Below are 115,343 nucleotides of genomic sequence, written 5' to 3'. Positions count from 1 at the left end.
GGAACCGGGCGGCGGCGTACCGGACCAGCGGCAGATTCGCCTCGATCAGTGCCGCGCGCACCCTGGTGTGCTCGGCACTGCCCGGCTCGACCCCCTTGAGCTGGGCGAACAGTACCTGGGTCAGCGCCCGGGTGTCCGCACCGCGGGTCTTGGCGGGCGGCGGACTCTCCTCGACCGGCGCCTGGCCGGCCGGGGGCTGACTGGTCTGGGCTTGACTGGTCTGGGCTTGACTGGTCCGGGCTTGGCCGTTCTGGGCTTGATCGCTCTGGGCTTGACCGTTCTGGGGCTGGCTGGTCTGCGTCTGGCTGGTCTGGGACAGGGCGGTCTGGGGCGGTACTTCAGGCGCAGTACTGGCCGGCACGGTCACGCCACCCCTTTGTCGTCGACTTTTTGGTCAACTCATCCGTCAAAAGCGGTCATAGCATCACAAGACATGTGCACTGTGTGCAAGCACCTCATAACGTCGTGTTGACGTTAAAAAGGGCTCTAAACCGGTCTAAACGGCAGAAAGCCCCCCATCGGAAACGATGGAGGGCCGTACGCCCGAACGGCTCGGGCGGGGGCTCAGGGGTGGTGCGGGGATTGGTTCAGAAGGGGTAGTCGGCGATCACCCAGGTGGCGAACTCGCTCCACTGCCCGACGGCCGCCTGGTGGGCGGGGTGCTCAAGGTAGCGCTTCAGTGCGTCGGCGTCCTGGACGGCCGAGTTGATCGCGAAGTCGTAGGCGATGGGCCGGTCGCTGATGTTCCAGGCGCACTCCCAGAACTCCGTCTCCGGGATCAGCCCGCCGAGCTCCGCGAACGCTTCGGCGCCGGCGACGACCCGGGGCTCGTCACGTGAGACGCCCTCGTTGAGCTTGAAGAGGACCAGGTGGCGGATCAAGGGACACTCCTTATGGAACGAATGTACGGGCTCAGCTCACCAGTTCGGTCATGAACTTACCGACACTTTTCGCGGCGTTGGAGACCCCTTCGAACCCTACCTGTACGAGGTCGGCGGACCTGGCCGGCGAAGTAATGATCGTGTACAGCACAAAAACGACTGCTATATAGAGAATGATCTTCTTCACTGGCACCGTTCGGCCCTGCTTCCCCTGAGGTCCCTGAGCAGTCGCGAGAGTCTAACCGGACGGGGCGCCCAGGGATCAAGGGCCGATGGGCGGAGCGCTGTTGGCCGGAGCGTCTGTCATGGCAGCATCCACTCGCGGCATACCGGCCGCACCCGCCCGTGACATACGAGCCGCACCCACTCACGGCATGCGGGAGGGACCCGCCCGCGGCATACGGCTCCCCACCAGGTGTGTGCGGTTCCGTCCGCCCGGGGATGTGCGCGGTGGGGCCGTACGCGATGGGGCCGCGCCGCGCCGCGGGGGAGCCGAGTCCGGGCGGCGGCGGTTATTTTCCCGAACCGACCGGGTTGACGGTGATGGCGGGGGCGGACTGGCTGGCGGGGATGTTGATGTTCTGGGCGATGGTGTGCGAGTGGGTCTCGTTGGGCGGCGTGACCACCAGGCGGGTGAACGTGACGCCGGAGCCGCCGGAGTTGTTCGGCGGGTAGTTCAGGGTGAAGCGGGTCTCCTGGCCGGGCGCCACACTGACCGTGTGCGCGGTGAGATCGGTGCGGGTGGCGCTGATGGTGCCGTCGCGGCCCTTGAGGTCCACACCCGGGAAGCCGTGCATCGTGCAGACGGCGGCGCCGGTGTTCTTGAGGTTGACGATCAGCTGGCCCTCCGCCATGCCACCCGAGACGGTGAACCCCAGGTTCGCGGTCCGGCAGGCGCTCGGGATGTGCGCGGTTCCCGGCTGCGCGCCGGAGCCGGCCTTGCTGGAGACGTTGGTCCCCGTCCCGCTGGCGGCGGAGTCGGTCTTGGTCGAGCCGGCCTGGCTGCCGGAGCTGGTGGAACTCGAACCGGCGGGAGCGCCGGCGCTGTCGCTGCCCTTGTCGCAGGCCGTGAGCGAGAGCCCGGCGGCCACGGCGACGAGGGTGAGGACCGAGATCTTCTGAATGCGCATCTGCTTCTCCGTAGGTTGGAAGGCTCGAAGTTCCCTGCCAGGCAGGCCGTTCTTCCTACTCCGATACGGATGGCACCGACCAGGTTCAGGGGATGGGCCGACCAAGACACTCCTGTGACACGGGAGTGCGCGGCCCGTGACACACGACGGAGATATGACGGGACATTTCCTGCTGTGCGGTCACCGGGCGAGCGGGGCGCCGATCCCGGAAGGCGCCGCCGGCCGCCGGTATCCGTGGTTCAGGGTGAGGCCTCCCCCCGGTGTCCACCGGGCGCCGGGGACGAGGGCGGCTCGTGGCCCGGGGGTGTGGCGCGGGGTGCGGACAGGTGGGGTTCGCCCGCCGCATCGAGGTGTCGCCAGCGCACCGGGTCATGGGCATCGGCGCCGGGCCTGGCCGTGGGCAACGGGCAGTGATCGGCGCAGTCGAGGACGAGGCTCTCGTTGCCGCCCGGCTGGAACTCGTAATCGACCCGGCTGAGCCGCGACGGCACCCCCCGGTCGTCGAGCGCGCCGCGCAGCCGGTCCAACGCCGCATAGCGGCGGTCGCTGGTGTGCAGCACCACGGGGAAGAGCCGCACCTCCCGGCGGGCCACCCGGACCAGTTCGAGCAGTGCGCTCAGGTGGAATTCCTCGCTCAGCTGCGCCCCGTAGGAGAACAGCAGGTGCGAGCTGAGTACGAGGTCGAAGGAGCGGTCGGGGAAGGGAAGCCGGGGCAGTGCGCCTTCGACGTAGCGGTCCGGACGGGCCGCGATATCGGTGGCGAAGGCGCGTGCTGACCGGGTCCGCAGCTGTGTGTACCGCTCGGCGTCGCCGAACCAGTCCCACACGAAACCCGACGCGTGGTCCGTCACGTACTGATGCTTGTGCTCGATCTCCCGCTGGGCCAGTTTCCCCAGCTGGTGACGGAGCGGACCGTACTGCGGGTCGACCGCGACGACGTCGGCGCCCCGCTCCCCCGCCTCGGCCGTGAAGCTCGCCGCCCCGCCCGGGCAGTCCAGGATGCGCAGGGCGAGGTCGTCGTCCGAGAGCGCGAACATCGCCCGGTACTCGTCGAAGGAACGTGCGCTGATCAGCATCGCGTCACCCCCGGCCGATGTAGGGCATCGTCGTGGGCAGGACCGTGAGGAACTGCACATTGGTGTCCAGGGGCATCGATGCCATCAGCAGCAGCGCCTCGGTGAAGCGCGCCACGGGGACGGTGGCCTCCACCGCCATCGTTCCGTCGGCCTGCATCGCGGGCGGCTGTGGACTGCCGTCCACCGGGGCCACGTTGCCCACGTCGATCTGCCCGCAGGAGATGGTGTAGGGGCGGCCGTCCAGCGACAGGGCTCTGGTCAGACCGAGCACCGCGTGCTTGGCCGTGGTGTAGGCGATGGCGTTGGGGCGGGGTGAATGCGCGGACGGCGCACCGTTGTTGATGATGCGACCGCCTCGTGGGGTCTGGTCGCGCATGACGCGGAACGCCTCCTGCGCGCACAGGAATGTTCCGGTGACGGTGGTGTCCATCACCCGGCTCCAGTCCTCGAACGGCACCTCCGTGACCGGCCTGCGCGGTACGGCCGCGCCCGCGTTGTTGAACAGCAGGTCCAGTCGGCCGAAGTGGCTGCGTACCGTCCCGAAGAGCGCCGCGACAGCGGTCGGGCTGCTGATGTCGGTGGGCACGGAGATCACCCGGTCCGGGCCGGCGCCCGACAGTTCGACGGTCTCTTCGAGCGCTTCCTCGCGCCGGCCGGCCAGCGCGAGCGACCACCCCTGGTCCAGCAGAGCCAGCGCGGCTGCCCGTCCGAGGCCGCTGCCGCCACCGGTGACGACACCGATCTTGCCGTGGCCGGTCACCGCTCGTTCATCCAGGCGCGCAGGATCCGGCGGGCCGGCGGACCCGGTACGTCGATGTAGGGCGAACGGCCGTGCAGCACCCGGCTGTTGCGGATCATCAGCAGATCGCCCGCGGCCAGCCGCAGCCCGAAGGCGATCTCCGGGCGGTAGAGCACCTCGTCCAGGTAGTCGAGGGCTTCGAGCCGGCGGGCGTCGAGGTTCGCGGACGCCCGTACCGTCCGGGTCTGGTAGTAGCAGCCGACGGTCCCGTCGTCCTGCGTGAACAGGATGGGGGTGACGAGGATCTGCCGGCCCGCGCGCCCGGTCCGGTCGAACGTCCACTCCTCCTTGAGCAGGGCCAGTACGTCCGGCCTTTCCCGCTGGATGATGTCGTGGACGAGCCGCGCACTGGCCAGCTTGGTGTTGCCGCCGCCGTCAGCGGCCGGCTGGAGGCACAGCAGGACGAGCACGTCGCAGGTGTCGCAGTGGAAGCCGAGCTCAGTGGCGCCGTCGCCGTCGCGGTCACGCAGAACCGTCCACAGGTCGCCATCGGCGTTCTGCGGTACGGCCCCGCCCACCTCGTCCAGGACGAACGACAGGCCGGTGATGAGGTCGGCGTCGGACGCGTCCGGGGACATGAGGTTCTGGATCCGTGCGAAGCCCACGGCGTCCAGGCTCTCCCGGATGAACGAGCGCGTCGTCGCGCAGGCCGCCTCGCCCTCGCCCCAGCGCCGGGCCAGCGAGTCGGTCCACAGCAGCCGGCGGTCCTCGTCGCTGATCGACAAGGACCACACGTCGCGTGCGGACTCCAGGTACTCGCTGGTCCAGCCGGTGCTGCCGGTCGCGGTGTTGGTCATGACGTGATCAGTCCTTCCGGGAGTCGTGGGGGCGTTCACCGGGTGGCCGTGGCGACGGCCTTGTCCCACAGCCCGAGCGCCTCGCCGACCTGCGCGCCCGTGACGACCAGCGCCGGGAGCATCCGTACGACATTGCTGTGGACCCCGCAGGTGAGCAGCAGCAGTCCGAGATCGGCGGCGGCGCGCTGGACGCGCTGGGCCGTCGCGGCGTCGGGGGAGCCGTCGGGCCGGCAGAACTCGTTGCCCAGCATCAGGCCCGCGCCCCGGACATCGGCGATGGCGGGGACATCGGCGGCGGTCCTGCGCAGGCCGTCCGCCAGCAGGCGTCCCTGTTCGGCGGCGTTCGCCACCAGGCCCTCGTCGCGGATGACATCGAGAGTGGCGAGCGCGGCGGCACAGGCCACGGCGTTTCCGCCGTAGGTACCGCCCTGCGATCCCGGCCAGGCCCGGCTCATCAGTTCGGTGGACGCGGCGATCGCGGACAACGGGAAGCCGCTGGCCAGGCCCTTGGCGGTGATCACCACATCCGGTACGAGACCGGGGGAGTGCTGGTGGGCCCAGAACGCTCCGGTCCGCCCGAAGCCGGACTGGATCTCGTCGGCCACCAGCAGGATCCCGTGCCGGTCCGCACGCTCCCGGAGCCCGGCCAGGAAGCTCGGTGGGGCAGGCACGAAACCGCCCTCGCCCAGGACCGGTTCGATGAACATCGCGGCGGTTTCGGCGGGTGCGCTGACCGTGGCCAGCACATGGTCGAGACCGCGCAGCGCGTGCTCGACGGCCTCCTCATCACTCATCGAGAGCCGGAAGGCGTACGGGAAGGGCGCCACCGCGACCCCCGGCATCAGCGGTCCGATTCCGGCGCGGAAGCGGGTGCCCGCGGTACTCATCGCCGCCGCGCCCATGGTGCGCCCGTGGAAGGACCCGTCGAACACGATCACGTTCTGCCTGCCGGTGGCCTGCCGGGCGAGCCGCAGTGCCGCCTCCACCGCCTCGCTGCCCGAGTTCAGATAGAACAGCGAGTCCAGACCGGCGGGCAGCACCTCGCCCAGCCGCTCCGTCAGCGTGAGCAACTGGTCGTGCAGCACGGTCGTGTACTGCCCGTGGATCAGTTGGCCCGCCTGTCGTCGCACGGCTTCGACGACCCGGGGGTGGCAGTGCCCGGTGCTGGTCACGCCGACCCCGGCCGTGAAGTCGAGGTAGCGCCGGTCGTCGGCGTCATAGAGGTACATCCCCTCCCCACGGGTGGCGATCACGGGGGTGGCCTGCTTCAGGACCGGGGAGAGCTGGGTCATGGCTTCACTTCCTGGGGTGGGTCGGTGGGCAGGGTGGTGGTGCGGGCCGGCGGTCAGGGCCGGCCGGGGGAGGAACAGGGTGCTCCGGCGAGCGGCCCGGTTCCGTCGGGGGAGGCGACGGCCGCCGGGAGGAAGCCGACGCCGGCCGCCCAGGACAGTGCGGCCGACCACCAGCGGGCGGTCGGCTCGGCGAAGCGCACCCCGAGCCGGTCGAGCACCGCGTTGGTCCACGCGCTGTCGACGACGACGTTCCGGTCGGCGAGCTGTGACCAGGCCGAGGCGATACCGGCCATGTCCGCATGGTGCCGCTCGGCGCGGGCCAGCGCCGTGGCGAACGTGGCGTCGTCCGTCAGCCGGACGGGATAGCCGTGGTGGGTCATCCACGTCACCAGGTCGTCGTGCGTGACGATGTGCGGCGACTCGACGTGGTAGACGCCCGGTGCCGCGTACGGGTAGGTCGCGATCGCCGCGATCCCCTCCGCCACGGTGTCCACGTGGGAGAACTCGAACGTCGTCGACGGCCGGCTCGGCGCCGCACCGGCCAGTACGTAGCCGCGGACGGTCTGATAGATCCGGTTGGCGGCGATGTTGTCCTGGAAGGCCCCGGTCCCGCTGTGCGCCGCGATGTGGCCGCTGCGGTGGATGTAGGCCTGGCGGCCGGACGCGGCCCAGGCACGCACGGTCTCCTCCGCCCCGAACTTCACCTTCTCGTACGGGGTCCGGAAGCTCTGGCCGATGTGGAGATCCGCCTCGCTGAACCGGCGTACGGGACCCTCCACGCTGCCCGCGACGGCCAGCGTGGAGATGTGGTGCAGCCGGGCCCCGGGAGCGTGGGCGTCGACCCAGTCGAGCAGCCGCCGCACCGCGCCGTTGTTGGTCCGCTCCAGTTCGGCGGGTGCCGCGACCAGCCGGACGTCCGCGGCGGCGTGCACGACGACACGGGCCGTACGGGCCTGTGCGAGACCGGCGGGAGAGAGGCCGAGGCCCTCCTGGGTGATGTCGCCGGCGACCACGTCGGCGCCGCCGAGCCGCCGGGCCGCATCGGCGTCGCTGCTCCCGCGCACCAGACAGGTCACCCGGGCGCCGCGCCCTGCCAGTTCGGTGAGCAGGTGCCGGCCCAGATAGCCGGTCGCCCCGGTCAGCAGCACGGGCGCCGGCTCGCGCACCACTCGCCAGCCGCCCCGGGACGGTTCGGCGCCCCGGTGCAGCAGTTGGCCGGAGGGGGACACCGTCGCTCTGACGTGAGGGGGAGCACCGGTGCCCGCCGCACCGGCCACCGCGTGGGAGAAGGCGGTGAAGATCCGCTCCGCGCTGTCGTGGGCCAACTGCGGCCAGGCGTACACCAGATCGGTCACCAGCCTGCCGTCGGTGATCCGGGCGGTGAGGCGGAGCCGGTAGAGCGAGTCGCCGCTGGGACAGCGGGCCGCGCCGGCCTGCTCGTCCGCCACCGACCAGCCCAGGGACGGGTCTTCGGGCAGCCGGAACGTGCCCAGGAAGTTGAACCCGGCCTCGGGGCGTACCCCTTCGACGTCCATCGGTAGCTGGGGTGCCCGCCGGACGAGGTCCTCGACATCGGGCACCCGCCGTGCGCCGTGCGCCGCGTCGATGGCCAGCCACTTGACGGCCGTGAACCAGCCCACCGTCTCCAGGTACTGCCCGTCGTCACTGCCGGTCTCCCGGCCGTGGGTCTCCACCTCCACCCCGAGCCTCCGCTGACCGCTCCAGGCCAGCGTGGCGTCGGCGAACGCCGAGAGCAGCACCGCTTCGAGATGCTGGGCCCGCCCGTGGCGCTCGACGAGGCGTCCGGTCGCCCGCTCGTCGAGACACCAGGTGAGGGCTGCCGGTTCGGTACCACCGGTGGCCTCGTCCACGGGAAGCCGGGGCGCGACGGGCGGGTGCACGGCGGTGGTCGGGGGCGTGGCGGCGGCCCACGCGTAGAAGTCGGCGGCCGGCGGGAGGGCGGCCGGCCGGCCGGACAGCGCGGCCCGGTAGGCGGTGGCGAGGTCGTCGAGCAGGATGCGCCACGACAGCCCGTCGACGACGAGGTGGTGGGCGAGCAGCGCGAGCCGGTCGTCCATGCCGGGCCCGCCGGAGAACAGATGCACCCTCAGCAGCCGTCCGGCCTCGGGGTCGAGGCTGCGGTGCAGCTCGGTGCAGACCGCACCGACCGTCTCGGGCACGGAGTCGGCGGCCCGCAGCCGGGAGTGGCTCACCGCGTCCACGTCGTCCCCGGGCCTGGTGCGCCCGGGACCGCCGGGGCCGAGCGTCCGGCGCAGCGCCGCATGGCGGTGCAGTACGGCCCGGACCGCCGCCGACAGGGCCCCGGCGTCCACACGTACCCGGCACCGCAGCAGCACGGACTGGTTCCAGTGCCGTGGTGCGTCGATGGGCTGTCGGAAGAACCAGTTCTGCGCGGGAGCGAGCCGGCCCCGCTCGGCGGTCGCGTCGGAACGCGGCCGCGGAAGACACCGTGCGGACCCGGCCGCCGCCGCTGCCAGCCGGGCGGGGGTCGGGTTCTCGTAGAAATCCTCGAAAGCGACGCGGTGGCCGCGGCGGCGCAGAGCCGCGATGGTGCGCATCGCGAGGATCGAGTCGCCGCCCAGGTCCAGTACGTCGGCGTGCTGGTCGACCAGGGGCAGGCCCAGCGCGTCCGCCCACAGCTTCGCGATGGTGTGCGCCAGCGACGCCGTGGCCCGGTCGGTGTCTCCTGCCGGGGTGGCCGGTCCGGGGTGTGCCGTGCGCGCCCGGGACTGGATGAGGCCGGACACGAGACTGCTCAGGCGGTCCCGGTCGAGCTTTCCGTTCGCCCCGAACGGAAGGTCAGGGACGGCGAGGATCGGCTGCGGGACGGAGTGGTCGGGCAACCGGTCGCACAGGTGCGAGCGGAGCGCGGCGAGCGCCTCGTCCTCGTCGCGATGGCCGGTCAGCCGTACGGCGGCCACCAGCTGGCTGCCCGCGGGGTTGGCGCGCACGATCACCGCGCACTGGCGGACACCGGGGAACTCCTCGATGGCGTGCTCGATCTCGGCGGGGTCGACACGGAAGCCCCGGACCTTGGTCTGACGGTCGGACCGGCCGACGAAGACGAGGTTCCCGTCCGGCCGGCGGCGGCACACATCGCCCGTCCGGTACTCCCGCAGCCCCCGGTACGTGACGAAACTCTGCGCGGTCTCCGCCGGCCGCCCGAAGTACCCGGCACTCACACCCTTTCCGCCGATGTGGAGTTCGCCCTCCGCCGGGTCGGGCGCCAGCCGCAGTCCGACCTCGCCGATGGCGGTGCCGATGGGCACGGTGGCTTCGTCCGCGGGCAGTTCGGCCACGCTGGACGCGAGGAAGCAGGTGGCGCCGACGGTCGTCTCGGTCGGCCCGTAGTGGTTGGCGACCCGCGCGGTGACGCCGTCCTGGAGGAGGCTCGCGGCGAGGGACCGGGGCAGTGCCTCGCCGCCGAGGACGAGGGTGTCCAGGGCGGGGCCGTGCGACGGCCGGCCGGCCAGCAGCGCTGTCAGGTGCGAGGGGGTGGTCTTGAGCACCGACACCCCGGCGTCCCGCAGCGAGCGCCAGAACGCCTCCGGGTCGCGTGTCCGGTCGTCGGGGACGACATGCACCGATCCGGCGGTCGCCAGCGCGAGCAGCCAGGAGGTGTGACCGAGGTCGGCGGCGAGAGTGGTGACGTGGGCGAAGCAGGGCGCGTCGGCAGCGGTGAGCCCCAGCCGGTCGCGCAGGGACCGCGCGTAGTGCACGGCGTTGGCGTGGGTGACCGCGACGGCCTTCGGCTCCCCGCTCGACCCCGAGGTGAAGGACAGGTAGGCGAGGTCGTCGGGTGCCAGGGGGAGGACGACGGGCGGGTCGGCGGGATCGGTCTTGGCGAGCGTGTCGACGTCGACGAACTCGGTGCGGTACGGCTCGGGGGCACGCAGCCGTGGGGTCGACGTGAGGACCTGGCGCACCTCGACGGCGTCCAGCCTCCGGCGTACATCGTCCGGGCTCCACCCCGGATCGACCAGTACGGCGGCGGCTCCCGAGCGCAGGATGCCGTGCAACAGCGCACACACCCGGGTGTCCCGGGCACCCAGCAGCGCCACCCGGTCGCCGCGGCCGGTCCCCAGATCGGTGAGGCGGGCCGCGACATGTCCGGCCACGGTGTCGAGGCGGCGGTGGTCGAAGGTGCGCGTGCCGTCGCTGAGGGCGGGCCGGTCCGGATAGGTCAGGGCGTTGTGCATGAGCAGTTCGGGCAGGGAGCTCGAAGAACTCAGAGGATTCAGAGGATGCAGAGGACTCGGGGAACTCAGAGGGCTCGGAGAACTCGGGGAGCGCGTCGCGTCTGTCATGTTCGTCGACCTCCGGGGGTGGCGTTCGGTGTGCTGCCGCTCACGGAGTCCGGGGCGCCCGGGGCGGGATCACCGGCGATGTAGACGGTCAGCCCTTCCGTCAGTGACAGCCGCCCGGACAGTTCCCAGGCGAGCAGACGGTGCAGCCCGTCGAGGTGGACGAGGCCTCCGTCGGTGGGAAGGTCCGCGTAGTGGTCGTGCGTCACCGGGCTGGTGCTCAGGTAGACGGAGGTGAAGGGGGAGTCGCGGAACTGGGTGATCTTCGCCGTGCAGTCGGGGTTGGCGGCGGCCAGCTCCGCCGCGCGCGAGCGCAGCAGGTCCGCGGCCCGGCCGACCGTCCGCCCGGTGCGGGGTACGAGTTCGAACCCACCGCCCTCACTCAGGTGCCAGGGCAGCATCACTTCGCGGAATTCGGCGCGGGACAGCCGTGCCTTCGACCAGGTGCTGAAGAGCTTGTCGGCCAGGAACAGGACATTTTCGGCGTCCTGATTGGTGTTGTTCCCGTGGTCGCGCGCCACGGGATGGTCCTGGCGGAAGGCGGTGAGTACCGCGTCGAAGGTGACCGGGCTCATGATCTCCATCAGTGCCACTCCTTCTCACGCGGACCGGGCGTACTCGGTGAAATGCCGTTCCGCGAACAGTTCGGGCCACCGCCCGCCGTCGAGGCCGAGGGCCCGGGCCGTGGCGAGCATGTGCCGCCAGTACGGTTTCACCGGCCGCCAGCGCGCCCCGGTCTGGCAGTAACACGCGTCGACGAAGTAGCGGGGCGCGGTGCCGGGCGGGCTGGGTGCGGGTCTGCGGGCATGTACCAGGGCGGAGTTGACCAGTACGGTCGAGCCGGGCGGCAAGGAGTCGATCACCACCTCGCCGGGCAGTTCGGCAGTGCCGAGGTGGGCGAGCGCGGACTTGCTCCAGGGCTCGCGATGGGAGCCGGGCATGATCGTGAGGCTGCCGATCGTGCCGTCGAGGCCCCCGAGGTAGTGCAGCGCGTGCACCATCAACAGCTTGGGGTCGTCCAGGTCGTTCGACTCGCAGTCGTGGTGCCACGGTTTGCCGGGGATACCGGGACCGTGCCGGTCGCTGTGCAGATGGTGAAAGGCGAACGGCGTGTCCATGAGTTCCGCGATCAACTGCAACAGCGGCTCGTGGGTGAGGAGTTCACCGTGTGCGGGCAGCTCCAGTTCCATCACGGGCGGCGGGAGGCCGGGGCCGGGGTCGCTACAGGCCGCTATGGAATGTGAACGCAGTCCGTCGTCCACCCAGCGGTCCACTTCGGGCGTGAGCCGGTCCTGTAACGATGGGGGTATGAGGCCGGGTAGGACGATGTACCCCGAGTCTGCAAATTGCTCGCGCTGTGCCGACAGCTTCCCGTTGCCTTCGAAAGAGAGCGGCATCTGGACTCTTATTCCTTTCATGACCCATATTGACAACTCGAACGTAAATGCATTTACCGTCAAGTTGGTTCGAACAGACCACAGTCGGTTCAAGGGCAGGGGAACCGGTTCTGCGGGAATGCGGAATTCCCGGCTCCCTTCCATGGCGTAGCCCGACGAATGGGGACCTGTCGAGTGGTGAAGAAGGAGGGGTGAAGAAGCCGCGGCCGTGGTCTGCGCCGCAGGGCGCCCTTGGCTTGAACGCTCAGCGCCTGGGGGCGGGATCGGCGGCACGGGCTGCGCAGGCGATGCGCGGCAGGGCCCGAACGAACCTCCGTGACCAGCACATTCGCGGAGCGGTGCATGTGCTGTCGGCGGCCGTTGCGCGTCCGGGCCTCACTCCGCCGAGGACGTCACGGAGATTTCCCAGGCGTTCCTCAGTCGTCGTCGGCAGCGCAGGCACAGCGAACCACACCCTTCCCGGGCTCGTACGGTCGGAACAGCCCCACGAACGCAGCGTAATCAGGCCCAATCCTTGGGTAGTTGCGATCGCAAGAAACGGCCGAAATCCCTTGGGGGAGTCCGAAATCAGCCGGTTTAATGCAGGCGCAGGCGGGAGAGCCAGCACGGCTGGGGCATGAGTGACGCCTTATCCGGGCCCGCCGAATACGTGACCGCAGGCCCCGGGGCGGGAAGCGCGGGGCTGAGCCTTGCCCGGCGCCCTGCCCGAAGGGAAGTGGTGCGATCCGGTGCCGCACAGCGGTGCGATCCGGTGCCGCACGCAAAACACCCCCCTGACTGCGTTTCCGCAGATCAGGAGGGTGTGAGAGCGGTAGCGGAGGGATTTGAACCCTCGGTGAGTTTCCCCACACTCGCTTTCGAGGCGAGCTCCTTCGGCCGCTCGGACACGCTACCGAGAGAGAGCTTAGCCCAAGGTCGGCCGTGGTCAGAAATCGGCCTTCGGGAAGGGGGCCGGCGGGGTCGTCAGCGGTCGCGGAAGAAGGACGTCAGCTGGTCCGCGCACGCCTCCGCGAGCACCCCGACGATCACTTCGGGGCGGTGGTTGAGCCTGCGGTCCCGTACGACGTCCCAGAGCGATCCCGCCGCTCCCGCCTTCTCGTCGGGCGCGCCGAAGACGACCCGGTCCACCCGGGACTGGACGATCGCGCCCGCGCACATCGTGCAGGGTTCCAGTGTCACGACGAGCGTGCAGCCGGTCAGCCGCCACTCGCCGAGCGACGCTGCGGCCCGGCGGACCGCCAGGATCTCGGCGTGTGCCGTCGGGTCGCCCGTCGCCTCACGTTCGTTGTGGCCCGCCGCGAGCGGCGTGCCGTCCGGGGCCAGCACGACGGCGCCGACCGGCACATCGCCGGCCACCGCCGCCTGCGCGGCCTCGGCCAGGGCCAGCCGCATCGGCGCGGCCCAGGGATCACGTAGGGGATCGGTCATCTGCTCGTCTGTTCGGTGGTGTGCCCGATGCCGTGTACCGGCAGCGGTGTGTCCGGCCGTCGGGCACCTGGGGTAGGTCAGCGGACGGTTTCCAGGACCTCGGCGGCGCCCAGTGCGTCGGCGATGTCAGCCAGTGCGTCGGTGCCGAGTGTCAGGAGCTCCTTCTCCGTCACGCCGAGGTCGGCGAGGATCGTGATGTCCCCGAGCGGTCCCGGCGGTACGGCTTCGCTCTCGTCGACCGGGTCGTCCCCGTCCTCCTCCAGCTCACCGTCCTCCGTACCGTCGAGATCGACAAGTTCTTCCAGGGCGTCCGGGTCCTGCGGGTCCCGGCCCATCAGCTCGTCGGTGAGCAGGATCTCTCCGTACGAGGAACGGCTTGCGGCTGCGGCGTCCGAGACGTAGATCCGTGGATCGTCCTCGCCGTCGACCCGGACGACGCCGAACCAGGCGCCCTCCTGCTCGATGAAGACGAGGACGGTGTCCTCGTCCCCGGAGGCTTCCCGGGCGAGATCGGTCAGATCACTGAGGGTTTCCACATCGTCGAGCTCCGTGTCGCTCGCTTCCCACCCGTCTTCGGTGCGCGCGAGCAGTGCGGCGAAGTACACCGTGACTCTCCCACTGGTCTTAGGGGTGCCTGTCGAAGGGGGCGCTGTGCGCCGCCCAGTGGGAATCGTGGCAGAAACATGGCGTTCGCGAGAGGTCTTCGGGCTCAGGTCTGCGTGTTGCTTCCCGCAGCCGGTAAAACCTTGGTAGCCCGCTACCAGCGGAACGTACGCATACGCATGGCCTGTCGCAGCCTGGCGACCTTGGCGCGCCTGGGCTGCACACGGTCGCGCAGTTCCTTGGCCTCGTTCAGCTCACGGAGAAACTGCGCCCGGCGCCTCCGCCGGTCGGCGGCACTCTCCTGGTCGTCGGTGTCGCCCGCGCCGCCGGGCCCGCTCGCGGCGCCCGGCTGGCACGCGGGCGCGTGCTCCGGCTCGTACGCGGGCGCGTACTCCGGCCGGTTCTCCGCCTCGTACGCGGACCGGCCCGCCGGCTCGTCGCCGGCCTTGCTGCGGGCCGCGTTCGCCGGCTCGGACTCCCGCTCGGACTCGGGCATCGGCCACACCACCTCCGTACCGGCCCCCCTTCCCCCCGACCGGCGTGTTGATGCCAGCGCGGGCCGGTCCGGGGCCCGGTTACGGTTGTCGTATGCGTATCCACGTCGTCGACCACCCGCTGGTGGCGCACAAACTCACCACGCTGCGCGACAAGCGCACCGACTCCGCCACCTTCCGGCGCCTCGCCGACGAGCTGGTCACCCTGCTCGCGTACGAAGCCACGCGCGATGTGCGCACCGAGCAGGTCGGCATCGACACCCCGGTGACGGCGACCACCGGCGTGAAGCTGTCGTACCCGCGCCCCCTGGTCGTGCCGATCCTGCGGGCGGGGCTCGGCATGCTCGAAGGAATGGTGCGGCTGCTGCCGACCGCCGAAGTGGGCTTCCTGGGCATGGTCCGTGACGAGGAGACGCTGAAGGCGTCCACCTACGCGTCACGGATGCCCGACGACCTCTCGGGGCGTCAGGTGTACGTCCTGGACCCGATGCTGGCCACCGGCGGCACGCTGGTCGCCGCGATCCGCGAGCTGATCGCGCGCGGCGCCGACGACGTCACGGCCGTCGTGCTCCTCGCCGCGCCCGAAGGCGTCGAGGTCATGGAGAGCGAGCTGGCGGGCACCCCGGTCACGGTGGTCACCGCCTCCGTCGACCAGCGCCTCAACGAGCAGGGCTACATCGTGCCGGGGCTCGGCGACGCGGGTGACCGGATGTACGGGTCGGCCGAGTAGCCGAGCGGGGAGGACGCCGGGGCTCCGGCCCCGGCTTCGGCTCCGTCCCCGGCTCAGGGGCGGGCCGGCGGTGCTGCTCCGCGAACGTCAGCACTTCCCGGTGGGTGCCGGCTGGGGATGGGCCAGTACGGTCAGCGCCTTGGCGGCGTCCTGCTTCGTGTCCAGGGCCTTGAAACCGGTGCCGATGATCAGGTCGACGTCATTGGTCTTCCGGGTGTCGGTCTTCTGCGTGGCGCCCTTGACCTGCGTACCGAGTACGGAGAACGACGCGTCGGGGGTCTTGGCCGAGCCCAGCAGCAGCGCGGTGCCGGGGATCTTCTTGTCGAAGGCCGCCGGGGCGTTTCCCACCTTGCCGATGGTGAAGCCGCGCTTCTTGAGCTCGTCGGCTGTGGACTTGGCGAGTCCGCCGCGCGGGGTCGCGTTGTAGACGTTGACCTTGATCTTCGCCGGCTTCGGCAGCGCCTTCGGCGCGGTGGCGGCGGGCGAGGAACCGGCTTTGCAGTCGTGCTGCTGGCCAGCGGCCGACACCTTGTGGGAGCCGCCGGTGAAGAGGTGGATGAGCTGCAGGGATCCCCAGCCGACCAGGCCGAGGGCGACGACTGCGGCCACGATCCCGAAGACGAGTCGGCCACGCCGTCGGGGGCGGTGCATCCTCGGGTACTTGTCGCCCGTGATGCGGTACTTTCCGCCCATGCCGGGGGGTGTGAGCATGCTCATGAGCGCAGCGTAGTGCGGTGGGGCAGCGATGCGAACTGAACGATCATCTGATGACCGCCGGATGGGCGAAAATGGCCCCAAAAGGACCAGTAAACGGCTCTGGCCAGGGTGGATTCCCTACCCCCGCGCGAGCTGTGAGCCGGTGAGTCGTCAGCCTGCGTTGAGTCGTCAGCCCATGTCGAGGCGTCAGTCCGCGTCGATGCGTCAGCCCATGTCGAGGACGCGGGCGTGCAGGACCTGCCGCTGCTGAAGTGCGGCTCGCACGGCCCGGTGCAGCCCGTCCTCCAGATAGAGGTCGCCCTGCCACTTCACGACGTGCGCGAAGAGATCCCCGTAGAACGTGGAGTCCTCCGCGAGCAGCGTTTCGAGGTCCAGCTGGCCCTTGGTGGTCACGAGCTGGTCCAGCCGGACCGGGCGCGGCGCTACATCCGCCCACTGGCGGGTGGATTCCCTGCCGTGGTCGGGGTACGGGCGTCCGCTTCCGATGCGCTTGAAGATCACACGGAAAGCCTACCGGGGAAGCGCCTCCGGGCGCAGCCACGGTGTGGCGGTGGCACCGCGGCCCAAAGCCCTTATCTGGTGACATATCGGGAGTGAATCGGGAGTGAACCAGGATCGGAACCACCCCCTCCGGTGACCCTGTGGCCAAGATTGCGGATGGGCACCCGGCCTTCACTGTTCCTGCACGCGATGTACTCGGTCCTGACGGGGCCGGTCGGACGTTCGGTAACGGCTCTCAGGAGCGCGGTGCCCGGTGCTGATCCCCGACGCCCGGTGCCTGGTGCTCGACGCCCGGTGCCGGTGTCCGGTGCTCGGTGTCAGTGAACGCACGTCGGATGCGTACGTCCCCACGGCGTCGGCCATGACGGCGATGTTGATGCCGAACGCCTTCATGTTGATGTTCTTCAGGGTGTCGCACGCCAGGTGATAGCAGGCATCGAGCGCGACCCCCGCCTTCCCGCCGAACTTCTTGGCCTGCGCGGCGGTCTTGATCTCCTCCGCGCCGGTGAAGGTGCCGCCCGACGGGATGCCCGCGGCGATGAACGGGCCGTAGTCGGAGCGGCCGTCGAAGTCCGTGCCCTCGTGCGGCACATGTCTGCGGTCCAGGAAGGCGGTGATCCCCTTCTCCAGCCGGTCGGACCCCGCCGGGCCCGCGCCGGCGCCCTTGGCGTCCGAGTTGTCGCCGTCGTAGACGAGCTGGGCGTAGTTCGGGGAGGCGATCATGTCGAAGTTCAGATAGAGCGCGAGCTGTTTCCGCTGCGGGGCGGTGAGGTTCCTGACGTACGCCTCCGAGCCGCGCAGTCCCAGCTCCTCCGCCGACCACCAGGCGAACCGGACCTTGTTGGCGGGCTGTTGGCGGGCTCGGGCGAGTTGCTGGGCGACCTCGATGAGGCCGGCCGAGCCCGAGCCGTCGTCGTTGATGCCGGGTCCCGCCGTGACCGAGTCCAGATGGGCGCCGAGCATCACCGTGTGGGCCGGGTCGCCGCCCCTGGTCTCGGCGATGACGTTGCGTGTGGTGCGCCGCTCCTGGAGCTGGCGGATCTCCAGCCTGACGGTCACGGCGGGGGTGTGGGGGGTGCGGGCCGGGGCGGGGCCGGGACCGGCCTTGGTGCGCGGGTTGGTCTGCGGGCGTGCGGTGGCCCGTTGCGCTCGGGCGGCCAGTGCCGCGCCGTCGGCCTGCGAGATGCCGCCGGTGGGGATCTTCACGCCCTTGGGGGATTCGAGGGTGCCCGACAGCGTGCCGGGCGTGTTGTTGGCGATGAGCGCGGCCACCGCACCCGCACCGGCCGCCGTCTTCTGTTTCTGGGCGAACGTGCAGCCGCCGCGGCGGATCAGCGCGATCCTGCCGGTGAACGCCCCCGCTGCGTAGTCGGCCGGCTCGCACCCCGTGGTGGCGTCCACCGGTACGGCGGCGAGTGCGGCCGTGATCCCGCCCACCGGGGTGGACCTGGTGTACGTGAGCGCCGAGACCGCCAGTTCGCGCGGGGCGGGCGCGACGACGGCCAGCTTCTCGGCCCGGGTCTCGGTGTAGGTGATGGGGAAGGGCTGGTACGAGACCCGGAAGCCGGCCTTCCGCAGGGTGTCGTGGACGTACTCGGCCGACGCCTCGTGGCCGGGTGTCCCGGCGGCGCGCGTGGAGTGGTGTGCGTCGGCGAGCGACTGGAACTTTTGCAGTTGCCGGTAGGCGCCCCGCGCGGACGAGGCCCGTACCAGCTCCCGGGACAACTGCGCGGCCTGCGCGGCCGGATCGGGGCGTACGGGGTACGGCGCCGCGGTGGCGGGTGCGGCTGCCGGGACCAGGGCCAGGGAGACCAGAGCCGCCAGGGCCGACAGAGAACCGCAGGCCGCCCGATAGACGGCGGTGGCGGTGGCGGTGGCGCCGGCGGTGCGGGGTGTCGTGCTGCTGCGTGTCGGGGTCATCCGGGATCTTTCCCGCGTGACCACGCGCAACGAACGCCGGTGTGGCGTTCGGGTGCAGGCGGCGGCTGTCAGCGCACGGCGGGCAGTCCGGCGGCCAGTGCGGACAGGGTGCGCCGCAGCGTCGGGAGCAGTGCGGGCCGGACGGCCGCGAGTTGTGGGTCCTGGGCGTACAGCTCGGCCAGTACGGGCGGCGGGGTGGCCATCGGGTAGAGCGTGCCGGCGAGGGCCCCGGCGGTCGACACCAGGTCGGTGCACTCGCGTGCGGTCAGCCCGGGGCGGGCCCGCGCCACGTGGGCGCTGAGCGAGGAGATGGCGGCGAGCACGGTGTGCTTGTAGATGCGGGCCGCTTCGAGCGAGATGTTGTGTTCCAGGATCGTCGCGGTCTGGCTGAGCAGATCGCAGAAGAGCGGCTGTTCGGCGAGGGTCTCGGCGAGCGCGCCGACGGCTTCCTCGCCCGCGTCCAGCCGCGCGGCCACCTCACTCCGCCACTCCTGCCAGTCCTCTGCCGCGAGCACCAGGAAGATCTCTTCGCGGGTCCCGAAATACCGGATGACATTGGACTTGGCGAGCCCCACGGCATCGGCGACGCTGCCGAGCGTTACGCGCCGTACTCCGTGTTCCAGTGCAAGACGGCGGGCGGCCGCGAGAATGGTCTCGCGCCGCTGCTGCTTCTGCTCCGGTCTGCGCGCCCGGAGGAAACTCTCTGGTGACATGACTCGGTCAGCATACGAGAGCGGGAAAGCGGTCGCCTTCCCGTTCATAGCGAAACGGCGGTCTGTTAGTGCTGCCGCTTCTGTTAGCGTCGCGACCGTGAAGGTAATTCTCTTCGGTGCATCCGGAATGGTCGGTCAGGGCGTTTTGCGTGAGTGTCTGCTCGACGCGCGGGTGGAGAGCGTTCTCGCGGTCGTACGTAACCCACTCGGGGTGCACCATCCGAAACTCCGGGAGGTCGGCCACCAGGACTTCGCGGATTTCTCGTCGCTCGCCGCGGATTTCGAGGATGCCGATGCCTGCTTCTTCTGTCTGGGTGTTTCCTCGCTCGGCAGGCGCGAGGAGGAGTACCGGCGCGTCACCTACGACTACACGCTCGCTGCGGCGCGGGCGCTGCCCGACAACCCAGGGCTGACCTTCGTCTATGTCTCGGGCGCGGGCACCGACAGCACGGAACGCGGCCGCTCGATGTGGGCTCGGGTGAAGGGGCGTACGGAGAACGAACTCCGGGCGATGCCCTTTCACGCATATATGTTCCGGCCCGGGTATATCCAGTCATCGCACGGCGGGGCATCGAAAACGCCGGCCTATCGATGGATGTATGCGGCTATTTCCTGGCTCTATCCGCTGCTGCGGCGGGTGATCCCCCGGCACGTGACCACGACCGAGAACGTGGCGCGCGCGATGATTGCGGTCGCCGGGCAACAGGGAGCGGGCGAACCTGTCCTGGACAGCGCGGAGATCAATCGAGTTGCGCGGAACGGTCACTGATCCTGCTGCCTGACGCGCGCCACGTTGAGTGGAAGCTGGGTGGAATGGGGGTGCGCTCCGGGCGGGACGGAGTCCATGAGATGCAGTTCATCGGGCAGTTCATGAGGCGAGCCATGAGGGTGAGCCATGAGAGGGAGTTTCCATGCGGGTGACCGGCTTCGACCACCTTGTCCTCAACGTCGCCGATATCGAGCGCTCTCTTGAGTTCTACTGCGGCCTGCTCGGTCTCGAACCGGTCCGGGTGGAGGAGTGGCGTGCGGGTGAAGCGCCCTTTCCGTCCGTGCGGGTCAGTCCTGTGACGATCATCGATATCGTCCGTGCACCGGAGAGCCCTGGGGCCGGGCAGGCTGCCCAGGTCGGGCAGGGTCCGACGGCCGGTGGTGCCAATGTCGACCACATCTGTCTGGTGGTCGAGCCGCTCGACTGGCAACAGGCGATCGACGCGGGTGAGTTGGCCGAATTCACCGTGGTGGACGGTCCTGGTGCGCGGTTCGGCGCCCGGGGGCGCGCCCAGTCGGTGTACGTGCGGGACCCGGACGGGAACACCGTCGAACTGCGCTGGTACCCACAGGGCGCGTGACAGCTGTGAGGGAACAGGGCTGGTGGCACGGCCACTTGGCGAGGAGCATCACATGCCGAGGCGTGTCACTTGCTGAGCAGCGTCACTGGCCGAGGCACATTACTTGCCGAGCAGGCCACGGACTGCCGCGCGGTCGACGTTCGTCAGAGCGCGTACGAGCTGCGGGGTGAGGAAGACGATCACCAGGCCCAGCAGGGAGGACGCACCGATCTGGAGGGGTGACGTGAGGTAGTAGTGGTGGTGCACACCGTTGGACGTGTAGTCGTACAACGGATAGCCGGGCCAGCCCACGTAGCGCGGGAAGACCCACCGGTAGGCCGGATAGAGCGCGACTGCCCAGCCGGTGACCAGGAAGGTCAGCGAGAGGACGAAGCTCGCCACCCGCCACGGGAACATGAGGATCTGGAACAGCAGCGCCTTCCATCCCGCGGGGTCCGTCAGGCGGGCCGTCAGCGCGGACCACCGGCCGGAGTGCGGCGAGCGCCGGACAGGGGCGGGAGCGGCGACATCCAGGCCGAGTTGTCTACGGGCCCGGCCCCGCTCGGCGGTTCCGAGCCCCCGTGCCCCGGCCAGCATGGCGGCGGCCACCGGCAGTCCGATCACCGTCACCGCCAGTCCCGCGCTCAGCGAGAACATCGCCACCGCGAAAGTGAATCCGACGATGGCGACCAGCAGTGAGGTGAAGGTGTACCCGACCTCCCGGAACGTCCTGGAGGAGAAGGGCGCCCGCCAGAATCCGGTGCCGGCTGTGCCCGGAGTGACGGCTGGGGTCTGCGCCGTGTGCGGAAGGGTGCTGGTGCTCATCATGGGCCTCGGATCATCGCGGTGGGACGTGCCGTCCTGATGACCTCGACGATCCCGGATTCGCGTGCCGGGCGGGATGGTGTGGCCCGGCCTCTTCGAGGTGGGGCCAGCCCCCCATCCGGTTGCGGTCGTTCGCCTCAGGTGCCGGTGCCGCCGAATCGCTCCGAGAGGGCCTGCGCCGCAGCGTACGAAGGGATGCCGGACGTCCCGGCGGGGAGCGCCGTGCTGTCGGCAACGGCCCTGGCCGTGCTGACCGCTGCGTGCAGGGCCGCCCGGAACAGCAGGGAACCGCAGCTGATCCGGCGTACCCCCAGCGCGGCGAGCCCTTCGGCGGAGGGCCCGCCGGGCGACACCAGGATGTTGAGCGGTACGGCGAGGTCCCGGATCAGTGCGCTGATGGCATGTCCGTCCTGGAGGCCCGGGACGAACAGGCCGTCGGCGCCCGCACGTTGGTAGGCATCCGCCCGGCGCGCGGTCTCTTCCGTGTGCCCGGGGAGCCAGTAGGTGTCCGTACGGGCGTTCACGAAGAGCTCGGGCGCCGCGTCCTTCACGGCCCGGATGATCTCGCACTGCCGGTCCTGATCGGCGAGGGCGCCGTCGGTCCGTCCGTCCTCGATGTTGACTCCGGCGACGCCCGCGTCCGCCAACTCGGCGGCGAGCTGCCCGACTTCGTCCGGGTCGGTGCTGAAGCCGCCTTCGATGTCCACGCTGATCAGGGCGTCCATCCGGACGAGCCCCAGTGCGAGCTGCACGGTCTCCGCGCGGGCGTCACCGGTCGCGTCCGGCTTTCCCGCCGCTGCCGCGACCCCGAGACTGGTCGTCCCGATGGCGCGGAACCCGGCCTCGGCGAGTGCGGCAGCCGAGGCGTGGTCCCAGGCGTTGGGCAGGACGAGCGGCCCCTCGGCGGTGGGCAGGTGCAGGGCGCGGAACTCTTCGAAGGGGCTCAAGAGGTTCATCGGACGCTTCCTTACGCCGGGTGCGGGTGAGGCGCGGTACGGGTTGTTTCCACCGTAGGCCCTTGGCTGTTCAGCGCCCGTCGAACCGTCGAACCGTCGAACCGGTGGGTCAGGGCCTGATCGCCTCGTCGTAGGCGCCGACGATCCGTTGCAGGAAGGCCGCCACGACGGCCTGCTCCTCGGGTGCCAGTGCTTCGGCGGCGGCGGTGACGCCCTGCACGAGCGGCGCGACGTGCTCGTAGGCCGTCGCCTCCCAGTGGTCGGCGGGCGTGATGATCACCTTGCGGCGGTCGGTGGGGTGGGGCTGTCGGGTGACATGCCCACCGGCCGCGAGCCGGTCGATCACGAGCGTCGTCGCGGCGGTCGACGCGTCCAGGCGGCGGGCGAGGTCGGTGGGGGTGGTCGGACCGGTATGGACGAGATGGTCCATCACCGCGAGTCCGGCCGGGTCCACCTGGAGCCGACGGCTCAGGTACCGCTCGAATCGCTGCTGGGTCAGCGTCAGGAGCCGCAGCTGATCACGGATGGCACCGCTGCGTTCCGCCCCGGCTGCTGAGCCGGCTGCGGGACCGGCTGCGGGACTGGTCAAGGGTCCGGCTTCCGGGGTGGCGGGGCCCGGCGATGTGACATCCATGGAGGACAGGATACTCTCGATATTGCTAATAAAATTGGTAATCAAGAGTCTGAGGCATAATGAGTGCTTCCCCGGCCCCGGCCGACCGCCCGCTGTCACCGACACCGACACCGACACCGACACCGACATCCACACCGCTCCCGACGACACGGGCAGAGCCCCCGATCCCACCGGCTCCCTACCGTTGGCGGTGGCTGATCCTGGTGGTGATGCTCGTCGCGGAGATCATGGATCTGCTGGACGCGTCGATCGTCAATGTGGCCGGGCCGGACCTGGAGAGGTCGCTCGGTGCGACATCCGTGGGCCTCCAGTGGGTGATCGGCGGCTACGCGCTCACGCTGGGCGCAGGGCTGGTGCTGGGCGGCCGGCTGGGTGACCGGTACGGGCGGCGCAGGATGTTCCTGATCGGCCTGGGATCGTTCACCGCGTCCTCACTGCTCTGCGCGACCGCGCCGAACATCGGGACCCTGATCGCGTTCCGGCTCGTCCAGGGGGCGGCCGGGGCGATGCTGCTGCCCCAGGGGCTCGGCCTGCTGCGTGAGAACTTCAGCGGGGCAGAACTGACCAAGGTGTTCGGGGTCTTCGGCCCGGTGCTCGGACTCGGCGGCATCGTCGGCCCGGTGCTGGGCGGTGGCCTCATCCAGGGAGACTTCTTCGGTCTCGGCTGGCGGCTGGTGTTCCTGGTGAACGTGCCGATCGGCCTCGTGGCCCTGGTCGTTGCCGCGAAGTTCGTTCCCAGGAAACCGGGCGACCGCGCCGTGCTCGTCGACAGTACGGGCGCGGCTCTGGTGGCCCTCGCCTGCGCCCTGCTCGTCCTGCCCCTGAACCAGGGCCAGGACGCCGGCTGGCCCCTGTGGACATGGCTCTGCATGGCCGCTTCGGTGGCAGGGTTCGCGCTCTTCGCCGTACAGCAGCGACGTACGGCGGCGCAGGGACGCGAGCCGCTCGTCGCCTTTGCCCTGCTGCGCAAGCCGGCCTTCACGGTCGGGCTGGGCGGGATCGCGCTGTTCTTCGGCGGGTTGATCGGAGTGCAGCTGGTCCTGACCCTCTTCCTCCAGATCGGCCACCGCTTCACGGCCGGAGAGGCAGGTCTGGGCAACCTGCCGCTGGCGCTGGGTACGGCGATCGGCGGCGCGGTCAGCGGAGCCGTACTCGCCGACCGGATCGGCCGGGCGGTCCTGCAGATCGGCCCGCTGGTGCAGCTGGGCGGCGCGGCGCTGCTCTGGTACGAACTCGGGCACATCGGCGGCACGTTCTCCATCTGGGACATCGCGCCGGGCGTGGTCGTCTGCGGCATCGGTGCCGGTCTGGTCATTGCCGCACTGTTCAGCTTCATTCTTGCCGCGGTCGACGACGACGAGATCGGTTCGGCGTCCGGGGTGCTGTCGGCGGTGCAGTCGATCGGTGGCTCGATCGGTGTGGCCGTGTTCGGCTCGGTGTTCTTCGCCCGCGCCACATCGGGCGACTTCACCACCGGCTTCCACCATGCCCTGCTGGTCCAGGGGTGCCTGCTGGTCGCGTTTCTGGCGATCACGCTCCTGCTGCCGAAGAAGGGCAGGCCCGAGGAGTTCGCGGCGCCGGCGGGGGAGCCGGAGGGGAGCACGGGGCGTGAGGGAACGGGGGCGTGAGGGATACGGGAGATCTGGGGGCGCGGAGGTCCACTTCAAGGCAGAGGTGCCGGCCCGGGGGTGATGGCGTACGGACGGCTAACCCGCACGCAGCCACTCGTCGAGAGCGGCGAAGTCCGCGTCGGTGAGGCCGTGACGGTGGTCGACGCGGTGGAGGAGGGCGCGGGCGGGGTGGTGTTCCGCCACCCAGGCCCGGTCGGTGTCGGTGATCTCGTCGTCGAGCCAGGCGAAGGGGCGGCCTTCGGACCAGTCGAGAAGGGTGCGGGTCTTCCAGTGGAGGCCGCGGCGCACGTCCTCGTAGGACGCCTCCCGCCAGGCGACTACGGGGAGTTGCTCCAGGCCGAGCAGGGGCGCAAGGCACTCGTTGGCCTCGGCCTCCCAGGTGGTGGCCCACACCAGCTCGCACGGAAGTCCCACCAGCCGGGGCCCGAGCGCGGGATCGACCCTGGCCAGCAGGGGATGCGCGCCGACTTCACGCTGCCTGTACGGGTACGTCGGGTAGCCGTCCGGGTACTGCTCCGGCGTCGCGCCGAAGGGGATGAGCGTCCCGTCGATGTCCAGGAAGAGAAGGGGGCGCAGCGGGGAACGGGTCACAGCTGCACCGTAACGGTCGTACAGGACAATTCGAAAAACCCGGACCAGAACCAGAACCGGGTCGTCCCGCCGGCTCGGCTTCAGGTGAAGTCGGTGGCCGGCCTGGTGGCGTAGCGGCTCATCATGGCGATGCCGGCCTGTGGCGTCAGCGGCCGGCCGGCGGCGAGTACGCCCTGCAGGTCCCGGAAGTACTGCACGTACAGGTCCGGGGTGAACATGCTGAGCATGACTGCGGGTTGGTCGCCCGGGTTGGCGAAGGTGTGCGGGGCGCCGGGCGGAACCATCACGAATGTGCCCGCGGTGGCGTCGTGGGTCTCGTCCCCGACGGTGAACTGCACGGTGCCGGAAAGGACGTAGAAGCCCTCGTCGTGTCGGGCGTGGCGGTGCTGCGGCGGCCCCTGGGTGTGCGGGGCGAGGACGGACTCGGCGATCGCGAGGCGGTGTTCGGTGCGGCTGCCGTCCTCAAGGACGCGCATGCGCGTGGTGCCCAGGACGATCGTCTCGCCGTCGCCGGGGCTCACCACTGATACGGAAGGGCCGTCCTGCGGCTCGCTGGTCTTCGCTGCTTCGGTCATGTCCGCAAGTGCACCTCCGGGGCTCCCAGCTGTCCAAGACCCATCCCCCAACGCCCATACCTCGTGGGTATCGTTGCAGCGTGGAGCTACGGACCCTGCGCTACTTCGTGGCCGTCGCCGAGGAACTCCACTTCGGCCGGGCCGCCACCCGACTGCATATGAGTCAGCCGCCGCTGAGCAGAGCGATCAAGCAGTTGGAGGCCGAAGTCGGAGCCCTGCTGTTCGCCCGCTCGCCCGCCGGCGTCGACCTCACCCCGGTCGGCACGGTGCTGCTCGACGAGGCGCGGGCCCTGCTCGGCCATGCCGACCGCGTACGCGTACGCGTCAGTGCGGCGGCCGGCGTCGCGGCCATCACCGTCGGCATCCTGGGGGACGGCACCGACCCGGGAGTGACGGCGCTGGCGGCCGCCTACCGCCGGCGCCACCCCGGCATCGACATCCGCATCCGCGACACCGACCTGACCGACCCGACCTGCGGGCTGCGGGCCGGGCTGGTCGATGTCGCCCTGACCAGGGCGCCGTTCGACGAGACCGCCCTGACGGTGGGTGCGCTGCGCACCGATCCGGTCGGCGCGGTCCTGCGCGCCGACGATCCGCTGGCCCACCGCGACCGGCTACGGCTGGCCGACCTGAACGACCGCCGCTGGTTCCAGTTCCCGCAGGGGACCGACGCCGTCTGGCAGTCCTACTGGAACGGCGGCACAGTGCGCGAGGGCCCGGTGGTGCGCACCGTCCAGGAATGCGTGCAGGCCGTGCTGTGGAACGGCACGGTCGGCCTGGCCCCGCTCGGCCACGACCTGTCCGCGGAGCTGGCGGTGGTACCGCTGATCGACATGACGCCGAGCCGAGTGGTGGTGGCGTGGAACAAGGGTGACGCCAACCCGTTGATCCGGTCCTTCACCGAGACGGCGACAGCCGCGTACCGCCGCTGAGCCTCAGTGCACCGGGAAGCCGAAGGAGTAGCCCTGCTCCTTGAGGTGGGGGAGGAGGCGGCGCAGGGCCTCGACGGTCTGGGAACGGTCACCGCCCGCGTCGTGGAAGAGGAGCGTCGGTCCGTTGGGCAGTTCCTGCTCGACCGTGGCGACGATGGCGTCCGTACCCGGACGCTCGAAGTCCTTGCTGTCCACGTTCCAGCCCAGCGGGCGCATGCCCCGGGAAGCGGCGAGCTTGCGGCTGTAAGGGGTGAAGGCCCCGCCGGGCGCCCGGTAGTACATCGGCCGTACGCCCCCGGAGGCCTTGGTGATCATGCGCTCGGCGTCGAGTATCTGCTGGGACTGGTAGGCCTCGGACTTCTTGTCCATGGTGGTGTCGTGCGACACCGTGTGGTCGCACAGCCGGTGCCCGGCCGCGACCACCTTCTTCACGAGGTCCGGGTGGGCCTGCGCCTCCGGCCCGATCATGCAGAACGTGGCTTTCACCCCGTACTCCCGCAGCAGGTCCAGCACTTGAGGGGTCCACGTGGGGTCGGGGCCGTCGTCGATGGTGATGTTGACGCCGTGCGTTCCCGCGTCCGAGGAGTGGGCGATGGTCGTTTCGACCTGCTTGACGTCACTGCCCGGCATGGCCGGAGCGGTCGCCTTCGGTGACGAGATGCCCGCGGAACCGGCCTGCGCGGTCCACACCGAGGCACCGGCGGCGAGCATCGTCACCCCGAGAGCCGCCCCGAACACCTTGCCGTACCAGCCCCGCCCGCCGCCGTGCAGTGCCATGTCCGCCCCTTAATCCCAGTCCCTCGCCGATCCCGGCCACCTTGCGACCACTTGGAGGGACGAGGAGCGTGGGCCGACGGATGCGTCCGTTACCGATCACGGACAATTCCGGGGGAGTTCGCGGACAACTCCTCGCGGACAGCGTCCGGAACCGCTCGGGGTGGCCTGAACTCGCCCCGACTGCCGACTGCCGACTGCCGACTGCCGACTGCCGACTGCCGACTGCCGACTGCCGACTACCGACTGCCGCCCGCCGGCTGCCTCTGCCGCACTGGGGGTGTCGCCCTGCGGTCAGCTGCCATCGGCACCCGTGCCCGCTGTGGAGTCCGTGCCGTCCGCGGCCGTGTCTCCGGTGCGCTCCGGCGTGGCCCGGTCGCCGCCCGGCCGCAAGGTGAGCAGCGTGATCTCGCTCGGTGCGAAGACCCGGAAGGGCGGCCCCCAGAAGCCGGCGCCCCGGCTGGTGTAGAGCTGCGTGCGCTCGCCGTGCCGGCTCAGACCCTGCACCACCGGCTGATCGATCCGGACGAGGAAGTTGAACGGCCAGATCTGGCCGCCGTGCGTGTGCCCGGAGACCTGGAGGTCGACACCGGCCGCAGCGGCCTGGCCGACGTACTTGGGCTGGTGGGCGACGAGCAGGACCGGCCGTTCCGGGTCTGCCCCGGCCAGCGCACCGAGCAGGTTCGCACGGTGCCCGGCCAGCCCGGAGGACTCCGCGGTCACGTCGTCCACACCGGCCAGGACGAGGAGGTCACCGCCGCGCTCCACCACGACATGGCGGTTGTGCAGCGGCTCCCAGCCCAGTTCCGCCATGCGGTCCAGCCAGCCTTGAGCTTCCCCGAAGTACTCGTGGTTCCCCGTCACGTAGACCTTCGCAAGCCGCGACCGGATCGTCCCGAGCGGCGCGGACTGCTCCCGGCGCTTGGCGGGGGTGCCGTCGGCGATGTCACCGGCGTGGACCACGATGTCCGCGTCGAGCGCGTTGACAGCCTCGGCGACCCGCGCCGACCAGCGGGCCCGGTCGATCGGCCCGAAGTGGGTGTCGGCCAGCACCACGACACGCGTTCCGTCCAGACCGCCGCCGAGCCGGGGGACGTGGACGTCCAGCCGCTTCACCCGGGGCACGCGCATGGCTTCGTGGTGTCCCCACGCCAGCAGTCCGGCGGAGACCACGGCGACGGCCACGGCAATGCTCCTGGCCCGCTCGGCGCCGCCGACGCCCAGCCCCATCAGCACGAGGTGCACCAGACCGCCCAGCACCGACCAGGTGAACAGCACCCAGATCACCCCGAGGGTGCTGTCCGCGATGCGGGCCGCCCGGTCGGAGCCCCGCCGCCCGTGGCCCGCGGCCATGAGGAAGGGGAAGGAGACCAGCCAGGCGGCGAAGACGACCGTGCCGACGAGGAAGACCGGGAACGGCCAGTCGACACCGGACGCGAACAGCGTCCACCAGGGCAGGAAGAACAGCATCACGAGGACGAGGAGAACCACGGCCCCGCCCAGCCGCCGACGCAGGGACCGCGGAGGACGCGGGCTGCCGTCCCCGGACGCGGGCTCCGCCCCGTCCCCGGGCCGCGTCGCGCCTGCCGCGCCGCTCTCCGGCCCTCCACCGGACGACCGGAGGTCCGATTCCGCCGGGATGGATTCGCTGTCTGTCACTGCGCCGCTCCTCATGTCCGCCCCCACCGTCAGTACCCATCGTCCGTCACACGGCGCCCCACGGAACCGCCCGGACCCTGTTGGGACGTCATCCGGCAGGGCTGCCGTGACGTCAGCGATCAACGAAACGCAGCAGAAATGATCACCGCTGAGATGGTCACACCCAACTCCCTTTGCTCACCGCGTACTTGTGGCGCCTGCTGATGACGTGGTGCCCTTGTGGCTCACGGGCAACAGACGTCAGGGAGGGGAACGAGTCTCATGATCAAGCGAATGGCAGCCGTGGCGGCACTGGTCCCGGTCGCGCTGGGCGTTACATCCGGTGCCGCTTCGGCGCACCCCGCGCCGAGGGCGACCGCGGCGGTGGTCACTCTGACCTACGACGCCAGTGGAGCAGGACAGTGGGCGGACGCGATCACGCAGGGCGTGAACAACTGGAACGCGGCGGACCACAACGTCCACCTGCAACCGGCAACCTCGCGCGGCTCGGCCAACTTCGTCTACGTGGCGACCAGCGGCTGGCCCCAGACGACACTCGGTCCGATTGTCCCGGGCGGCAGCAGAGGCCAGGTGCAACTGGGCCAGGAGGCGGTCGATGAGGGCTACGACATGACCCGGATCGCGGCGCACGAAACCGGGCACATCCTCGGGCTGCCGGACGACTACAGCGGACCGTGCTCGGAGCTGATGTCCGGCCACGGCCCCGGTACGTCGTGCACCAATGCCAAACCGAACGCGGCAGAGGCGGCACAGGTCGACCGGAACTACGCGAGCGGCGCGGCGAAGGTGAGCCCGAAGCGGCACCAGATCGTGATCGACGCCTGGCACGCACCGGTCCTCGCCGGCGCACACTGACGGGCAGCCGGAACGCAGGCAGGACGGCCGCACAGGGCCCCTGGACACACACGCAGAAGGCCCCCCGCCACCATGGCGAATTCCAGGGGCCTTCTGCGTACTGCTCGGTGAGGGCAACTGCGTGCGGAGGACGCGAGATCCGAACTCGCCGTGGAAACCCGACTCCTGTGGCCGGTGTCGCAACGACTCGTCACCGCCGCGGGAGCCCGGCCTCCGACCCGCTCGTCACACCTCCGCACTCACCGCACCCACTGCATCTGACGCATCTGACGCAGCGGGCCGGCTGTGCGCCACGGCCGCTGCGTCGGTCAGCCGGTCCTGTCGGTCAGCCGATCTTGTCGGTCAGGCCGGCGGACAGGTAGATCGCCTGGTGCTCGTCCTTCTCGCTCCGCCACGGCTCGATGAGTTCCAGGAGCGTGCTGGTCTTCGGGTCGATGATGACCTTGGTGACGCCGACGCCCCCCTGGTAGGCCAGCTCCGTCCCGCTGCGCCCGGCGCTGTCCTTGACGGTGCCGACGACGCTCACGCCCTTCAGCTGGGCGAGTGCCTTGAACAGCCCGCTGCGCAGTGCGGGACTGGCGGGGGCGTTGGCGAGCATGGTGCTCGCCTGCACGAAGCCGAGCGTGCCCGGGTCCTCAGTCCCGTCCGCGGAGGCCTTCGTCGTGTGCTCGATCTCCCGGAGCAGCGGTGTCGGGTTCGTGGTCAGGTGGTCCAGGGCGTTCCAGTCGAGGACCTTCGAGCCGAGCCTCCAGCCTGGGTCCTGCCCCTTGCGCACGGTCTTGCCGGCGACGACGTAGCTGACTTCCATGGACCGCGTGGTGTACACGTCGATGGTCTTGAAGTGGGTCTTCCAGTACTTCCCCGAGCCGGTCGACCGAGTGGCCGCGACCTCGGCGACGTTGTTCAGGAAGGCCGCAGCGGACTGCGCCTGCGCCCCGTGCTGCGTACCCGAAGGCGCCCCGCCCATGTTCGCGGACGTCACCACGACGCCGGCCGCGACCGCGGCGGCAGCAAGGACGGCGATGACGCGGCGGCGCTTCCGGAACGGCGTCACCACGGAGTCCTTCCGCGCGTCCTGGAGCGGAGCCCGGCCCGCGTCCTCCCGCACGGCTCCTTCGACCGCCGCCAGCGCCCGGGCCAGCGCCGGAGCCGACGGCGGCTCGACCCTGCCCGCCGCTTGCAGCGCCTCGGCGCCCGGGAAGTCCAGCAGTGCCTGTCGCTCCGTCATGCCCGTCTCCTCCATGTCGTACGTACTCATGCCAGGTCTCCCGTCACGGCCAGATTCCGTCCCGCGGGACGGGCCTGCGTGATCCGCTCGCGCAATCTGCCCCGTGCCCGGTGCAGCCGCGAACGGGCCGTTCCGGCGGGGATGCCCACGGCGGCGGCTGCCTCGGCCGGCGTCAACTGCTCCCAGCTGACGAGGAGCATCACCTCCCGCTCCGCCGCAGGCAGTTCGGCCAGTGCGCTGCGCAGTGCGGGCGCCAGCGTCGCAGCGTCCAGCCGCTGATCCACGGCCTGCCACGGGTCGGTGACCTCTGTCTGCGACAGGACCTCCGCCCGCGCCGCCCGCCGCACATGGCCCGCGAGGACGTTGCGGGCCACCCCGAACAGCCAGCCGCGTGCGGATCCGCGCGAAGGGTCGAACGTTCGCCGCGCGGCAAACGCCTGCAGCCATGCCTCGGCGAGCAGATCGTCCGCCGCGCCCGGCATCCGCCGCGCGAAGTAGCCGTGCAGGGCCGCCGAGTGCTTCTCGACCAGCGGCGTGAACGCCGCCGGATCGTCGGCGGCCATGGACAGTTGGGCATCACTGCGGCGGTCGCCGTGTTCGTCGCGTTCCGATTCCACGGAATCTCCGTCTCCGACCGCCGGGTGACGGTCTCACCCTCTACTTGTCTCGCGGCCCTCGTTGCGTTCGCGCTCCGCGTGGATGGTGCCAACATCGGTCCCGGCTGTTGCAGGCCGAGAGGAGATCGATCGCGCTGCGGTGTCCGGGATGCCGGATGGTCCGCACAACGGCAACCACGGAACGACGAAGGCCCCGACCGCGGGAATTCGCCAACCGGTCGGGGCCTCGCCCATCACTTCGCGGTGGCCCGCTCGATCCATGCGCGGTGGGCCGTCAGGTCGGTGTAGATGCCGGGACCGGTGGCACACTCCGGGTCGGCGTCGCCGTCGCGGCTGGTTGCCCCGATCAGTTCCCACCGCCCGGGACGGCCCTTGATCTGCGGCCCGCCGGAGTCGAGGATGCACGCCTGCGCGTTCTTGGTGGGGCTGTCGGTGCACAGCTCGTTGGCCGGGTTGTAGTTCTCGCTGCACCGGTCGTCGGGGACGAGCGTGGTGTCCAGTTCCTGCAGACGGATCGGGGGGTTCGGGCAGTCGTTGCCGTCCTCGCAGGTCATTCCCCAGCCGAGGATCCGAGTGCTGGTGCCCACCGGCCCGGATTTCGCGGCCAGTTTGATGGGCTTGGCGTCCACGGGGTGGTCCAGCTTCATGACGGCCACGTCGTTGCGGAACGGCTCGTAGGAGAAGTCCGGGTGTGCGATGACCTCGATGACCTTCGCTTTGGCACCCTTCGTCCGATCGTGGTCGCCGACCCGCACGGAAAGCTGCTGGGGCTTGACGTTCACCGTGCAGTGCCCGGCGGTGACGATCCAGTCCGGTTTGATCAGGGAGGCTCCGCAGTAGTGGTGGCCGTCCTTCTGGATGCTCACCATGAACGGGTACGGCGCGGTGGCATCGTGTCCCCCGATGATCGCTGAAGCCGACGGTGCCGCTGCCATGGTGAGCGTGATCGCCCCCGCCACCGCAAACAGTGCCGCCTTGCCGCGCTTGGTCATCTGTCCTCCTGCGTCTTGTCGAAGTCGGCTTGAAGTCAGTTGAAGTCCCCTTGGGGCCCGCCCGAACTTCTGGATCCGAACCTTCACGTCGGACCCGGCCGGATCCGACGGGGTCCAGCCTGTCCCGGTCGGCACCCTCGGCGCGTCACCCTTCCCGGCCGGGCGGACCTGCCCGAAAGTCTTACGGCACGCCCGCTGGATCGTGCTGCGGGACGACCGACGGGCAAGCGGGTACGCGTGATGCGGGCAGGCAGATCACTGCGTGCGGGCAGCACCGGCGACGGCGGATACCGTGTGCAGGCGAAGTTGCCCGTACGCGGACGAGGTGGTGGCGTGAGTGACCGTCAAGGTAGTCCTCCTCGACGACGAAAAGCTGGTGCGCAAGGGCATCCGGATGATCCTCCACGCCGAGCCGGACATCGAGGTGGTCGCCGAGGGCGATGACGGCTCGGTGGCAGTGGACCTGGTGGCCAGGCACCGCCCGGACGTGGTGCTCACCGACATTCAGATGCCCCGCGTCGGCGGCCTGGAGGTCGCCCGCCAGCTCACCGCGCTGCCCGATCCTCCAGTGGTCGCGGTGCTCACCACCTTCGACGTCGACGAATACGTCTACGCCGCACTCCGGCACGGCGCGGCGGGGTTCCTGCTCAAAGACACCTCGCCGCGCGAACTGGCCGAAGCGGTACGGGTCCTCGCGCGCGGCGAGGCGATGCTCTCACCGCGCATCACCACCAAGCTGCTGTCCGTCTTCGCCACGAGTGCGGCCGCCCCGCGGGCGCGATCGCGGATGGCGGAGCTGACCGCACGCGAGCGCGAGGTCGCCGTGGCAGTCGCCCAGGGCCACAGCAACTCCCGGATCGCCACCGACTTGTCCGTGAGCCAGTCCACGGTCAAGGTCCATCTCAGCCGGATCATGACCAAGCTCGATGCGGCCAACCGCACCCAGGTCGCGCTCATCACCCACGACGCCGGACCGATCTGAACGCCTGACTTGCCGGTGACATCACCGAGTGCTGCGGCCCGTCGGACACGGCATGCGGCGGATCGGCGAGGCGGGTGCCCGGCGGAACGCCACGATCTCCGGCAGAGTCAAGCTCCGGCAGAGTCAAACTCCGGTTGTGGATGCTCCGGACACCGAGGTGGGCAGCGCGGCATCGATCCGGAAGCCGCCGTCACCGGTGGGTCCGGACCCCATGGTGCCTCCGGCCAGGCGGACCCGCTCCATCAGCCCGATCAGCCCGTGTCCCCCGCTGGGCAGCAGAGGCTCACCGTCGGCAGCCGGCTCGGGGCGCCTTCCTGGCGGGCCGTTGACGATCTGCACCCGTACGGTTCGCGGGCCGAAGGCGAGGCGAATCTGCGTCGTGGCGCCCGGGGCGTGCTTGTGCACGTTGGTCAGAGCCTCCTGCACGACCCGGTGTGCGGCACGCTCGACCGGCTCTCCCAGCGGCTGCGGCGCGCCCTCGACGAGCACGGTGACGGGCAGCCCGGCGGTCCGGGAGCCCTCGGCCAGCTCGGCGATCCTGTCGACGGCCGCCCCGGGGACAGGCCGCCGCTCGGCCGATGCGGCAGGGTCGTGTGGGGCGGCCCCTGCCCCACCCTTCGCGGCGTCGCTTCCCGTGGATGCCGGTGGCGCCCCCGCCCCGGTGGCCGGGCCGTTCCTGAGCAGCCCGAGCATCTCGCGGAGTTCGGTGAGCGCGCGCCGGCCGGCCGTCTGAATGATCTGCGCGGTCTCGCCCGTAACCTCCGGGTCGTGGGCGACAGCGCTGAGCGCGTTGGCGTGTACGACGATCAGGCTCACCTGGTGGGAGACCACGTCGTGCATCTCTCCGGCGATGCGCCGGCGCTCCTGCTCCCGCGCGGCCTCGGCGACGAGCCGCTGTTCCCGCTCGGCGCGCTCCGCCCGTTCGACGAGACCGGCGACGACGGCACGCCGCTGGCCCACGTAGAGCCCCAGCAGCAGCGGCACCAGGCAGGAGAAGACAAAGTTCACCGCGAACCAGGTCACCACAGTCCGGAAGCTGGACCACGCTGCCGCATTCCAGGGCGCGAGGGCCACCAGCCCGATACCGGCCGATGCCCAGACGATCCGGCGGCTGTGCGGGCCGCGATAGGCACCCTCCGCGTAGTAGGCGAGCGGCGTCGCGAAAGCCGAGACCTGGAGGATCTTGGCGAGCAGCCCGATGGCGAGTACCAGTTCGGGCGCCCGGCGCCGTGCGAGCAGCGGCAGTGCGCTCACCGCGGCGATCAGCAGATTCGCCCAGGGAGCGGCCGGTCCCATGGAGGGGTTCTGGGCGCTGATCCACACTGCGAGCAGCAACGCGACGGCCGTCAGCACCAGATCCATGGCACGCGCGGGCAGGAGGGGCGAGCGGGGTACGGGCCGCGCCACGGGGCTCTGCGCCGCGCTTCCGTCGCCGGCGGGCAGGAGCGCCCAGCTGCGCAGCGTGTTCCCGAGCTGACGAGTGCGACTGGTGGTTCTCACCCGGCGAGGATAGGGGGTGCCGGATCATGGCAAGTGACCCGAACTGCAACCCCGTAACGATATCGGCCCTGTGCTGCCGCCTCCTCCGCCTCCGACGGACTCGCGTGCTCCGTGCCGACGCTCTCCCGGTCCTCCGGCGCCATCCCCACGGGAGCACCGCGGCCCTCTCCGCAGTCGTCGCCATGCCGCCCCACGGGCCGCGCCGAAAGATGGGCGTGCCGGCCATCTTGCCGAACACCTGGCCCCTCGACACGCTGTGTGCATGACATGCCTGGGTGTCCGCCCCTGCCGGGACGGGCCGACGTACCTCGGCACCGCGCCCCGGTGATGTCCCGTCAGAGGCGGTGTGGACGCGACGAAAGCGCGCCTATCCCCTCCCATCTCCCACGGAGGTCGGACGCATGCGCTTGAGCCGGGAAAGACAGCGGGGCGGCGGGTGGAAGAGAATGGCCGAGTTGCTCCCTGTCGTCGCCGTCATGGTGGCGACCACCCTCGTCGGTTCGTCGAACGCCGAGGCGACGGTGCCCTCGGCGCCGTCGGGATTCACCCTCACCTGGAGCGATGACTTCAACGGTGCCTCCGGCACCGGCATCGACCAGAGCCTGTGGAAGTACGACACCGGTGCGGGCAGCACGTTCGGCACCGGTGAGATCGAGACCATGACCAGCAGTACGTCCAACGTCCACTACGACGGCCAGGGCCATCTGGTGCTCCAGGCCCTGCACTCCGGTTCCGACCCGGCGAGCGGCTGGACGTCCGGACGCGTGGAGACCCAGTCGGCGGCCTTCGGCGCTCCGGCCGGCGGCGTCGTACGCATCGAGTCCGTCCTCCAGCAGCCCAACGTCACCACCGCCAACGGCGCGGGCTACTGGCCGGCGTTCTGGATGCTCGGCTCGACGCTGCGGTCCGGCGTGACCTGGCCGAAGTCCGGTGAGGTCGACATCATGGAGGACATCAACGGCCGCAGCTCCGATTTCAGCACCATTCACTGCGGCGTGAACCCGGGCGGCCCGTGCAACGAGTCGACCGGCATCGGCTCAGGCGAGCGTGCTTGTGCGGGCTGCCAGACCGGCTTCCACGACTACGCGGTGGAGATCGACCGCTCGGTTTCGCCGGAGCAGGTCCGGTTCTACCTCGACGGGACCAATTTCTTCACCGTCAAGGCCAACCAGGTCGATGCGGCCACCTGGGCCGACGCGATCGACCACCCCTTCTTCATCATCTACGACCTGGCTATCGGTGGCGGCTTCCCGGCCGCGTACGGCGGCGGTCCGAACGCGGCCACGGTCTCCGGCGGCAAGCTGGTGGTCGACTCGGTGGCCGTGTACAACAAGGCGGCCGGGGGCGGTTCGGGGGCCGGCCGGACGATCATCGGTCCGGGCGGCAAGTGCGTGGACGTGGCGGGCGACGACACCGGCGTCGACGGCACAGCCGTCCAGCTCTGGGACTGCCAGACGGCGGCGAAGGACCAGCACTGGACCTGGAGCGGCCAGACCCTGCGGACCCTCGGCAGGTGCCTGGACATCGCCGGCGGCGTCAACGCGAACGGCACCAAGCTCCAACTGGCCAACTGCAACGGCGGCGGCTACCAGAACTGGGTCGCCAACGCCGACGGTTCGCTCTCCAACCCGCTCACAGGCCGCTGCATCGACTCTCCGTCCGGCGCCACCGCCAACGGCACCCGACTCCAGATCTACGACTGCAACGGTTCGGCCGCCCAGAAGTTCGCCCTGGCCTGAGCCCCAGCCTCTCTCCCGGTACTCCGAAGGGCCCCACCGCGAACGGTGGGGCCCTTCGACATCGTGCCCGCTGAGGGCAACTGCGGAGGATACGAGATTCGAACTCGTGAGGGGTTGCCCCCAACACGCCTTCCAAATGTTCGCCCGGGGGTTCGGGGGTGTGCGGGGGCATCCTGACCGGCGGCGCGGCCAGCGGCTACATGATTGCCGAACCATGGCGTACGCCTGCGAATGAGACCAGAACTGAGGCCGTGCGGGCGTTCATTTCCGGTCACCGGGCCGCACCACTGCATGGCCCGGCCGGTGACGGAGGCGATGCATTCGAAGTCGTGGTCGCGGTGCAGGAGCGTCAGGTATGTGAGCGGCGGGGCGTACGGGGCGGAAAGTCATCCCCGTGGCATTGGCCGAGAGCGTCGCGTACACCACCCCCGTGCCCAGCGCCACCGCCGGCAGCGTCTCCTCGCGCAGTATCGCCCGCAGCCGTCGGCCGGTCGTGCCGATCCGGCGCAGCAGCAGGAACTCGTTGCGGCGGGCGCCTGTCGCCCTCACTGGCTCCTCAGGCTGTCTGGCCTGCGGCGAAGGCCCGGACCAGGTTGTGCAGGAAGTAACGGCCGGGGACCGGCTCCTGGAGGAGGTTGGCGTCGGCGAGGCTCTCCATGTAGGTCTCGGCCTCGCGGGGTGTGACGCCGGCGAGGGTCGCGGCGGTCTGAACGTCGATGTCGGGTACCTGGCGCAGCCCGAGGACGCGCAGCATGCGCCGCTGCGGGACGGACAGGCGCAGATAGGAGAGCTGGAGGGACGGGGCGACTCCGTAGGCGTCGATGGAATGGCCCGAGGAGAGGCGCTCCGCCAGCTGGTTCAGGCTCCGGCCCGGGTGGCCCCGCAGCCAGGCACCGGCGAGTTTGACAGCCAGAGGCAGGTGTCCGCAGTGATGGACGACCGATTCGACCAGCTGGACGGGCTCGGCTTCGATGCGGTGCGGACCGACGACGGCAGTCAGCAGTTGGGCGGCCTCGGCCTGGTCCAGTACGTCCAGGGTCAGCAGCCGCGCCTGGTCCAGGCGGGCCAGTCGTCGGCGGCTGGTGACGATGACCCGGCAGCCGGGCGCGGTCGGCAGCAGCGGCTGGACCTGCGCCTCGTCCGCTGCGTCATCCAGTACCAGCAGCATCCGCCGGTCCCGCGTCAGACTGCGGAAGAGCGCCGCGCGTGCGCCCTCGTGCGGCGGTATCTCAGAGCCCGGCACACTCAGTGAACGCAGTACGAGTTCCAACGCGGTGGCCGGTTCGACAGGGCGCTTGGGCTGCGCGAAACCCCGGAGGTCGACGAAGAGCTGGCCGTCCGGAAAGCGGGGGGCGAGCTGATGGGCGAGGTGCACCGCGAAGGCGGTCTTGCCTATGCCCGCCAGACCGTCCACCACGCAGACCGTCGTCCGGGACACCCGCTGCGACAGCAGGTCGCGCAGTTGGCTCAGCTCCTCCTGACGCCCGATGAAGTCTCCTGTATCCGGGGGGAGTTCGTCGGGGACAGCGACACGGGCCTTCGCCGCGAGTGTCGTCGAGGTGGAGCGGAGGGGCAGGTTCAGCGTCGGGTCGTTGGTGAGGATCTGCTGGTGCAGAAGCCTGAGTTCCGAACCGACGGCGATTCCGAGCTCACCCCGCAGCCGTTCGCTGACCTGCCGGAACGCGTCGAGTGCTTCGGCCTGGCGGCCCTGCCGGTAGAGCGCCAGCATCAGCTGTGCCCAGAAGTGCTCCCGCCACGGGCACGTGCGCACCTCGTCGCGGAGTTCGACGACGACCTCGCGATGCGCCCCGCGTTCCAGATCGAGGTCGATGCGCTGCTCCAGCGCGCAGTAGCGGCGTTCGGTGAGCCCCGGGACGAAATCGCGGTGCAGGACGTCCGAGGGCACATTCGACAGTGCGGGCCCGCGCCACAGGCCCAGCGCCTCGCGCAGCAGTGCGCTTTCCCTTCGGTGGTCCCGGTCGGCAGCCATGCGCTGGGCCATTGTCAGCGTGCTGCGGAAACGCAGCAGGTCCAGCTGGGAGTCGTCCGCGGTCATGAGATAGCCGCCCGGAAGGGTACGGATCGGCTCCAGCCGCTCGTCGGAGGATGGGCTCAGTATCCGGCGCAATCTCATGACATAGGAGCGCAGCGTCGTATGGGCGCCTTCGGGTGGATTTTCACCCCATAGATATGCGGCCAATTCATCCATGGAAACCGTTTGATTGGCACGCAGCAGCATCGACGCCAGTAAGATTCTTAACTTCGCCGCCGGTACGGGCACTTCTCGCTCCCCGCGCAGCACACGCAATGGCCCAAGTAATTGGAAGCTTAGGTTGCTTTGCGTCACCATCTCGCGTCCCATCTACGGGCCCCTGTGCCGCTGTGCGGCGCGGAGCGGGCATTTTATTGGCGCATAGGAGGCCGGCAAATTCATGCTGCCAGGCGCCGGCGCCACCGTCCAGCCACTGAGACGCCACAGTTGCCTGAGATTCTTTAGACGGACGAGGTCCGCGTTCGATGCAAGTTGTTTCTCGGTCATTCTGTAACGGCAACGGCCGAGTGGCCGAGAATTGCCGCAAGTGCCCTCAGGAACCTCACGCAGGAAAACGAAGGAGTGGGCGTGTACGACTCATCCATGCTGGTCAAGGAGATCTCCGACTGGTTGTCAAGGCCCGCCGACGAGGTGGATCGACAATTCACAGGATCGGAACGTGACAGGATAAGGACGGCAGTTGCCGAGCTGAACGAAAATGCCTTGTCCGGAGATCCGGAGAGCTTTTATCACCAACAGCTCCTGTTGTCCCGTATCTACCACCTGATCACGCGTATCCCGGATGCGGAGACAGCAGAGGGCTCGCTCGCGGTCCATGAGGTGACCCGGCTGCTGGAGCAGGCGACGCTGCTCGGCGAGGACCGGCAGCTGGACGCCGCGCTCCTGGAGGGGCTGCCCTCCGACCCCGGTGAGTTCCTTTCCTGGCTCAAGGGACAGGCCAGGCAGCACCGCGTTTTCAAGCACCCGTACTACACGGACTTCATCCGCAACCACGCCACCGCGGCGGACGTGCGCACGTACATGATCCAGGAGTCCGTGGTCGACGGTCGGTTCGACGACCTGCTGGCTCTGATGCAGGTGGGCACCAGCGGTGCCGCGAAGATGGAGATCGCGTCCAACTTCTGGGACGAGATGGGGAATGGAAAGCCCGAAGAGGTCCACACCACTCTCTTCAACCAGATATTCGACGTGTTCGAGGTGTCCGAGACGGAGCTGGAGGAGACGCTGACCGCCACCGCACTCCTGAGCGGAAATCTCGCAGTGCTCCTCAGCCGGTACCGGCACCGGTATCCGGAGGCCGTCGGTTTCCTGGGCATGACGGAATGGCTGGTGCCGGACCGCTTCGTGCAGGTGGTGAGCGCGTGGGAACGACTCGGCCTGCCGGACGTGGGGATCGTCTACCACCGTCTGCACATCACCATCGACTCCCAGCACGCCGCGGGCTGGTTCCACAACATCGTGAAACCGGCCGCGCCGTCGGAGTACATGCGACTGGGAATCGCCCGCGGGGCGTTGTGGCGGCTCAACTCCTCGGCGCGCTATCTGGACGAACGGCTGGCCGAGGTGCCCGGACGGGTGGCCGGTGAGAAGGCGGAGGACCGCGTCGCCGCGGAGACCACCGCGCTCGTCACCGGATGACGTGGCGCGGAGCCCCGTCCGACGGACCCGGGCCTGCACACGGACCCGTACCCGGCCGGAAGCACCTCGTGGAACAAGCCTCACGGAATGAAAGGCGAGTCATATGCCCCTGACCGACCAGCGTTTCTCGATCATCGACATCCCGGCGGTCCAGCCGAATGTGCTGGCCAGCTATGACAACTGCCCGGTAGACGAGTACATGGGCAACGGCACCCGGTACAAACGGTTCTCGCAGTACCGCATGAGCTTCACGGAGAGTGCCGGTTGGGGTTTTGAACTCCTGCCGCACCGGGACTACACCACGTTCAAGAAGTTCAATAACGTCGCCGGTGGTATCCGCCGGGGATATCTGCCGATCGAGGTGGATTTCACGCCGCTCATCCGGGCCGGGGCCGAGGGGTTCCCCCTTGACACCAAGGACGAATGGCAGATCAACGTCCATCAGAACCGCACCCGGGCCACCGGTGAGAAGCCCGGCCCGCTGACGCCGGAGGGCGTGCACCACGACGGGCACGAATTCGTCATGATCGCCGTCCTGCGGCGCAACAACGTCGGGGGCGGTCTGACCCGGCTGTGGGAGCCCGGCGCGGAGGAGCCGTTCTGGGCCGGCACCCTGGATGCCGGTCAGGCTGTGCTGCTCGACGACCGGGCGCTCGCACACGACGTCACGGACGTGCTCTCCGCCGACGGCGGTCCCGGGCACCGCGACATCCTCATCGTCGCCTTCTCCCGCTGGAGCGAGAAGTGGTACGGCGACCAGCACGACGAGGCGGCCCTGGACGACGTGCCGGAGCCGTCGGGGATGTAGGGGCGCGGTTCTGGGTCCGGACCGCCGGGGGCCGCACACCGTACGAGCATCTCTCGTCGGTGTACGACCCCCGAGCGGCCGGGCGACCGGTCGGGCACCGTCACGACTCCCGGAAGCAGGTGGCACATGTACGACTTCGTGAAGTACCAGGCACTGGGCAACGACTACTTGGTCATCGATCCGCAGCGGATCGACCTGCTGGGGCTGCCGTCCACCGCGCAGGCCGCCCGCCTGCTGTGCGACCGGCACTTCGGCATCGGTGCTGACGGGGTCCTGCTGGGACCGGTCGGCGCGGTGAGAGACGGCGAGCCGGTCGTCCTGCGCGCCTTCAACTCCGACGGCAGCGTCTGTGGCAGGAGCGCCAACGGACTGCGGATATTCGCCCTCCACCTTTACCAGTACCACCAGGGAGCGCGGGACGTCGTCATCCGTACGCTCGCGGGCGACACCGCGGTGCGGATCGAGGACCTCGACGAGGGCATCGCCCGGGTGGAGATGGGCCGCCCCACCTTCGAGGCGGCGGACATTCCGGCGCAGGACCTGCCCGGCCCCGTCGTGGCCCGGCCGCTGGACGTGGCAGGGCGACAGCTCCAGGTGACCTGTCTGAACAACGGCAACCCGCACACCGTCGTCCCGCTCCCCGAGGTGTCCGCCGCGCTGGCACATGAGGTGGGGCCGCTGATCGCGGGCCATCCGGCCTTCCCCGAGCGGACCAACGTGCAGTTCATGCGCGTGCTCGACCGCGAGACGGTGGAGATCGAGATCTGGGAGCGCGGCGCGGGCTACGCCCTGGCCTCCGGCAGCAGCGCCTGCGCCGCGGCCAGCGCCGCTCATGCCCTGGGCCTGGTGGACCACGCGGTACGGGTGCGGATGCCCGGCGGTGCCTTCGAGACGGCCATCGACGCGCAGGGCGCGGTCACCCTGTCCGGCGCTTCGGAGCAGGTCGCGGCCGGATTCCTGGCACCGCGACTCCGCGCCCGTCTCGGACTGCCCGCCGCACTGGACACGGCCGCACCGGACACGCCGGTAACAGGCCCGCCCGCACCGGAAACGGACACCAGCAGGCCGACCGCCGGTGCCCCGGCCGGGCAGGGGACTGCCGCATGACGCCCCTCGACGCCGGCATCGCCGCGAAGCCGTTCTACTCCATCGCCCGTTGGACGTTCGTCGACTCCGCCGGGCGCTACGACATCGACCTCGGCAACAGCTACGTACCGAGCCGCAGACTGTCCGACCTGAGCGTCCCCGCGGACCTTGAGCTCGGCTACGGGACCGACCGGGGCACCACGGAACTGCGCGACCGGATCGCCGGACTGTACGGCGGCCGGCCGGAGTCGGTCACCGTCACGCACGGCGCGCAGGAGGCGCTGTTCCTGTTGTTCGACGTGCTGCTGCGGCCCGGCGACCAGGTGATCGCGTTCAACCCCGGATGGCAGCCGCTGCTGGACCTGCCGCCCCGGCTCGGCGCGAGCGTGACGGTCCTGCCGTACGGACCGGATCTGTCCGTGGACGCCGCCGCCGTGACCGCGGCGGCCGGTGAGAACCTGCGGCTGATCGCGCTGAACTCGCCCTGCAACCCCACAGGCCGCCGGGTCGAGGAGGAGGAACTTCGGGCGCTGGTGGCGCTGGTGGCTGAGCGGGACGCCTATCTGCTGGTCGACGAGGAGTACGCGATCGATCTGTCGCGCTCCCCGGCCGTGGGCCAGGACCGGGTGATCTCGGTCTCCGGTCTGTCCAAGACCTACGGCCTGCCGGGTCTGCGCACAGGCTGGGTGTACGGCGCGCCGCAGGTGGCGGAAGCCTGCGCGGAGCGCAAGTTCCTCACCTCGATCGCCAACTCCGTGCTGTGCGAGGCCCTGGCCTGCTCGGCGCTGGACCGGCACGAGGACTACGCGCGGGAGTACCACCGGCTGTGCGCCCCGGGCCTGCGGCTCGTCGAGGAGTGGGCGGCCCGCCACCCGGATGCCGTCCGGCTGGCGCCGCCACAGGGCACGCCCTTCGCCTGGATACAACTGCGTACCGGCGAGACCTCCTTGGCGCTGTGCCGCCGGGCGCTGGAGGCCGGTCTGTTGCTGACCCCCGGGGAGACCATGGGCTCAGACGAAGGCTTCCGGCTCGGCTTCGCCCGCGAGATCGACACGGTGACCGAGGGCCTGCGGCGGCTGGACACCGTACTGCTGCCGGACGGGCCGTCCGGCGGGGACGGGCCGTCCGGCGGTTGAGGGCGTACCGGCCTCCCTCAGGATCGCGCCGGTTGGCCGGTCTCCTCTTCCTTCTCCTCCTCGGGTGGCCGGGGTACGGCTTCGGCTTCGTCTGCGGTCCCGTCTCCGGCCCCGGCCACCGGACGTGACGGCGCGGTGCGGGTCAGCAGTACGCCACTGACGATCAGCACCGCGCCCACCACGGTGTTCCAGCCCAGCGACTCGTTCAGGAAGAACACCCCGACGATCGCCGCCCACAGCGGGGTCAGATACGCAACCGTGGAGGCGACCGTCGAGCCGACTGCGCGGATCACCGACAGGTTCCACATGTACGCGAGCCCGGTGCCCACGGCGCCGAGCACCACCATGCCGGCCATCGGCCCCGTCCCGGCCCAGTGTGGTGTGCCGCTCAACATCGGTGCGCACACAGCGAGTTCGAGGGCCGCCCAGCTGACCTGGATGGCGGTCAGGGTGATCGCGGGGATGTCTCCGCCGGACAGGAACCGGCGGGTGTAGGTGTAGCCCAGCCCGTACGAGGCGGTGGCGACCAGGCAGATCACACTCCCCTTCATCAGCGAGGACTGCCCGCCCGACCACACGCCGAGCACCACCAGGGCGCCGACCAGGCCGGTGGCGATGCCGAGCAGCCGCCGCAGGGTCGGTTTCTCGTCCGGCAGCATGACCACTACCCAGACCAGGGTGAACAGGGGAATGGTGGAGTTCCACACCCCGGCCGTGACGGAGGTGATGTACTTCTCGCCCCAGGCGAACAGGGTGAAGGGGAAGGCATTGAGCACCGTCCCCACCACCAGGGCGTGCCCCCACACTCGCAGGTCACGCGGCACCCCCAGCCGCCGCACCAGTACCAGGCCCCACAGCACCAGTGCTCCGAAGAAGCACCGCCAGAAGGCGACCCAACCCGGTTCGATACCGGCTTCGACACCGATCTTGATGAGCGCGAACCCAGACCCCCAGATCATCGAGCAGATGACGAACTGAGGTACCCACGACTTGGCCGGTACAGCGGATAAGGCGTCTACGGAGCTTGCCACTTCGGGTCCTTTCGATTTTCCGTGCGTTTCTTGTCGCGCGTTTCTTGTCGTGCGTTTCACGGGGGCGGACCTGTGCCCCTCGATTACGTCTCCGTGCTGCGCCCGACCGCCGCCGAGGCGAAGGCGCGCACCAGGGGATGGGGCCGGGAGGTGTCGTCGGCCAGTTCGGGCTGGAACAGGGTGGACAGGAAGAACGGGTGCCCCGGCAGTTCGGCGATGCGGGGGTGGCCGTCGTCGTCGTGGCCGGTGAAGCGCAACCCGTGGTCGCGCAGGGTGCCGGCGTACCGGGGGTCCAGAGCGTGCGTGCACTGGTAGCGCTCCACGGTCGTACGCGCGCCGAGCGCTTCCTCGGCCAGTGAGCCGGGCTCGATGCGGACAGTCCCCTCATGGCCCGCGAGGTCGCGCGACAGCGGCACGATCAGCGGAAGCGGGCTGCCGGGGGAGTTCTCGGCGTGTGCGGCACCGTCCAGCGCGCAGACGTGGCGGGCGAATTCCAGGAGGACGTGCAGGAAGCCGCCGCAGGTCGCCAGCAAGGGGATGTCCCGCTCGCGCGCCGTGCGCACAGCGCTCACCGCTCCGGCCTCGCTCAGGTACGGGCTGCCCGGCACCAGCCAGATGCCGTCGAACCCGGCCAGGTCCCGGGGGCCGTCGAGCTGCGCGGTCGACACCCAGTAGGCGTCCACCAACAGCCGTTCGCGGCGCCATAGCGTCTCCAGCATCGGCGCATAGCGGGTGTGCGCGGGCACGCCCGCCGACCGCTCGCCGACGAGCGCGATCCGGGCGGGCCGGGTGCGCGAAAGGTCCGGGTCGGCCTGGGGGTGTGGTGCGACGGTGGTGGGCACGCCGGAATCATCCAGTAGCCATGGCAAAAGGACAAACGATGGCTTCTGATTCCTCGATAAGTGATGCTGATCCGGTGGACCCACGCCTGCTCAAGACCTTCTCGGCCGTCATCACGCACGGCTCCTTCTCCGACGCCGCCAGGGAGCTGGGCTACACCCAGTCCGCGGTGTCCCAGCAGATCGCCTCACTGGAAGGGGAGTTGGGCGTCGAGTTGGTCCGTCGACGGCCGGTCGGCCCGACGGAGGCCGGTACCCGGCTGATGGACCACGTGGCCTCGATCCTCCTGCGTATCGACGCCGCACGCGCGGAAGTCCAGAGGGTGAAGGGCGGAACCACCGGGCGGCTGACCGTCGGCATCTGTCCACTGGCGGCCACGGCACACGCACTGCGCATCATCGGTGAGGTGGCCCGACGGGCCGGCGTGCACGAGCTGACGGTACGTACGCTGCCGCGCCAGGCCGTCGCCGAGGGCGCCGCCACCGGCGAACTGGACCTCGGCCTGGTCGACGGCTTCGCCCTGTCCGATGACCCCCTGCGCCCGCCCCGGGTGGCCGGGCTGCACGGCGTACCGGTCTGCCGGGAGCCGGTGGTGGTGGCCCTGCCGTCCCACCACCCCCTGGCACACCGCACGGGTCTGCGGCTGGCGGACCTGATCGACGCCCGGTGGATCGACGCACCGGGCGTGAGCGCCCCCCTGGCGGACCTGTCCGCCGTGGTCGGAGACAGCCCCCATCTGCGGGTGGCCCTGCGGTACGACGGCCACGACGTGCGTACGTACACCGAGCTGCTTGCCGGAGGACAGGGCCTGGGCCTCCTCCCACGCTTCGCGCTCGCCGGGCGGCAGGACCTGGTCGGCATCCCACTGACACAGCCGGAACTGTCCCACCGCGTCGAGGCCCTGCGCGTCACGGGCGGCCCACCGGTGGTGGACGACCTGGTCGCATCGCTCACCGAGCCCGTCGAGCCCGTCGAGCCCGTCGGCACCGAGATCCAGCCGCGAAGCTGAAGGGGGACAGGAAAAGACGAAGGCCCGAACCGTTTCCACGGTCCGAGCCTTCTGCCTGCGGAGGATACGAGATCCGAACTCGTGAGGGGTTGCCCCCCCCAACACGCTTTCCAGAGGACCGACGCCATGTCATGAGCAAGCTCAATGAAGGGGAGGTCATCAAGAAGGTTCGCGAGCTGGAGAAGCAGGGAGACGCGGGAAAGGTCCGGAAGCCGGGACGGGTGTGGACCGTCAAGACATGGCTTCAGCACTGGGTGGAGGAGATCGCCAAACCGTCGGTGTGGGAGAACACCTAGGCCGGGTACGAGGTTGCCGTCAAAGTCCACCTGACTCCCGGTCCCGGCGCTCACCGCCTCGACAAGCTGGAGCCGGAACACCTGGAGCGCTTCTCCACGAAGACGCTGGCCAACGGCAGCAAGCCCGCAACCGCCCACCAGGCTCACCGCACCATCCGAACAGCGCTCAGCCACGCCATGCGTCGCGGCCACGTCCCCCGGAACGTCGCCACGCTCGCTGTCCCGCCCCGCATCGAAGACGAAGAGGTGGAGCCGTACGACATCGAAGAGGTGCAGCGACTTCTCTCCGAAGCGGCCAAGCTCCGGAACAGCGCACGCTGGTCCATCGCGCTCGCCCTCGGCCTCCGGCAGGGCGAAGCGCCGGGGCTGCGCTGGTCGGACGTGGACCTCCCGGCAGGAATCCTGCGGGTCCGCAAGAACCGTCTGCGGCCGAAGTACCTGCACGGCTGCGGGGGAGAGTGCGGGCGCAAGCCCGGCTACTGCAAGCAGCGAGTCAGGAAGAACGAGGACACAGCCAACACGAAGTCCCGTGCCGGCCGCCGGGCCATCGGTGTACCGGACGGACTGGTTCGTCTTCTGGAGCTGCATCGTAAGGAGCAGGACCAGGAACGATGTCGGGCCGCTCAGGAGTGGCGAGAGACAGGGTTCGTCTTCCCCTCACCCGTCGGCGCCCCCTTGGTGCCGAGTACCGACTACGACGCGTGGAAGCAGTTGCTCATCGACGCCAAGGTGCGCGACGGGCGCTTGCACGATGCCCGGAACACGGCGGCCACGGTGTTGCTCATCCTGGGAGCGCCTGAGCGGGTTGTGATGCAGATCACGGGCTGGTCGTCCACGGCGATGGCCGCCCGGTACCAGCACGTGACCGGCGGCATCCTGCAAGACGTGGCAAGCAAGTCGGTGGACTCGTCTGAGAGGTCGCGAAGAGCGACGAGGGAACATCGAAGGAAGCCCCCGAACAGCCTCGTTGAGACTGTGGTTGAGACTGCACAAGCAGAAGGCCCGGACCGTGTGAACGGTCCGGGCCTTCTAGCTGCGGAGGATACGAGATTCGAACTCGTGAGGGGTTGCCCCCAACACGCTTTCCAAGCGTGCGCCCTAGGCCACTAGGCGAATCCTCCGCGGCAAACAATACAAGACGTTGAGGAGTGCTAGCGAACTCGATTCCACCCGGGTGGATCAGCTAGGGTGTGGGTCAGCCCCTCACGTGGCGCTATCTGACTGAACTCCCCCAGGGCCGGAAGGCAGCAAGGGTAGGTTGGCTCTGGCGGGTGCGTGGGGGGCCCTTTGCGTTCCAGGGGCGTTCCCCGGGGTGTGGGTCGCTCGGGGCATGGATCGTTCGCGGGCGTGGGTCGCTCGGGGCGTTGGTTGTCAGTGGGCCCCGATAACCTCGTACATGTGTCGTCCCTTGCGCTGTACCGCCGCTACCGTCCCGAATCGTTCGCCGAGGTCATCGGGCAGGAGCACGTCACTGCCCCGTTGCAGCAGGCTCTGCGGAACAACCGGGTCAACCACGCGTATCTGTTCAGCGGGCCGCGCGGCTGTGGCAAGACCACCAGTGCGCGGATCCTGGCCCGCTGTCTGAACTGTGAGCAGGGGCCCACTCCCACGCCGTGCGGTGAATGCCAGTCCTGCCAGGACCTCGCGCGTAACGGTCCGGGGTCGATCGACGTCATCGAGATCGACGCAGCTTCGCACGGTGGCGTGGACGACGCCCGTGACCTGCGCGAGAAGGCGTTCTTCGGGCCGGCGAGCAGCCGGTACAAGATCTACATCATCGACGAGGCGCACATGGTCACTTCGGCGGGGTTCAACGCCCTGCTGAAGGTGGTCGAGGAGCCCCCGGAGCATCTCAAGTTCATCTTCGCGACCACCGAGCCCGAGAAGGTCATCGGCACCATTCGGTCGCGTACGCACCACTACCCCTTCCGGCTGGTGCCGCCCAGCACCCTGCGCGACTACCTCGGCGAGGTGTGCGGGCAGGAGGGCGCCCAAGTCGCCGACGGCGTGCTGCCCCTCGTCGTGCGGGCCGGGGCGGGATCCGTTCGGGACTCCATGTCCGTCATGGACCAGTTGCTGGCAGGTGCGGGCGAGGAAGGTGTGACGTATGCCATGGCCACCGCCCTCCTCGGCTATACGGACGGGACGCTCCTCGACTCCGTCATCGACGCCTTCGCCTCCTCGGACGGAGCCGCCGCCTTCGAGCTCGTCGACCAGGTCATCGAGCGCGGCAACGACCCGCGCCGGTTCGTGGCCGACCTTCTGGAGCGGCTGCGCGACCTGGTGATCCTGGCCGCCGTGCCGGATGCGGGGGAGAAGGGGCTGATCGATGCTCCGGCGGATGTCGTCACGCGGATGCAGGCGCAGGCCTCCGTCTTCGGCGCCGCCGAGCTGAGCCGCGCGGCGGACCTGGTCAACACCGGGCTCACCGAGATGCGCGGTGCCACCTCCCCGCGGCTCCAGCTCGAACTGATCTGTGCGCGAGTGCTGCTCCCGGCCGCCTTCGACGACGAGCGCTCCCTGCAGGCGCGGCTGGACCGTCTGGAGCGCGGCGGCGCCTTTGTGCCCGGTGGGCAGGGGCCCGCCATGGGGTACGTACCGGGCGCCGAGGCGCATCCCACGATGGCTGCGCCGACTGCACCGGCTGGTGGGCCTGTTGGGGCCGGTGGACCTGTGGGGGCCGGTGGGTCTGCGGGTCCTTCCGGGCCCGGTATGACGGTTGCGCCCGGCACGGGACCCGCCGCCGCTCGCGCCGCGGCCCGGGGGGACAGCCCGGGTGCGGTGCCCGGCGCCGGTCCTGCGGGTGCCCCTGCCCCCGCTCCGGCTGCGCCTTCTGCTGACGCTGCGAACGCGCCCTCGGCCGCTCCGTCCGATCGGCCCGCCGGTCCCGCGCAGCCCCCCGCCTCGGCCCCCGCCCCTGCCACCCGGCAGCCCGGCGCTTGGCCCGGTGCTGCCGCCCCTGCCCCCGCCGCCCAGCCCCAGCCTCAGTCCCAGCGCCCTGCGGGCAGTTGGCCGTCCGCCACCGCTCCGGGGCAGGGGCAGCCCGCGCAGGCGGCCCCGCCGGCTGCGTCTGCCGGCCCGTCGTCCGCGCCCCCCGCCGCGTCCGCGCCCGGTATGGCCCAGGGGGCGGCCCAGGTGCGGAACATGTGGCCCGACATCCTCGAAGCCGTCAAGAACCGGCGTCGCTTCACCTGGATCCTGCTCAGTCAGAACGCCCAGGTGGCCGGTTTCGACGGGACCACCCTCCAGCTCGGCTTCCCCAATTCGGGGGCCCGGGACAACTTCGCGTCCAGCGGCAGCGAGGACGTCCTGAAGCAGGTCCTCGCCGACCAGTTCCACGTCCAGTGGAGAGTCGACGCGATTGTCGACCCCTCCGGCGGTACGCAGCCCCCGGGCGGCAGCAACCACCCCGGCCCCGGTGGTTCCTCCCCTGCCCCGCAGCGCCCGGCGCCCCAGGCCGGAGGCGGTTCCGCGGCGCCCGGACCGGTCCAGCAGCCGCCCGCTCCGGAGCCGCCGCAGCGCCAGCGGCCGCAGGCCTTCCGGGAGCCCGAGCCGCCGCCGGTGCCGGACGGTCCGCCGCCCGTCTCGCTGGAGGACGACACCCCTGAGGACGACGACCCCGACCTGGTCGACTCGGCGCTCTCCGGCCACGATCTGATCGTGCGCGAGCTGGGGGCGACGGTGGTCGAGGAGTACACGAACGAGTAGAACGACGGGCAGCGAGGGCAGCGAGGGCAGCGAGGGCGGCACGAGCAGCACGAGCAGAGTGGGCAGCGCGGGCAGCCGGCCGCGTCCCGTGCGTGGAGGAATCTACGAACGCGCGTGGACACCGCTTTCGGTGGCCCGCACAAGGCCCGCGCCGGGCCGGCCCCGGTGCGCGGGCTAGGCTTCGCACCGTGAAGGTCCTTGTCATCGGCGGCGGCGCCCGCGAACACGCCCTGTGCCGCTCTCTTTCCCTCGACCCCGAGGTCACCTCCCTGCACTGCGCCCCCGGCAACGCGGGCATCGCGGAAGTGGCCGAGCTGCACGCGGTGGACGCGCTGGACGGCGCGGACGTCGCCCGGCTCGCGGTCCGCCTCGGTGCCGGGCTCGTCGTCGTCGGCCCCGAGGCGCCCCTGGTCGCCGGTGTCGCCGACGCCGTACGGGGCGCGGGCATCCCGTGCTTCGGTCCGAGCCGGGAGGCCGCGCAGCTGGAAGGCTCCAAGGCCTTCGCGAAGGACGTGATGGCGGGGGCGAACGTCCCCACCGCCCGTGCCTATGTCTGCACCACCCCGGCGGAGATCGACGCGGCGCTCGACGCCTTCGGCGCCCCGTACGTGGTGAAGGACGACGGCCTGGCCGCGGGCAAGGGCGTCGTCGTGACCGAGGACATCGCAGCCGCCCGCGCCCATGCGCTGGCCTGCGGCCGGGTGGTCATCGAGGAGTTCCTGGACGGCCCGGAGGTCTCGCTCTTCGCGATCTCGGACGGCGTGACCGTCCTCCCGCTCCAGCCCGCGCAGGACTTCAAGCGCGCGCTCGACGGCGACGAGGGCCCCAACACCGGCGGTATGGGCGCGTACTCCCCGCTGCCCTGGGCCGACCCCAAGCTGGTCGACGAGGTCATGCAGACCGTGCTCCAGCCGACCGTCGACGAGCTGCGCCGCCGGGGTACGCCCTTCGCCGGGCTGCTGTACGCGGGCCTCGCGATCACCTCACGCGGGGTACGGGTCATCGAGTTCAACGCCCGGTTCGGCGACCCCGAGACCCAGGTGGTGCTGGCCAGGCTGAAGACCCCGCTCGCCGGTGTCCTGCTGAACGCGGCCAACGGCACCCTCGACACGGTCCCCGCGCTGAACTGGCGCGACGAGGCTGCTGTGACCGTCGTCATCGCCTCGCACAACTACCCGGACACCCCCCGCACCGGTGACCCCATCGACGGGCTCGACGAGGTGGCGGCCCAGGATGCGCCCCATGCGTACGTTCTGCACGCCGGCACCAGGCAGGAAGGCGACGCGGTGGTGAGCGCGGGCGGCCGGGTGCTCTCGGTGACCGCTACCGGTGCCGACCTGGGCGAGGCCCGTGAGCGCGCGTACACCGCGCTGGGCAGGGTGCGGCTCGACGGGGCGCAGCATCGTACGGACATCGCTGCGAAAGCCGCAGCCATCTGACGGCTTCGCGTCAGCACCTTTACCCAAAGCCATTCCATCGAGTGACGGCTGCCCCATCCGGATGACGCTTGCCGGGACCCCAACTAGTCTGCGGCGCAGGCGTTCCGGCACTTGGCCCACCGGCATTGCGATGTCAGTGGCGGGTGCCACAGTGGGGGAGTGAGCAAAGCCGTCGCAGGGCAGAGGGGGGTGACGTCCAGCCGTGTCCGAGAACCGTACGAGTGATGCGCGCGTGAATCCGCGTGGCAAGCGGGGTGCGCAGGGCGCACGCGCCCATGCGCTGGCCGTTCTGGCGGTCCGGGGCAGAGCCCTGGCCGTCGCGCTGCTGCCGGCCGCGGTCGCGGTCGTGCTGCTGGCGGGCGGTGCCATGGGCCGCCTCAGCGGCGGGAGCTGGGACGTGGCGCGGTGGGTGGTGACGGGGTTCGCGGTGGTGGTGGCCGGGGTGGCCGCTGTCGTGGGAGCCGTGATCGCCAGGGCCGGGCCCGCCGTCAGCCCGACGGTGGCGCTCACCGAGGCATCCGCGCCCGACCTGCACCGGATGGTGCGGGACCTCGCGGACCGGCTCGAAGTGCCTGTCCCGTCGGCGATAGCGCTGACGCCCGACTGCGACAGCTGGCTGGAGGACCGTTCGCACCCCGCCGCGCAGTCCATATCCGGCGGACCGCTGGGCGCCGTGCGCGGAATGCGCGGAATACGGTCGGTGCGTTCCGGCCGGGTGGCGGACGCCCCCGTGCTGGTCATTGGCTCGCCCTTCCTGTGGTGGATGCGGGTGGCCGAGCTGCGGGCCCTCCTCGCGCCGGTCATCGCCGGTACGGGACCCTCGGCGCACCCCGACATCGCGGCCTCGCGCCGGTTCGTACGGGGGCTGGACGCGGCGGTCGCCGTCTCGTCCCGGGCCGGGCTCGGCCCGGTGCGGCGGATCGCGTACGGCTTCATCGGCTGGACCGCGCGGCTGCTGCTGCGCAGTTGCCGCGGCCATGCGGCCGAGATGGAGCGCGGCGTGGCGGCTGCCGCTTCGGACCGTGCACAGGCTGTGGACTACGGGCTGCGGATCGTCGCCCAGGAGCAGGTGGGCCTGGCCTACGCGGGCTGGGACAGGCTGCTGACCCGGGTAGCGCTGCCCGCCTGGCGGATGGGGCGCTGGCCCTCCCGGCTCGACGCCGGGGTGGTCTCCGCGCTCACCGAGCTGTCGCGCAGGGACCGCCTGGCCGACGGCTTCACCTCCCGGCTGGGCGAGCGCCCTGCCTGCGACCTGCTGGAGGAGCCGGGCGCGATCGACGCCGCCACCTCCCTCCTCGCGGCCAGGCTCTTCCACGGCGGCCCGGCCGACACCGGCCCCGACTGGTCCCCGGTGGACTGGCAGCAGTACCCGGAAGAGGTCGTCGACCGGAAATGGCGTACGGAAGCGGCCAGGCTGCACCGCGTCCTGGACCAGCTGGGCGTGCGCCGCAGGGCCGAAGCGGGTCCGGCCGCGGAGGAGGATCCGGGCGGCCCGACGCTGGCCCGCGTCCTGGACCATCTCGCAGCCGACGACACGGAGGCGCTGGCGGCTGCCGTCACCGCCGAGGTCGCCCGCGAGGAGGCCGCAGCGCCGGCACCCGTGCCGGGCGGCATCCTGGAGGGCGAGGAGCTCTGGGACACCGGGGCGATCCCGCTCTTCCCGCTCCAGCCGCCCCGTATCGGGCGTGATCTGCTGGCCGACCATGTCACCGCGATGGTCTGCTGCGCCGCGGTGGACACGGCCGGCGCGGCACCCGGCCTGGACTGGCTGGACGGTCCCGCGCTGCTGGTGGGCGGCGAGCGCAGGGCGGACCTGGGCGGGCACGTGATGAGCCTGGTGGAGGACGGCGACGGGGAGCCGTTGCAGGGGTGGCTGACGGCAGTGGGGGTGCGCGCGGAGAAGCCGGTACGGCTGGTGTGAGCCGGGTGGGTGGCGGCGTGCGGCGGCCGATGTGGCGCCGCACCCGGGCCGGTCGCGCGGTGTGGCTCAGGTGGACTGACGGCTGTCGTGTGGAAACCGCCGGGCGACACCGTTCGTGTGACAGCTGCGCTGCGCCTGGTTCGCCTCGTGCACATGGTTCGCCTCGTGCGACAAGAGGGACGGGCAGAGACAGCGGAGAGACAGGCAGCCGGAGAGCCGGAGAGACACGGAAAACCGCGCCCGGAACTTCCCGGCATCTTCCCTGGATCATTCCACGATTTCGGCACTCTCCTCGCCAATTCGCGACGAACAGTGACGGAGTGAGTGCCTTATGTGATGTGCTGGGGCCGGTCGCTGACAGTCGGTGCATCACTGTTGTGCCTGAGTGGCCGAGGGAAGGGGAGCCGCATGGGGGCGGAGCAGATCCGGCGCTGGGAATCGGGGGCCCTCGCGCACGCCGTCTCGGATCCGTTCGGACAGGGCCCGCTGCCCTGGCTTCGCGGGAGCGAGCACTACTTCGACGACACCGGTCATGTCGTCCCCTGGTACGCCCCGGACGCTCCGCACCACCGCTCCGGCGGTCCGCGCACCGCCGACGACGTGAAGAAGCAGATCAAGGGGTTCGCGTCGAACGGCGCGGCCGCCCCGGGCGAGGCCATCGACTTCCATGTCACGGTCGACCCGCCCCAGCAGTTCTCCGTCGACATCTACCGCATCGGTCACTACGGCGGCGACGGCGCGGCGAAGATCACCACAAGCCCGCGGATCTCCGGCATCGTGCAGCCGCCCCCGCTCACCGCCGACCGCACGGTCTCCTGCCATCACTGGTGGCTCTCCTGGCGGCTGCAGATTCCTTCGTACTGGTCGATCGGGGCCTATGTCGCGGTGCTCACCACCGTCGACGGCTACCGCTCCCACATCCCCTTCACGGTCCGGGACAGCCACCCGGCGGATCTGCTGCTCCTCCTGCCCGACGTGACCTGGCAGGCCTACAACCTCTACCCGGAGGACGGGCACACCGGCGCCAGCCTCTACCACGCGTGGGACGGCGTGGGCCGTCTCCTCGGCGAGGAGGACGCCGCCACCACGGTCTCCTTCGACCGGCCCTACGCGGGCGCCGGCCTGCCCCTGCACGTGGGCCACGCCTACGACTTCATCCGCTGGGCCGAGCGCTACGGATACGACCTCGCCTATGCCGACGCCCGCGATCTGCACGCCGGGCGCATCGACCCCACCCGCTACCGCGGCCTGGTCTTCCCCGGCCATGACGAGTACTGGTCGGTCCCCATGCGGCGTACGACGGAGGCCGCCCGCGAGCACGGCACCTCCCTCGTCTTCCTCTCGGCCAACACCATGTACTGGCAGGTCGACCTCGGCCCGTCCCCGTCCGGTGTCCCGGACCGGCTCCTCACCTGCCGCAAACGCCGCGGTCCCGGAAAGCCCACGCTGTGGCGCGAGATCGACCGTCCGGAACAGCAGCTCCTCGGCATCCAGTACGCCGGGCGGGTCCCCGACCCGAGCCCGCTGGTCGTACGGAACGCCGAGCACTGGCTCTGGGACGCGACCGGCGCGGGGGAGGGCGACGAACTCGCCGGTCTGGTCGCGGGCGAGGCCGACCGCTACTTCCCGCGCACCGCTCTCCCGCAGCACGAGAGCCGGATCCTGCTCGCCCACTCGCCGTACGAGGACAGCGAGGGGACCATGCGGCACCAGGAGACGTCCCTGTACCGCGCCCCTTCCGGCTCGCTCGTCTTCGCCTCGGGCACCTTCGCCTGGTCGCCCGCGCTGGACCGCCCGGGCCACGTGGATTCCCGGATCCAGCGCGCGACGGCCAACCTCCTCGACCGCATCTGCAAGCGCGACTGATCAGGCGACCGGCCCGCCACCGGACGCTGTCCAACCCTCCTCCGGCAACACCGTCGGGCCGCGGGCCGACCCTGGCGGGGCCCGCACGCGGCGCATACGGGAGAATCGACTCCGACCCCACCGCTTGGACAGAACCACGGGGAGGAACCGTGTCCGGATTCGTAGAAAAGCCCGAGCCTCTTGAGGTGCCGGGCCTGGTACACCTGCACACCGGCAAGGTGCGCGACCTGTACCAGAACGAGGCGGGCGACCTCGTGATGGTCGCCAGCGACCGTTTGTCCGCGTACGACTGGGTGCTGCCCACCGAGATCCCCGACAAGGGCCGGGTGCTCACCCAGCTGTCGCTGTGGTGGTTCGACCAGCTCGCCGATCTCGTACCGCACCACGTCATCTCCACCGACCTGCCGGCCGGCGTCCCCGCCGACTGGGCGGGCCGCACCCTGGTCTGCAGGTCGCTGCGGATGGTCCCGGTGGAGTGCGTGGCCCGTGGCTACCTCACCGGTTCGGGTCTGCTGGAGTACGAGGCACACCGCACCGTCTGCGGTCTCGCGCTGCCGGAGGGGCTGACCGACGGTTCCGAACTCCCGGCGCCGATCTTCACGCCGGCCACCAAGGCGGCTGTCGGTGACCACGACGAGAACGTGAGCTACGAGGAAGTCGCCCGCCAGACCGGCGCGGAGACCGCCTTCGATCTGCGCCGTACGACCCTCGACGTGTATGAGCGGGCCCGCGGCATCGCGCGCGAGCGGGGCATCATCCTCGCCGACACGAAGTTCGAGTTCGGTTATGACGGCGATCAACTCGTCATCGCCGACGAGGTGCTGACTCCGGACTCGTCCCGCTTCTGGCCCGCCGCCGACTGGGAGCCGGGCCATGCGCAGCCCTCGTACGACAAGCAGTTCGTGCGCGACTGGCTGACGTCGGACGCTTCCGGCTGGGACCGCAAGGGCGAACTGCCGCCGCCCGCACTCCCGCAGGAGATCGTGGATGCGACCCGGGCGAAGTATGTGGAGGCCTACGAGCTGCTGACCGGGACCCCCTGGTCGTAGCCGCGTCGCAGCAGCGTCCTAACCGTCACCCGGGCCCTCCGGCTCGGGTGACACCGCTGGTTGGCGTCAGCGCGAAGGGCCCGTAGCCCGTTGGTCAGAGCTCGGGGCCCTTCGTGAGCTCCCGGGTGGGAGGGCCCCACGCGCGGAGAAGCCCCCGGCCGGAATCCGGCCGGGGGCTTCTCTTTCCTGCTGCTGAGCGGACGACCAGGTTCGAACTGGCGACCTCAACCTTGGCAAGGTTGCGCTCTACCAACTGAGCTACGTCCGCATGCGCTGTGCGCGAAGACCACTATACCCAACCGCGCTCCCGTGCGAGACGCACCGCGGTATGACGGTTCTCCGCTCCCAGCTTCGACGCGGCCGACGACAGATAGTTCCGCACCGTCCCCTGCGACAGCGAGGCCCGTTCGGCGATCTCCGCGATCGGTGCGCCGTCCGCTGCCAGCTCAAGCACCTCGACCTCCCGGGCCGTGAGGGGTGAGTCCCCGGCGGAGATCGCATCGGCTGCCAACTCCGGGTCCACATAACGCCCTCCGGCCCGCACCGTCCGGATGATCTCGGCCAGCCGTTGTGCGGAAACAGTCTTCGGAACGAACCCCTTCACCCCGGCGGAGAGAGCCCGTTTGAGATGGCCGGGCCGCCCATGGCTGGTGACGATCATGCAGCGGCACTCGGGGAGCGCGGTGCGCAGGGATGTGGCCACACTCACACCGTCGGCCCCCGGCATCTGAAGGTCGAGCACCGCCACGTCGGGCCGGTGCGCCCGCGCCATGGCGAGCGCTTCGGGGCCGGACGCGGCCTCGGCCACGACCACCAGGTCGTCCTCCAGCCCGAGCAGCGCGGCGAGCGCTCCCCGGATGAGGTGCTCGTCGTCCGCGAGCAGCACGCGTATGGGCGCGGCAACGGGTGCGGGAACCGTCGGAGGGACGGACGCCCGTACGGATGCGGGGACGGGCGCCGGTACGGACGCGGCCCCAGGCGCGGGTACCGGTGACGGGTCGGTCATGCGGTTGCCTCTTCTGTTGTTTCTGCTGCTGACTCTTCTGCTGCCTCTGCGGCTGCCCCTGGGGCGGAGGTGCGCATGGCCGAGGTGGGGTCCGCCCTGGCGGTGTCGGGCAGCGGTACGTCCGCGGTGAGGCGGAATCTCCCACCGGGGGCCGGGCCGGCCGTCAGTGTGCCGTCCACGGCGGTCAGCCGCTCCCGCAGCCCGGCGAGCCCGGTGCCCGGGGAGGCGCCGCTGCCGCTCCCGCCGACCGCTCCGTCGTTCTCGACGGTCAGAGTCGCACCGGATGCCGATCTGGCCACCGCGACGGTGCAGCGCCGGGCGTCCCCATGGCGCAGGACATTGGTGGCGGCTTCCCGGACGACCCAGCCGAGCGCCGACTGCACGTCTGCCGGAAGCTCGTCCGGCGGTCCGGTGACGGTGCACTCGATACCGGCCGCCTCCAACACGCCCTGGGCTCCGCCCAGTTCCGTGGCGAGGTCCACTCCCCGGTATCCCCGCACCACGTCACGTACCTCCCGGTGCGCTTCGTGTGCCATGCGCTGCACCTCGGTCATCTGGTCCACTGCCTCCGGCCGCCCCCGCCGGGCCAACTGCACCGCCAGCTCGCTCTTCAGCGCGATCACGGCGAGATTGCGCCCCATCACATCGTGCAGATCCCGGCCGAACCGCAGGCGCTCCTCCGCGACGGCCAGCCGCGCCTCCACGTCCTTGGCCTCGTGCAGCTTCCACATCACGCCCAGATGCCAGGCCGAGCAGCGGGTGGTGATGGCGTACCACGCGGGTCCGCACACCATGCCGGCAATGCAGGCACCGACGAGCTGCCGGTCACCGCCGAGCAGCAGGACCGCCCCGCACACCGCGACCAGGGCGCCCAGCTGCACCAGGGCCGACACCCGCTTCCGAACAATCAGGCTGTGCGTCATCGTGAACGGCATCACAGCGGCACACAGCATCACCGCCGCGTCGGGGAAGTCCCGCAGCCCGACGGCCGAGGCGAGCACCAGAACAGCCACCAGACTCATCACCATCAGACCCGCCCCGAAGGCCACCAGCCGCCGGGAGAGCGTGGTTTGGCCCAGATACTCGGCCAGACCACCGGAGGCCAGCGAGGTGCAGTACACCCCCTGTGCGACCGCGAGCAGGCAGGACGCGGCGATCAGCGCGGTGGGCGCCCCGGAGTGACGGACCGGGCGCGTCACGCTGAACATCACCTGCAGGGCGACGGCCAGCCACAGCAGGGCGTATATCGTCGCGCGTGCGTAGAGGTCGGCCTGTGCGAACCCTCCCCGCTTCCGCCATCCCCGTAGCCACCGCATCACGCACTCCTTGTCTCCGAACGTCCCCGGCTGCCGCTCCCGGACGGGTCGTTCCCTGCCCTGCCCGGCCCGATCCAACTCGACCCCCGGTCAGCCCCCGGCGCCTCGGCCCGAGACAGGCCCCCCCCGTGAGGTCCCCGGCCGCCTCCGGCCATGTCAGCGGCGTGGCTCCCAGCGGAACCACCGGCGTACAGCAAACACCGAGAGCAGCGTCCAGGCCACGGCAGTCAGGACATGTCCGAAGGCGTCGTGCGCGGACATCGACCCGGTCCAGGCGCCCCGTACCAGCTCGACCACCGGTGTCAGGGGCAGCAGCTCGCACACCGACGCCAGCCGGTCGGGGAATATCTCCAGCGGGACGAACACGCCCGACCCTGCCATCGACACCAGCATCAGCGGGATGACCGTCAGCTGGGCGGCCTCGGCGGACTTGGTGATGCCCGCCGTCGCCGCTCCCAGCGCGGTCAGCATCACGACCCCCAGCGCGACACCCACGAGCAGCAGTTGCGGAGCGGGCGGCAGGCCCATGTCGAAGACCACCGCACAGCCTGCGGAGAGAACCACGCACTGCACCAGCGCGATGATCACCGAGGGCAGAGAGGCCCCGGCGAGTATCTCCGTGTCCCGGGCCTCTCCCGTACGCAGCCGTTTGAGCACCAGCTGCTCACGGCGGACCACCAGCACCCCGACCACGCCGTTGTACAGAGCGAAGAGCAGGCCGAACGCGATGCCCCCGGGCAGCAGCACCGCGCCGGCGGACAGCCCCGCCTTGTCCAGGGTCTTCTGGTCGGTCGCCGACGAGATCACGAAGGTCATCGCGATGGGCAGCACCAGCATGGTGAAGAGCGAGGCCTTGCTGCGTGCCAGCAGGGTCAGCTCGGCGCGGGCGAGGGCGAGCATCCGGCCCGTGCTGAGCGTCTGCACCCGCTCTCCGTCCCCGGTCCTGGCCCAGCCCGCCCCGATCCTGGCCCTGGCCCAGCCGGCCCCAGCACCAGTCCCAGACGCGGCCCCGGTCTCAGCCTCAGCCCCGGCCTCTGTCGTGTGTTTCCCTGCGGCCTGCTGGGCCGCCGTCCGTTCCCCCGTGGTGCTCACCGTGTGACCTCCTGCTTCTGTGCGATACCGAGAAATGCCTCTTCCAGCGAGGCCGACCGGACATCGAGCCCCCGCAGCTCGACCCCCTTGTCCCTGGCCCACAGCAGGAGTTCGGTGGCGGACCGCTGCAGCTCGTCGGTCCGCAGCTGGACGGCCCCGCCCGTGCGGACGTAACTCCCCAGTGGCGGCAGATCGCCGACCGCGATCCCCTCGGGGAGGGAGAAGGAGATGTGCGAGGGCTGCGCGGCCACCACCTCGTCCACCCGGCCCTCCGCCGCTATCCGGCCCTCGTGCAGGATCGCCAGCCGGTCGGCCAGGACTTCGGCCTCCTCCAGGTAGTGCGTGGTCAGCAGGACCGTCGTACCGCTGTCGCGCAGCTCCCGGACCAACTCCCAGGTCTCCCGGCGCCCTTCGGCGTCGAGGCCCGTCGTCGGCTCGTCGAGGAAGAGCACCTCGGGGCGGCCCAGGAGCGCCATCGCCAGGTCCAGCCGCCGCTTCTCGCCGCCGGACAGCTGCTTCACCCGTATGGCAGACCGCCCGCCGAGCCCCACCATCTCCATGGCCTCACCGACCGGCCGCGCCCTGCTCGTGCAGCCCGCCCACATCCGGACCGTCTCGGCCACGGTCAGCTCGGGGGAGAAACCACCCTCCTGGAGCATGGCGCCGGTCCTCGGCCGGATGGCGGCCCGCTCGCGGTACGGATCGTGCCCCAGCACCCGCACCCGGCCCCCGCTCGGCGGAGCCAGTCCCTCCAGGAGCTCCACCGTGGAGGTCTTCCCCGCGCCGTTCGTCCCCAGCAGGGCGAAGAGCTCCCCGGCGGCCACGGAGAAGGAGACGCCGGCCACCGCCTCGTACCCACCGGCATAGGTGCGCCGCAGGTCTGCGACCTCAATCACATCTGTCATGCATCCAGGCTGCCCCCGACCCAGGCCCCCGCCCGATGACATATGTCATCAGAGCCGAGCCACGGAGAAGCCCGGACCACCTGCAAGGAGCCGGTCACGAAACAGCCCGGGTCAGCCACGAAGTAAGCCGGAACCACGAAGAAGCCCCCGGTCGGATTCCGACCGGGGGCTTCTCGTTCCTGCTGCTGAGCGGACGACCAGGTTCGAACTGGCGACCTCAACCTTGGCAAGGTTGCGCTCTACCAACTGAGCTACGTCCGCAGATTGCACCCGACCGGTTTTCACCGGGCGGTGCGAACACCACTCTACCCGACGGTCCGAGTGGACCGGTCCGGAGAGCAATGCAGAGCGGGTGACAGGAATTGCACACTGCGCCTTCCCCCTGGAAGGGGGATGTTCTACTACTGAACTACACCCGCACGCTGCTTTGAACGGGGCCTTTCGGCCTCGCCCTTCGGCGTGCTCCAGACTCTAGCTGACCAGCAGGGGTGGAATGCAAGTCGGGCACTCCGAGGGGGAGTCGGCGACCGGTCGGCCATGAGTCAGCAATGAGCCGGCCATGAGTCGCCCACGCCTGCACCCTCGCCCGCCGGCCGGCCCGGGGCGGGTCAGCCGGCCGCGTTGAACGCCTCGTAGACCTTCTTCGGGATGCGGCCCCTGGCAGGTACTTCCATCTTGTTGGACCGGGCCCAGGCGCGGACCGCCGCCGGGTCGGGTGCCACCGAGGTGTGCCGGTAGGCCTTGCCCGACTTCGACTGCTTTCGAGCCGCCTCCAGGAACGGGGCCAGCGACTTGCGCAGTTTCTTTGCATTGGCGGTATTCAGGTCGATCTCGTACGACTTTCCGTCGAGACCGAAGGTGACCGTTTCCGCCGCTTCTCCGCCGTCGATGTCGTCGGAGAGCGTGACCACTACTCGCTGAGCCACGGACTTCGGTCCTTTCCTTCGACATCACCGCGCCTGTGCGGTGCCACGCAGGCGTGCCGCCGTGTTGACGTGCTGTGATGTCGGCCTTACGGCTGATTTTGAGTTACGCCAATTCCTTTGTACAGCGGAAGGCGCCGCATTGTGAAGCCCACCCAATTACATGCGCGTGTCCGAGTGCAATCCGGTAGGCGGATTTTTTCGAGGATTTTTCATCGGTGTTGTCGGTTCGTTGTCGGTCGGTTGTCGGGGCCGATATCTGAACGTGATCGGGCCGCTCCGATATCTACCCGCGTAGATTCTGTGGGCAGGTAGTGTGATGGGACCGCCTTCGCACCACACACCGGGAGTGCCAGTGGCACGCGTCGTAGTCGACGTCATGCTCAAGCCGGAGATCCTCGACCCGCAGGGACAGGCGGTGCAGCGTGCACTGCCCCGTCTCGGTTTCGATGGAATCGCCGACGTCCGTCAGGGAAAGCGTTTCGAGCTGGAGGTCGATGGGCCGGTTGATGACGCCGCCCTCGCCCGCATCAACGAGCTCGCCGAAACGTTCCTCGCCAACACCGTCATCGAGAACTTCACCGTGAAGGTGGAGGCAGAGAAGTGACAGCTCGTATCGGAGTCGTCACTTTCCCTGGCACGCTCGACGACCGGGACGCCTTGCGTGCCGTGCGGATCGCGGGCGCCGAACCCGTTTCGCTCTGGCATCGCGACAAGGGCATCCAGCAGGTCGACGCGGTCGTCCTCGCGGGTGGTTTCTCGTACGGCGATTATTTGCGGGCCGGTGCCATCTCCCGCTTCTCGCCGGTGATGGGGACGATCATCGAGCAGGCGAAGGCCGGTCTCCCGGTCCTGGGTATCTGCAACGGTTTCCAGATCCTCACCGAGTCGCATTTGCTGCCCGGCGCGATGCTCCGGAACAACCATCTCCACTTCATCTGCCGCGATCAGAAGCTGCGCGTCGAGAACGCGGAGACCGCCTGGACCGCCGACTACACCGCCGGCCAGGAGATCTCCGTACCCCTCAAGAACATCGACGGCCGCTACGTGGCCGACGAGCGGGTGCTCGACGAGCTGGAGGCCGAGGGACGGGTCGCTTTCCGGTATCTCGACGGCAACCCGAACGGTTCGCTCCGCGACATCGCAGGCGTCACCAACGCCGCGGGCAATGTGGTCGGTCTGATGCCGCACCCCGAGCACGCCGTGGAGCCGCTGATCGGTACGGGGCGTACCGACGGCATCGGATTCTTCTCCTCGATCCTGAAGAAGCTGGTCAACGCATGACGACTGAACGAAACGAGAGCGCCGCCAAGGGCCGCCTCGACACCGTCAAGCACGCCGCCGAGACCCCCGAAGCCGAGCAGCCCTGGAAGGAACTCGGCCTCAAGGAGGACGAGTACGCGCGGATCCGCGAGATCCTCGGCCGCCGTCCGACCGGCGCCGAGCTCGCCATGTACTCCGTGATGTGGTCCGAGCACTGCTCGTACAAGAGCAGCAAGGTCCACCTCAAGCAGTTCGGCGAGAAGGTCCCGGTCAACGACGCGATGCTCGTCGGCATCGGGGAGAACGCCGGCGTCGTGGACGTGGGCCAGGGCTACGCGGTCACCTTCAAGGTCGAGTCGCACAACCACCCCTCGTACATCGAGCCCTACCAGGGCGCGGCGACCGGCGTCGGCGGCATCGTCCGCGACATCCTCGCCATGGGCGCCCGCCCGGTCGCCGTCGTCGACCCGCTGCGGTTCGGTGCGGCCGACCACCCCGACACCCGGCGGGTACTGCCGGGTGTGGTCGCGGGCATCGGCGGCTACGGCAACTGCCTGGGGCTGCCGAACATCGGCGGCGAGGTCGTCTTCGATGCCTGCTACCAGGGCAATCCGCTGGTCAACGCGGGCTGTATCGGCGTGATGAAGCACGAGGACATCCACCTCGCGAAGGCTTCCGGCACCGGCAACAAGGTCATCCTGTACGGCGCCCGTACCGGCGGCGACGGCATCGGTGGTGTCTCGGTCCTGGCGTCGGAGACCTTCGAGTCGACCGGACCCGCCAAGCGCCCCGCTGTCCAGGTCGGCGACCCCTTCCAGGAGAAGCTCCTCATCGAGTGCACCCTGGAGATCTTCAAGGAGAAGCTGGTCGCGGGCATCCAGGACCTCGGCGGCGCCGGGCTCTCCTGTGCCACGTCCGAGCTGGCGAGCGCCGGTTCGGGCGGGATGCGCGTCGAGCTGGACACCGTTCCGCTGCGCGACTCCTCGCTCTCGCCCGAGGAGATCCTCATGAGCGAGTCGCAGGAGCGCATGTGCGCGATCGTCGAGCCGCAGCACGTCGAGCGGTTCATGGAGATCTGCGAGAAGTGGGACGTCATCGCCACCGACATCGGTGAGGTGACCGAGGGCTCACAGCTGGAGATCTTCTGGCACGGCGAGCAGATCGTGGATGTGCCGCCGCGTTCGGTCGCCCACGAGGGCCCCACATACAACCGGCCCTACGCCCGGCCCGACTGGCAGGACGCCCTCCAGGCGGACGACGCCAACAAGCTTCCCCGGCCGGCCACTTCGGCCGAGCTGAGGGAGCAGGTCCTGAAGCTCGTCGCGTCGCCGAACCAGGCGTCGAAGGCGTGGATCACCGACCAGTACGACCGTTTCGTACAGGGCAACACGGTGCTCGCGATGCCCGAGGACGCGGGCATGGTCCGGATCGACGAGGAGTCGAATCTGGGCGTGACCATGGCGACCGACGGCAACGGCCGGTTCGCGAAGCTCGACCCGTACACGGGTGCGCAGCTGGCGCTGGCCGAGGCGTACCGCAATGTCGCCACCACCGGTGCGAAGCCGCTCGCCATCTCCGACTGCCTGAACTTCGGTTCGCCCGAGGACCCGGCCGTCATGTGGCAGTTCGCCGAGGCCACCCGCGGTCTCGCGGACGGCTGCCTGGAGCTGGGGACGCCGGTCACCGGCGGCAATGTGTCGCTCTACAACCAGACGGGCGACGCGGCCATCCACCCGACGCCGGTCGTCGCGGTGCTCGGTGTGATCGACGACGTCAACCGCCGTACGCCGATGGCGTTCGCGGAGGAGGGCCAGCTGCTCTACCTCCTCGGGGACACCCATGAGGAGCTGGGCGGTTCGGCCTGGTCCCAGGTGGTCCACGATCACCTCGGCGGGGTGCCGCCCCGGGTCGACCTGGGGCGCGAGAAGCTGCTCGCGGAGATCCTGATCTCGGCGTCGCGCGACGGCATGATCGACGCCGCGCACGACCTGTCCGACGGCGGTCTGATCCAGGCGGTCACCGAGTCCTGCCTGCGTGGCGGGAAGGGTGCGCGGCTGATCGTCCCGGACGGCCTGTCCGCGTTCACCTTCCTGTTCTCGGAGTCGGCGGGGCGCGCGGTCGTCTCGATCCCGCGCAGCGAGGAGCTCCGCTTCAACGACATGTGCGGGGCGCGGGGTCTGCCCGTCACCCGTATCGGTGTGGTGGACGGCGAGGAGATCGAGGTCCAGGGCGAGTTCAGCATCGCGCTGAGCGAGCTGAGGAGCGCACACGAGGCCACGGTTCCGGGGCTGTTCGCCTGAGGCGTGGTGTTTCGCCTGAGGCCAGTGGTGTGATGGCGGGCCCGCGTGACAGCAGGCTCGCGTGACAGGTCGGCCCCCGGGACCCGTTGTGGTCCTGGGGGCCGACGTCGTTCCGCTGCTGGTCACGGTGCCGGTCGCCCGGCCGTGATGCCCCGGGCGACCGCGGTGGGCGCCGGTCGGCCGGATCAGTAGCCGGCGACCGCCTTCGGGTCGGGACCGTGGGAGTTGCTCTGCCGCTCGCCCTCGGATGCGAGGAAGACGAGCAGGATGATCCAGCCCACGAGCGGGACGAGCCCGATGAAGATCCAGCCGCCCGACCTGCCGGTGTCGTGCAGGCGGCGTACGGTCACGGCGAGCGTCGGCAGCAGTACGGCGAGGCTGTAAAGGCCGCTGAGCCAGCTGCTGTTGTCGAGCAGAGCGGCGGAAATGATCACCAGCACGATGCTGATGATGATGCTGAACAGCGTGAACATCCAGTACTCCTGGCGCCGTGCGCGCCCGCTGAAGCCCACGTAGTTCTTGAGCACATCGAGATACCAGTTCACTTCGGTCCCCCCAAAGTCACGCCGAGCGGCCCGTTTTGGTTGACGAGCCGGACCGTAGAACATATGTGGCTTGATGTGGACGGGTCAAGGTTCGGTGCGTGGCGCACAGATGACCGAGCGGGGACGGGTCACTGTCGGACCCTCCCTCTAGGCTCATCCGTATGCCGCCGTCCCAGAAGCGCGCCCGCCGCTACGACTTCGTCAGAACCCGCACCGCCGTGCTGGCCCAGTTCGAGCATGTGAGGGGCGCGGTGACCGCCCTCACGCCCGGCCAGCTGGTGCTGCCCACCCGGCTCGGTGACTGGACCGTGCGCGAGCTGGCCGCGCATCTCACCATGGCCGTCGAGAGCATCAGCAGATGCCTCGACCAGGAGCCTCCGGCCGCCCAGGAACTGACCTTGCTGGAATGGCCGTTCGCCACCGCCCCGGTCGCCGGTCAGATCTCCGACGACGTCCGGGCGCTCGCCGCCGCCTCCACTCCGGAAGAGCTGTTCGGCCGCACCGCCGCCCGGATCGCCGAGCGGCTGCCCGGCGCCGACGGCGAGCGGCTGCTCGCCACCCGCGTCGGCGCGATGCGGCTCTGCGACTACCTGGTCTCGCGCTGTGTGGAACTGGTCGTCCACACCGACGACCTGAACGCCGCCGCCGGGCTGGAGATCCCGTACGACCGACAGGCCCTGGCCGCCTGCGCCCGGCTCCTCGCGGACGCCCTCGCCGTCAAGGCCCCGGGTGCGTCGACGGAGGTGCGGGTCCCGCCGTACGCCGTCGTCCAGTGCATCGAGGGCCCCCGCCACACCCGCGGCACCCCGCCCAACGTCGTCGAGACCGACCCGCTCAGCTGGATCCGGCTGGCCACCGGGCGTACGGAGTGGCAGACGGCGGTCGACGGCGCGAAGGTCGCGGCGAGCGGCGAGCGCGCCGACCTCTCGGCTCTTCTTCCGGTCATGAGCTGAACGGAAGAAGAGGGGGAACCGAAGCAGAGGGAGGGGAACGGAAGCAGAGGAGGAACCGAAGCAGAGGGGGAACCGGACACCCCACCCGTCCCGTCCAATCGCCATGCACACGCAACGTACAGCCGTCGCCGCCCTGGCCCTCGTCGCGCTGGCCGCCTGTGGCACGGAAAAAGGATCAGCGGGTTCGAGCACCCCGGCCGAGCCGGATGTCCCCCTCACCGGGACCGGCTGGACCGTCGACAGCGTGACAGCGGGCGGCCAGGCGCGGAAGGCCCCGGCCGATGCCGGCATCGCATTCGAGAAGGGACGGGTGAACGGCTCGTCCGGCTGCAACCACCTCAGCGCGCCGGCCACGGTCAGGGGCGCCACCCTCACCGTCGGCGCCGCCACCAGCACGCTCATCGGCTGTCCGAAGAACCTGCAGAGCTACGAGACCGCTCTCCGCAAAACCCTCACCGGCAAGCTCGCCGTCCACCTCAGCGGCGGGAAGCTCACTCTGCGTACACAGAAGGGCGACTCCGTGACCCTCACGCGGAAGCCTGCGGAGCGGACCCCTCCGCTCGTCGGGACGGCGTGGAAGGTGGACGCGCTGACCGACGGCGCGAGCATGTCCACCCTCCCGCCGGGCACGGCTGGGAAGGCCCGGCTGACCTTCGCCAAGGACGGTTCCGTCCGCGGGAACCTGGGCTGCAACAAGGTCAGCGGTATGGCAAAGGTCACGGGGAACACCGTCACCTTCGGGCCTCTCACCACCACCCGCATGATGTGCAAGGGGCCCGCCATGACCCTGGAGAGGCAGCTGCTCAAGGTCCTGCACGGGCCTGTGCGCTACGGAATCCAGCACCATGTGCTCACGCTCACGGCCCACGGCGGGACCGGAATCCGCGCCACCGCATAGCGCCGCTTATCGGTCAGAAGGGACGTCGCGACGGATCCCCAATTCGGACCAGTGGTCGATCTCGCCTACACTCGGTGGCGTGCCTCGTGGTGATGGACGACTCAACCACGACCTGCTCCCCGGAGAGAAAGGCCCCCAGGACGCTTGTGGCGTCTTCGGTGTCTGGGCTCCGGGCGAAGAGGTCGCCAAGCTCACCTATTTCGGACTGTATGCCCTGCAGCACCGTGGACAGGAGTCCGCGGGCATCGCAGTGAGCAATGGGTCCCAGATCCTGGTCTTCAAGGACATGGGTCTGGTCTCACAAGTCTTCGACGAAACCTCTCTCAGCTCTCTTCAGGGCCATATCGCGGTGGGCCATGCCCGCTACTCCACCACCGGAGCATCGGTGTGGGAGAACGCGCAGCCCACCTTCCGTGCCACCGCGCACGGATCGATCGCGCTCGGTCACAACGGCAACCTGGTCAACACGGCCGAGCTGTCCGCACTCGTCGCCGAGCTGCCCAAGGAGCAGGGCCGCTCCACGCAGCTGGCCGCGACCAACGACACCGATCTGATCACCGCGCTCCTCGCGGGCCAGACCGATGACGACGGCAAGCCGCTGACGATCGAGGAAGCAGCCCCCAAGGTGCTGCCCGAGGTCAAGGGCGCCTTCTCGCTCGTCTTCATGGACGAGAACACCCTCTACGCGGCCCGCGACCCGCAGGGCATCCGCCCGCTGGTCCTCGGCCGTCTGGAGCGTGGCTGGGTGGTGGCATCCGAGTCCGCCGCCCTCGACATCTGCGGCGCCGCCTTCGTCCGCGAGGTCGAGCCCGGCGAGATGATCACGATCGACGAGAACGGTCTGCGCAGCGTCCGATTCGCAGAAGCGAAGCCCAAGGGCTGTGTCTTCGAGTACGTCTATCTGGCGCGCCCCGACACGGACATCGCCGGCCGGAACGTCTACCTCTCGCGGGTCGAGATGGGCCGGAAGCTGGCCGCCGAAGCTCCGGCGGACGCTGATCTGGTGATAGCGACGCCCGAGTCGGGCACGCCCGCCGCGATCGGTTACGCCGAGGCCAGCGGGATTCCGTACGGCTCGGGCCTGGTCAAGAACGCCTATGTCGGCCGGACCTTCATCCAGCCGTCCCAGACGATCCGCCAGCTCGGCATCCGCCTCAAGCTCAACCCGCTCAAGGAAGTCATCCGCGGGAAGCGCCTGGTGGTCGTCGACGACTCGATCGTCCGCGGCAACACCCAGCGCGCCCTGGTCAAGATGCTCCGTGAGGCGGGCGCCGCCGAGATCCACATCCGGATCTCCTCCCCGCCCGTGAAGTGGCCCTGCTTCTTCGGCATCGACTTCGCCACCCGGGCCGAGCTCATCGCCAACGGCATGTCCGTGGACGAGATCGCGACCTCGATGGGCGCCGACTCCCTCTCGTACATCTCCATCGACGGCATGATCGAGGCGACGACCATCGACAAGCCGAACCTCTGCCGCGCCTGCTTCGACGGCGTGTACCCGATGGAGCTGCCCGATCCCGAGCTGCTCGGCAAACAGCTGCTGGAGACCGAGCTCGCGGCCGGACCGGCGAGCACCGCCGCCGCCGAAGCGCTCCGTCGCCCGTAAGCCCCGCAGGACGACACGAAAGTCCCAGAACCATGTCTGCTGAATCTTCCGAGCGCGCTCCGCACCAGGCCGCCGGTGCCAGCTACGCGGCTGCCGGCGTCGACATCGAAGCCGGTGACCGCGCCGTCGAGCTGATGAAGGAGTGGGTGAAGAAGACGCAGCGCGCGGAGGTCGCGGGCCTCGGCGGCCTCGGCGGATTCGCCGGCCTCTTCGACGCCTCGGCCCTGAAGCGGTACGAGCGGCCGCTCCTCGCCTCCGCCACCGACGGTGTCGGTACGAAGGTCGACCTCGCCCGGAAGATGGGCGTGTACGACACCATCGGCCACGACCTCGTGGGCATGGTCGTCGACGACCTGGTCGTCTGTGGCGCCGAGCCGCTCTTCATGACCGACTACATCTGCGTCGGCAAGGTCTTCCCCGAGCGTGTCGCCGCGATCGTGAAGGGCATCGCCGAAGGCTGTGTGCTGGCCGGCTGCGCGCTGGTCGGCGGCGAGACCGCCGAACACCCCGGCCTGCTCGGCGAGGACGACTTCGACGTCGCGGGCGCCGGTACGGGTGTGGTCGAGGCGGACCGGCTGCTGGGTCCCGAGCGGATCCGCGAGGGTGACGTCGTCATCGCGATGGCCTCGTCCGGACTTCACTCGAACGGGTACTCGCTGGTGCGCCATGTCGTCTTCGACCGGGCCGGCTGGACGCTGGACCGGGAGATCGCGGAGTTCGGCAGGACGCTCGGCGAGGAGCTGCTGGAGCCGACCAGGATCTACTCGCTGGACTGCCTGGCGCTGACCCGTACGACCGAGGTGCATGGCTTCAGCCACATCACCGGCGGCGGCCTCGCCAACAACCTGGCCCGGGTGATCCCGGACCATCTGCACGCCACGGTCGACCGTTCGACCTGGATCCCCGGCGCGGTCTTCGACGTCGTCGGCAGGGCCGGACAGGTCGAGCGCCTGGAGCTGGAGAAGACCCTGAACATGGGGGTCGGCATGATGGCCGTCGTCCCCGCGGAGTCGGTGGACGCGGCGCTGGCGACCTTCGAGGACCGGGGCCTGGACGCCTGGGTCGCGGGAGAGATCACCGGCCGCGGCGATCACGCCACGGGCGCCGAGCTGACCGGGGACTACGCCAAGTAGGCGGCCGGGAACAGGTCAGGACAGGGACGGACCGGGACCGGTCGCCCGGAGTGCGCACCGGCTCACACACCGGTTCGGTGCGGACGCGGCGGACCGCCCGTGTCCGCACCGGGTGGACAGCACTGAACCCGGTCCGTGGCGCAGGCCCTGGACCGGGTCAGTGTGACGGCGCAGCCACAGGCCGCGCCGGGAAATGCTCTGAGGTGTTGTACGTCAAGCGCCGCGGCGCTGAGACGAAGGACCGGACTCGTCGTCCTCGTCCTGATCCTCGTTATAACGATCCGCGTACTGTGCGTACGGGTCATCTTCCTCTTCGTCGTCCTCGAACGGCTCCGCGTTCGGTGGCTGACTCGTAGGAGATGCGCCCAGCTCATTGGCCAGACGTGACAGGTCCGTTCCGCCGCTGCTGTACTTCAGCTGGCGGGCGACCTTCGTCTGCTTGGCCTTTGCCCGGCCGCGCCCCATGGCTCGACCCCCTCGGTGACGGGGCTCGACGGCCCCAGAGTCTTGACACCCGTTCATGATTCGGAACGGACTCTCCGTGAAGAGTCCGGTCCGTAGGGCTTCAACGGTACCTGCTTCCGCGGCCATACGGTACGCCGTCCGCAGGTAGCGCCGCTTCACAGAACCGGCGAGGAGCCCCGTCCTCGCTGGTCAACTGCGATTTTAACCTCTTCTCGGCGGCCGACCCGCCGACGGGGGTGAGTCACGTCTCCCCGACAGCGGGTCAGTGGGTCCGTACGGTCAGTGACTGCGGGAACGGGCCGCCGCCATGCGCTGCTCGGCGATCCGGTCGGCCGCCGCGGCCGGCGGAATGCCGTCTTCCTTTGCACGTGCGAATATTGCCAGCGTGGTGTCGAAGATCTTCGCTGCCTTCTTCTCGCACCGGCCGAAGTCGAAGCCGTGCAGCTCGTCGGCGACCTGGATCACCCCGCCGGCGTTCACCACGTAGTCGGGGGCGTAGAGGATGCCCCGGTCCGCGAGGTCCTTCTCGACGCCGGGGTGCGCGAGCTGGTTGTTGGCCGCGCCGCACACCACCTTCGCGGTGAGCGCGGGCACCGAGGCGTCGTTGAGCGCGCCGCCCAGCGCGCACGGGGCGTAGATGTCGAGCCCCTCGGTGCGGATCAGCGTTTCGGTGTCGCCGACCGCGGTGACCCGGCCCGGGTGGCTGCCGGTGACGCGGCGCACGGAGTCCTCCCGTACGTCCGTGACCACCACATCGGCGCCCTCGGCCAGCAGATGCCCGACCAGATGGTGGCCGACCTTGCCGACGCCCGCGACGCCGACCTTGCGGCCGCGCAGCGCGGGGTCGCCCCACAGGTGTTGGGCGCTGGCCCGCATCCCCTGGTAGACGCCGAAGGCGGTCAGCACCGACGAGTCGCCCGCACCGCCGTTCTCGGGGGAGCGGCCGGTGGTCCAGGCGCACTCGCGCGCCACCACGTCCATGTCCGCGACATAGGTGCCGACGTCGCAGGCCGTCACGTACCGCCCGCCGAGCGAGGCGACGAACCGGCCGTAGGCCAGGAGGAGTTCCTCCGTCTTGATCAGCTCGGGATCGCCGATGATCACGGCCTTGCCGCCGCCGTGGTCCAGGCCGGCCATAGCGTTCTTGTAGGACATTCCGCGGGCGAGGTTCAGCGCGTCGGCGACGGCTGCCTCCTCGTTCGCGTACGGGTAGAAGCGCGTGCCGCCGAGGGCCGGGCCCAGGGCGGTGGAGTGGATGGCGATCACGGCCTTGAGGCCGGAGGCGCGGTCCTGGCAGAGGACGACCTGCTCGTGCCCACCCTGATCGGAGTGGAACAGGGTGTTCAGCACGTCCACACGGGCGCCCGGGGCGCCCGGGGCGTCGGGGACGAGTACGCCGGTCATATCGGTCACGGTGGTGACTCCCAAGTACGAGGCGGCGGCCCTCTTACGGGTGGAGAGGGCCGGATGGCAGCAGATTAGGCCCTGCGCGTCCACGGATCAGGCGCAGTGCCGAGGATCACCCCCTCGTGGCGCAACGACATGGGACGATTCACCTTATGGCGGTGGTGTCCTCAGTGATCGTCCCCTATACGTCCTACCTGCGGGTGTACGAGCCCTTGGCGGCCTTCCCGGAGGCCGAGCGCGACCACTGGGCCCGCTATGCGCGGCGCAGCGACCTGCCGACGGCGCAGGACGAACTCCGGCGCTCGCTGGCCGATCTGCTGCCGACGCCTCCCGTCGCCGTTCCGGTGCACGAGAGCGCCGACGCGTTCGTGGCCGAGCTGGACGGAGTGGTCTGCGTCTGCCCCTGGCGGACCAGGCTGCGCGGCTGGCAGGCCCTGGAGGCGATGGCGGGGCAGTACCCGGAGCCGGTGCTCGACGTGGTGCTCCCGCCGGTGGTGCGCCTCCAGGCGGTCGCCGACTACGGGCGCTGGCTGGAGCGGAACCCGGACGCGCGGCCGTGGATCCGCACCACGGTCTGGCATGTCCCGGTGCGCTGGTTCACGCTCTTCGACGACGAGGAACGCGAGTACGAGAAGGCCGGTCCCGGCGAAGGGACGGCCGCCGGGGCGCCGCCGGTCCTGCGCTACCGGACGCCGATGGTGCAGGCGAGGCGCCGGCTGGCCCGGTCGCTCAAGACGCTCAGGGAGCACTTCGAGGAGGGGCCGCTCACCGAGGGGCTGGTCGACGTCGGGAAGTGGCTGGAGGACTTCCACCCCAGGTCGCTGGTCGAGCTCGACTACGGCGGCCTGGTGCACGCCCTGTCCGACGAGCAGCTGGAGGAGGACCGGTCGGCCGCCGATGTGGCGGCGGCGGTGGCCGCGCTGCGCGCGGGCGACGAGGAGACCGCGGACGCGGCGTACGAGCGTCTCGCGGACCGCTGGCGGGCCGTCCGGGCGAGGCAGACGGCGAACTGACGGGGTCGCTCGTCCGGGGGACCGCCCGGGTCGGGGACCTAGGTCCTGATCCGGGCCTTTGCGTCAAGCGTGACGGACCGCACTAACTGGGGTCTTGCGCCCATCCCCCACCCTCGTGTCAAAATAGGACAAGGAGTCCGGGGAGGACTCCGTCCGTCCAAGTAAGGGCGGATTCCTCGGCATTGCACTCTATGGGGGGGTCTGATGACTCCTGATGACCATGTGACTGATCGTCACTGGGGCGTGACTGTCCGCTATGACATGGTCCATCGGGCTTCGGCCGCTGATGAGCACCTGAGAGGGCAATTCCATCGGTTTGGCCGACGTGGCTGGACGGATGGTGTAGTTGTAGTGCCGAAGACAAGCCGTTCGTCCTATAACCGACTCGGCCCGTGTCTGCCATTTCGGGCAACGCGGGTCAAGGTGCAGAATTTAGAGGAAAGAACCGAGATGGTTCGGTTCTCCCGAGGAGGCCGCTCATGACCGCTCGCACCCCTGATGCCGAGCCGCTGCTGACCCCGGCTGAGGTTGCCACGATGTTCCGCGTGGACCCGAAGACGGTCACTCGCTGGGCGAAGGCGGGCAAGCTCACGTCCATCCGAACGCTGGGTGGGCATCGCCGGTACCGCGAGGCTGAGGTCCGTGCTCTGCTCGCGGGTATTCCGCAGCAGCGCAGCGAGGCCTGAACACCCTAATAAATCGGGCGTTTTCGGGTCTCCCAACCTGATTCGCCCCGTTATAGCTCCACTTGACGGCCGTCCGCCCCAACGGACTTCCGTTTTTGATCGCGCTGGACTCCGCCGGGTCCAGCGCGATCTTTTTTGTGTCGCGCCCCACTCGGCGCCGTACGGGACTGTGGCGGTCCGCCCGCCGGCCGCCCGCAAGGTGCTCGTACGGGGCCGTCTGCCGGGCTCTCAGGGCCTGTTGGGGACCGCCCGATTCCGCCCTGTCGTCCCGTTGTCGGTGCGGCGCCGGAGGCTCAGCGTGTGCCGCCGGTTACGTCTCGCACAGAAGTGCAATTGCACATATTAAATTGGGCTGTTGTAGGGAGGGGTTAAGTTCACTACTTTTCAAAATTGTTTGCGTGACACCCGTCACATGGCAGAGCACTTGCCAAACCTGAGCCTGTCACGGAAAGACCCGGCGGGCGGCATGGTTCACCGGCGTGCCGGTGGACGTTCCTCTGGGTTCGCGGCGTTCGCAGCGTTCGCAGCGTTCGCAGCGTTCGTGTCGGGCGCAGACGGCTCCATGGCGAGCCGCAGCAGCCGGTGGCAGACCGCGCAGTGCCGGGTGAGGTGGCGGTAGCCCACAGCGGCCGCCAGGTGGGCCCGTAGCAGTGCCCGCGTCTCGTGCCGCGTCGCCGTCGTCATGCGCCGACCTCCTGCCGCCGTCCGGGGCCCCGCCGCTCCGAATCCCGGCTGCCCTGCGAACCTCTGCTGTCTGAGTACCCGCGTGCGGGACGCGCCGTCAAGACGCGTGCGCGGGCGGCAGTGGTCCGGAACGGCAGCCGGAACAGCAGAAGGGCCCGCATCCGGTGAGGATGCGGGCCCTTCTGCTGTGTTGTTCTACTGCGGTCCTGACGGGATTTGAACCCGCGGCCTCCACCTTGACAGGGTGGCGAGCACTCCAAACTGCTCCACAGGACCAGGTTTCGCAGCCCCTCCGTACGAGAATCTCGCACGGTGTTGCTTCCGTTCGGCTGCGAGACAGACTGTACAGGAGGTCGGGCCCCCCGGTCGAACTGGCTGCGGGCCGACTGCGGACTGCGCTGAGGACCGGCTGCGGATGCGCTGCGGGCCGGCTGCGGACAGCTCAGCGGACCCCGGCGACCACCGCGTCGATCGCCTTCACGATGCGCTTGTCGGAGACCGTCTGCGCCGTGCCGAGGGCGTGCGCGAAGTAGCTCACCCGCAGCTCCTCGATCATCCAGCGGATGTCGAGCGCCTCCTTGGGCACCGGCCGCCCCTGCGGCAGCTGCTCAAGCAGCCACGCGTACTCGTCCTGCATCTCGTGGACCTTCTCCATCCGCGTGGTGTCGCGCTGGACGGCCGTCGGCATCTGCTGGAGGCGGCGGTCGGCCGCGACCAGATAGCGCATCAGGTCCGGCAGCCTGCGCAGTCCGGTCGCGGTGACGAAGCCCGGCTTGATGAGCGTCGCCAACTGGGTCCGTACGTCCGCCAGGTTGGCGACGAGCACCAGGCTGGTGGTGGACTTCAGCCGGCGCTCGGCCGCCTGCCAGGCCGCCAGGATCTGCTGGACCTGGTCGACCGTCCTGATGGTCGTCTCGACGAGGTCGGCGCGCACCTTCTCGTACAGCTTGCGGTACGACTCCTCGTCCCAGGCGGGCCCGCCGTGGTCGGCGATCAGCTGGTCCGCCGCCGCCATGGCGCAGTCCTCGAAGAGCGCCTGGACCGAGCCGTGCGGATTGCGGGACAGGGCCAGTTTCGCCTGGTTGCTGAGCCGGTCGGACGCGAACTTGGCCGGGTTCACCGGGATGTTGAGCAGGATGAGCCTGCGGGTGCCCCGCCACATCGCCTGCTGCTGTTCGGCCTGGGTGTCGAAAAGCCGTACGGACACGCTGTCGCCCGCGTCGACCAGGGCCGGGAAGGCGCGGACCGGCTGGCCGGCCCGCCTGGTCTCGAAGACACGGGAGAGCGTGCCGACCGTCCAGTCGGTGAGCCCGGTCCGCTCGACCGACTCGCCGGCCGGGCCCGCCGTCGCCGCTGCCGCCTTGGAGATCGCCTGGCGGGCCTTGGGGCGCAGCCGGAGCTTGAGCGCTTCGAGGTCCTTGTCCTCGGCCACGTTGCGGCGCCGCTCGTCGACGATCCGGAAGGTGATCTTGAGGTGGTCCGGCACCCGGGAGAGGTCGAAGTCCTCGGCGGTGACCGGGACGCCGACCATGCGCTGGAGCTCCCGGGCGAGCGTCAGCGGCAGCGGCTCCTGGAGGGGCACCGCGCGGTCCAGGAAGGCTCCCGCGTAGTTCGGCGCGGGCACGTAGTGGCGGCGGATCGGTTTGGGCAGCGAGCGGATCAGCTCGGTGACCACTTCCTCGCGCAGCCCCGGGATCTGCCAGTCGAAGCCGTCGGGTGTGACCTGGTTGAGCACCTGGAGCGGGATGTGGACCGTGACGCCGTCCGCGTCCGCGCCCGGCTCGAACTGGTACGTCACCCGGAACTTCAGCTTCCCCTGCCGCCAGGAGTCCGGGTAGTCGTCCTTGGTGACGGCCCCGGCCTTCTCGGTGATCAGCATCGAGCGCTCGAAGTCGAGCGCCTCGGGCTCGTCCCGCTGCTTGTGCTTCCACCAGGAGTCGAAGTGGGCGCCGGAGACGACGTGTTCGGGGATCCGCCCGTCGTAGAAGTCGAAGAGCGTCTCGTCGTCCACCAGGATGTCGCGGCGCCGTGCGCGGTGCTCCAACTCCTCGACCTCGGCCAGGAGCTTGCGGTTCGCGGCGAAGAACTTGTGGTGGGTGCGCCAGTCGCCCTCGACCAGGGCGTTGCGAATGAAAAGTTCCCGGCTGGTCTCCGGGTCGATCCGGCCGTAATTGATCTTGCGCTGGGCGACGATCGGTACGCCGTACAACGTGACCCGCTCGTACGCCATCACCGCCGCCTGGTCCTTCTCCCAGTGCGGCTCGCTGTAGGTGCGTTTCAGCAGATGCTGGGCGAGCGGTTCGATCCACTCCGGCTCGACCTTGGCATTGACCCTGGCCCACAGCCGTGAGGTCTCCACCAGCTCGGCGGACATGATGAAACGCGGCTGCTTCTTGAAGAGCGCCGAGCCGGGGAAGATCGCGAACTTCGCGTTCCGGGCGCCCAGATACTCGTTCTTCTCGGTGTCCTTGAGCCCGATGTGCGAGAGCAGCCCGGCGAGCAGCGAGGTGTGCACCGCCTGCTCGGGCGCGTCCTCCTCGTTCAGCCGGATGCCCATGGTCCTGGCGACCGAGCGCAGCTGCGCGTAGATGTCCTGCCACTCGCGGATCCGCAGGAAGTTCAGATACTCCTGCTTGCACATCCGGCGGAAGCTGGAGGAGCCGCGCTCCTTCTGCTGGTCGCGTACGTAGCGCCAGAGGTTGAGGAAGGCCAGGAAGTCGGAGGTCTCGTCCTTGAAGCGGGCGTGCTGCTGGTCGGCCTGGGTCTGCTTCTCCGCCGGGCGCTCGCGCGGGTCCTGGATGGAGAGCGCGGCGGCGATGACCATCACCTCGCTCACACAGCCGTTCCGGTCGGCCTCCAGGACCATCCGGGCCAGCCGCGGGTCGACGGGCAGCTGGCTGAGCTTGCGCCCTTCCTGGGTGAGCCGCCGCTTGGGGTCCTTCTCCTTGGGGTCCAGCGCGCCGAGTTCCTGGAGCAGCTGGACGCCGTCGCGGATGTTGCGGTGGTCCGGCGGGTCGATGAAGGGGAACTTCTCGATGTCGCCGAGGCCGGCCGCGGTCATCTGGAGGATGACGGACGCCAGGTTCGTACGGAGGATCTCGGGGTCGGTGAACTCCGGGCGGGCGAGGAAGTCGTCCTCGGTGTACAGCCGGATGCAGATGCCGTCCGACGTACGGCCGCAGCGGCCCTTGCGCTGGTTGGCGCTGGCCTGCGAGATCCGCTCGATGGGCAGCCGCTGGACCTTGGTGCGGTGGCTGTAGCGGGAGATACGGGCGGTGCCCGGGTCGATCACGTACTTGATGCCGGGGACGGTCAGCGAGGTCTCGGCGACGTTGGTGGCGAGCACCACCCGTCTGCCGCCGCCTGACGGGCGCTGGAACACCCGGTGCTGCTCGGCGTGCGACAGCCGCGCGTACAGCGGCAGCACCTCGGTGCGCCGCAGGTTCCGCTTGTTCAGCGCGTCGGCGGTGTCCCGGATCTCGCGCTCGCCGGAGAGGAAGACGAGCACATCGCCGGAGCCCGGGCCCTCGTCCTGGAGCTCGTCGACCGCTTCGCAGATCGCGGTGATCTGGTCCCGGTCGCCTTCGTCGCCCTCCTCCTCCAGGAGCGGGCGGTAGCGCACCTCGACCGGGTACGTACGGCCGCTGACCTCGACCACCGGGGCGTCGCCGAAGTGCCGGGCGAAGCGCTGCGGGTCGATGGTGGCCGAGGTGATGACGACCTTCAGGTCCGGCCGCTTCGGCAGCAGCTGGGCCAGATACCCCAGCAGGAAGTCGATGTTGAGCGACCGCTCGTGCGCCTCGTCGATGATGATCGTGTCGTACGCGCGCAGTTCGCGGTCCGTCTGGATCTCGGCGAGGAGGATGCCGTCCGTCATCAGCTTGATGAAGGTGGCTTCCTGGTCGACCTGGTCGGTGAAGCGGACCTTCCAGCCGACGGCCTCGCCCAGCGGGGTGCTCATCTCGTCCGCGATGCGCTCGGCGACCGTGCGCGCGGCGATCCGGCGGGGCTGGGTGTGGCCGATCATGCCCCGGACGCCGCGTCCCAGCTCCAGACAGATCTTCGGGATCTGGGTCGTCTTGCCGGACCCGGTCTCACCGGCGACGATCACCACCTGGTGATCCCGTATCGCCTCGGCGATCTCGTCCTTCTTCCGGCTGACCGGAAGCTGCTCGGGGTAGCTGACGGTGGGCACCCGGGCAGCCCGGCGCGCCATGCGGGCGGTGGACTTCTCCGCCTCGGCGGAGATCTGGTCCAGCGCGGCCTGCCGGGCCTCTGGTTTACGGATACGGCGGGCGCCCTCCAGGCGTCGGCCGAGCCGGTGCGCGTCGCGCAGCGACAGCTCGTTGAGCGTGGCCTGGATATCAGCGAAGGAAGTAGACATACCTGATCCAGGATCTCACCCTGCGCAACCCGCTGGCGAATGGATTTGAGTGCCCTGATGTGGGCGTGTATGTCCCTAATACGTGGTTTAGCTTGGTTCCATGCCCGACGAGACGGAACACCACGGCGACCGCGGCGCCCACGGCAGGCACCCGACCGGGGCCGAGCGGTGGGAGGAGTTCCGGAAGTCGCCCTTCGTGCCGGCGACCGTGCTGCTGTTCATCCTGGCGGCCGCCGCCGGGCTCTTCGCGGGTTCGTACACGTACTTCATGGCCAACCCGACCCCGCACCGGGTGCCGACCGCCGTCGTCGGCTCGTACGAATCGCCCACCGGGAAGCGGTTCATCGACGGGATGGAGCAGGCGCTCGACGCCTCGCTCGAACTGCATGTGTACCCGACGGACGCCCAGGCGCGGCGGGCCGTGGACCAGCAGAAGGTCTTCGCGATCGTGCATGTGCGGAGCAGTGCGGTGCGGCTCGACGTGTCCGGGGCGTCCGGCGCCTCGGTCGCGCAGGTGCTCGTGGAGTCCGCGCCCGCGGTGGCGAAGGCGACCGGTGTCCCGGTCCGGGTGACGGACGTCAACCCGCTCCAGAAGGGCGATCCGCGGGGGCTCGCGCTCTTCTACATCTCGCTGGCCGCGGTGATCGTCGGCTTCGTCGGCGCGATCCAGCTCTCCGTGCACGCCCGCGGTCTCAACCCGGCGGAGCGCATCGCGTACATCATCGCCAACGCACTGCTCGGCGGCTTCGCCATCGCGGCCGTCGTCGACTGGTGGCTGGGCGCGCTGGATCTGCCGTTCACGGAGTCGTGGCTGATCCTGGCCTTCACGATGTTCACGTCCGGCATGGTCTTCACGATGTTCAACACCCTCATCGGCCGCTGGGCGATGCTCCCCACCTGGGGGCTGATGGTGCTGCTCGGAAACCCGTCGTCGGGCGGTGCGGTGTCCTGGCCGCTGCTTCCGTCGACGCTGGGTCATATCGGGCAGTGGCTGCCGCCGGGCGCCTCGGTCAACGCCCAGCACACCGCCGTCTACTTCGGCGGCTACCAGCACGCCTTCCCGTTCCTGGTGCTCGCGGGATGGTCGCTGGTGTCGTGTGCCGTCTTCTGGACCTGGCGCCACCGGCACCCGGGCGGGCGTACGGTGCTGGGCGGCCGGCGGGCTTAGGGAAGCACCCGGGTACGCGAAAAGCCCCGACGCGTGGTCGGGGCTCTCGAAGCAGTGGCTGGGGCCGGGATCGAACCGGCGACCTATCGCTTTTCAGGCGATCGCTCGTACCAACTGAGCTACCCAGCCACGCAGCCTAGGCTGCAGCGGTCCTGACGGGATTTGAACCCGCGGCCTCCACCTTGACAGGGTGGCGAGCACTCCAAACTGCTCCACAGGACCAAGCAATGTGCGAGAAATATTCTCGCACACAGTTGTGCGTGCCCCCAACGGGATTCGAACCCGTGCTACCGCCTTGAAAGGGCGGCGTCCTGGGCCACTAGACGATGAGGGCTAAGGGCCCGCCTGGGCGCTTTGCAGCGCGTCGGGGACGTCCGAAGCATATGGGATCGCGGCGCGGTTCGCCAAAACGGTTTGGACGGGCCGGCAAATGGGGGGCGGCGTCGCGGGGTCTGGCACGCTCATCTGCGGCGTTGTCGTCAATCAACAACTCCCCCAGCCTCCGGCCGGGGGGACCCCCACCGCGTTGCCTCAATCCTCCGCCTTGCAGCTGGGCTCGGCATCCAAAGATCAATTAAAGAGCCGAGACGGAGTGAGCGAAGCGAACACAGTGCACCAGACCCCGCTCCTCCACCCACCCCCCATTTGCCGGCCCGTCTTAGCGCGACGTGGGCGACGGCTTCGCTCCCGGCAGGTTGTCGTCCGGCAGATGCCTGCTGACCTCGGCCGTCGTCAGGCCCAGGCCGCCCAGCGTGATCTCGTCCCAGGCCTGCAGGCGCCGGGTCGACCGGTCCAGGTAGAGCACCGACGCGAGCACCTTCTCCGGGTGCTTGTTCTGTACGGCGCGCAGCCCGCCGCCGCCCGTCGAACCCTCCACCTTCAGCCGGGTGCCGAGGGGGAGCAGCTGGTTCTCGCGGTGGTGCACATGCCCGGCGAGTACCAGCGGGACCGTGCCGTCCGTCTCGCGGGCCGCCTGGGGCTCGTGCGCGACCGCGATGTCGACGGGGGTGCCGGCCCGTTTCTGGTCCTCGATGGCGGACGCGAGCCGGATTCCGGCCAGCCGCTCCGCCGCGTCGCCACCGGGTACGACCGAGCGGTCCGGGGTGAACTGCGGGTCACCGGTCCCCGCGATCCGCAGGCCGCCGACCGTCACGGCGCTGCCGTTGTCGAGCACATGCACATTCCGGAGGTGCTTCAGATACTTCTGCGTGGTGGCCGAATCGTGGTTGCCGCGGACCCACACGTACGGCGCTCCGAGGTCCGGTACCGGGTCGAGGAAGGTGTTCTCGGCGGCGCTCCCGTGGTCCATCGTGTCGCCGGAGTCGATGATCACGTCGATCTTGTACTGCTTCACGAGCGAGCCGATGATCTGCCACGAGGCCGGGTTGAGATGGATGTCGGAGACGTGCAGCACGCGGATCGTGCCGGGGTCCGGCTGGTAGGCGGGGAGGGTCGACGTGGCGTCGTACAGCTTCGTCACGTTGGTGACGAGGCGCGCCAACTCGTCCTGGTAGACGTTGAAGTCGGTGACGATCGAGCGTGCGTTGCCGACCACCTGCGGTGCGGACGAGAGCAGCCCGGAGAACTTCGGCTCAAGCAGCGACCTGGGGTTCCACGTCGCGTACGCCGTGGCGCCCGAAGCCGCGAGCAGGACGAGCGCGAGACCGCCGGCCGCCAGGGCGCGGCGCGGCCTGCGGTAGACGACCAGGCCGAGCGTGGTGGCGCCGATCACCACGGCGGCGCAGGAGCGTACGGCCAGGTCGAGGGTGCTGTGCTCGACGTCGTGGGCGATCTCGCCCTGGAGGCCGGAGATCCGTTCGGGGTGTTCCACCAGGGCCCGGGAGCGGACCGGGTCGAGGCGGTCCACGTCGACGTCGAGCCGGATGGGTGCCGTGTGCGAGTCGAGTTCGAGTGCGCCCAGCGGCGAGACGTTGATCTTGGTGCCGCCGGTGAGGGAGGGCCGCAGCGTCATGGTGGTGTCCACCGGGCCGACCTGCGACCGGACATTGCCCACGACGAGCAGCCCCAGCCAGGCGCCGAGCAGCACGACGGTCACCATGACGGGGCCCCGGAGCCAGGGGTGCGGGCGGGGGGCGAGAGAGAGTTCGCGTGGTGCGGAACGGGGCCGGGTGGCCGGACGGGTGGTCCAGGTGCGTGGCCGTCGGGCGCGTGGCCCCCCGCTGCGGGCACGGCGCGCGCGCAGTGCCCGGACGGTACGCAGCGCCCGGAGTTGCCGTAGACGGTCGGCGGCGGCCATTCCTGCGGTATGCCCAGGAGGCGGAAGTCCCATGCGGACCCGGCGCATACGGGGGAACTACGGGACAATGGGCGGGTGCTGGAGATGACGCGTGAGGAGTTCGAGGAACTGGTCGCCGAGGCGCTGGACCGCATCCCGCCGGAGCTGACCCGGCTGATGGACAACGTCGCGGTGTTCGTCGACGACGAGCCCGGGTCCGACGACCCGGAGCTGCTCGGTCTCTACGAGGGGACACCGCTGACGGAGCGCGGCGAGTGGTACGCGGGTGTCCTGCCGGACCGGATCACCGTCTACCGGGGGCCGACGCTGCGGATGTGCTCCTCGCGCGAGGCGGCGGTGGCCGAGACGGAGATCACCGTGGTGCACGAGGTCGCACACCACTTCGGGATCGACGACGAGCGGCTGCACGCGCTGGGGTACGGCTGAGCCACGAGCGGCTGCACGCACCGGGTGCGGCTCAGCGGGGGCGGAGGTGACCGTGCGTAGGGACCGGCCGCCGGGCGTGTCCCTTCCGGGGGCCGGGGAGTTGGGCAGGGCGGTCCCACCCGGTCCGTTCCCGTCAGCCCGCTCCCTCCGGAGGTGCGCCCCGTGCGCCAGTTGCCTGTCCCCGCCCGGTTGATCGCCGCCGTGATGACGGTGGCGGCGTCGGCGGGCTGTATGAGCGTCACCGACCACCCCGGCAGGCCCGCGCCGTCCGCCACGAAGGGGACGCAGCGCACGGACGCCCGGCCGGACGGCGCGGCCGCCGCCCCCGACGGCGGTGGGCGCGCCCGGGTGCACGGCGGTGTGGCCGGCGGGAGTGACGAGGGTCCTGACGGGCAGCCGGCGCAGGGGCAGTCCGCCCGGAAGGCCGCGGGCGGGAGCAAGGCCGGGACCGCGGGGAAGGGCGGCGGCACGGAGCCGTCGGCGGATCCGTCGGGGCCCGGTGCTCCGCGGCCGGCCCGGCCCGGACACCCGCGGCCCGGGCGTCCGCCGGGGCACGGCGGCGGGCCGTCCGGCCGTCCCGCGCCCCCCGCCGGCAGCCCCACCCCGCCCGGGCAGCCGTCGGACCCGCCGCGGACGAGCCCGACGCCCGGTCCCGGCAGCTCGCCGCCCGGGGCCACGACGGCCCCGTCGGTCGGGCCCGCCAAGCGGTCCGAAGCGATGCTGATTCCGCTGGCATCGCCGCAGGCCGAGCCGGTGCAGCAGGCCGGGTTTGCCAGGAAGGGGGAAGGGTGAGTATGGTAGTAGATCGTTTGATCCCATTGCCCGGCGCCACTGTGTTTCTTGATCAGCAAGAGACGAAGAGCGCCCCGAGGCGCGTACTCTCCCTTACCGTGACTGGTCCGCATTGAGGCGGTCGAAATAGCGATTCACGGAGTTATGGGCGCGTGCCGAAACTCCGGAAGGTTTCGCATTTCGCATGTCCAATTTCAGTTCTGACCACGCCGTCATGCCCGAGAACGACGAGATCGTCGCCGACGCCGAGGCTGTCGTGGTCGAGGTCGAAGAGGCCGTCGCCGAGGCCGTAGCCGCCGAGGACACCGCCACTGAGGCCGCAGTCACCGACGAGACCGCCACCGGCGAGTCCGTCACCGACGAAGAGCCCGCCGAGCCGACCGTGACCTTCGGGTCGCTCGGTCTGCCGGACGGCATCGTCCGCAAGCTCGCCCAGAACGGTGTCACCGCGCCCTTCCCGATCCAGGCAGCGACCATCCCGGACGCCCTGGCCGGCAAGGACATCCTCGGCCGTGGCCGTACCGGCTCCGGCAAGACCCTCTCCTTCGGCCTCCCGCTGCTGGCGACGCTCGCCGGCGGGCACACCGAGAAGAAGAAGCCGCGCGGCATCATCCTCACCCCGACCCGTGAGCTCGCGATGCAGGTCGCGGACGCTCTCCAGCCGTACGGCGACGTGCTCGGCCTGAAGATGAAGGTCGTCTGCGGCGGTACGTCGATGTCCAACCAGATCTACGCCCTGGAGCGCGGCGTCGACGTCCTCGTCGCCACCCCGGGCCGGCTGCGCGACATCATCAACCGCGGCGCCTGCTCGCTGGCGAGCGTCCAGGTCGCCGTCCTCGACGAGGCCGACCAGATGTCCGACCTGGGCTTCCTGCCCGAGGTCACCGAGCTGCTCGACCAGATCCCCGGCGGCGGCCAGCGCATGCTCTTCTCCGCCACCATGGAGAACGAGATCGGCACGCTGGTCAAGCGCTACCTGACCAACCCGGTCAGCCACGAGGTGGACAGCGCGCAGGGCAACGTCTCGACCATGTCGCACCACGTCCTCGTCGTGAAGCCGAAGGACAAGGCGCCGGTCACGGCCGCCATCGCCGCCCGCAAGGGCCGCACGATCATCTTCGTACGGACCCAGCTGGGCGCCGACCGTATCGCCGAGCAGCTCGTCGAGTCGGGCGTCAAGGCGGACGCGCTGCACGGCGGTATGACCCAGGGCGCCCGTACCCGCGTGCTCGCCGACTTCAAGGACGGTTACGTCAACGCGCTCGTCGCGACCGACGTCGCCGCCCGCGGTATCCACGTCGACGGCATCGACCTGGTCCTGAACGTGGACCCGGCCGGGGACCACAAGGACTACCTGCACCGTTCGGGCCGTACCGCCCGCGCCGGCAAGTCCGGCACGGTCGTCTCGCTGTCGCTGCCGCACCAGCGCCGCCAGATCTTCCGGCTGATGGAGGACGCGGGCGTCGACGCCACGCGCCACATCGTCCAGGGGGCCGGGGCCTTCGAGCCCGAGGTCGCCGAGATCACCGGCGCCCGTTCGCTGACCGAGGTCCAGGCCGACTCCGCGAACAACGCCGCCAAGCAGGCGGAGCGCGAGGCCAAGGACCTCACCCGTGAGCTGGAGCGCGTCCAGCGCCGTGCGACCGAGCTGCGCGAGGAGGCCGACCGTCTGGTGGCGCGTGCCGCCCGCGAGCGCGGTGACGACCCCGAGGCCGCTGTCGCCGAGGTGCTGCAGGCAGCCGAGGCCGAGATCGCGGCCGCCGTGCCGGAGCAGCCGAGGGCGGAGCAGCGCGAGGAGCGCCGCGACGACCGTGGCAACTTCGGACGCCGCGACGACCGGGGTGGCGACCGTGGTGGATACCGCGGCGGCGACCGTGGTGGTGACCGCGGTGGCTTCCAGCGCCGTGACGACCGCGGTGGCGACCGTGGTGGTTTCCAGCGCCGTGACGACCGGGGTGGCAACGGTGGCGGTTTCCGCCGCGATGACCGTCCGTCGGGTGGTTCCGGTGGTGGGTTCCGTGGTGGCGAGCGTCGTGACAACGACCGTCCGTCCGGTGGTTTCCAGCGCCGTGACGACCGGGGTGGCAACGGTGGCGGTTTCCGCCGTGACGACCGTCCGTCGGGTGGTTCCGGTGGTGGGTTCCGTGGTGGCGAGCGTCGTGACAACGACCGTCCGTCCGGTGGCTTCCGTGGCGGCGACCGCCGTGACGACCGCGGTGGTGACCGTGGTGGTTTCCAGCGCCGTGACGACCGCCCCACCGGCGGCCACCGCGGCAGCGACCGTCCGTTCAACCGCGACCGCCGTGACGACCGCCCCACCGGCGGCTTCCGCTCCGGCAGCAGCGACCGTCCGACCGGCCGCCGCGACGACCACCGCACGACCGGCACGGGCACCGGCACCGGTTCGTTCGGCCGCCGCGACGACAAGCCGCGCTGGAAGCGCAACGGCTGACCCACCTGCCCGGCGTGAGCCGGAACCGGTGAGCCGCTGAACCCGGCTGGACCAGAGAAGCGGGCCCCTCCTTCGCGGAGGGGCCCGCTTCTCTGCGTCCGGCGCCGGCCGATGACGTTCGCCGGTGGGTTTCCGCCGATGAGTTCTGCTGCCGCGGACGGTCATGACCATGTGGGCGCAGCACGCGCCCTGCACAAGCGAGCACGACCGAAGACGAGAGGGAGGCACACCTCATGGCAGCCCCGGGCAACATCAACGGACTGGGCGTCATCCTCGGCAGTACGGATCCCGAACCGCTCATCGAGTGGTACCGCGCCGCGCTGGAGCCGCTGGGGGCCCGCTGGGAGGGCCACATGCTCGTTGTCGGGCAGCAGGCGGTCATCGGGTTCGACCGCCGCGACGACGTGGCGGACAAGGCCGCGGAACCCGGCAGGCACCTGGTCAACATCATGGTGCGCGACATCCGTGCGGCCGAGAAGCACTTCAACACGATCGGCGTGACCTGGGTCAGGCCGGTCGAGGACACCGGGGGCGGATGGTTCTTCTCCACCCTGCTGGACCCGGACGGCAACTACCTCCAGGTACTTCAGGGCCCCGTGGCGCCCTGAGCGGGGCGACCTCTGTCCCACGACTCCGCCGACGGCCCGCACGGGCCGCCGGCGGGGTCCGACGTGCCCGGCGGGGGATACCCGATCGGCTGCTGGGCACGCTCCCGCTATGCTCGGGGGGTGCGTCAGCACGGACCGTTAGCTCAATTGGCAGAGCAGTGGACTTTTAATCCATTGGTTGTGGGTTCGAGTCCCACACGGTCTACCAAGAGCAGGAGGGGGAAACCCTCTCTGACCTGCTAGGAAGCGCCTCGATCGGATTCACCCGGTCGAGGCGCTTCTGCGTTTCCCGGCTCGTGCGTGAGTGGATGTGCCCGCATCCTCTTCTCCGCCCGGCTCCTGGGCCAGTGTGCGGAATCGCTGGTGCCTTCACGATCCTGGACGACCTCGCCATGTTCCTTCGCTGCATGCTCGACACCCCGGCCGCTCCGGCAGGGGCCGGGTCCGGCCCGGCCTGGACCACTGAGTCACTGACCGTCCGGACCGGCGAACTGGAGCCCGCACGCGGGCTGTTCTGGCATCCCGCCCCATGCGAGGTTCATCGGCTGGCAGAAGCCGTCACATCGAAACGCTCCGCGTCTCGTCTCCGCGGGCCAGGAGCGGCAGGGGAACGGTGCGGCAGCCACAGCTGAGTGTGGTGCTCAGCGCGTGGTGGGGGTACTGGGGCCGAACCAGTCGAGGCAGACGACCAGTTCGTCGTCGGTTGCGGTGTCGCCCCGATGTTCGGCCAGTTCGCGCAGGACAGCGCGCGGGACTGCTGCGGCCGGCAACAGGCTGGCTGCCTGAATGGCGCGGGCCAGTGACCGTTCGCCGTACGCCTCGGCGTCCCGTCCAGCAGTGGCGTACACGCCGTCGCTCACGATGATCAGGCGGTCCCCGGGGAGCACCCCGAAGTCCTGGGGTACATAGGGGGTGTCCTCGAACATGCCGAGCGGGAACTGCGCCTCGAAAGGGACACGCTCCACGGCTTTGTCACGCTGACGCCACAGTTGCGGTGAGCCGGCGTCGACCACCTGGGCCCTGCCGGTGGCGAGGTCGAAGGAGAGCAGCAGGGTCGAGACGTGCTGTTCGCCGTGGTGCTGAGCGTAGAGGGCCTGGTCGGCGAGGGCGGCCTGGTCGGCTATGTCGATGCCGGCACGGCGTGCGTTGCGCAGGGCGTTCACCGCGAGGTTGGTCAGGAGGGATGCCTGGATGCCCTCGCCCATGCCGTTGGTGACGGACAGGGTGAGGGTGTCCGCTGTGGTGGCCCAGTCGAAGTTGTCGCCGTAGATGGCATAAGCCGGCTCCAGCTGGGCGCCGATGGCGTACTCGTCGCGGGAGCAGGAGCGGCCAGGGAGAAGCTGCCACTGCATCTCGGCGGCGAGGGTGAGCCGGTTGGCCCGGCGGGCCTGGAGGTAAAGGTCGGTGTCGCGTTCGGCCACGACGATCTCGTGCCCCAGGAATGCGGCGAGATCGGTGAGCTCGTCGACGGCCTGGGGCGTGCATCTGCGCTTGGGGAGGCGGACGGTGAGGATACCGAGTCTGTCTCCGCGCACGGTCACGGGCAGATGGAGGTCCACGGCGCCGTCCAGGGCTGCGTACTGCCCGTACGGTTCCTGGCTGCCGAAGGCGCGGCCTTCCGGGCTGGCATGCAGGGACAGCGGGGGCTGGGCAGTGTGGGGCAAGGCGGTCACCGGTTGCAGGACCGTGAGGCCGTAGTCGGCCATGAGCAGGTCCACCGAAGCAGCCTCGTAGTGCGTGATCAGTGCGGCGCGGGCCGCGTCGAGGAGAGCATGCGGCGCCGCGCTGCGTACGGCGCGCTCCACGGCCAGGAAGCCGTTCATCGGCGGCCCGCTTTCGTCATCAGGGGGATATGTCGGACGCCGCAGCGTAGCGGGGCAGCCCGTCCCCCTCCGCAGCGAGTACCACAATCATTGAGCAATGGTAAGTGTTGCCGTACGGCAACTATCGACCCTATGGTGGTGCAGGTCGCACGATGGGGAGAGTCTGTCGGCTTTCGCTTCCACGATCCGAAGGGCCAGTTGTGGATACCCGAAGCACCGTTCAGCACCTGCACCTGGTCACGCATCCCCTTCCGACTGCCGTGCTCCTGGAACTGTCCGGGGAGGTCGACCTCGACTCGGTCGAGCCGCTGCGTCTGGCACTCCACGAGGCGGTCGGCCGCGGCGAGGGGCCGGTCGTGGTGGACCTCTCAGCGGTCGGGTTCGCCGACACCGCGCTCATCAATACGCTCCTGCACGCCCGACTGCGGCTCGGCGACAGGCTTCGTCTCGCCGCGCCCTCGCGGGCCGTCCTGCGACTGCTGCGGATCCTCCGCCTGGGTGGCGTCTTCGCCATCCACGCCGACCAGGTCGCCGCCCTCCACGCCGACCAGGTCGCCGCCCTCCGCGACGGCCCGGTGCCAAGTGGCAACCAGGTCGCTGCCCCGGCCGCCTCGCCACGGTGACGCAGAAACCGTCCATCTGACGGGCCTGCAGGAGGAACTCCCCGGGGTTCACCAGCCCGCCGACGTTGGCGTGGAACGTAGGCACGCAGGCAGGCACTCCGGTCAGGAGCTCAGGCCGGGCGTACGATCCGCAGCCTGGAGTCGTCGAGGGTTTCGTCCCGTGGCTCGCCCGGCTCGTCGCCCGCGAGGCTGTTCCCGTCCACGGCGGAGGCGGCAGCGTCCCGGAATGCGGTCAGTCCCGCTGTGAGCTGGCGGAGCGCTTCGGGGGGCATGGCTTCCAGTACGGGGCGCAGCTCGTCCGCCTCGCGCTCCTTGACCTCATCGAGCAGGGCCCGCCCGTGCCTGCTCAGATACAGTTCGAGTTCCCGGCGGCTCGCGGTGCTCAGTCGCCGCTCGACCAGGCCGGCGGCCTCCAGCCGGTCGCACAGTCGGCTCGTCGCGGGCGCACTGGATCCCAGAGCTTCGCCGAGGGCCCGCAGATTGCCGCCCTCCAGCCGCCCGATCGCCAGCAGCGCCCGCATCTGTGATGCCGAAACGGGTCCGGCCGGGGCGTTGCCGTGGGCCCTGCCCCGAAGAACGCCGAGCAGCCCTGTGACCTCGGTGGCGATATCCGCCAGTTCCGGGGCCTGCGTCGTAGAGCTTGGGCGCATCGTCCTACTGTGCCACTTTCGAGGCGGCCTTGTCAGTACGCGGCCGGGGGCACAGCACCGGTTCCTACGCCCCGCACGGGTCCCTTGTGGCGGAGTTAGACCCGGGCCGATGGGGGCAGAAGCACGGTTCACGAGACCAGGACTTCTCCTCGATGGGAGTTCAGTATGGGTCAGTCAAATGTCATGGAGCGGCGCACCGGCCACGCGCAGCGGACGACGTGCCCGGCCACGGTGGCCCGGGCACGCGACGACATGCGTGAGTTCGTCTCGGAGCTGTCGCCCGCCCCCACCCCCGAGTGCACGGACAACGCCGTTCTGGTGGTCTCCGAGCTGGTCACGAACGCACTGCGGCACGCGGGAGGGCTTACCGCTCTGCGACTGGCCGCGGACCGCACCACACTGGAGGTCACCGTGGAGGACCCCAGCCGCGCCATGCCGCGGGAGCGCGCGCCGGACCTCAACGGGGCCGGGGGCGGATTCGGCTGGCCTCTGGTCCGTTTCCTCGCGCGTACGGTCGTTGTCAGCCACTGTCCCCAGGGCGGTAAGAACGTACGCGCCGTCCTCTCCCGTTGACCCGTAGTCCCACACGGTCTACCGCTCCACAGGCCCCTGTCCTGCGCGTGAATGCGCAGGACAGGGGCCTGTGCGCGTGGGGGGAGGGGTGTACGTCAGGTGGGTGGGCCCGAACTGCCTTCAGCCACCGGGCAGTTGCCGTCGCCACCCTGGCCGGCCGGCTGCCGTGGGCGCGGGGTGCCGGGTCATGGTCAGAACCACCCCCGCGCATGGCGTAGAGTTGGGTTTACCGACGCGGGGTGGAGCAGCTCGGTAGCTCGCTGGGCTCATAACCCAGAGGTCGCAGGTTCAAATCCTGTCCCCGCTACTCAGATCGAAGGCCCAGCACTCACGTGCTGGGCCTTCAGTCGTTTCTCACCACCGCCCCGCCCCGCTCTCCCCCACTTGGCCGACGCCGAATCGCACACCGGCGTCGGTGCGGCCAGCCTGGTGGGGCGCGGTACCGTCCGCCGCTTTACGGACCGGGCAGGAGGGTACTGGTGGGGCAGCGAGAGGACTCGGGCCGGGCGCGCAGGTTCGTCCGGGCGCTGCCTGCCGTGCTGATCGCGGGCGGGGTGGCCTTCGACCAGCTGACGCCGTCCGCGTTCACCGCTGCCCCGTTCTTCGTCGCCGCGCCGGTGATCGCGGCCCCGCTCTTCTCGTACCGGGCCACGCTGATCACGGGGATCATCGCGGTGCTGGCGGTCGTGGGGCTGCACGGCTACGACGACACCTCGGCCAAGGCCTCGGCGATCACGGAGATGATCACCGTCGTCACGGTGTCCGTCGTCGCCCTCATCATCAACCGCGTCATCCGGGTCAGCGGCGAAGAACTCGCGTCGGCGCGCGTGGTGGCGGAGACCGCGCAGCGCGCCGTGCTGCCGGTGCCTTCCGAGCGGATCGCCGGGCTGCACATCGCGGCGCGGTACGAGGCGGCGCAGGCCGGCACCTTCATCGGCGGCGATCTCTTCGCCGTGCAGGACACCCCGTACGGGGTCCGGCTGGTGATCGGTGACGTACGGGGCAAGGGGCTCGGCGCCGTCGAGGCTGTGGCTGTGGTGATCGGGGCCTTCCGGGAGGCCGCCGAGCAGGAGGTGACGATCGAGCGGGTCGCTCAGCGGCTGGAGCGTGCGCTGACCCGTGAGGGCGTGCGGCGGGAGGGACTTGACGCCTTCGAGGGGTTCACCACGGCGGCGCTCGCCGAGATCCCGCGCAGCGATCAGGGCTTGATCCGGCTGCTCAACCGGGGCCACCCCGAGCCGCTGCTGCTGTACGCGGACGGGGGCATCCACCTCCTCACGCCGGCCGATCCCGCCCTGCCGCTGGGGCTGGCCGATCTGGCGGCCTGGCCGGACCAGGCGGACGAGACGGAGTTCCCGCCGGGGGCCACGCTGCTGCTCTACACCGACGGCCTGTCCGAGGCGAGGAACGCGCAGGGGGCCTTCTACGAGCCGCAGGAGCGGCTGCGCGGCCGGATCTTCCCGGGGCCCGATGAGCTGCTGACGGCGGTGACCGACGACGTGCGGCTGCACACGGGCGGGCGCTCCACGGACGACATGGCGCTGCTCGCGGTGGGCCGTCCGGGCCAGGGGCAGCCGGACCGGCGCAGGACCGTGGAGATCATCCACCGCGAACAACACGATCCGTAATCGAAGAGCACCCCTCTGCACAACACCGCATAACATTTGACGCACTATCAGAATCTCGATGTTTCCCGGTGGCTTCTGAAGGGTGATCAAGTCGCCCGAATCCGCCCCTTTATGCCCCGGTAAGTACAGGCCAAAGCCGTTAACGATCAGTCGGAACAGCTTGGAATCCGGCCCTCGCGTCTATTAACGTTCGATAACGCAGCGCGGTTGTCCCAGTCGTCGCAAGAGGCGGCACCGTGCGCACGCGCCGAATCCCGCAAGGGAACCGGGGAACCACCAATTGGGGTGAATCGGGCTTCTCCGTAAGGGCTGCCCGTAGGAGACCTTCCTGCTCCGAACCCGTCAGCTAACCCGGTAGGCGGTAAGGAAGGAAAGGAGTGCGCCTCCGTGGCGTCCAACAACCCTGCCCCCGAAACGCTTTACTTCCCGAACGACGATGCTCCCGGTTTCGGCGGTGAGGACGGCGGCACATTCGACGAGTGGAACCCCACTGAGGATTCCCTCCGTTCGGTCCGCGGTAAACACCGGGTCGCCAAGCAGCGCGGCGGACTCGCCCGCAGCTCGACGGTGCTCGGCGTCGGCGTGATCGCAGCCGTCGGTGCGGGCGGCATGGCCAGCGCCCAGAGCAAGCCGCCGGTCGCGATCTCCCTCCCCGACCTTCCGCAGTCCGTCAAGGACAAGCTGCCGGATGCCGAGTCGCTGCCCGGCGTGGGGACGCTGATCTCCGACCTCGACGGCGGTTCGTCGGACCACAGCGGTACGGAGACGGGCGCCGCCGACGCGGCGCTCAGCACCGCTGCGGCCACCGGCAAGGGCAGCGGGGACGCGGGCGAGGCCCTCCGCGCCCGGATCCTCCAGCAGGCCGAGCAGCAGCAGGGCGCGGTCGACGACGAGGCCAAGGCGGCAGCCGAGAAGGCAGCCGCGGACAAGGCGTCGGCGGAGGCCGCGAAGAAGCAGGACGAGGCGGCGGCCAAGGAGAAGGCGGCCAAGAAGAAGGCCGAGGCGGAGGCCAAGGCCAAGGCGGAGAAGGAGCGGCTCGCCAAGCTGGCGGCCAGCTACTCGCTCCCCGTCTCCTCGTACACCCTCACCTCGCGGTTCAACGACGGCGGTTCGATGTGGTCGTCGGGCCACCACACCGGCCTCGACTTCGCCGCCCCGACCGGTACCCCGATCAAGGCCGTGCACAGCGGGACGGTCAAGTCGGCCGGCTGGGCCGGGGCGTACGGCTACCGCACGGTCATCACGCTCGACGACGGTACGGAGCTGTGGTTCTGCCACCAGTCCTCGCTGGGGGTCAGCGCCGGCCAGAAGGTCAGCACCGGCGAGGTCATCGGCAGGGTCGGAGCCACCGGCAACGTCACCGGCCCGCATGTCCACGTGGAGGTCCGGCCGGGTGGCGGCGACCCGATCGACCCGATGACCTGGCTCCAGGGCAAGGGCCTCAACCCGTAACTCTCAGCCCGTACTCTCAGCCTGTAACCGCGGCCCCGCCCCTGCGCGTACCGCCGCTGCACGGCGACCCGCACCCCGGCAGTCCTGACGGCATCCCCCCGGCGTCAGGGCTGCCGGTCCGCTGTGTGCGGGCACCCGGCCGGTCCGGCCCCCGCGTACGGCCGGTCCTGCGGAACACCGGCGGATCAGCGGGACAGCGCCGGACCAGCGGAATAGTGCCGGGCCGCCGCGGGGTTGACCGACATATGACTTCTCTCCGCTCACTCGGCTCCTCCGACCTCAAGGTCTTCCCGCTCTCCCTCGGTGGCAATGTCTTCGGGTGGAGCGCCGACGAAAAGCAGTCCTTCGACGTGCTCGACGCCTACACGGCCGCCGGCGGCAACTTCATCGACACCGCGGACACGTACTCGGCCTGGGTGCCCGGCAACAAGGGCGGTGAGTCCGAGACCGTCATCGGCAACTGGCTGGCCGCACGGGGTAACCGGGCCGACGTGGTGGTCGCGACCAAGGTCGGCGCGCATCCGCAGTACAAGGGGCTGTCCCCGGCGAACATCAGGGCCGCAGCCGACGAGTCGCTGCGTCGGCTGCGCACCGACTACATCGACCTCTACTACACGCACTTCGACGACCCGTCCGTGCCGGTCGAGGAGATCATCTCCACCCTCGACGAGCTGGTGAAGGCGGGCAAGGTGCGCGCCATCGCCGCGTCCAATGTGTCTCCCGAGCGGCTCGACGCCTCCATGGCGTTCTCCGAGAAGGAGGGGCTGGCCAGGTACGTCGCTCTCCAGCCGCACTACAACCTGGTCTCCCGTGACACCTATGAGGGCGGGCTCCAGGACGCGGCGGCCCGGCACGGTCTGGCGGCCGTGCCGTACTACGCGCTGGCCTCCGGCTTCCTCACCGGCAAGTACCGGCCCGGTGTGGACGTCGACAGTGTGCGGGCCGGCGGTGCGGCCCAGCACCTGGGGACCGAGCGGGGACCGAAGGTCCTGGCCGCGCTCGACAAGGTCGCCGCGGCGCACGGCGCCGAGGTGGCGACCGTCGCCCTGGCGTGGCTGGCCGCTCAGCCGACCGTCGTCGCGCCGATCGCTTCGGCGCGTACGGTCGGGCAGCTGCCCGCGCTGACGGCCGTGGCCGAGCTGAAGCTCACCGACGCCGAGGTGGCGGAGCTGACCGCGGCCTCCGCCTGAGAAACCGGATCCGGCCACGAACCGGATCCGGCCACGAACCGGATCCGGCCACGAACCGGATCCGGCCCGGAAGCGGATCGGCCACGAACCGGATCCGGCCGGGGTGCCGTGGGGGTCAGTGCTGGTACGGGTTGTAGCCGCCGTAGTGCAGATGCGGTGGCGGCACCCGTATCCGCCCGGTCGCCTCCGCCGCGTAGAGCAGCGCGGGCCCCGCGATCTCCTTGCGCTGCCAGAGGTGGTGCAGCAGCTCCTGCTCGCGCGCTTCGAAGTCCGGGCCCACCACGCCCCGGTGGGCCCTGTGCCGCAGAAAGGCGAGGGTCGTCGCGAAGGCCTCGTACTCGGAGACCGCACGGGACGCGGCCTTGGCCCGTGACTTCGCGTCGGCGTGCGCCGGCGGCCGGTGGTACGGGCTCCGGCCGTACGGACTGGAGGGGTGCGGACCGGAGGGGTACGGGGCTGAGCTGTTCGGGCCTGGGCCGTACGGGGCCGGGTGGGGGCCCAGATGCGGGCTGGTCGCGCCGAACCCTCCGCCGAACGTACGCGCCGCGAAGCTGCGTGCCATGGCGCGCGCCCGCATCGACGACAGCGCCAGCGGCTCCGCGGGGGCCAGCCAGCCCGCCGCCGCGTACGCGGGCAGTTCGGCCGATATCGTGCGCAGCTCCCGCTGGCGGGTCCAGATCGCCAGCCAGGTGATCATCCCGAAGACCGGGAGCATGAAAGCGCCGTAGACCAGATAGAAGCCATAGGTGCCGAAGGCCGACGAACTGTTCCACAGGGCGTGCATGCCCATGGCGCAGAGGAGACCGAGCAGCGGCGGTCCGGTCCTGCGCAGCCGCTGGTCCTCGGCGGCCAGCGCCGCGATGCCGAAGCCGATGCCGGTCAGCACGGTGAACAGCGGGTGGGCGAACGGCGAGAGGACCACCCGGACGAAGAAGGTCGCCGCCGTCACGGACGGAACGCCCGAGAACCCCAGCGACTTGTCCTCACCGAAGGCGCTGCCCAGATACAGGATGTTCTCGGTGAAGGCGAAGCCGGTCGCGGTGAAGCCCGCGAAGACCACACCGTCCACGACCCCGGTGAAGTGGCGCCTGCGGAAGAGGAAGATCAGCAGGATCGCGGTGGCCTTCGCGCTCTCCTCGACGATCGGCGCCACCACTCTCGCCCCGAGGGTGTCCGCGCTCGTCGGATCCGCTGTGGCGGTCGCTATCCAGTGCGTGGCGAAGGAGTTGGCGATGATCGCGACGAGCGCGGCGGCGCACGCTCCCCAGGCGAAGGCGAAGATCAGGTTCCGCCAGGGCCCCGGATCGACCCGGTCCAGCCAGCGGAAGGCCGCCATGAGCAGCGGCACCGGCAGCACGGCCAGACCCATCCCGACGAGGAAGCCCTCGGTCCCGGTCTGTTCGCGGACCAGCGAGAGGATCAGCAGGCCGCAGATGGCGAGGACGATGATCACCGCTGTGGCGCGCAGCGCCTTGCTCCGCCAGAAGTCCCTGCGGGGGGCGTAGCGCCAGTGTGCACGCGGTGGAACGGCGTCGAAGCGCGGCTGCTCCTCGTACACCGGGACCACCGGATGGGCCGCCCCGGGCGGCACGCTCGACTCGTACACCCGATTGAGCCTAACGAGCGGCACTGACAACCGCGACGCCGTACTGGGTTTCCGTGCCGGGACCGGCCGCGCTCGGCCCGGACTGATCCAAACGAAAGGCCCTAGTCGGTGCTGTGGCCGCTCGGGCGGTCGTTGCGGCGGAACAGCAGGTCGTGGACCGCGTGGCCCTTGTCGAGTCCCTGGCCCTCGAATCTGGTCAGCGGCCGGAAGCCGGGCCTCGGTGCGTAGCCGCCGTCCGCCGTGGTGTTCTCGAAGCAGGGATGCTCGGTGAGCACCTCCAGCATCTGCTCGGCGTACGGGACCCAGTCGGTCGCGCAGTGCAGGACGGCGCCCGGTGCGAGCCGGGCCGCGGCCAGGTCGAGGAACTCGGGCTGGATCAGCCGCCTCTTGTGGTGGCGGCTCTTGGGCCACGGGTCGGGGAAGTACACGCGCAGTCCGGCGAGTGAGTCCGGTGTGAGCATCTCGCGGAGCAGGATGATCGCGTCGCCGTTGGCCACCCGGATGTTGGACAGGCCGTTCCGCTCCGCGAGACGCAGCAGGTTTCCCTGGCCGGGGGTGTGCACATCGGATGCGAGGATCCCGGTCGACGGGTCGGCCGCGGCCATCTGAGCGGTGGCCTCGCCCATGCCGAAGCCGATCTCCAGGACGACGGGGAGACCGTCGAACAGGGTGGGCAGATCGAGGACCCGCTGTCCGTCGATGTCCAGGCCCCAGCGCGGCCACAGCCGTTCCAGGGCGTCGGCCTGGCCGGTCGTGACGCGGCTGCGGCGCGGCTGGAAGCTGCGGATCCGGCGCTCGTGGTGCGAGCCCGCGGGGTCGGCCGCGGGCCCGCCGGGGAAGCGCGGCTCGCCCTTGGCGCGCTGGGGCGGCGAGGGCTCTGGTGGGGGGTTCAGAAGATCGGACACAGTGCCCCCGATTCTACGGTCCCGCGATTCCACGGTCCCGGCGCTCCACGCTCCGGCGGCTCTGTGACCCCGGGGGCTCTGTGACCCCGGCGCTGCGCTGTAGGGGCCTGGAGCTCCACGGCCCCCGGCCGCAGTACGGCCCCGGCGTAGCTTCCGCCCCGGGTGCCGCTCCATACCCCCGCCGCCCGGTCAGGTCCGTACCCCCACCGAGGCCAGCGCCCTGCGGGCGATCTCGCGGCCGATCGGCAGGGATGCCGTCGCGGCCGGTGAGGGGGCGTTCAGCACATGGACCGTGCGCGGTGCCTCCCGGATCAGGAAGTCGTCGACCAGCGTGCCGTCCCTGAGGACCGCCTGGGCCCGCACCCCGGCCGGTGCCCGGCGCAGATCCGTCTCCTCGACGGCCGGCAGCAGCCGCCGCACCGCCTCCGTGAAGGCGCGCTTCGACAGCGAGCGGTGCAGCTCGCCCGCCCCGTACCGCCAGTGGCGGCCCGCTATCCGCCAGGTGCCGGGCCAGGCCAGCGTCGTACTCAGCTCGGTGGGGCGCACGGTGCCCCAGTCGTACCCCTCGCGGGCCAGTGCCGGTACCGCGTTCGGTCCGACGTGGACCGTGCCGTCGGTGCCCCGGGTCAGATGGACACCGAGGAAGGGGAAGGCGGGGTCGGGCACGGGATAGACGAGGCCACGCACCAGGCCGGGGCGGGTCAGTGTGTAGTACTCCCCCCGGAAGGGCACGATCCGCATCCCCGGGTCGTCGCCCGCCAGCCGTGCGACCCGGTCGCAGTGCAGTCCCGCGCAGTTGACCAGGGCCCGGGCCCGTATCACCGCCCCGTCGGACGTGGCGACCGCGACGCCTTCCGGGCGCCGCGCTATCCGGACGGCCTCGGCCCCGCACCGGACCTCGGCCCCCGCCGCCTCCGAAAGCTCCGCGAGGCGCGCGGCCACCGCGCCGTAGTCGGCGACCCCGGTGGTGGCGACCCGGATCGCGGCCAGTCCCCGGACCCCGGGCTCGTCCTCGGCGATCTGGGCGGGGCCCAGCTCCCGCACCGGAATCCCGTTCTCCCGGCCGCGCTGGGCCAGGGCGTGCAGCCGGGGCAGCTCGTCCCGCTCCGTCGCGACGATCAGCTTGCCCGTCACCTCGTACGGCAGGGAGTGCTCCGCGCAGAACTCGGTCATCTCGGCCGCGCCGCGCACCGCGAACCGCGCCTTCAGGGAGCCGGGCCGGTAGTAGATCCCGCTGTGGATGACCCCGCTGTTGCGGCCCGTCTGATGGCGGGCGGTGCGCTGCTCCTTCTCCAGCACCACGACCCGCGTGCCCGGCGCGGACCGCGTCAGGGCGTACGCCGTCGACAGCCCGACGATCCCGCCGCCGATGATCAGCACGTCGCAGTCGAAGCCACCGCTGTAGCCACGCATGCTGCCGTTCCCGAAAGACATCGCACCTCCTCCCACCCCGATAGTGCACTGGCCCACTGACAATGCCCTCAAACCAGGGGGGAGGACCGTTCTACGCGGGCGCCACCAGGAGTGGTCTGGCCCGCTCGCGTAACTCCACCACTCTCGGCTCGTCGCCGTACGGCTCAAGACGGTGCAGTAGATCCCGTACGTACTCCGTGGTGCGCGCCGACGAGATCCGCCCCGCGACCTCCACCGCCCGGGTGCCCGCGGCGCACGCCGCGTCGAGGTTGCCGGACTCCAGCTCCGCCACCGCGCTCACCACCAGCCGCAGCCCGTGCGAGCGGACGAACTCCTCCGTCGGCTTCGACAGCGCCTGCTCGGTGAAGCGCCGCACCTGACGCGGGGCCTTGAGGTCGTGGTAGCACTCGGCGGCGTCGGCGGCGAAGCGGTCGTACGAGTAGAAGCCGAGCCAGGACGGATCGGCGTCGCCTTCGCGCGAGCGCTCCAGCCAGCCCTCCGCCGCCTTCAGTGCCGCGCCGGCCGCCGCGGAGTCACCGGCGCGCGCGTGGGCCCGTGCTTCCACCAGTCGGAAGAAACTCATCGTGCGGGCCGTCGCGAGGCCCCTGTTGCGCTCGACCGCCGCCTGCGCGAGGTCCACACCCTCGTCCCCGAAGCCGCGGTAGACCGCCTGGAGCGACATCGAAGCCAGGACATATCCCCCCAGCGGGACATCGGCGGCCGCGCGGGCGAGCCGCAGCGCCTGGATGTAGTAGCGCTGGGCGGCCTCCTGCTGGCCGGTGTCGAACGCCATCCACCCGGCGAGCCTGGTCAGTTCGGCGGTCGCGCCGAAGAGCCCGCGGCCCACCTCGTCCGAGTACGAGCCGAGGAGCAGCGGAGCCGCGTCCACCCGCAGGCACTCCGGCACCATCGACGAACGCCAGTCCCCGCCGCCGTACTTGGAGTCCCAGCGCCTGGCATCCTCGGCGGCCTCCCGCAGTTTGGTCACATCGCTGTGCCCGACGCGCAGCGCGGCCGGGTCGGCCACCTCATCGGCGCCCCGCTCCACCGAGGAGTCGGCGGGTGTTATCAGCCACCGCGAAGCGGGTGTCGCATATGCCGTGACCGCGAACGATCCGGCGAGCGACTGCCATATCCCGCCACTCCCGGCCCGGCGCCCCGCGAGGTCCAGCCGGTACAGATCGGTCGCCGACACCACGGCCGAGCTGACGTCGCGGTGGAAGGCGAGCCCGACCTCGGGGGCCGGATCCGCGTCCGCGAGTCCTATCTCGTGCAGCGGTACGGGCCGGCCCAGCTTGGCGCCGATCGCCGCCGCGATCAGATGGGGCGCGGCGCCCTGGGGCACCATGCCCTTGGAGACCCACCTGGCCACGGACGTCTTGTCGTACCGAAGCGTCAGGCCGCGCTGGGCGCCGAGGTCGTTGACCCGTCGCGCCAGTCCGGCGTTGCTGATTCCCGCGATGGCGAGAACGGTGCCGAGTTTGTCGTTCGGCCCGCGTAGCTCCCTGGACATGCGCCACCCCTCGACACACAGACGGCCGCCGTGTCGAGGCAACTCCTCTTGTCCGAGAAGCCGTGCACGGCATTCGTGAACCCAGCGTAGTTCGCCGCATCCCTACCGTTAAGGGGTGATGTTCCGGATGGCGGGATTATTGCCCGCGCGGAGCGCTCTCAACCGCGGCCCGTGCTCCCGGTGTGTGGCCGTGCGCCCGGCCGTGCGCTCTGGTCCGGCCGTTCGGCGAGGTCTTCCATGTGGAGTGCGTGGGTCGGTCCACTGCACAGGATCCAGTGGGCTGGGGGATACGGCCGCCTCAATCCCCGCGGGCGGCCGACCGGTCCGGGAGGCGCGCGGCGTCTCCCGGACCGAAGCGCTGTACGGCCTTCGGTCACCGTTCCCGCACAGATGCCACTCCGCCAGAATGGCCGGATGACGACCCTCGTTGTGCAAGACCGAATGGCCTTTGCCGGGGGCGCATTCGCATCTGGGTGCGCGCTTCCGTACCCCCTCCGGTACGCCGTTGTCATGGCAGCATGGTGCTGAACGCCCTCGGCGTTCAGTTGTCCACAGCCTGTGGAGGCGGCGATGCGGTGGTTGGTGGGGTGGAGCAGTACTGCCGCGAGCTTCGGCACGGCCGGTTCGGTGGGCGGCGTTGACGAGGGGCGCACGGTCCACCCCGTGGGCTCGCAGCTGCTGTGGGGCGATCCCGACCCCCTCTGGGCGGTCGGTGACTGGCGGCCGGACGAGGTGCGGGTCATCACGGTCGACCCCTTCACCCGCCTTGCGGTACTGGGCTGTTGCGCCGCGACGGACGAGGAACTGCGGGTCGGCCTGTTCGCCGCGCGCGGGGGAGCGCTGCGTCATCTCACCGCCTGGGCGGGCAGTTACACGGTCGTCGTGCAGTCCGGGCGCCGGGTCACCGTCATCGGCGACCTGGCCGGTGCGCGGCCCGTCTTCCACACCCCCTGGGCCAACGGCACCGCGTACGCCACCGCGGCCCTCCCCCTCGCCGACCTGGTCGAAGCCCAGCTGGACATCGGCCACTTGGCCGCTCTGCTCGCCTGCCCCGACGTGCCGGAGGCGCTGCGCGACTCGACGCCCTATGCCGGGGTGCGGCGCATCCCGCCGGGCCACGCCCTCATCCTGCGCGACGGCTCCCGGGAGATCACCGGGTACGAACAGGTGGCCTCGCTCGCCGTGGCCGCCGCCCAGGTCGACCCGGACCGGGCCGTGGACGGCGTACGGGACGCGCTCGTCGAAGCCGTACGCGCCCGGCTCACCGCGCCGCGCCACGCCCCCGAGACGCTGCCGCCCGACCCGGGACCGGTACCGGGGATGGGCCCGGCCGAACGGCGCGCCGCGCGCGGGGTCCCGGCGCCCGCCGCGGGAATCGGCGCCGACCTCTCCGGAGGCAGTGCATCAGCCACCCTCACGCTTCTCGCGGCCGGACTGCCCGGGGTGCCGGGCACGATCCTCGGCCATGGCACGGGCGCCGGCGAACGCCTCCTCGCGGTCACCTTCAACGACCTGTCCGCACGGGGTCACGCGCCCGAGCTGGAACGGGCGGGCGCCATCGCGGCGAATCCGAGACTGCACCACGTGGTCGTCGCGGGCGGCGAAGAGGCCCTGCCGTACGCCGATCTGGAGTCGGGCCCGCTGACCGACGAGCCGGGCCCCTCGCTGATCACATCGGAGCGCCACCGCCTGCGGCTCACCGCCGGCAGTGCGGACCACCTGGTGGGCGACGGCGCACGGCAGGTGCTCGACGCGCACCCCGCGCGCCTGGCCGACCTGCTGATGGACCGCCGCAGACGTCATCTGGTCAAGCCGGTCGCCGCGTTGGCCAAGGCGGACGGCTCGGTCCTCATTCCTCTCACCGTCTACCGCGCCGCCCGCAGACTGGCCCGTACTCCGTACCGCACGGGCATCGAGGCGGCGGCCGTCCGGCTGCGCGACCGTGATGTCCTGTATGCCGCCGAGGGCTCGACGCTGGACGCCTCACTGTCGGCCCTCACCTGGTCACGGCCGGGGCCGGCGGCCCGCTGGCTGACCGGTGAGGCGCTCGCCGAAGTCTCCGTACGCCTCCAGGAGTCGGCGCTGCGGCCCACCTCGGTGCAGCGCCCCGGCGAGGCCCGCGCCCGCGCCGCGCTCGCCCGGTACGCGGCGGACCACCGGGTCTTCGAACAGGCGGCGGAGGTACGGAGCCAGCGGCTGCACGCGCCGTTCCTCGACAACCAGGTCGTACGGGCGGCCCGGCTGCTCCCCGAATCGCTGCGGGTCCAGCCCGGCGCCCGGGCCGAGATCCTCCGTACGGTGCTGGCGGGCGCGGGCATCCACGAGCTGCCGGACGGCTGGGGCGCCCCGTCCCACACCACCGCGAGGGCCGCGTTCCAGCAGGGGCTGCGCGCCTCGCTCCCCTCGCTGATCGCCCTGTTCGACGCCCCGCTGCTCGCGGACGCCGGCCTGATCGAGGCGCGCGTGGTCCGCAAGGCGCTGCGCGCGGCCGCGGAGGGGGAGCGACTGCCGCTCGACGGGCTGGCCGACCTGGTCTCCACGGAACTGTGGCTGCGCAGACTGCTGGCCCGACGCGGCAGCTGCTGGACCGGGACAGCTGCGCCGAAACAGCGGGCGGTGGCGGGCGGGGTCGTACCGCGGCGGAGCCTTTAGGGGCCGGCAGGTGGGGGCCGGTTGTCGAGGGCTGGTGGTCGGGGACGGCAGTTGGAGGCTGGTTGTTGAGGGCTGGTGGTCGGGGTCTGGCTGTTGAGGGCTGGGGGCTCCCGTTCCTGTTCGGGCCCGTTGTCCGGATCAGGCCCTGGGTCTGTCGGCGGCCCCGGGCGCTGCGGGCGACAATGGCCCCGTGCGCTATCTCATCCTGGGCGCCACCGCGGCCCAAGACCCCCGGGGCACCGCCGTCCCCATCAGCGGCGCCCGGCTCCGTGCCCTCACGGCGGCCCTCGCGCTGCGTCCGGGGGGCGCGGTGGGGGCCTCCGTGCTCATCGACGACGTCTGGGGTGCGGACCCGCCCCAGGACGCGCCTGCCGCGCTCCAGGCACTCGTTGCCCGGCTGCGCCGCGCGCTCGGCCGGGAGGCGATCACCTCGGTCACCGACGGCTACCGCCTCGAAGCAGCCGCCGACGACGTCGACCTGTACGTCTTCGAGCGCACCACCAGGACCGGCACCGCCCAACTCGCATCGGGCGACCCCGCGCAGGCCGCCCGGACCCTCCGCGCGGCCCTGGCGCTGTGGCGCGGCCCGGCGCTCGCCGATCTGCCCGAGCGCGCACACGCCGTACGCCCGGAGGCGCTGCGGCTCTCCGCGCACCGGCACCGTATCGAGGCCGACCTGCGGTGCGTCGAGGCCGCCCCGCGGTCCGGCGCCACGGACGGTCTCGTCCCCGAACTGAGCGGTCTGACCGCTGCCCATCCGTACGACGAGGCGTTCCACGCCCAGCTCGTCCGCGCACTGCGCGTGGCGGGGCGGTCCGCCGACGCCCTGATCGCGTACGAAACGGCCCGCCGCACGCTCGCGGACGGCCTGGGCGCCGACCCGGGTCCGGAACTGCGCGCTCTGCACGTGGAGTTGCTGAGCGGATCCCGCAACCTCACGCAGACGCAGACGCAGACGCAGACGCAGACGCAGACGCCAACACCCCTGCCGGGCACACCCACCCCTCCACCAGTGCCGACTCCGGCACCCGCCCCCACACCGGCACCCGCACCCGCACCCGCCGACACCCCCGCACCGGGACCCACCCCGCCCCCCGGCAACCTCCGCCCCCGGCTCACCTCCTTCGTCGGCCGTGAGTCCGAACTCGCCGCAGTCCGGGACGATCTGGCCCGTCACCGCCTCGTCACCCTCACCGGGCCCGGCGGCTCGGGGAAGACCCGGCTCGCCGAGGAAGCCGCCCCGGCCGCCGCCGTACCCGCCTGGCTGGTCGAACTCGCCCCGCTCGACGACCCCGGTGGAGTCCCCGGCGCCGCCGTCACCGCCCTCGGGCTGCGCGAGACCGTACTGATCACCCACGAGAAGCAGACGCTGCCCGGCGACCCGGTGGCCAGGCTGGTCGAGTACTGCTCGCTGCGCCCGCTCCTCCTCGTGCTGGACAACTGCGAACACCTCGTCGAGGCCGCGGCCCGGCTCGCCGAGACGCTGCTCACCCACTGCCCGGACCTTCGGATTCTCGCCACCAGCCGCGAACCTCTCGGGGTACCGGGAGAAGCGGTACGGCCCGTGGAACCACTGCTACCCGACCCCGCCCACCTGCTCTTCACCGAGCGCGCCCGCGCTGTGCGCCCCTCCTACGACCCGGAAGGCGACCCCGCCGCGGTGGCCGAGATCTGCCGGCGGCTGGACGGCCTCCCGCTGGCGATCGAGCTCGCGGCTGCCCGGGTCCCGCTGCTCACGGCACGCCAGATCGCGGACCGGCTCGACCACCGTTTCCGGCTGCTGACCAGCGGAAGCCGTACCGCACTGCCCCGCCAGCAGACCCTGCGGGCCGTGGTCGACTGGTCCTGGGAGCTGCTGGACGCGCGGGAGCGTACGGCCCTGTGCCGGGCATCCGTCTTCGCGGGCGGCTGGGACCTGTCCGCGGCCGAAGCGGTCTGCGGCGGCCCGGACGCCATGGCGGCGCTCGTCGCCAAGTCCCTGATCGTCGCCACCCCCGCTGACGGCGGGATGCGCTACCGGATGCTGGAGACCATCCACGAGTACGCGGTCGAGCGCGCCGCGGAGGATCCGGAGTCCCTGGTCACGGCCCGGCGCGAGCACACGGCGCATTATCTGGCCCTCGCCGAGGAGGCCGAACCGCTCATCAGATCCGGTGACCAGCTGCCCTGGATCCGCCGGATCGAGACCGAACTCGACAACATCCGGGCCGCGCTGCGCCACACCGTCGAGACCGGCGACGAACCGTCCGCGCTCCGCTTCGTACAGGCGATGGGCTGGTTCTGGTGGCTGCGCAACTACCGCGCGGAGGGAGCCGACTGGACCCGGCAGGCCGCCTCGCTCGGCGAGGACCCGGACGCGCGGACCGATCCCCGGTACTGGCCGCGGATGCGGCTGCGCCTTTTCCAGCTCTTCATGGCGATGGAGACCCAGCTGCGGGAGGAGCTGCGCGATCCGCTGACCCAGGAACTGGTGGGACGCGTGTATGAGGCGTTCAGCGGGGGCGGCCCCGAATCGGCCCGGATGCCGGGGCTGCTCTGGCCGTTCACGGCGTTCTTCAGGGACGAGCACGCCGACCCGTCGGATGGGCTGAACGCCGCGGTCGCCAACTGCCGCACATACGGCGGGGAGTGGGAGATCGGGGTGGTGCTGATGTTCCGCACCCACATGCGGGTCGACACGCCCGGCGGCATGGGCGGCGTCGACGCGGACCTGGCCGAACTGCGCGCACTGAGCGGCCGCGTCGGCGACCGCTGGATGCGCGCACAGGTCGCGAGTGCGGCGGGCGAGGCCGGTATGGCGCGCGGCAACTGGCAGGCGACCCGGCAGGCCTTCGAGGAGGCGCTGCGGCTGGCCCGTGAGGTCGGCGCGCACATGGAGGCGCCGTTCCTGCTGGCCCGGCTCGCCGAACTCCGGTACCGCAGCGGAGACATGGCGGGGGCCGAGGCGATCGTCGAGCAGGCGTCCCTGGAGTCCGAGCGGTACGGAGCCCAGGACGCACAGGCGTACGTCCGCTATCTGCGGGCCGACCTCGCGCTGGCCCGGGGCGAGCACGCCCGGTCCCGGGAGATCCTCGACGGCCTCAGGAAGGATCTCGGGCACAGCGCGCCGCCGCCGCAGTTCACGGTGCTGCTGGACAGCACCGAGGGCCGGCTGGTGGCGTACGAGCAGGGCCCGGCGGCGGGTCTGCGGCTGCTGCTCGGCGCACTGCGCACCGCTCGCGCACAGCAGTGCTCGGATCTCGTCGTCGCGCATGTCGCCGATGCGGCGGCGGGTGAACTGTCGGCACTGGGCGAACACTCCACCGCCGTACGCCTGCTGGCCGCCGCCACCGGCTGGCTCGGCGACAGCATCCGTCCGGTCCCCGAGGCGGCCGATGCGGCGGAGTACGGGGAACGGGCCCGAGCGGTGCTCGGCGTTCAGCGGTACGAGGCGGAGCGGGTGGCGGGAGAGCGGCTGGGGCCGGACGAGGCCATCGCCCTGCTCGACTCCGTACTGTCTCCGCTGTCTCCACGGTCTCCGATGTCCCCACGGCCTCCGGACCTGTCGCCGAAGCAGTCACTGGAACTGCCGGCGGAGCAATCCCCGGGGGCGGGCGCGGGGGCGGGGCCGGGCCCGGTCAGCGGCAGCTGATCTGTGACTGTGCCCAGTCGGCCACCGCCACCGAGCCGAACGGTCCACTCCGTTCGACCACGAGCCGGAGCGTCCGGTGACCGGCGATCCCGACCCGCACCGGCACGGCCGGATCCCTGCCGTGCACCACGGGCGAACTCCACAGCCGGGTCGCGTCCCCGTACACCGAGAAGCGCACCGCACCGAGCCCGAGCGACATGTCGTCAAGACCGGCCAGCGCCTCATAGGTGGAGCACTGGCGGTTGAGCTGGACGGTCACGCTGGACGGGGCGTGCACGCTGATGCCGCGGTTGTACTGGGTCCCCCGCATGGACAACTGATGCCGCTGCCACACCGGGCCGCTGTCCTTGAGGCTGAGCTCGGGCTCGGTGTGGTCGCCGACGAGCGAGTACGCGAGGGCGGCGACCTGGTAGACGGCCGGTGCGGGCGGCGGCGGTGGCGGGGTCGGGGTGGGCTTCGGCGGTGGTGTGGGTTCGGGTGTCGGCGTCGGTGTCGGTTTGGGGGGCTCGGGCGCGGCCTTGGGGGGTTTCGGCGTGGGTTTCGGCTTCGGGGTGGGCTTGGGCGCGGGCGCCGGGGGAGCGGGCGGTGCCTTCGGGTGCGGGGACGGCGGCGTGGGCTTGGGCGGTACGACGGGCTGCGCGACCGGGGGCGCGGCGTGCGGTGCCGGTTTGGGAGCGTCGCTGCCCGACAGTGCGAACGCCAGGCCGGCGGCCGCCGCGACGACGACACCGGCGGCGATCCCGGCCTTGGCGGGCACGCCGAGCCCTTCGGAGGCGGCAGCCGCGCCGCCGCTCGCCGAACTCCCGCCCGACGCCGCGGCGGCACCTGCCCCCGCGGCTCCGGCGGCCCCGGCCGCGCCGCCCGCGACGAGCCCGGCGGCCTTGAGGGCGGACCCTCCGGCGAACCAGCCGATGACCGCGATCGGAACGAGCCCGGGAATCCCGGCGTTGACGTCCTTGAGTTCGCCCGCCGCGAGCCGGCACTTGGCGCACTCCTCCAGATGCTTCCGCAGCCCCCGCTCGGCCCGCATCCGCAGGCCGCCGCGGGCGTACGCGCCGAGCCGGTCGGCGTACTGCGCGCAGTCGCCGCCCGCGGTGAGCGTCTGGCTCACATGGGCCTGGAGATAGGCCTGCTTGAGCCCTTCACGGGCCCGGCTGGCCAGGACCGCGGTGGCATTGGCCGTCAGCCCGAACAGCGGGGCGACGTCGCTCGGGGACTCCTCCTCCACGGTGGTGTGCCAGAGGACCGCCTGCCAGCGCTCCGGCAGCGACCGGAACGCCTCCATGGCCAGTGACTTCTCGGCTATCCGCATGGCCTGGACATCGGCGCCGAGGTCCAGCGTGTCCTGGTCGGACACCTCGGACGACGAGGACCTGGCGGCCTGGTCGGCGAAGACGGCGAAGTCCTCGACCAGTTGCTCGCGCTTGGCGGTCTTCGTCCACGCCGCGGCGACCCGGCGCACGGTGGTCAGCAGATACGCCCGCACCGCCTGCTCGGGTCCTGCCCCGCCCCGTACCGCCTGCAGGGTGCGCGCGAACACCTCGGCCGTCAGGTCGTCGGCGGTGTGCGCATCGCGGCAGCAGGTACGGGCATAGCGGCGCACCGCGTCGGAGTGCCTGCGGAACAGCTCCTCGTAGGCACTGTCGACGCTGTCCGAGCCGCCGGTGCCCTCTGCGCCCTCTGCGTCCTCTGTGCCGAGCCGCATCTGCGCGATCAGCTCGGCGTCCGACGGCGGCAGGTCCAGGGAGCGCGGCGGCGGAAGCACCCCGCTGCCGCCGCCCTCACGCTGCTGGGGCACGCTGGCCGACCGTTCGCCGCCCGGAGGCCCGCCCTGCCCGGATGCCTTCCCGGCCGACTGTGCCGGGCCCTGCCCGGGCAGCCGATGCGCCCCGCCGGCCTCGCCGAGCGGCTCGTCCCGCCCTTCAACGCTCATCGCGGAAAGCCCCCGTACATACCTCGGACCAGAACACCGGCCAAGACTGACACAAGGAGGACTGCAACCGGCCACTCGCATCCGGCAACCACTCATCCGGGGAGTCTTCCCGAATCGGAGCACTAACCGTCACCCATTAGGGGAAGGCTCAACTAATTGTCCCCAGAGCCCGGATGGGCGGCGCCGAGGCGGCCGACGGCGAGAGAGCCGACTGGCGAGGACTGCCGATCGACTGCGAGGACAGCCGATCGCGAGGACTGCTGACTACGAGCTGCCGACCGTGAGACAGCCGACGGCGAGGCCGACCGACTGCGACGCAGGTGTCCCCGCCCCGGACGCCGCCGCCCGAGTGCTGCCGACGCGGGCACGCCGCCGCCCGCCGGCCTTCATCCGCCATCCGTCAAACCGCCAACGGGCAACCGTCAAACCGCCAACGGTCAGCCCCCGCTCACCCTCACCCTCACGCCGGACGCGACCGCAGGCCCTCCAGCAGGATGTCCAGCAGCCGTGAGGACGCGGCCGCCTGCTGTGCCGAGTCGGGCAGTGTCGGCGCCGCGGTGGCTATCACCAGCAGCACGTCCGCCACGGTGACATCGCCCCGCAACTCACCTGCTGTGTGCGCCCGGTCCACCAGCCGGCCCACGACCTCCAGCAGCTCAACGGCCCCCGCGCTCTCGGCCGAGAAACCGGGCAGCGCGCCGGTCGCCGACGGCCCGTCGGCGACCCGGGGGGCCGACCGCTGATGCGGTACGCGCGTCTCGTCCGGGGCGGTGCCCGGTCCGCCCGGCACCGGGCCCCCGAGCGCCGCGTCGTCGATTTCGGCCGCTTCGGCCACCCCCACGCGCAGCACCTGGGGCGGCAGCAGCCGTCCCGCACCCGAAGCCACCGACGTCCGCAGGAACCGCGAGAGCGCGGACCACGGTTCGTCCTCCTGCCCAAGTGCCGTACGGGCCTGCTCCGTCAGCCGAGCGGTCTCCTCCTCGGCTATCCGGCTGACCAGGACGTCCTTGCTCGGGAACCGCCGGTACACCGTGCCCACGCCGACTCTCGCCCGGCGCGCCACGTCCTCCATCGGCGCGCCGTACCCCAGCTCGCCGAACACCTCGCGGGCGGCCCGCAGTACGTGTTCCAGATTGCGCTGTGCGTCCACGCGAAGGGGCGCCGAGCGTGTGCCCGCCCGTCCGCTGCTCTCAGCCGGGACAGCGGCCTGCCAACGAGCGTCCTGAATGTGCATATGCGATCCCCCGGTAATGATGTCTCCCCCCGGAGACTCCCCGCCTGGTCCCCCCGGGGCGCAGACCCGACACCCCGGCGAACTACGAACATAGTTGAGCAAGGGGCGATTCAGAAGGGGGTAGTTCCGCACGGAGCGCCCCCCGATCGGAGTATGGGCCTGGACTCTCCCTATTCCACCCCGGTGTCCGCTCACCCTCCCACCCGCTGACCTGCGGCCCTTCCCTTCACGAGGGGAAACACTCCGCTGCGGCACACCGGTGTTCTCCGGTCACACAATTTGTCGGGCCTGTGGACAAAGTCGATCGCCCGTTGCCTCATGGGACAGTGACTGCTCCCTTCTCCCACGAGACGAACCCCGGGCCCGGCCAGGGACACCGGACCGGCACGCGCATTCTCGTCGTCGGCGGCGGCTATGTGGGTCTGTACACGGCGCTGCGTCTCCAGCGGAAGCTGAAGGACGGCGAAGCAGAGATCACCGTGGTCACTCCCGACCCCTATATGACGTATCAGCCGTTCCTCCCCGAGGCCGCCGCCGGTTCCCTCTCGCCCCGCCATGTCGTCGTGCCGCTCAGACGGCTCCTCGACAAGTGCCGGATCGTCATCGGCGAAGCCACGGCCGTCAACCACGCCGAGCGCATCGCGACGGTGACGACCCTCGCGGGCTCCGAGGCCGGCACCGGGGCGACAGAGATCGCCTACGACGAACTCGTTCTGGCGCCGGGCTCCGTGTCCCGCACGCTGCCGATCCCGGGCCTCGCCGAGTACGGCATCGGTTTCAAGAGCATCGAAGAGGCCATCGGCCTGCGCAACCACGTCATCGAGCAGATGGACATCGCCTCGTCGACCCGCGACCCCGCGATCCGCGACGCCGCGCTCACCTTCGTCTTCGTCGGCGGCGGCTACGCGGGGGTCGAGGCGCTCGCCGAGCTGGAGGACATGGCGCGCTACGCGTCCCGCTACTACCACAACGTCGACCGCGACGACATGAGCTGGATCCTGGTGGAGGCCGCCGACCGCATCCTCCCCGAAGTCGGCCACGAGATGGGCGAGTACGCGATCCGCGAGCTGCGCAACCGAAACATCGACGTACGCCTGGAAACCCGTCTGGACAGCTGCGACCACCGGGTCGCCGTGCTGAGCGACGGCGCCCGCTTCCCCAACCGGACCCTCGTCTGGACCGCGGGCGTCAGACCGAACCCGGTCCTCGCCGCCAGCGACCTCCCGCTCAACGAGCGCGGCCGACTGCGCTGCACGGCGCAGCTCACCGTCGAAGGGACCGCCCACGCCTGGGCGGCGGGCGACGCGGCAGCGGTCCCCGATCTCACGTCGGACGAGCCCGGCAGGGAGACCGCCCCCAACGCACAGCACGCCGTGCGCCAGGCGAAGGTCCTCGCGGAGAACATCGTCGCCTCACTGCACGGCAGGCCCCTCAGCAACTACGAGCACGCGTACGCGGGTTCGGTCGCCTCGCTCGGTCTCCACAAAGGTGTCGCCCACGTCTACGGGCGGAAGGTGAAGGGCTACCCTGCCTGGTTCATGCACCGCGCGTACCACCTCAGCCGTATACCCACCTTCAACCGGAAGGCCAAGGTTCTCGCCGAGTGGACGCTCGCCGGACTCTTCAAGCGCGAGATCGTCTCGCTCGGTTCGCTGGAACACCCGCGGGCCGAATTCGAATGGGCCGCCGGCGGCGACCGCCCGAAGCGGGACTGACGCCGACAGTGTCAGCGGTCACACTGGGCGTGTGACCATAGGTGGGCACAGACCCGCACAGAACACCCCGTACGACCCGGATCCCCCGCCGGGTGAGCAGCAGGTCCCAGCCGTCCCGTCACGACAAACGAGGCTTGAAAAGCAGTGAACTTCACGCGCTGGAGCGCCCGGCTCCCCGGAACACAGCGCCGCGCCGCCGCGCGGACCGACCACAGTTCCGTGCCAGCAGCCCGCGGTGAGTCCGGCCGTCCCCCGGGCCGGGAAGCCGAGTTGACCGCTGACACCGACCGGTTCCCGGCGCTGGACGAGCTGTCCGTACGGGAGATCCTCGGCAGCCTGCCCGCGCTGGTCGCCCTGGTGTACGGAACCGAGCACCGCGTGGCCTACGTCAACGACGCCTACACCGCGGCCTTCGGCCCCCGCTCCACCGGCGAGTGCGCGGCCGACGAACTGCCCGAACTCGCCGAGCTGGGGCTCCTCCCGCTGATGGACCAGGTGCTCCGCAGCGGGACCCCTCGTACCGTCAAGTCCCGCCGGGTGCAGGCCGGTCCGGGCGCCGGTTCGTACACAGTGACCTGCACTCCGGTCCCCAACCTCCCGGAGAACGGCGGGGTCCTCGTCTTCGCCGCCGATGTCTCCGACCACGCCGACGCAGCCGAACGACTGCGGACCAGCGAGCGCAGACAGCGCGAGACGGCAGTCACCCTCCAGCGCTCACTCCTCCCCCAGGAGCTGGAACAGCCCGACGACCTGCGCATCGCGGCCACCTACCAGCCGGGCGGCACGGACGCGGCCGTCGGCGGCGACTGGTACGACGTGATCACCCTCGGCGCCGGGCGTACGGCCCTGGTCATCGGTGATGTCATGGGCCGCGGGGTCCGGGCCGCCGCGGTGATGGGCCAGCTCCGCACGGCCGTCCGTGCCTACGCCCGGCTGGACCTGCCGCCGCACGAGATCCTCCAGCTGCTGGACGGCCTCGCCTCCGAGATCGACGCCAACCAGATCGCCACCTGCCTCTACGCGGTCCACGACCCCAACGAGGGACGCCTGGTCTACGCATCGGCAGGCCACCTGCCGGTGCTGGTCAGGGACGAGGACGGCACGGTACGCCGCGCCGCCGACCCGACAGGTCCACCGCTCGGGACGGGCGGCTGGCAGCACACGTCGGACTCGATCGCGCTGCCGCCCGGCTCCGCCGCCGTGCTCTACACCGACGGCCTGGTGGAGCGCCGGGGTGAGGACATCGACGAGGGCGTGGCCGCTCTGGAGCGCGCGCTGTCCGGTGCGTCCGGTGCCCCGCAGGTCGTCTGCGACCGGCTGATCCGCTCGCTCGGTGTCACGGCCGAGCACGACGACGACGTCGCGGTCCTGGTCGTCCAGCACCCCGCGCGTACGGGTGCGGCGGCCGAGCTGTTCCACAACGCGGCGCTGGACCTGCTGGGCGGGGTGGAGGCGGCTCCCCGCGCGCGGGCCTTCGCCTCCGGCGTGCTGACGTCCTGGAGGTTTCACGTGGAACTTCACGACTTGGGCGTCCTGGCCGCCAGCGAACTCGTCGCCAACTCTCTCCAGCACGGCACCCCGCCGATGCGGCTGCGGCTGCGCAGGACCGATCGCCGGCTGATCATCGAGGTGACGGACGGCGATGACCATCTGCCGCGCCGCCGTCGCGCGGAACCCGCTGACGAGGCGGGCCGCGGTATCTCGATCATCGCGACGATCGCCTCGTCCTGGGGCTCCCGCCGTACACCGGGGGGCGGGAAGGCTGTCTGGTGCGAGTTCGCGCTCCCCGAGAACACCGCGGACCGGCCGGGCCCACGCCCGTAGCCCCGCCCCTCTGCGGGGTGCGGGGCGCCGGGTGCCGGCTGTCAGTGCGGTGCGGCCGCGGGCTCCGGCAGATGTGTCGCCACGACCCGCGAACCGTGTCCGAGCGACGGATTGTTCTGTACGGGGGTGAGCCGCCGCCCCAGCCGCAGCGCCAGCGTGGTGATCCCGAGGGAGAACACCACGAAGGTCGCGATGTACAGCAGGTGTGCCGAGGCCCCCATCGGCCCGCCGACCGCGGGCCCGATGGCCAGCGCCAGCTGCTTGACCAGCGCGAAGGCCGAGTTGTACTGACCGACCATGGAATCGGGCGCCAGATCGGCGACGAGCGGTGCAACGGTCGGGGACAGCATGGACTCACCGAGCCCGAACAGCGCGTACGTCGAGATGAACGCGGCAGTCGCCATCGCCTGGCTGCCGTGACCCAGCCCCGCGTACCCCGCGATGACCCAGGCGAAGGCCCAGATGAGACCCACCGCGGCGATCACCCGTGAGCGCCGCCGCTTCTCCACGACCTTCAGCACCACGAACTGCGCGACGACAATCACGGCCGTATTGGCGGCCAGCGCGATTCCGAGCGTCGAGGGCTGAATTCCGGCAGCCTCGGTCCCGTAAGCGGCAAGCCCGGACTCGAATTGTCCGTAACAAGCGAAGAAGACAACGAAGCCGAGCACGCAGAGCTGCACCATGGCGCGGTGCCGCAGCAGCGCGCGCACTCCGCCTCCCTTGGGCTGCGGGGCCAGTTCCAGCCCCGGAGCGCGCGGCAGCCGGACGGACGCGGCGATCCCGGCGAGCGCCAGGAACATCGCGGCCTCGATGGTGAAGAGCAGCGTGAAGCTGCTGGGACGGCTCGCGTCGACGATCTGGCCGCCGACGAGTCCGCCGATACCGAGCGTCAGGTTCTGCAGAAAGAACTGCATGGTGAAGGCGCGGGTCCGGGTGGACGGGGTGGAGCACCAGACGATCATCGTGGCGAGGGCCGGCTGCATGACGGCCGTCCCCGCGCCGAGCAGGGCGGCCGACAGCACAACCGTCGCCACGCCGGCCGAGAGGCCCATGCTCATCGCACCGACGGCGGCCAGCGCGGCGGCCCCCACCAGGACGGGCAGCGGCCCCCGGCGGTCGATGAGACGGCCGGTGAAGGGGAGCACGACCAGGGCGGCCACCGCGAAGACGGCGAGCACGGCCCCGGCCGTACTCGATCCGAGTCCCCGCACCTGCGACACATAGATGTACAGATACGGAACGGTGAACCCGATGCCGAACGCGCTCAGCGCGGTACCTGTCTGGATCCGACGCATCGCGGCACCCATCGCCTTGGTCACCACTCACCACCTCTCGAAGTTGAAGACTTCAATAGTAAAGTTAGAACCTCAACAATACACATCGAAGGACTTCGACGCCAACGAGTTACATGGGATACTCCCCGTCATGCCTGAGTCCCCCGGCCCGCAGGAGCCGACCCTCGACGAGCAGATCGCCGCCTACCAGCGCGAATTCCGAGACCTCGACCCCCAGGTCGAGAAGGTCGTCTCGGCGCTCGGCCGGCTGAACCGGCGGATGAACGTCGCCTACGGGCGCCAGCTCGCCGACCTCGGCATCAGCAATACCGAGTGGGAGGTGCTGAAGACCCTGGTGCTGGCGGGCGCCCCGTACCGGATGGGCCCGGGGGAGCTGGCGAAGCGCCTCGGCCTCACCCCCGCCGCGATGACGCACCGCATCGACCGGATGGCCGGGGAGGGGCTGGTCACCCGCGACCGGGACGAGAGCAACCGGGTCCGCGTCATCGTCGAGCTGACGGACGAAGGGCGTGCGAAGTGGCTGGAGGCGATGCGGATGGCCACGAACTTCGAGGAGGACCTGCTCCAGGACCTCACCGACCGGGACCGCGGGGCCCTCGGGGAAATCCTGACCATCCTGCTGCGCAGAGTGGAGGACGCCCAGCCGGACGCCGGCGGCCGTCTCACCGATCTCGACTGACCGATCGCGACCGGATGGACGGCCTGAACGCCGGGACAGAACAATGGGGTTGACATGGACGCCCGGGCCGGTTGACGCACCACCCGCGGCTCTGTAAAGTTCTTCGAGTTGTCACGGGGCCGGAACGGTTCTGCGACAGCCACTCCCGCCGCTCATGCGGCAAACAAACTCAGCACGATCTCCTGTCGGGGAGAATTTCGGCATGCCGGAATTCATTC

The 115,343-nt window shown here is 70.5% G+C and carries 94 protein-coding genes, 11 tRNA genes, 1 other RNA gene, 3 pseudogenes and 1 riboswitch (1 of these 110 running past the window's edge); of the genes and pseudogenes, 48 read left to right on the top strand and 61 right to left on the bottom strand.

All coding sequences use genetic code 11. The annotated features are described in order from the left end of the window. From OHB13_RS17840 to OHB13_RS17775, 14 genes are all read right to left on the bottom strand, one after another. A protein-coding gene (locus tag OHB13_RS17840; RefSeq protein ID WP_328377770.1) for an RNA polymerase sigma factor SigF crosses the window boundary here: on the bottom strand, positions 1–361 show its beginning. Its footprint begins 617 nt before the window's first position; 361 of the gene's 978 nt are visible here — the first part of the coding sequence; the start codon lies at positions 359–361; the stop codon falls past the left edge of the window. A gap of 226 nt (positions 362–587) precedes the next feature. Continuing rightward, positions 588–881 (bottom strand): Dabb family protein, encoded by a 294-nt coding sequence (locus OHB13_RS17835; RefSeq protein WP_266855337.1) that lies wholly within the window; start codon positions 879–881, stop codon positions 588–590. Between the two features lie 512 nt (positions 882–1,393). Further along, positions 1,394–2,011, bottom strand: coding sequence for a DUF4232 domain-containing protein (locus tag OHB13_RS17830; protein WP_266855338.1), 618 nt, complete (start codon positions 2,009–2,011; stop codon positions 1,394–1,396). Positions 2,012–2,250: 239 nt separating this feature from the next. After that, complete coding sequence (locus tag OHB13_RS17825; RefSeq protein ID WP_266855339.1) at positions 2,251–3,087, bottom strand: class I SAM-dependent methyltransferase; 837 nt, start codon at positions 3,085–3,087, stop codon at positions 2,251–2,253. A gap of 4 nt (positions 3,088–3,091) precedes the next feature. Further along, entirely contained in the window at positions 3,092–3,847 is a 756-nt protein-coding gene (locus OHB13_RS17820; RefSeq protein ID WP_328377769.1) for an SDR family oxidoreductase, read from the bottom strand. Continuing rightward, complete coding sequence (locus OHB13_RS17815) at positions 3,844–4,683, bottom strand: TauD/TfdA family dioxygenase (RefSeq protein ID WP_328377768.1); 840 nt, start codon at positions 4,681–4,683, stop codon at positions 3,844–3,846. Before OHB13_RS17815 ends, OHB13_RS17820 begins: the two co-directional genes overlap by 4 nt. A 35-nt stretch (positions 4,684–4,718) precedes the next feature. After that, the gene (locus tag OHB13_RS17810; protein ID WP_328377767.1) at positions 4,719–5,975 is read right to left on the bottom strand and encodes an aspartate aminotransferase family protein; all 1,257 of its coding nucleotides are present in this window, start codon (positions 5,973–5,975) and stop codon (positions 4,719–4,721) included. Between the two features lie 53 nt (positions 5,976–6,028). After that, a complete protein-coding gene (locus OHB13_RS17805) occupies positions 6,029–10,195 on the bottom strand; it encodes an AMP-binding protein (RefSeq protein WP_328377766.1) in 4,167 nt (1,388 codons plus the stop codon). A 104-nt stretch (positions 10,196–10,299) separates the two neighbouring features. Next, the gene (locus OHB13_RS17800) at positions 10,300–10,884 is read right to left on the bottom strand and encodes a DUF6309 family protein (protein ID WP_266855344.1); all 585 of its coding nucleotides are present in this window, start codon (positions 10,882–10,884) and stop codon (positions 10,300–10,302) included. 15 nt (positions 10,885–10,899) lie between these two features. Continuing rightward, complete coding sequence (locus tag OHB13_RS17795) at positions 10,900–11,562, bottom strand: hypothetical protein (RefSeq protein ID WP_328377765.1); 663 nt, start codon at positions 11,560–11,562, stop codon at positions 10,900–10,902. Positions 11,563–12,506: 944 nt separating this feature from the next. Next, positions 12,507–12,591: transfer RNA gene (locus tag OHB13_RS17790), tRNA-Ser, on the bottom strand. Between the two features lie 69 nt (positions 12,592–12,660). Then, the gene (gene tadA, locus OHB13_RS17785; RefSeq protein ID WP_328377764.1) at positions 12,661–13,125 is read right to left on the bottom strand and encodes a tRNA adenosine(34) deaminase TadA; all 465 of its coding nucleotides are present in this window, start codon (positions 13,123–13,125) and stop codon (positions 12,661–12,663) included. Between the two features lie 77 nt (positions 13,126–13,202). Beyond that, positions 13,203–13,730, bottom strand: a complete 528-nt coding sequence (locus OHB13_RS17780; protein ID WP_328377763.1) for a tRNA adenosine deaminase-associated protein — start codon at positions 13,728–13,730, stop codon at positions 13,203–13,205. Between the two features lie 152 nt (positions 13,731–13,882). Further along, positions 13,883–14,224: a hypothetical protein gene (locus OHB13_RS17775; protein ID WP_328377762.1), complete on the bottom strand. Its 342-nt coding sequence runs from the start codon at positions 14,222–14,224 to the stop codon at positions 13,883–13,885. Between the two features lie 92 nt (positions 14,225–14,316). On the opposite strand from OHB13_RS17775, the gene upp reads away from it, so the two are divergent. Continuing rightward, the gene (gene upp / locus OHB13_RS17770) at positions 14,317–14,952 is read left to right on the top strand and encodes a uracil phosphoribosyltransferase (protein WP_328377761.1); all 636 of its coding nucleotides are present in this window, start codon (positions 14,317–14,319) and stop codon (positions 14,950–14,952) included. 87 nt (positions 14,953–15,039) lie between these two features. Here upp and OHB13_RS17765 read toward each other — a convergent pair whose 3' ends face one another. From OHB13_RS17765 to OHB13_RS17750, 4 genes are all read right to left on the bottom strand, one after another. Continuing rightward, positions 15,040–15,669, bottom strand: coding sequence for a LytR C-terminal domain-containing protein (locus tag OHB13_RS17765; RefSeq protein WP_266855349.1), 630 nt, complete (start codon positions 15,667–15,669; stop codon positions 15,040–15,042). A gap of 204 nt (positions 15,670–15,873) precedes the next feature. Beyond that, positions 15,874–16,170, bottom strand: a complete 297-nt coding sequence (locus OHB13_RS17760) for a type II toxin-antitoxin system VapB family antitoxin (RefSeq protein ID WP_164262735.1) — start codon at positions 16,168–16,170, stop codon at positions 15,874–15,876. Between the two features lie 171 nt (positions 16,171–16,341). Further along, positions 16,342–18,090 carry a M28 family metallopeptidase gene (locus OHB13_RS17755; protein ID WP_328377760.1) on the bottom strand — a complete coding sequence of 583 codons (1,749 nt, stop codon included), beginning with the start codon at positions 18,088–18,090 and terminating at the stop codon, positions 16,342–16,344. A gap of 68 nt (positions 18,091–18,158) precedes the next feature. After that, positions 18,159–18,803, bottom strand: coding sequence for a TetR/AcrR family transcriptional regulator (locus OHB13_RS17750; RefSeq protein ID WP_328377759.1), 645 nt, complete (start codon positions 18,801–18,803; stop codon positions 18,159–18,161). A 97-nt stretch (positions 18,804–18,900) separates the two neighbouring features. Between OHB13_RS17750 and OHB13_RS17745 the strand changes: the two genes are divergently transcribed. Both OHB13_RS17745 and OHB13_RS17740 read left to right on the top strand, forming a co-directional pair. Continuing rightward, the gene (locus OHB13_RS17745) at positions 18,901–19,572 is read left to right on the top strand and encodes an NAD(P)H-binding protein (protein WP_328377758.1); all 672 of its coding nucleotides are present in this window, start codon (positions 18,901–18,903) and stop codon (positions 19,570–19,572) included. Between the two features lie 142 nt (positions 19,573–19,714). Further along, positions 19,715–20,152 carry a VOC family protein gene (locus OHB13_RS17740; protein WP_328377757.1) on the top strand — a complete coding sequence of 146 codons (438 nt, stop codon included), beginning with the start codon at positions 19,715–19,717 and terminating at the stop codon, positions 20,150–20,152. A gap of 99 nt (positions 20,153–20,251) precedes the next feature. Here the strand turns inward: OHB13_RS17740 and OHB13_RS17735 are convergent, their stop codons facing one another. The 3 genes from OHB13_RS17735 to OHB13_RS17725 form a co-directional block, all read right to left on the bottom strand. Then, positions 20,252–20,959 (bottom strand): sensor domain-containing protein, encoded by a 708-nt coding sequence (locus tag OHB13_RS17735; RefSeq protein ID WP_328377756.1) that lies wholly within the window; start codon positions 20,957–20,959, stop codon positions 20,252–20,254. Between the two features lie 134 nt (positions 20,960–21,093). Continuing rightward, complete coding sequence (locus tag OHB13_RS17730) at positions 21,094–21,912, bottom strand: isocitrate lyase/PEP mutase family protein (RefSeq protein WP_328377755.1); 819 nt, start codon at positions 21,910–21,912, stop codon at positions 21,094–21,096. Positions 21,913–22,021: 109 nt separating this feature from the next. Beyond that, positions 22,022–22,546, bottom strand: a complete 525-nt coding sequence (locus OHB13_RS17725; protein ID WP_328377754.1) for a MarR family winged helix-turn-helix transcriptional regulator — start codon at positions 22,544–22,546, stop codon at positions 22,022–22,024. Between the two features lie 209 nt (positions 22,547–22,755). On the opposite strand from OHB13_RS17725, the gene OHB13_RS17720 reads away from it, so the two are divergent. Continuing rightward, the gene (locus OHB13_RS17720) at positions 22,756–24,174 is read left to right on the top strand and encodes an MFS transporter (RefSeq protein WP_328377753.1); all 1,419 of its coding nucleotides are present in this window, start codon (positions 22,756–22,758) and stop codon (positions 24,172–24,174) included. Between the two features lie 78 nt (positions 24,175–24,252). On the opposite strand, the gene OHB13_RS17715 is transcribed toward OHB13_RS17720, so the two are convergent. Next, positions 24,253–24,768, bottom strand: a complete 516-nt coding sequence (locus OHB13_RS17715; RefSeq protein ID WP_328377752.1) for an HAD domain-containing protein — start codon at positions 24,766–24,768, stop codon at positions 24,253–24,255. Positions 24,769–24,848: 80 nt separating this feature from the next. Further along, positions 24,849–25,343 (bottom strand): cupin domain-containing protein, encoded by a 495-nt coding sequence (locus OHB13_RS17710; protein WP_266855359.1) that lies wholly within the window; start codon positions 25,341–25,343, stop codon positions 24,849–24,851. 80 nt (positions 25,344–25,423) lie between these two features. Between OHB13_RS17710 and OHB13_RS17705 the strand changes: the two genes are divergently transcribed. After that, positions 25,424–26,275 carry a LysR family transcriptional regulator gene (locus tag OHB13_RS17705; RefSeq protein WP_266855360.1) on the top strand — a complete coding sequence of 284 codons (852 nt, stop codon included), beginning with the start codon at positions 25,424–25,426 and terminating at the stop codon, positions 26,273–26,275. Between the two features lie 3 nt (positions 26,276–26,278). On the opposite strand, the gene OHB13_RS17700 is transcribed toward OHB13_RS17705, so the two are convergent. Both OHB13_RS17700 and OHB13_RS17695 read right to left on the bottom strand, forming a co-directional pair. Continuing rightward, complete coding sequence (locus OHB13_RS17700; protein WP_328377751.1) at positions 26,279–27,052, bottom strand: polysaccharide deacetylase family protein; 774 nt, start codon at positions 27,050–27,052, stop codon at positions 26,279–26,281. A gap of 291 nt (positions 27,053–27,343) precedes the next feature. Further along, a complete protein-coding gene (locus tag OHB13_RS17695) occupies positions 27,344–28,564 on the bottom strand; it encodes a metallophosphoesterase (RefSeq protein WP_328380319.1) in 1,221 nt (406 codons plus the stop codon). Positions 28,565–28,969: 405 nt separating this feature from the next. Between OHB13_RS17695 and OHB13_RS17690 the strand changes: the two genes are divergently transcribed. Beyond that, positions 28,970–29,563: a snapalysin family zinc-dependent metalloprotease gene (locus OHB13_RS17690; protein WP_328377750.1), complete on the top strand. Its 594-nt coding sequence runs from the start codon at positions 28,970–28,972 to the stop codon at positions 29,561–29,563. Between the two features lie 325 nt (positions 29,564–29,888). Here the strand turns inward: OHB13_RS17690 and OHB13_RS17685 are convergent, their stop codons facing one another. The 3 genes from OHB13_RS17685 to OHB13_RS17675 all read right to left on the bottom strand — a co-directional run bounded on the left by OHB13_RS17685 (position 29,889) and on the right by OHB13_RS17675 (position 32,400). Beyond that, positions 29,889–30,821, bottom strand: a complete 933-nt coding sequence (locus OHB13_RS17685) for a hypothetical protein (RefSeq protein ID WP_328377749.1) — start codon at positions 30,819–30,821, stop codon at positions 29,889–29,891. Then, the gene (locus tag OHB13_RS17680) at positions 30,818–31,408 is read right to left on the bottom strand and encodes an RNA polymerase sigma factor (RefSeq protein ID WP_266855364.1); all 591 of its coding nucleotides are present in this window, start codon (positions 31,406–31,408) and stop codon (positions 30,818–30,820) included. Before OHB13_RS17680 ends, OHB13_RS17685 begins: the two co-directional genes overlap by 4 nt. A 233-nt stretch (positions 31,409–31,641) precedes the next feature. After that, positions 31,642–32,400, bottom strand: a complete 759-nt coding sequence (locus tag OHB13_RS17675) for a S1 family peptidase (protein WP_328377748.1) — start codon at positions 32,398–32,400, stop codon at positions 31,642–31,644. A 337-nt stretch (positions 32,401–32,737) separates the two neighbouring features. On the opposite strand from OHB13_RS17675, the gene OHB13_RS17670 reads away from it, so the two are divergent. Continuing rightward, on the top strand, positions 32,738–33,382 hold the full coding sequence (locus OHB13_RS17670) for a response regulator (protein WP_266855366.1): 645 nt from the start codon (positions 32,738–32,740) through the stop codon (positions 33,380–33,382). A 123-nt stretch (positions 33,383–33,505) separates the two neighbouring features. Here the strand turns inward: OHB13_RS17670 and OHB13_RS17665 are convergent, their stop codons facing one another. Next, positions 33,506–34,882, bottom strand: coding sequence for a sensor histidine kinase (locus OHB13_RS17665; protein ID WP_328377747.1), 1,377 nt, complete (start codon positions 34,880–34,882; stop codon positions 33,506–33,508). Between the two features lie 446 nt (positions 34,883–35,328). Between OHB13_RS17665 and OHB13_RS17660 the strand changes: the two genes are divergently transcribed. Next, on the top strand, positions 35,329–36,621 hold the full coding sequence (locus tag OHB13_RS17660; protein WP_328377746.1) for a ricin-type beta-trefoil lectin domain protein: 1,293 nt from the start codon (positions 35,329–35,331) through the stop codon (positions 36,619–36,621). A gap of 266 nt (positions 36,622–36,887) precedes the next feature. Here OHB13_RS17660 and OHB13_RS17655 read toward each other — a convergent pair. Together OHB13_RS17655 and OHB13_RS17650 are read right to left on the bottom strand one after the other, a co-directional pair. Continuing rightward, a pseudogene (locus tag OHB13_RS17655) lies at positions 36,888–36,974 on the bottom strand (PIN domain nuclease); the annotation flags it as partial. Positions 36,975–37,177: 203 nt separating this feature from the next. After that, positions 37,178–38,971 (bottom strand): AfsR/SARP family transcriptional regulator, encoded by a 1,794-nt coding sequence (locus OHB13_RS17650; RefSeq protein WP_266860916.1) that lies wholly within the window; start codon positions 38,969–38,971, stop codon positions 37,178–37,180. Positions 38,972–39,418: 447 nt separating this feature from the next. Here OHB13_RS17650 and OHB13_RS17645 point away from each other — a divergent pair, with 447 nt between their 5' ends. The 4 genes from OHB13_RS17645 (at position 39,419) to OHB13_RS17630 (ending at position 43,342) form a co-directional block, all read left to right on the top strand. Further along, a complete protein-coding gene (locus OHB13_RS17645) occupies positions 39,419–40,312 on the top strand; it encodes an iron-containing redox enzyme family protein (RefSeq protein ID WP_266855369.1) in 894 nt (297 codons plus the stop codon). 103 nt (positions 40,313–40,415) lie between these two features. Further along, a complete protein-coding gene (locus OHB13_RS17640) occupies positions 40,416–41,120 on the top strand; it encodes a 2OG-Fe dioxygenase family protein (RefSeq protein WP_266855370.1) in 705 nt (234 codons plus the stop codon). A 126-nt stretch (positions 41,121–41,246) separates the two neighbouring features. Further along, entirely contained in the window at positions 41,247–42,227 is a 981-nt protein-coding gene (gene dapF / locus OHB13_RS17635) for a diaminopimelate epimerase (protein ID WP_266855371.1), read from the top strand. Next, entirely contained in the window at positions 42,224–43,342 is a 1,119-nt protein-coding gene (locus tag OHB13_RS17630) for a pyridoxal phosphate-dependent aminotransferase (protein WP_328377745.1), read from the top strand. The genes dapF and OHB13_RS17630 overlap by 4 nt, the downstream gene beginning before the upstream one ends. A 17-nt stretch (positions 43,343–43,359) precedes the next feature. On the opposite strand, the gene OHB13_RS17625 is transcribed toward OHB13_RS17630, so the two are convergent. Both OHB13_RS17625 and OHB13_RS17620 read right to left on the bottom strand, forming a co-directional pair. Further along, complete coding sequence (locus OHB13_RS17625) at positions 43,360–44,373, bottom strand: DMT family transporter (RefSeq protein ID WP_328377744.1); 1,014 nt, start codon at positions 44,371–44,373, stop codon at positions 43,360–43,362. An 83-nt stretch (positions 44,374–44,456) separates the two neighbouring features. Beyond that, positions 44,457–45,215, bottom strand: coding sequence for a CTP synthase C-terminal region-related (seleno)protein (locus tag OHB13_RS17620; protein WP_266855374.1), 759 nt, complete (start codon positions 45,213–45,215; stop codon positions 44,457–44,459). A 38-nt stretch (positions 45,216–45,253) separates the two neighbouring features. Here OHB13_RS17620 and OHB13_RS17615 point away from each other — a divergent pair, with 38 nt between their 5' ends. The 3 genes and pseudogenes from OHB13_RS17615 to OHB13_RS17605 form a co-directional block, all read left to right on the top strand. Continuing rightward, complete coding sequence (locus OHB13_RS17615; protein WP_328377743.1) at positions 45,254–46,222, top strand: LysR family transcriptional regulator; 969 nt, start codon at positions 45,254–45,256, stop codon at positions 46,220–46,222. 131 nt (positions 46,223–46,353) lie between these two features. Next, positions 46,354–46,518, top strand: a complete 165-nt coding sequence (locus tag OHB13_RS17610; RefSeq protein WP_328377742.1) for a hypothetical protein — start codon at positions 46,354–46,356, stop codon at positions 46,516–46,518. 177 nt (positions 46,519–46,695) lie between these two features. Next, positions 46,696–47,325: pseudogene (locus OHB13_RS17605) on the top strand (tyrosine-type recombinase/integrase); the annotation flags it as partial. 229 nt (positions 47,326–47,554) lie between these two features. Here the strand turns inward: OHB13_RS17605 and OHB13_RS17600 are convergent. Then, positions 47,555–47,639, bottom strand: a tRNA-Ser gene (locus OHB13_RS17600). 73 nt (positions 47,640–47,712) lie between these two features. Between OHB13_RS17600 and ffs the strand changes: the two genes are divergently transcribed. The 6 genes from ffs (at position 47,713) to OHB13_RS17570 (ending at position 56,501) form a co-directional block, all read left to right on the top strand. Further along, positions 47,713–47,809, top strand: an RNA gene (ffs, locus tag OHB13_RS17595) — signal recognition particle sRNA small type. Between the two features lie 107 nt (positions 47,810–47,916). Then, on the top strand, positions 47,917–50,226 hold the full coding sequence (locus tag OHB13_RS17590) for a DNA polymerase III subunit gamma and tau (protein ID WP_328377741.1): 2,310 nt from the start codon (positions 47,917–47,919) through the stop codon (positions 50,224–50,226). Between the two features lie 188 nt (positions 50,227–50,414). Further along, positions 50,415–51,665: a phosphoribosylamine--glycine ligase gene (gene purD, locus OHB13_RS17585; RefSeq protein WP_328377740.1), complete on the top strand. Its 1,251-nt coding sequence runs from the start codon at positions 50,415–50,417 to the stop codon at positions 51,663–51,665. Between the two features lie 202 nt (positions 51,666–51,867). Further along, a complete protein-coding gene (locus tag OHB13_RS17580; protein ID WP_328377739.1) occupies positions 51,868–53,586 on the top strand; it encodes a hypothetical protein in 1,719 nt (572 codons plus the stop codon). Between the two features lie 408 nt (positions 53,587–53,994). After that, positions 53,995–55,452: a N,N-dimethylformamidase beta subunit family domain-containing protein gene (locus OHB13_RS17575; protein ID WP_266855400.1), complete on the top strand. Its 1,458-nt coding sequence runs from the start codon at positions 53,995–53,997 to the stop codon at positions 55,450–55,452. Positions 55,453–55,601: 149 nt separating this feature from the next. Next, positions 55,602–56,501, top strand: a complete 900-nt coding sequence (locus OHB13_RS17570; RefSeq protein ID WP_328377738.1) for a phosphoribosylaminoimidazolesuccinocarboxamide synthase — start codon at positions 55,602–55,604, stop codon at positions 56,499–56,501. A 195-nt stretch (positions 56,502–56,696) separates the two neighbouring features. Here the strand turns inward: OHB13_RS17570 and OHB13_RS17565 are convergent. The 8 genes from OHB13_RS17565 to OHB13_RS17530 all read right to left on the bottom strand — a co-directional run bounded on the left by OHB13_RS17565 (position 56,697) and on the right by OHB13_RS17530 (position 61,746). Next, positions 56,697–56,769, bottom strand: a tRNA-Gly gene (locus OHB13_RS17565). Positions 56,770–56,790: 21 nt separating this feature from the next. After that, the gene (locus OHB13_RS17560; protein ID WP_328377737.1) at positions 56,791–57,507 is read right to left on the bottom strand and encodes a response regulator; all 717 of its coding nucleotides are present in this window, start codon (positions 57,505–57,507) and stop codon (positions 56,791–56,793) included. Next, entirely contained in the window at positions 57,504–58,823 is a 1,320-nt protein-coding gene (locus OHB13_RS17555; protein WP_328377736.1) for a sensor histidine kinase, read from the bottom strand. Before OHB13_RS17555 ends, OHB13_RS17560 begins: the two co-directional genes overlap by 4 nt. Before the next feature lie 156 nt (positions 58,824–58,979). Continuing rightward, positions 58,980–59,723, bottom strand: coding sequence for an ABC transporter permease (locus OHB13_RS17550; protein ID WP_328380318.1), 744 nt, complete (start codon positions 59,721–59,723; stop codon positions 58,980–58,982). Between the two features lie 188 nt (positions 59,724–59,911). Further along, positions 59,912–60,820 carry an ABC transporter ATP-binding protein gene (locus tag OHB13_RS17545; protein ID WP_328377735.1) on the bottom strand — a complete coding sequence of 303 codons (909 nt, stop codon included), beginning with the start codon at positions 60,818–60,820 and terminating at the stop codon, positions 59,912–59,914. A gap of 188 nt (positions 60,821–61,008) precedes the next feature. Then, positions 61,009–61,081, bottom strand: a tRNA-Gly gene (locus OHB13_RS17540). An 86-nt stretch (positions 61,082–61,167) separates the two neighbouring features. After that, positions 61,168–61,239, bottom strand: a tRNA-Gly gene (locus OHB13_RS17535). Between the two features lie 189 nt (positions 61,240–61,428). Next, positions 61,429–61,746, bottom strand: a complete 318-nt coding sequence (locus OHB13_RS17530) for a histone-like nucleoid-structuring protein Lsr2 (RefSeq protein ID WP_266855404.1) — start codon at positions 61,744–61,746, stop codon at positions 61,429–61,431. Between the two features lie 352 nt (positions 61,747–62,098). Between OHB13_RS17530 and purS the strand changes: the two genes are divergently transcribed. The 3 genes from purS to purL are packed head-to-tail and all read left to right on the top strand — an operon-like array spanning position 62,099 to position 65,306. Further along, positions 62,099–62,350: a phosphoribosylformylglycinamidine synthase subunit PurS gene (gene purS, locus OHB13_RS17525; RefSeq protein ID WP_266855405.1), complete on the top strand. Its 252-nt coding sequence runs from the start codon at positions 62,099–62,101 to the stop codon at positions 62,348–62,350. Continuing rightward, positions 62,347–63,027 carry a phosphoribosylformylglycinamidine synthase subunit PurQ gene (purQ, locus tag OHB13_RS17520; protein WP_164263992.1) on the top strand — a complete coding sequence of 227 codons (681 nt, stop codon included), beginning with the start codon at positions 62,347–62,349 and terminating at the stop codon, positions 63,025–63,027. The genes purS and purQ overlap by 4 nt, the downstream gene beginning before the upstream one ends. Then, a complete protein-coding gene (gene purL / locus OHB13_RS17515) occupies positions 63,024–65,306 on the top strand; it encodes a phosphoribosylformylglycinamidine synthase subunit PurL (protein WP_328377734.1) in 2,283 nt (760 codons plus the stop codon). The genes purQ and purL overlap by 4 nt, the downstream gene beginning before the upstream one ends. Positions 65,307–65,491: 185 nt before the next feature. Here the strand turns inward: purL and OHB13_RS17510 are convergent, their stop codons facing one another. Beyond that, positions 65,492–65,851: a DUF805 domain-containing protein gene (locus tag OHB13_RS17510; protein WP_266855407.1), complete on the bottom strand. Its 360-nt coding sequence runs from the start codon at positions 65,849–65,851 to the stop codon at positions 65,492–65,494. Between the two features lie 161 nt (positions 65,852–66,012). Between OHB13_RS17510 and OHB13_RS17505 the strand changes: the two genes are divergently transcribed. From OHB13_RS17505 to purM, 4 genes are all read left to right on the top strand, one after another. Beyond that, complete coding sequence (locus tag OHB13_RS17505) at positions 66,013–66,804, top strand: maleylpyruvate isomerase family mycothiol-dependent enzyme (protein WP_328377733.1); 792 nt, start codon at positions 66,013–66,015, stop codon at positions 66,802–66,804. Positions 66,805–66,907: 103 nt separating this feature from the next. Next, on the top strand, positions 66,908–67,702 hold the full coding sequence (locus tag OHB13_RS17500; RefSeq protein WP_328377732.1) for an META domain-containing protein: 795 nt from the start codon (positions 66,908–66,910) through the stop codon (positions 67,700–67,702). Positions 67,703–67,781: 79 nt separating this feature from the next. Further along, on the top strand, positions 67,782–69,308 hold the full coding sequence (gene purF, locus OHB13_RS17495; RefSeq protein WP_266855410.1) for an amidophosphoribosyltransferase: 1,527 nt from the start codon (positions 67,782–67,784) through the stop codon (positions 69,306–69,308). 32 nt (positions 69,309–69,340) lie between these two features. Further along, positions 69,341–70,441: a phosphoribosylformylglycinamidine cyclo-ligase gene (gene purM / locus OHB13_RS17490; protein ID WP_328377731.1), complete on the top strand. Its 1,101-nt coding sequence runs from the start codon at positions 69,341–69,343 to the stop codon at positions 70,439–70,441. A gap of 213 nt (positions 70,442–70,654) precedes the next feature. On the opposite strand, the gene OHB13_RS17485 is transcribed toward purM, so the two are convergent. Together OHB13_RS17485 and OHB13_RS17480 are read right to left on the bottom strand one after the other, a co-directional pair. Then, on the bottom strand, positions 70,655–70,906 hold the full coding sequence (locus OHB13_RS17485; RefSeq protein WP_164263978.1) for a DUF3073 domain-containing protein: 252 nt from the start codon (positions 70,904–70,906) through the stop codon (positions 70,655–70,657). Between the two features lie 279 nt (positions 70,907–71,185). Beyond that, positions 71,186–72,310: a Leu/Phe/Val dehydrogenase gene (locus OHB13_RS17480; protein ID WP_328380317.1), complete on the bottom strand. Its 1,125-nt coding sequence runs from the start codon at positions 72,308–72,310 to the stop codon at positions 71,186–71,188. 155 nt (positions 72,311–72,465) lie between these two features. Here OHB13_RS17480 and OHB13_RS17475 point away from each other — a divergent pair, with 155 nt between their 5' ends. Next, a complete protein-coding gene (locus OHB13_RS17475) occupies positions 72,466–73,326 on the top strand; it encodes a hypothetical protein (protein WP_266855412.1) in 861 nt (286 codons plus the stop codon). Between the two features lie 479 nt (positions 73,327–73,805). Further along, on the top strand, positions 73,806–74,012 hold the full coding sequence (gene bldC / locus OHB13_RS17470; RefSeq protein ID WP_003949541.1) for a developmental transcriptional regulator BldC: 207 nt from the start codon (positions 73,806–73,808) through the stop codon (positions 74,010–74,012). Positions 74,013–74,483: 471 nt separating this feature from the next. On the opposite strand, the gene OHB13_RS17465 is transcribed toward bldC, so the two are convergent. The 3 genes from OHB13_RS17465 to hrpA all read right to left on the bottom strand — a co-directional run bounded on the left by OHB13_RS17465 (position 74,484) and on the right by hrpA (position 79,080). Then, positions 74,484–74,696 carry a DUF6274 family protein gene (locus OHB13_RS17465; RefSeq protein ID WP_328377730.1) on the bottom strand — a complete coding sequence of 71 codons (213 nt, stop codon included), beginning with the start codon at positions 74,694–74,696 and terminating at the stop codon, positions 74,484–74,486. Between the two features lie 201 nt (positions 74,697–74,897). Further along, positions 74,898–74,972, bottom strand: a tRNA-Asp gene (locus OHB13_RS17460). A gap of 166 nt (positions 74,973–75,138) precedes the next feature. Further along, complete coding sequence (hrpA, locus tag OHB13_RS17455; RefSeq protein ID WP_266855414.1) at positions 75,139–79,080, bottom strand: ATP-dependent RNA helicase HrpA; 3,942 nt, start codon at positions 79,078–79,080, stop codon at positions 75,139–75,141. Between the two features lie 100 nt (positions 79,081–79,180). On the opposite strand from hrpA, the gene OHB13_RS17450 reads away from it, so the two are divergent. Then, positions 79,181–80,248 (top strand): ABC transporter permease, encoded by a 1,068-nt coding sequence (locus tag OHB13_RS17450; RefSeq protein ID WP_266855415.1) that lies wholly within the window; start codon positions 79,181–79,183, stop codon positions 80,246–80,248. 55 nt (positions 80,249–80,303) lie between these two features. On the opposite strand, the gene OHB13_RS17445 is transcribed toward OHB13_RS17450, so the two are convergent. The 4 genes from OHB13_RS17445 to OHB13_RS17430 all read right to left on the bottom strand — a co-directional run bounded on the left by OHB13_RS17445 (position 80,304) and on the right by OHB13_RS17430 (position 82,505). Further along, a tRNA-Phe gene (locus OHB13_RS17445) sits at positions 80,304–80,377 on the bottom strand. Between the two features lie 18 nt (positions 80,378–80,395). Then, positions 80,396–80,470, bottom strand: a tRNA-Asp gene (locus OHB13_RS17440). Between the two features lie 39 nt (positions 80,471–80,509). Next, positions 80,510–80,582 (bottom strand) — tRNA-Glu (locus OHB13_RS17435). A gap of 324 nt (positions 80,583–80,906) precedes the next feature. Then, positions 80,907–82,505 (bottom strand): metallophosphoesterase family protein, encoded by a 1,599-nt coding sequence (locus tag OHB13_RS17430; protein ID WP_328377729.1) that lies wholly within the window; start codon positions 82,503–82,505, stop codon positions 80,907–80,909. Between the two features lie 75 nt (positions 82,506–82,580). Between OHB13_RS17430 and OHB13_RS17425 the strand changes: the two genes are divergently transcribed. The 6 genes and pseudogenes from OHB13_RS17425 to OHB13_RS17400 all read left to right on the top strand — a co-directional run. Beyond that, positions 82,581–82,931: a metallopeptidase family protein gene (locus OHB13_RS17425; protein WP_266855421.1), complete on the top strand. Its 351-nt coding sequence runs from the start codon at positions 82,581–82,583 to the stop codon at positions 82,929–82,931. A 162-nt stretch (positions 82,932–83,093) separates the two neighbouring features. Beyond that, positions 83,094–83,723 carry a hypothetical protein gene (locus tag OHB13_RS17420; RefSeq protein ID WP_328377728.1) on the top strand — a complete coding sequence of 210 codons (630 nt, stop codon included), beginning with the start codon at positions 83,094–83,096 and terminating at the stop codon, positions 83,721–83,723. A gap of 184 nt (positions 83,724–83,907) precedes the next feature. After that, a complete protein-coding gene (locus OHB13_RS17415; protein ID WP_328377727.1) occupies positions 83,908–86,175 on the top strand; it encodes a DEAD/DEAH box helicase in 2,268 nt (755 codons plus the stop codon). A gap of 233 nt (positions 86,176–86,408) precedes the next feature. Next, positions 86,409–86,783: a VOC family protein gene (locus OHB13_RS17410; protein ID WP_266855424.1), complete on the top strand. Its 375-nt coding sequence runs from the start codon at positions 86,409–86,411 to the stop codon at positions 86,781–86,783. 132 nt (positions 86,784–86,915) lie between these two features. Beyond that, positions 86,916–86,991: transfer RNA gene (locus OHB13_RS17405), tRNA-Lys, on the top strand. A 116-nt stretch (positions 86,992–87,107) separates the two neighbouring features. Continuing rightward, a pseudogene (locus OHB13_RS17400) lies at positions 87,108–87,313 on the top strand (serine hydrolase domain-containing protein); the annotation flags it as partial. 111 nt (positions 87,314–87,424) lie between these two features. Here the strand turns inward: OHB13_RS17400 and OHB13_RS17395 are convergent. Then, entirely contained in the window at positions 87,425–88,606 is a 1,182-nt protein-coding gene (locus OHB13_RS17395; protein WP_328377726.1) for a PP2C family protein-serine/threonine phosphatase, read from the bottom strand. A gap of 200 nt (positions 88,607–88,806) precedes the next feature. Here OHB13_RS17395 and OHB13_RS17390 point away from each other — a divergent pair, with 200 nt between their 5' ends. Beyond that, positions 88,807–89,229, top strand: a complete 423-nt coding sequence (locus OHB13_RS17390; RefSeq protein ID WP_328377725.1) for an STAS domain-containing protein — start codon at positions 88,807–88,809, stop codon at positions 89,227–89,229. A gap of 110 nt (positions 89,230–89,339) precedes the next feature. Here the strand turns inward: OHB13_RS17390 and OHB13_RS17385 are convergent, their stop codons facing one another. After that, positions 89,340–89,879 (bottom strand): MarR family winged helix-turn-helix transcriptional regulator, encoded by a 540-nt coding sequence (locus tag OHB13_RS17385; RefSeq protein ID WP_328377724.1) that lies wholly within the window; start codon positions 89,877–89,879, stop codon positions 89,340–89,342. A gap of 165 nt (positions 89,880–90,044) precedes the next feature. On the opposite strand from OHB13_RS17385, the gene OHB13_RS17380 reads away from it, so the two are divergent. From OHB13_RS17380 to OHB13_RS17360, 5 genes are all read left to right on the top strand, one after another. Next, positions 90,045–90,452, top strand: a complete 408-nt coding sequence (locus OHB13_RS17380; protein WP_266855428.1) for an ATP-binding protein — start codon at positions 90,045–90,047, stop codon at positions 90,450–90,452. Positions 90,453–90,685: 233 nt separating this feature from the next. Further along, a tRNA-Met gene (locus OHB13_RS17375) sits at positions 90,686–90,759 on the top strand. A 91-nt stretch (positions 90,760–90,850) separates the two neighbouring features. Next, positions 90,851–92,080, top strand: a complete 1,230-nt coding sequence (locus OHB13_RS17370) for a PP2C family protein-serine/threonine phosphatase (RefSeq protein WP_405945343.1) — start codon at positions 90,851–90,853, stop codon at positions 92,078–92,080. Positions 92,081–92,315: 235 nt separating this feature from the next. Further along, a riboswitch (cyclic di-AMP (ydaO/yuaA leader) is annotated at positions 92,316–92,456 on the top strand. Positions 92,457–92,467: 11 nt separating this feature from the next. Continuing rightward, the gene (locus OHB13_RS17365) at positions 92,468–93,532 is read left to right on the top strand and encodes a M23 family metallopeptidase (protein ID WP_328377722.1); all 1,065 of its coding nucleotides are present in this window, start codon (positions 92,468–92,470) and stop codon (positions 93,530–93,532) included. Positions 93,533–93,777: 245 nt separating this feature from the next. After that, positions 93,778–94,722 carry an aldo/keto reductase gene (locus OHB13_RS17360; protein ID WP_328377721.1) on the top strand — a complete coding sequence of 315 codons (945 nt, stop codon included), beginning with the start codon at positions 93,778–93,780 and terminating at the stop codon, positions 94,720–94,722. Between the two features lie 115 nt (positions 94,723–94,837). Here the strand turns inward: OHB13_RS17360 and OHB13_RS17355 are convergent, their stop codons facing one another. From OHB13_RS17355 to OHB13_RS17340, 4 genes are all read right to left on the bottom strand, one after another. Continuing rightward, complete coding sequence (locus tag OHB13_RS17355) at positions 94,838–96,328, bottom strand: PrsW family intramembrane metalloprotease (protein WP_405752726.1); 1,491 nt, start codon at positions 96,326–96,328, stop codon at positions 94,838–94,840. Positions 96,329–96,429: 101 nt separating this feature from the next. After that, the gene (gene trmB, locus OHB13_RS17350) at positions 96,430–97,233 is read right to left on the bottom strand and encodes a tRNA (guanosine(46)-N7)-methyltransferase TrmB (protein ID WP_328377720.1); all 804 of its coding nucleotides are present in this window, start codon (positions 97,231–97,233) and stop codon (positions 96,430–96,432) included. Positions 97,234–97,422: 189 nt separating this feature from the next. Next, the gene (gene lhgO, locus OHB13_RS17345) at positions 97,423–98,667 is read right to left on the bottom strand and encodes an L-2-hydroxyglutarate oxidase (RefSeq protein WP_328377719.1); all 1,245 of its coding nucleotides are present in this window, start codon (positions 98,665–98,667) and stop codon (positions 97,423–97,425) included. A 70-nt stretch (positions 98,668–98,737) separates the two neighbouring features. After that, positions 98,738–100,159: an MFS transporter gene (locus tag OHB13_RS17340; RefSeq protein WP_328377718.1), complete on the bottom strand. Its 1,422-nt coding sequence runs from the start codon at positions 100,157–100,159 to the stop codon at positions 98,738–98,740. A 570-nt stretch (positions 100,160–100,729) separates the two neighbouring features. Between OHB13_RS17340 and OHB13_RS17335 the strand changes: the two genes are divergently transcribed. Together OHB13_RS17335 and OHB13_RS17330 are read left to right on the top strand one after the other, a co-directional pair. Then, positions 100,730–102,811 (top strand): asparagine synthase-related protein, encoded by a 2,082-nt coding sequence (locus tag OHB13_RS17335; protein WP_328377717.1) that lies wholly within the window; start codon positions 100,730–100,732, stop codon positions 102,809–102,811. A gap of 190 nt (positions 102,812–103,001) precedes the next feature. Then, on the top strand, positions 103,002–106,442 hold the full coding sequence (locus OHB13_RS17330) for an AfsR/SARP family transcriptional regulator (RefSeq protein ID WP_328377716.1): 3,441 nt from the start codon (positions 103,002–103,004) through the stop codon (positions 106,440–106,442). On the opposite strand, the gene OHB13_RS17325 is transcribed toward OHB13_RS17330, so the two are convergent. Beyond that, positions 106,429–108,375, bottom strand: coding sequence for a sigma-70 family RNA polymerase sigma factor (locus OHB13_RS17325; protein ID WP_328377715.1), 1,947 nt, complete (start codon positions 108,373–108,375; stop codon positions 106,429–106,431). The genes OHB13_RS17330 and OHB13_RS17325 overlap by 14 nt on opposite strands. Before the next feature lie 460 nt (positions 108,376–108,835). Continuing rightward, the gene (locus OHB13_RS17320) at positions 108,836–109,609 is read right to left on the bottom strand and encodes a TetR/AcrR family transcriptional regulator (protein WP_328377714.1); all 774 of its coding nucleotides are present in this window, start codon (positions 109,607–109,609) and stop codon (positions 108,836–108,838) included. A gap of 326 nt (positions 109,610–109,935) precedes the next feature. On the opposite strand from OHB13_RS17320, the gene OHB13_RS17315 reads away from it, so the two are divergent. Beyond that, a complete protein-coding gene (locus tag OHB13_RS17315; protein WP_406069454.1) occupies positions 109,936–111,324 on the top strand; it encodes an NAD(P)/FAD-dependent oxidoreductase in 1,389 nt (462 codons plus the stop codon). 270 nt (positions 111,325–111,594) lie between these two features. Then, positions 111,595–113,148, top strand: a complete 1,554-nt coding sequence (locus OHB13_RS17310; RefSeq protein ID WP_405755968.1) for an ATP-binding SpoIIE family protein phosphatase — start codon at positions 111,595–111,597, stop codon at positions 113,146–113,148. A 41-nt stretch (positions 113,149–113,189) separates the two neighbouring features. Here the strand turns inward: OHB13_RS17310 and OHB13_RS17305 are convergent, their stop codons facing one another. Continuing rightward, a complete protein-coding gene (locus tag OHB13_RS17305) occupies positions 113,190–114,458 on the bottom strand; it encodes an MFS transporter (RefSeq protein ID WP_328380314.1) in 1,269 nt (422 codons plus the stop codon). 118 nt (positions 114,459–114,576) lie between these two features. On the opposite strand from OHB13_RS17305, the gene OHB13_RS17300 reads away from it, so the two are divergent. Continuing rightward, on the top strand, positions 114,577–115,125 hold the full coding sequence (locus OHB13_RS17300) for a MarR family winged helix-turn-helix transcriptional regulator (protein ID WP_266855440.1): 549 nt from the start codon (positions 114,577–114,579) through the stop codon (positions 115,123–115,125). Positions 115,126–115,343 lie beyond the last annotated feature (218 nt).

This window comes from Streptomyces sp. NBC_00440 (genome assembly GCF_036014215.1).
GTDB lineage: Bacteria > Actinomycetota > Actinomycetes > Streptomycetales > Streptomycetaceae > Streptomyces.
Note: the sequence above shows the minus strand (reverse complement) of the source record. Positions and strands in the feature narration are given on the sequence as shown.

Coding starts and splice junctions, on each gene's coding strand:
- OHB13_RS17830 (WP_266855338.1), bottom strand. CDS start 2,011: ATGCGCATTCAGAAGATCTCGGTCCTCACCCTCGTCGCCGTGGCCGCC.
- OHB13_RS17825 (WP_266855339.1), bottom strand. CDS start 3,087: ATGCTGATCAGCGCACGTTCCTTCGACGAGTACCGGGCGATGTTCGCG.
- OHB13_RS17815 (WP_328377768.1), bottom strand. CDS start 4,683: ATGACCAACACCGCGACCGGCAGCACCGGCTGGACCAGCGAGTACCTG.
- OHB13_RS17810 (WP_328377767.1), bottom strand. CDS start 5,975: ATGACCCAGCTCTCCCCGGTCCTGAAGCAGGCCACCCCCGTGATCGCC.
- OHB13_RS17805 (WP_328377766.1), bottom strand. CDS start 10,195: ATGCACAACGCCCTGACCTATCCGGACCGGCCCGCCCTCAGCGACGGC.
- OHB13_RS17800 (WP_266855344.1), bottom strand. CDS start 10,884: ATGGAGATCATGAGCCCGGTCACCTTCGACGCGGTACTCACCGCCTTC.
- tadA (WP_328377764.1), bottom strand. CDS start 13,125: ATGACCGATCCCCTACGTGATCCCTGGGCCGCGCCGATGCGGCTGGCC.
- OHB13_RS17775 (WP_328377762.1), bottom strand. CDS start 14,224: ATGCCCGAGTCCGAGCGGGAGTCCGAGCCGGCGAACGCGGCCCGCAGC.
- upp (WP_328377761.1), top strand. CDS start 14,317: ATGCGTATCCACGTCGTCGACCACCCGCTGGTGGCGCACAAACTCACC.
- OHB13_RS17765 (WP_266855349.1), bottom strand. CDS start 15,669: ATGAGCATGCTCACACCCCCCGGCATGGGCGGAAAGTACCGCATCACG.
- OHB13_RS17755 (WP_328377760.1), bottom strand. CDS start 18,090: ATGACCCCGACACGCAGCAGCACGACACCCCGCACCGCCGGCGCCACC.
- OHB13_RS17750 (WP_328377759.1), bottom strand. CDS start 18,803: ATGTCACCAGAGAGTTTCCTCCGGGCGCGCAGACCGGAGCAGAAGCAG.
- OHB13_RS17740 (WP_328377757.1), top strand. CDS start 19,715: ATGCGGGTGACCGGCTTCGACCACCTTGTCCTCAACGTCGCCGATATC.
- OHB13_RS17735 (WP_328377756.1), bottom strand. CDS start 20,959: ATGATGAGCACCAGCACCCTTCCGCACACGGCGCAGACCCCAGCCGTC.
- OHB13_RS17730 (WP_328377755.1), bottom strand. CDS start 21,912: ATGAACCTCTTGAGCCCCTTCGAAGAGTTCCGCGCCCTGCACCTGCCC.
- OHB13_RS17725 (WP_328377754.1), bottom strand. CDS start 22,546: ATGGATGTCACATCGCCGGGCCCCGCCACCCCGGAAGCCGGACCCTTG.
- OHB13_RS17720 (WP_328377753.1), top strand. CDS start 22,756: ATGCTCGTCGCGGAGATCATGGATCTGCTGGACGCGTCGATCGTCAAT.
- OHB13_RS17710 (WP_266855359.1), bottom strand. CDS start 25,343: ATGACCGAAGCAGCGAAGACCAGCGAGCCGCAGGACGGCCCTTCCGTA.
- OHB13_RS17700 (WP_328377751.1), bottom strand. CDS start 27,052: ATGGCACTGCACGGCGGCGGGCGGGGCTGGTACGGCAAGGTGTTCGGG.
- OHB13_RS17690 (WP_328377750.1), top strand. CDS start 28,970: ATGATCAAGCGAATGGCAGCCGTGGCGGCACTGGTCCCGGTCGCGCTG.
- OHB13_RS17685 (WP_328377749.1), bottom strand. CDS start 30,821: ATGAGTACGTACGACATGGAGGAGACGGGCATGACGGAGCGACAGGCA.
- OHB13_RS17675 (WP_328377748.1), bottom strand. CDS start 32,400: ATGACCAAGCGCGGCAAGGCGGCACTGTTTGCGGTGGCGGGGGCGATC.
- OHB13_RS17660 (WP_328377746.1), top strand. CDS start 35,329: ATGGCCGAGTTGCTCCCTGTCGTCGCCGTCATGGTGGCGACCACCCTC.
- OHB13_RS17650 (WP_266860916.1), bottom strand. CDS start 38,971: ATGGTGACGCAAAGCAACCTAAGCTTCCAATTACTTGGGCCATTGCGT.
- OHB13_RS17640 (WP_266855370.1), top strand. CDS start 40,416: ATGCCCCTGACCGACCAGCGTTTCTCGATCATCGACATCCCGGCGGTC.
- dapF (WP_266855371.1), top strand. CDS start 41,247: ATGTACGACTTCGTGAAGTACCAGGCACTGGGCAACGACTACTTGGTC.
- OHB13_RS17630 (WP_328377745.1), top strand. CDS start 42,224: ATGACGCCCCTCGACGCCGGCATCGCCGCGAAGCCGTTCTACTCCATC.
- OHB13_RS17615 (WP_328377743.1), top strand. CDS start 45,254: ATGGCTTCTGATTCCTCGATAAGTGATGCTGATCCGGTGGACCCACGC.
- OHB13_RS17610 (WP_328377742.1), top strand. CDS start 46,354: ATGAGCAAGCTCAATGAAGGGGAGGTCATCAAGAAGGTTCGCGAGCTG.
- OHB13_RS17575 (WP_266855400.1), top strand. CDS start 53,995: ATGGGGGCGGAGCAGATCCGGCGCTGGGAATCGGGGGCCCTCGCGCAC.
- OHB13_RS17560 (WP_328377737.1), bottom strand. CDS start 57,507: ATGACCGACCCGTCACCGGTACCCGCGCCTGGGGCCGCGTCCGTACCG.
- OHB13_RS17555 (WP_328377736.1), bottom strand. CDS start 58,823: ATGCGGTGGCTACGGGGATGGCGGAAGCGGGGAGGGTTCGCACAGGCC.
- OHB13_RS17550 (WP_328380318.1), bottom strand. CDS start 59,723: ATGCTCGCCCTCGCCCGCGCCGAGCTGACCCTGCTGGCACGCAGCAAG.
- OHB13_RS17545 (WP_328377735.1), bottom strand. CDS start 60,820: ATGACAGATGTGATTGAGGTCGCAGACCTGCGGCGCACCTATGCCGGT.
- purL (WP_328377734.1), top strand. CDS start 63,024: ATGACGACTGAACGAAACGAGAGCGCCGCCAAGGGCCGCCTCGACACC.
- OHB13_RS17505 (WP_328377733.1), top strand. CDS start 66,013: ATGCCGCCGTCCCAGAAGCGCGCCCGCCGCTACGACTTCGTCAGAACC.
- OHB13_RS17500 (WP_328377732.1), top strand. CDS start 66,908: ATGCACACGCAACGTACAGCCGTCGCCGCCCTGGCCCTCGTCGCGCTG.
- purM (WP_328377731.1), top strand. CDS start 69,341: ATGTCTGCTGAATCTTCCGAGCGCGCTCCGCACCAGGCCGCCGGTGCC.
- OHB13_RS17485 (WP_164263978.1), bottom strand. CDS start 70,906: ATGGGGCGCGGCCGGGCAAAGGCCAAGCAGACGAAGGTCGCCCGCCAG.
- OHB13_RS17480 (WP_328380317.1), bottom strand. CDS start 72,310: ATGACCGGCGTACTCGTCCCCGACGCCCCGGGCGCCCCGGGCGCCCGT.
- OHB13_RS17475 (WP_266855412.1), top strand. CDS start 72,466: ATGGCGGTGGTGTCCTCAGTGATCGTCCCCTATACGTCCTACCTGCGG.
- bldC (WP_003949541.1), top strand. CDS start 73,806: ATGACCGCTCGCACCCCTGATGCCGAGCCGCTGCTGACCCCGGCTGAG.
- OHB13_RS17465 (WP_328377730.1), bottom strand. CDS start 74,696: ATGACGACGGCGACGCGGCACGAGACGCGGGCACTGCTACGGGCCCAC.
- hrpA (WP_266855414.1), bottom strand. CDS start 79,080: ATGTCTACTTCCTTCGCTGATATCCAGGCCACGCTCAACGAGCTGTCG.
- OHB13_RS17450 (WP_266855415.1), top strand. CDS start 79,181: ATGCCCGACGAGACGGAACACCACGGCGACCGCGGCGCCCACGGCAGG.
- OHB13_RS17430 (WP_328377729.1), bottom strand. CDS start 82,505: ATGGCCGCCGCCGACCGTCTACGGCAACTCCGGGCGCTGCGTACCGTC.
- OHB13_RS17415 (WP_328377727.1), top strand. CDS start 83,908: ATGTCCAATTTCAGTTCTGACCACGCCGTCATGCCCGAGAACGACGAG.
- OHB13_RS17410 (WP_266855424.1), top strand. CDS start 86,409: ATGGCAGCCCCGGGCAACATCAACGGACTGGGCGTCATCCTCGGCAGT.
- OHB13_RS17395 (WP_328377726.1), bottom strand. CDS start 88,606: ATGAACGGCTTCCTGGCCGTGGAGCGCGCCGTACGCAGCGCGGCGCCG.
- OHB13_RS17385 (WP_328377724.1), bottom strand. CDS start 89,879: ATGCGCCCAAGCTCTACGACGCAGGCCCCGGAACTGGCGGATATCGCC.
- OHB13_RS17380 (WP_266855428.1), top strand. CDS start 90,045: ATGGGTCAGTCAAATGTCATGGAGCGGCGCACCGGCCACGCGCAGCGG.
- OHB13_RS17360 (WP_328377721.1), top strand. CDS start 93,778: ATGACTTCTCTCCGCTCACTCGGCTCCTCCGACCTCAAGGTCTTCCCG.
- lhgO (WP_328377719.1), bottom strand. CDS start 98,667: ATGTCTTTCGGGAACGGCAGCATGCGTGGCTACAGCGGTGGCTTCGAC.
- OHB13_RS17340 (WP_328377718.1), bottom strand. CDS start 100,159: ATGTCCAGGGAGCTACGCGGGCCGAACGACAAACTCGGCACCGTTCTC.
- OHB13_RS17335 (WP_328377717.1), top strand. CDS start 100,730: ATGCGGTGGTTGGTGGGGTGGAGCAGTACTGCCGCGAGCTTCGGCACG.
- OHB13_RS17325 (WP_328377715.1), bottom strand. CDS start 108,375: ATGAGCGTTGAAGGGCGGGACGAGCCGCTCGGCGAGGCCGGCGGGGCG.
- OHB13_RS17320 (WP_328377714.1), bottom strand. CDS start 109,609: ATGCACATTCAGGACGCTCGTTGGCAGGCCGCTGTCCCGGCTGAGAGC.
- OHB13_RS17305 (WP_328380314.1), bottom strand. CDS start 114,458: ATGGGTGCCGCGATGCGTCGGATCCAGACAGGTACCGCGCTGAGCGCG.
- OHB13_RS17300 (WP_266855440.1), top strand. CDS start 114,577: ATGCCTGAGTCCCCCGGCCCGCAGGAGCCGACCCTCGACGAGCAGATC.